The 104702-nt window shown below is 49.2% G+C and carries 107 protein-coding genes, 17 tRNA genes, 1 rRNA gene, 1 other RNA gene and 1 other annotated feature; of the genes, 28 read left to right on the plus strand and 98 right to left on the minus strand.

Features of this window, described 5'->3' with window-relative positions; translation table 11 throughout:
* Window positions 1–114: 114 nt before the first annotated feature.
* The 15 genes from greA to BM124_RS11535 all read right to left on the minus strand — a co-directional run bounded on the left by greA (window position 115) and on the right by BM124_RS11535 (window position 14820).
* Complete coding sequence (greA, locus tag BM124_RS11465; protein WP_093337704.1) at window positions 115–591, minus strand: transcription elongation factor GreA; 477 nt, start codon at window positions 589–591, stop codon at window positions 115–117.
* A gap of 131 nt (window positions 592–722) precedes the next feature.
* Window positions 723–1364 carry an O-methyltransferase gene (locus tag BM124_RS11470; protein WP_093337849.1) on the minus strand — a complete coding sequence of 214 codons (642 nt, stop codon included), beginning with the start codon at window positions 1362–1364 and terminating at the stop codon, window positions 723–725.
* 160 nt (window positions 1365–1524) lie between these two features.
* Complete coding sequence (gene mltG, locus BM124_RS11475; RefSeq protein ID WP_093337706.1) at window positions 1525–2652, minus strand: endolytic transglycosylase MltG; 1128 nt, start codon at window positions 2650–2652, stop codon at window positions 1525–1527.
* A 111-nt stretch (window positions 2653–2763) separates the two neighbouring features.
* On the minus strand, window positions 2764–3057 hold the full coding sequence (locus BM124_RS11480) for a DUF1292 domain-containing protein (protein WP_093337707.1): 294 nt from the start codon (window positions 3055–3057) through the stop codon (window positions 2764–2766).
* Window positions 3058–3070: 13 nt separating this feature from the next.
* Window positions 3071–3499: a Holliday junction resolvase RuvX gene (gene ruvX, locus BM124_RS11485; RefSeq protein ID WP_093337709.1), complete on the minus strand. Its 429-nt coding sequence runs from the start codon at window positions 3497–3499 to the stop codon at window positions 3071–3073.
* A complete protein-coding gene (locus BM124_RS11490) occupies window positions 3496–3768 on the minus strand; it encodes an IreB family regulatory phosphoprotein (protein WP_093337710.1) in 273 nt (90 codons plus the stop codon). The genes ruvX and BM124_RS11490 overlap by 4 nt, the downstream gene beginning before the upstream one ends.
* 262 nt (window positions 3769–4030) lie before the next feature.
* A complete protein-coding gene (gene alaS, locus BM124_RS11495) occupies window positions 4031–6667 on the minus strand; it encodes an alanine--tRNA ligase (RefSeq protein WP_093337712.1) in 2637 nt (878 codons plus the stop codon).
* Window positions 6668–6975: 308 nt separating this feature from the next.
* A complete protein-coding gene (locus BM124_RS11500; protein WP_093337714.1) occupies window positions 6976–8052 on the minus strand; it encodes an AI-2E family transporter in 1077 nt (358 codons plus the stop codon).
* A gap of 107 nt (window positions 8053–8159) precedes the next feature.
* Window positions 8160–8351, minus strand: a complete 192-nt coding sequence (locus tag BM124_RS11505; protein ID WP_093337715.1) for a hypothetical protein — start codon at window positions 8349–8351, stop codon at window positions 8160–8162.
* Between the two features lie 96 nt (window positions 8352–8447).
* A complete protein-coding gene (recD2, locus tag BM124_RS11510; protein ID WP_093337717.1) occupies window positions 8448–10733 on the minus strand; it encodes an SF1B family DNA helicase RecD2 in 2286 nt (761 codons plus the stop codon).
* 19 nt (window positions 10734–10752) lie between these two features.
* Window positions 10753–11412, minus strand: a complete 660-nt coding sequence (locus BM124_RS11515; RefSeq protein WP_093337719.1) for a tetratricopeptide repeat protein — start codon at window positions 11410–11412, stop codon at window positions 10753–10755.
* A gap of 43 nt (window positions 11413–11455) precedes the next feature.
* Window positions 11456–12592 (minus strand): tRNA 2-thiouridine(34) synthase MnmA, encoded by a 1137-nt coding sequence (gene mnmA, locus BM124_RS11520; RefSeq protein ID WP_093337720.1) that lies wholly within the window; start codon window positions 12590–12592, stop codon window positions 11456–11458.
* A 1-nt stretch (window position 12593) separates the two neighbouring features.
* Window positions 12594–13742 carry a cysteine desulfurase family protein gene (locus BM124_RS11525; protein ID WP_093337722.1) on the minus strand — a complete coding sequence of 383 codons (1149 nt, stop codon included), beginning with the start codon at window positions 13740–13742 and terminating at the stop codon, window positions 12594–12596.
* 24 nt (window positions 13743–13766) lie between these two features.
* Entirely contained in the window at window positions 13767–14186 is a 420-nt protein-coding gene (cymR, locus tag BM124_RS11530; RefSeq protein ID WP_093337724.1) for a cysteine metabolism transcriptional regulator CymR, read from the minus strand.
* Window positions 14131–14820: a YczE/YyaS/YitT family protein gene (locus BM124_RS11535; RefSeq protein ID WP_093337725.1), complete on the minus strand. Its 690-nt coding sequence runs from the start codon at window positions 14818–14820 to the stop codon at window positions 14131–14133. The genes cymR and BM124_RS11535 overlap by 56 nt, the downstream gene beginning before the upstream one ends.
* A gap of 204 nt (window positions 14821–15024) precedes the next feature.
* On the opposite strand from BM124_RS11535, the gene BM124_RS11540 reads away from it, so the two are divergent.
* Window positions 15025–16305: a replication-associated recombination protein A gene (locus BM124_RS11540; protein ID WP_093337727.1), complete on the plus strand. Its 1281-nt coding sequence runs from the start codon at window positions 15025–15027 to the stop codon at window positions 16303–16305.
* Between the two features lie 19 nt (window positions 16306–16324).
* Here the strand turns inward: BM124_RS11540 and BM124_RS11545 are convergent, their stop codons facing one another.
* Window positions 16325–18421: an ATP-binding protein gene (locus BM124_RS11545; RefSeq protein WP_212634961.1), complete on the minus strand. Its 2097-nt coding sequence runs from the start codon at window positions 18419–18421 to the stop codon at window positions 16325–16327.
* A 191-nt stretch (window positions 18422–18612) separates the two neighbouring features.
* On the opposite strand from BM124_RS11545, the gene BM124_RS11550 reads away from it, so the two are divergent.
* Window positions 18613–19176: an RsfA family transcriptional regulator gene (locus tag BM124_RS11550; protein ID WP_093337730.1), complete on the plus strand. Its 564-nt coding sequence runs from the start codon at window positions 18613–18615 to the stop codon at window positions 19174–19176.
* 124 nt (window positions 19177–19300) lie between these two features.
* Here BM124_RS11550 and ssrS read toward each other — a convergent pair.
* Window positions 19301–19484, minus strand: a non-coding RNA gene (gene ssrS / locus BM124_RS11555) — 6S RNA.
* Window positions 19485–19675: 191 nt separating this feature from the next.
* Here ssrS and BM124_RS11560 point away from each other — a divergent pair.
* A complete protein-coding gene (locus tag BM124_RS11560; RefSeq protein ID WP_093337732.1) occupies window positions 19676–19981 on the plus strand; it encodes a hypothetical protein in 306 nt (101 codons plus the stop codon).
* Between the two features lie 7 nt (window positions 19982–19988).
* Here the strand turns inward: BM124_RS11560 and aspS are convergent, their stop codons facing one another.
* The 11 genes from aspS to BM124_RS11615 form a co-directional block, all read right to left on the minus strand.
* Window positions 19989–21764: an aspartate--tRNA ligase gene (aspS, locus tag BM124_RS11565; RefSeq protein WP_093337733.1), complete on the minus strand. Its 1776-nt coding sequence runs from the start codon at window positions 21762–21764 to the stop codon at window positions 19989–19991.
* The gene (hisS, locus tag BM124_RS11570; RefSeq protein WP_093337850.1) at window positions 21761–23044 is read right to left on the minus strand and encodes a histidine--tRNA ligase; all 1284 of its coding nucleotides are present in this window, start codon (window positions 23042–23044) and stop codon (window positions 21761–21763) included. Before hisS ends, aspS begins: the two co-directional genes overlap by 4 nt.
* A gap of 64 nt (window positions 23045–23108) precedes the next feature.
* Window positions 23109–23338: a binding site (T-box leader), on the minus strand.
* Between the two features lie 58 nt (window positions 23339–23396).
* Window positions 23397–23840 carry a D-aminoacyl-tRNA deacylase gene (gene dtd, locus BM124_RS11575; protein WP_093337734.1) on the minus strand — a complete coding sequence of 148 codons (444 nt, stop codon included), beginning with the start codon at window positions 23838–23840 and terminating at the stop codon, window positions 23397–23399.
* 24 nt (window positions 23841–23864) lie between these two features.
* On the minus strand, window positions 23865–26045 hold the full coding sequence (locus BM124_RS11580) for a RelA/SpoT family protein (protein WP_093337736.1): 2181 nt from the start codon (window positions 26043–26045) through the stop codon (window positions 23865–23867).
* Window positions 26046–26211: 166 nt separating this feature from the next.
* Entirely contained in the window at window positions 26212–26727 is a 516-nt protein-coding gene (locus tag BM124_RS11585; protein ID WP_093337737.1) for an adenine phosphoribosyltransferase, read from the minus strand.
* Window positions 26717–29089 (minus strand): single-stranded-DNA-specific exonuclease RecJ, encoded by a 2373-nt coding sequence (gene recJ, locus BM124_RS11590; RefSeq protein ID WP_093337739.1) that lies wholly within the window; start codon window positions 29087–29089, stop codon window positions 26717–26719. Before recJ ends, BM124_RS11585 begins: the two co-directional genes overlap by 11 nt.
* A gap of 81 nt (window positions 29090–29170) precedes the next feature.
* A complete protein-coding gene (locus BM124_RS11595) occupies window positions 29171–29500 on the minus strand; it encodes a LapA family protein (RefSeq protein ID WP_425288586.1) in 330 nt (109 codons plus the stop codon).
* A gap of 4 nt (window positions 29501–29504) precedes the next feature.
* The gene (locus tag BM124_RS11600; RefSeq protein ID WP_244504318.1) at window positions 29505–30404 is read right to left on the minus strand and encodes a cation diffusion facilitator family transporter; all 900 of its coding nucleotides are present in this window, start codon (window positions 30402–30404) and stop codon (window positions 29505–29507) included.
* Between the two features lie 74 nt (window positions 30405–30478).
* Window positions 30479–31429 (minus strand): protein translocase subunit SecF, encoded by a 951-nt coding sequence (gene secF / locus BM124_RS11605; protein ID WP_093337740.1) that lies wholly within the window; start codon window positions 31427–31429, stop codon window positions 30479–30481.
* Window positions 31416–32723: a protein translocase subunit SecD gene (secD, locus tag BM124_RS11610; RefSeq protein ID WP_093337741.1), complete on the minus strand. Its 1308-nt coding sequence runs from the start codon at window positions 32721–32723 to the stop codon at window positions 31416–31418. The genes secF and secD overlap by 14 nt, the downstream gene beginning before the upstream one ends.
* Window positions 32724–32941: 218 nt before the next feature.
* Window positions 32942–33271 carry a post-transcriptional regulator gene (locus BM124_RS11615; protein ID WP_170841117.1) on the minus strand — a complete coding sequence of 110 codons (330 nt, stop codon included), beginning with the start codon at window positions 33269–33271 and terminating at the stop codon, window positions 32942–32944.
* Window positions 33272–33387: 116 nt separating this feature from the next.
* On the opposite strand from BM124_RS11615, the gene spoVB reads away from it, so the two are divergent.
* The gene (gene spoVB, locus BM124_RS11620) at window positions 33388–34929 is read left to right on the plus strand and encodes a stage V sporulation protein B (RefSeq protein WP_093337744.1); all 1542 of its coding nucleotides are present in this window, start codon (window positions 33388–33390) and stop codon (window positions 34927–34929) included.
* Here the strand turns inward: spoVB and BM124_RS11625 are convergent.
* Both BM124_RS11625 and BM124_RS11630 read right to left on the minus strand, forming a co-directional pair.
* Window positions 34926–35573, minus strand: a complete 648-nt coding sequence (locus BM124_RS11625) for a DUF421 domain-containing protein (protein ID WP_093337746.1) — start codon at window positions 35571–35573, stop codon at window positions 34926–34928. The genes spoVB and BM124_RS11625 overlap by 4 nt on opposite strands.
* A gap of 69 nt (window positions 35574–35642) precedes the next feature.
* Window positions 35643–37001 carry an ArsB/NhaD family transporter gene (locus BM124_RS11630; protein ID WP_244504319.1) on the minus strand — a complete coding sequence of 453 codons (1359 nt, stop codon included), beginning with the start codon at window positions 36999–37001 and terminating at the stop codon, window positions 35643–35645.
* A 91-nt stretch (window positions 37002–37092) separates the two neighbouring features.
* Here BM124_RS11630 and BM124_RS11635 point away from each other — a divergent pair, with 91 nt between their 5' ends.
* On the plus strand, window positions 37093–37467 hold the full coding sequence (locus tag BM124_RS11635) for a TIGR04086 family membrane protein (protein WP_093337857.1): 375 nt from the start codon (window positions 37093–37095) through the stop codon (window positions 37465–37467).
* 166 nt (window positions 37468–37633) lie between these two features.
* Here the strand turns inward: BM124_RS11635 and yajC are convergent, their stop codons facing one another.
* The 10 genes from yajC to BM124_RS11685 form a co-directional block, all read right to left on the minus strand.
* Window positions 37634–37897 carry a preprotein translocase subunit YajC gene (yajC, locus tag BM124_RS11640; protein WP_093337747.1) on the minus strand — a complete coding sequence of 88 codons (264 nt, stop codon included), beginning with the start codon at window positions 37895–37897 and terminating at the stop codon, window positions 37634–37636.
* A 60-nt stretch (window positions 37898–37957) separates the two neighbouring features.
* Window positions 37958–39097 carry a tRNA guanosine(34) transglycosylase Tgt gene (gene tgt / locus BM124_RS11645; RefSeq protein ID WP_093337749.1) on the minus strand — a complete coding sequence of 380 codons (1140 nt, stop codon included), beginning with the start codon at window positions 39095–39097 and terminating at the stop codon, window positions 37958–37960.
* Window positions 39085–40134 (minus strand): tRNA preQ1(34) S-adenosylmethionine ribosyltransferase-isomerase QueA, encoded by a 1050-nt coding sequence (gene queA, locus BM124_RS11650; protein WP_093337751.1) that lies wholly within the window; start codon window positions 40132–40134, stop codon window positions 39085–39087. Before queA ends, tgt begins: the two co-directional genes overlap by 13 nt.
* 53 nt (window positions 40135–40187) lie before the next feature.
* On the minus strand, window positions 40188–40406 hold the full coding sequence (locus BM124_RS11655; RefSeq protein WP_093337753.1) for a DUF2905 domain-containing protein: 219 nt from the start codon (window positions 40404–40406) through the stop codon (window positions 40188–40190).
* The gene (gene ruvB / locus BM124_RS11660) at window positions 40399–41403 is read right to left on the minus strand and encodes a Holliday junction branch migration DNA helicase RuvB (protein WP_093337754.1); all 1005 of its coding nucleotides are present in this window, start codon (window positions 41401–41403) and stop codon (window positions 40399–40401) included. Before ruvB ends, BM124_RS11655 begins: the two co-directional genes overlap by 8 nt.
* Before the next feature lie 29 nt (window positions 41404–41432).
* Window positions 41433–42032: a Holliday junction branch migration protein RuvA gene (gene ruvA, locus BM124_RS11665; protein ID WP_093337756.1), complete on the minus strand. Its 600-nt coding sequence runs from the start codon at window positions 42030–42032 to the stop codon at window positions 41433–41435.
* A 74-nt stretch (window positions 42033–42106) separates the two neighbouring features.
* Window positions 42107–42391 (minus strand): BofC N-terminal domain-containing protein, encoded by a 285-nt coding sequence (locus BM124_RS11670; protein ID WP_093337757.1) that lies wholly within the window; start codon window positions 42389–42391, stop codon window positions 42107–42109.
* Window positions 42392–42453: 62 nt separating this feature from the next.
* Window positions 42454–43203 carry a YebC/PmpR family DNA-binding transcriptional regulator gene (locus BM124_RS11675; protein ID WP_093337759.1) on the minus strand — a complete coding sequence of 250 codons (750 nt, stop codon included), beginning with the start codon at window positions 43201–43203 and terminating at the stop codon, window positions 42454–42456.
* 175 nt (window positions 43204–43378) lie between these two features.
* Window positions 43379–44104, minus strand: a complete 726-nt coding sequence (locus tag BM124_RS11680; RefSeq protein ID WP_093337760.1) for a YhcN/YlaJ family sporulation lipoprotein — start codon at window positions 44102–44104, stop codon at window positions 43379–43381.
* Window positions 44105–44197: 93 nt separating this feature from the next.
* Window positions 44198–45151: a muramidase family protein gene (locus tag BM124_RS11685; protein ID WP_093337762.1), complete on the minus strand. Its 954-nt coding sequence runs from the start codon at window positions 45149–45151 to the stop codon at window positions 44198–44200.
* 199 nt (window positions 45152–45350) lie between these two features.
* Between BM124_RS11685 and BM124_RS11690 the strand changes: the two genes are divergently transcribed.
* Window positions 45351–45893, plus strand: coding sequence for a transcription repressor NadR (locus BM124_RS11690; protein ID WP_093337763.1), 543 nt, complete (start codon window positions 45351–45353; stop codon window positions 45891–45893).
* 49 nt (window positions 45894–45942) lie between these two features.
* On the opposite strand, the gene pheA is transcribed toward BM124_RS11690, so the two are convergent.
* Genes pheA through BM124_RS11710 form a run of 4 tightly spaced genes read right to left on the minus strand, consistent with a single transcriptional unit; the run spans window position 45943 to window position 49198 of the window.
* Window positions 45943–46827 carry a prephenate dehydratase gene (pheA, locus tag BM124_RS11695; protein WP_093337858.1) on the minus strand — a complete coding sequence of 295 codons (885 nt, stop codon included), beginning with the start codon at window positions 46825–46827 and terminating at the stop codon, window positions 45943–45945.
* 45 nt (window positions 46828–46872) lie between these two features.
* Window positions 46873–47325 carry an ACT domain-containing protein gene (locus BM124_RS11700; protein WP_093337765.1) on the minus strand — a complete coding sequence of 151 codons (453 nt, stop codon included), beginning with the start codon at window positions 47323–47325 and terminating at the stop codon, window positions 46873–46875.
* A 52-nt stretch (window positions 47326–47377) separates the two neighbouring features.
* Window positions 47378–48658 (minus strand): GTPase ObgE, encoded by a 1281-nt coding sequence (gene obgE / locus BM124_RS11705; protein ID WP_093337766.1) that lies wholly within the window; start codon window positions 48656–48658, stop codon window positions 47378–47380.
* Between the two features lie 9 nt (window positions 48659–48667).
* A complete protein-coding gene (locus BM124_RS11710) occupies window positions 48668–49198 on the minus strand; it encodes a Spo0B C-terminal domain-containing protein (RefSeq protein WP_093337768.1) in 531 nt (176 codons plus the stop codon).
* A gap of 147 nt (window positions 49199–49345) precedes the next feature.
* Between BM124_RS11710 and BM124_RS11715 the strand changes: the two genes are divergently transcribed.
* A complete protein-coding gene (locus BM124_RS11715) occupies window positions 49346–49612 on the plus strand; it encodes a hypothetical protein (protein WP_093337769.1) in 267 nt (88 codons plus the stop codon).
* 196 nt (window positions 49613–49808) lie between these two features.
* Here BM124_RS11715 and hemY read toward each other — a convergent pair whose 3' ends face one another.
* The 4 genes from hemY to BM124_RS11740 form a co-directional block, all read right to left on the minus strand.
* The gene (gene hemY, locus BM124_RS11720; protein ID WP_093337771.1) at window positions 49809–51188 is read right to left on the minus strand and encodes a protoporphyrinogen oxidase; all 1380 of its coding nucleotides are present in this window, start codon (window positions 51186–51188) and stop codon (window positions 49809–49811) included.
* A 10-nt stretch (window positions 51189–51198) separates the two neighbouring features.
* Window positions 51199–52137, minus strand: coding sequence for a ferrochelatase (gene hemH, locus BM124_RS11725; protein WP_093337772.1), 939 nt, complete (start codon window positions 52135–52137; stop codon window positions 51199–51201).
* A gap of 18 nt (window positions 52138–52155) precedes the next feature.
* A complete protein-coding gene (gene hemE / locus BM124_RS11730; protein ID WP_093337774.1) occupies window positions 52156–53190 on the minus strand; it encodes a uroporphyrinogen decarboxylase in 1035 nt (344 codons plus the stop codon).
* Window positions 53191–53452: 262 nt separating this feature from the next.
* The gene (locus BM124_RS11740; protein WP_093337778.1) at window positions 53453–55603 is read right to left on the minus strand and encodes a transglycosylase domain-containing protein; all 2151 of its coding nucleotides are present in this window, start codon (window positions 55601–55603) and stop codon (window positions 53453–53455) included.
* A 335-nt stretch (window positions 55604–55938) separates the two neighbouring features.
* On the opposite strand from BM124_RS11740, the gene BM124_RS11745 reads away from it, so the two are divergent.
* Window positions 55939–56655, plus strand: a complete 717-nt coding sequence (locus BM124_RS11745; protein WP_093337780.1) for a cytochrome c biogenesis CcdA family protein — start codon at window positions 55939–55941, stop codon at window positions 56653–56655.
* Window positions 56656–56672: 17 nt separating this feature from the next.
* Window positions 56673–57848, plus strand: coding sequence for a M20 family metallopeptidase (locus BM124_RS11750; protein WP_093337782.1), 1176 nt, complete (start codon window positions 56673–56675; stop codon window positions 57846–57848).
* Here the strand turns inward: BM124_RS11750 and BM124_RS19525 are convergent.
* The 5 genes from BM124_RS19525 to BM124_RS11775 all read right to left on the minus strand — a co-directional run bounded on the left by BM124_RS19525 (window position 57833) and on the right by BM124_RS11775 (window position 62731).
* Window positions 57833–57967 carry a hypothetical protein gene (locus BM124_RS19525; RefSeq protein ID WP_280139735.1) on the minus strand — a complete coding sequence of 45 codons (135 nt, stop codon included), beginning with the start codon at window positions 57965–57967 and terminating at the stop codon, window positions 57833–57835. The two genes, BM124_RS11750 and BM124_RS19525, sit on opposite strands and share 16 nt — an antisense overlap.
* Window positions 57968–58699: 732 nt before the next feature.
* Window positions 58700–59440 (minus strand): EcsC family protein, encoded by a 741-nt coding sequence (locus tag BM124_RS11760; protein WP_093337786.1) that lies wholly within the window; start codon window positions 59438–59440, stop codon window positions 58700–58702.
* Between the two features lie 2 nt (window positions 59441–59442).
* Window positions 59443–60672: an ABC transporter permease gene (locus BM124_RS11765; protein WP_093337787.1), complete on the minus strand. Its 1230-nt coding sequence runs from the start codon at window positions 60670–60672 to the stop codon at window positions 59443–59445.
* Window positions 60672–61412: an ABC transporter ATP-binding protein gene (locus BM124_RS11770; RefSeq protein WP_093337789.1), complete on the minus strand. Its 741-nt coding sequence runs from the start codon at window positions 61410–61412 to the stop codon at window positions 60672–60674. The genes BM124_RS11765 and BM124_RS11770 overlap by 1 nt, the downstream gene beginning before the upstream one ends.
* Before the next feature lie 14 nt (window positions 61413–61426).
* Complete coding sequence (locus BM124_RS11775; RefSeq protein ID WP_093337791.1) at window positions 61427–62731, minus strand: AMP-binding protein; 1305 nt, start codon at window positions 62729–62731, stop codon at window positions 61427–61429.
* A 142-nt stretch (window positions 62732–62873) separates the two neighbouring features.
* Here BM124_RS11775 and BM124_RS11780 point away from each other — a divergent pair, with 142 nt between their 5' ends.
* From BM124_RS11780 to BM124_RS11800, 5 genes are all read left to right on the plus strand, one after another.
* A complete protein-coding gene (locus BM124_RS11780) occupies window positions 62874–63302 on the plus strand; it encodes an HIT family protein (RefSeq protein ID WP_093337792.1) in 429 nt (142 codons plus the stop codon).
* A gap of 84 nt (window positions 63303–63386) precedes the next feature.
* A complete protein-coding gene (serC, locus tag BM124_RS11785; protein WP_093337794.1) occupies window positions 63387–64469 on the plus strand; it encodes a 3-phosphoserine/phosphohydroxythreonine transaminase in 1083 nt (360 codons plus the stop codon).
* 252 nt (window positions 64470–64721) lie between these two features.
* Window positions 64722–65078 carry a YtxH domain-containing protein gene (locus BM124_RS11790; RefSeq protein WP_093337796.1) on the plus strand — a complete coding sequence of 119 codons (357 nt, stop codon included), beginning with the start codon at window positions 64722–64724 and terminating at the stop codon, window positions 65076–65078.
* 83 nt (window positions 65079–65161) lie between these two features.
* Window positions 65162–65740 (plus strand): HTH-type transcriptional regulator Hpr, encoded by a 579-nt coding sequence (locus tag BM124_RS11795; protein ID WP_093337798.1) that lies wholly within the window; start codon window positions 65162–65164, stop codon window positions 65738–65740.
* Window positions 65741–65990: 250 nt separating this feature from the next.
* On the plus strand, window positions 65991–66539 hold the full coding sequence (locus BM124_RS11800) for a DUF3267 domain-containing protein (RefSeq protein ID WP_093337800.1): 549 nt from the start codon (window positions 65991–65993) through the stop codon (window positions 66537–66539).
* Between the two features lie 12 nt (window positions 66540–66551).
* Here the strand turns inward: BM124_RS11800 and BM124_RS11805 are convergent, their stop codons facing one another.
* The gene (locus tag BM124_RS11805) at window positions 66552–67127 is read right to left on the minus strand and encodes a YpmS family protein (RefSeq protein WP_170841118.1); all 576 of its coding nucleotides are present in this window, start codon (window positions 67125–67127) and stop codon (window positions 66552–66554) included.
* 129 nt (window positions 67128–67256) lie between these two features.
* Here BM124_RS11805 and BM124_RS19285 point away from each other — a divergent pair, with 129 nt between their 5' ends.
* On the plus strand, window positions 67257–67439 hold the full coding sequence (locus BM124_RS19285) for a hypothetical protein (protein ID WP_177195413.1): 183 nt from the start codon (window positions 67257–67259) through the stop codon (window positions 67437–67439).
* Window positions 67440–67510: 71 nt separating this feature from the next.
* Here the strand turns inward: BM124_RS19285 and BM124_RS11815 are convergent, their stop codons facing one another.
* Entirely contained in the window at window positions 67511–67597 is an 87-nt protein-coding gene (locus tag BM124_RS11815) for a YjcZ family sporulation protein (protein ID WP_090925630.1), read from the minus strand.
* Window positions 67598–67621: 24 nt separating this feature from the next.
* A complete protein-coding gene (locus BM124_RS11820; protein ID WP_090925629.1) occupies window positions 67622–67705 on the minus strand; it encodes a YjcZ family sporulation protein in 84 nt (27 codons plus the stop codon).
* A 149-nt stretch (window positions 67706–67854) separates the two neighbouring features.
* Here BM124_RS11820 and BM124_RS11825 point away from each other — a divergent pair, with 149 nt between their 5' ends.
* On the plus strand, window positions 67855–68748 hold the full coding sequence (locus BM124_RS11825; RefSeq protein ID WP_170841119.1) for a foldase protein PrsA: 894 nt from the start codon (window positions 67855–67857) through the stop codon (window positions 68746–68748).
* 163 nt (window positions 68749–68911) lie between these two features.
* On the opposite strand, the gene BM124_RS11830 is transcribed toward BM124_RS11825, so the two are convergent.
* From BM124_RS11830 to BM124_RS11880, 10 genes are all read right to left on the minus strand, one after another.
* Complete coding sequence (locus BM124_RS11830; protein ID WP_093337806.1) at window positions 68912–69172, minus strand: sporulation YhaL family protein; 261 nt, start codon at window positions 69170–69172, stop codon at window positions 68912–68914.
* A 62-nt stretch (window positions 69173–69234) separates the two neighbouring features.
* Window positions 69235–70578: a sensor histidine kinase gene (locus BM124_RS11835; protein ID WP_093337807.1), complete on the minus strand. Its 1344-nt coding sequence runs from the start codon at window positions 70576–70578 to the stop codon at window positions 69235–69237.
* Window positions 70575–71258 carry a response regulator transcription factor gene (locus tag BM124_RS11840; RefSeq protein WP_093337809.1) on the minus strand — a complete coding sequence of 228 codons (684 nt, stop codon included), beginning with the start codon at window positions 71256–71258 and terminating at the stop codon, window positions 70575–70577. The genes BM124_RS11835 and BM124_RS11840 overlap by 4 nt, the downstream gene beginning before the upstream one ends.
* Window positions 71259–71326: 68 nt before the next feature.
* A complete protein-coding gene (locus BM124_RS11845; protein ID WP_170841120.1) occupies window positions 71327–74245 on the minus strand; it encodes an ATP-binding protein in 2919 nt (972 codons plus the stop codon).
* Window positions 74235–75467, minus strand: coding sequence for a metallophosphoesterase family protein (locus BM124_RS11850; protein WP_093337812.1), 1233 nt, complete (start codon window positions 75465–75467; stop codon window positions 74235–74237). Before BM124_RS11850 ends, BM124_RS11845 begins: the two co-directional genes overlap by 11 nt.
* A 442-nt stretch (window positions 75468–75909) precedes the next feature.
* Complete coding sequence (locus BM124_RS11855) at window positions 75910–76296, minus strand: hypothetical protein (RefSeq protein ID WP_093337814.1); 387 nt, start codon at window positions 76294–76296, stop codon at window positions 75910–75912.
* Between the two features lie 83 nt (window positions 76297–76379).
* Window positions 76380–77015: a lytic transglycosylase domain-containing protein gene (locus tag BM124_RS11860; RefSeq protein WP_093337816.1), complete on the minus strand. Its 636-nt coding sequence runs from the start codon at window positions 77013–77015 to the stop codon at window positions 76380–76382.
* Between the two features lie 271 nt (window positions 77016–77286).
* Window positions 77287–78126, minus strand: a complete 840-nt coding sequence (locus BM124_RS11865; protein WP_139217123.1) for an HAD hydrolase family protein — start codon at window positions 78124–78126, stop codon at window positions 77287–77289.
* A 516-nt stretch (window positions 78127–78642) separates the two neighbouring features.
* Window positions 78643–79011 (minus strand): YlbF/YmcA family competence regulator, encoded by a 369-nt coding sequence (locus BM124_RS11875; protein WP_093337820.1) that lies wholly within the window; start codon window positions 79009–79011, stop codon window positions 78643–78645.
* A gap of 88 nt (window positions 79012–79099) precedes the next feature.
* Entirely contained in the window at window positions 79100–80236 is a 1137-nt protein-coding gene (locus tag BM124_RS11880; protein ID WP_093337821.1) for a DUF445 domain-containing protein, read from the minus strand.
* 212 nt (window positions 80237–80448) lie between these two features.
* Here BM124_RS11880 and BM124_RS18990 point away from each other — a divergent pair, with 212 nt between their 5' ends.
* Complete coding sequence (locus BM124_RS18990) at window positions 80449–80601, plus strand: hypothetical protein (RefSeq protein ID WP_170841122.1); 153 nt, start codon at window positions 80449–80451, stop codon at window positions 80599–80601.
* A gap of 119 nt (window positions 80602–80720) precedes the next feature.
* Here the strand turns inward: BM124_RS18990 and BM124_RS11885 are convergent, their stop codons facing one another.
* Entirely contained in the window at window positions 80721–80930 is a 210-nt protein-coding gene (locus tag BM124_RS11885) for an alpha/beta-type small acid-soluble spore protein (protein ID WP_093337823.1), read from the minus strand.
* A 203-nt stretch (window positions 80931–81133) separates the two neighbouring features.
* Here BM124_RS11885 and BM124_RS11890 point away from each other — a divergent pair, with 203 nt between their 5' ends.
* From BM124_RS11890 to BM124_RS11900, 3 genes are all read left to right on the plus strand, one after another.
* Window positions 81134–81754, plus strand: a complete 621-nt coding sequence (locus BM124_RS11890) for an NAD(P)-dependent oxidoreductase (protein WP_093337824.1) — start codon at window positions 81134–81136, stop codon at window positions 81752–81754.
* 102 nt (window positions 81755–81856) lie between these two features.
* Window positions 81857–82414 carry a LemA family protein gene (locus BM124_RS11895; protein ID WP_093337825.1) on the plus strand — a complete coding sequence of 186 codons (558 nt, stop codon included), beginning with the start codon at window positions 81857–81859 and terminating at the stop codon, window positions 82412–82414.
* 143 nt (window positions 82415–82557) lie between these two features.
* Window positions 82558–83790 (plus strand): aminopeptidase, encoded by a 1233-nt coding sequence (locus BM124_RS11900; RefSeq protein ID WP_093337827.1) that lies wholly within the window; start codon window positions 82558–82560, stop codon window positions 83788–83790.
* Window positions 83791–83846: 56 nt separating this feature from the next.
* Here the strand turns inward: BM124_RS11900 and BM124_RS11905 are convergent, their stop codons facing one another.
* Window positions 83847–85250 (minus strand): SpoVR family protein, encoded by a 1404-nt coding sequence (locus BM124_RS11905; RefSeq protein ID WP_093337828.1) that lies wholly within the window; start codon window positions 85248–85250, stop codon window positions 83847–83849.
* A gap of 134 nt (window positions 85251–85384) precedes the next feature.
* Between BM124_RS11905 and BM124_RS11910 the strand changes: the two genes are divergently transcribed.
* Window positions 85385–85639: a hypothetical protein gene (locus tag BM124_RS11910; RefSeq protein WP_093337830.1), complete on the plus strand. Its 255-nt coding sequence runs from the start codon at window positions 85385–85387 to the stop codon at window positions 85637–85639.
* A 20-nt stretch (window positions 85640–85659) separates the two neighbouring features.
* Window positions 85660–85932, plus strand: coding sequence for an acylphosphatase (locus tag BM124_RS11915; protein ID WP_093337831.1), 273 nt, complete (start codon window positions 85660–85662; stop codon window positions 85930–85932).
* A 90-nt stretch (window positions 85933–86022) separates the two neighbouring features.
* On the opposite strand, the gene BM124_RS11920 is transcribed toward BM124_RS11915, so the two are convergent.
* The 3 genes from BM124_RS11920 to BM124_RS11930 form a co-directional block, all read right to left on the minus strand.
* The gene (locus BM124_RS11920; protein WP_212634962.1) at window positions 86023–86859 is read right to left on the minus strand and encodes an arylamine N-acetyltransferase; all 837 of its coding nucleotides are present in this window, start codon (window positions 86857–86859) and stop codon (window positions 86023–86025) included.
* A gap of 177 nt (window positions 86860–87036) precedes the next feature.
* Window positions 87037–88773 carry a phospho-sugar mutase gene (locus BM124_RS11925; protein WP_093337834.1) on the minus strand — a complete coding sequence of 579 codons (1737 nt, stop codon included), beginning with the start codon at window positions 88771–88773 and terminating at the stop codon, window positions 87037–87039.
* A 43-nt stretch (window positions 88774–88816) separates the two neighbouring features.
* Window positions 88817–89383 carry a glycerol-3-phosphate responsive antiterminator gene (locus BM124_RS11930; protein WP_093337835.1) on the minus strand — a complete coding sequence of 189 codons (567 nt, stop codon included), beginning with the start codon at window positions 89381–89383 and terminating at the stop codon, window positions 88817–88819.
* A 169-nt stretch (window positions 89384–89552) separates the two neighbouring features.
* Here BM124_RS11930 and msrA point away from each other — a divergent pair, with 169 nt between their 5' ends.
* The 3 genes from msrA to BM124_RS18995 all read left to right on the plus strand — a co-directional run bounded on the left by msrA (window position 89553) and on the right by BM124_RS18995 (window position 90404).
* Window positions 89553–90068 (plus strand): peptide-methionine (S)-S-oxide reductase MsrA, encoded by a 516-nt coding sequence (gene msrA, locus BM124_RS11935; protein WP_093337860.1) that lies wholly within the window; start codon window positions 89553–89555, stop codon window positions 90066–90068.
* A 100-nt stretch (window positions 90069–90168) separates the two neighbouring features.
* Window positions 90169–90245 (plus strand) — tRNA-Pro (locus BM124_RS11940).
* A 9-nt stretch (window positions 90246–90254) separates the two neighbouring features.
* A complete protein-coding gene (locus BM124_RS18995) occupies window positions 90255–90404 on the plus strand; it encodes a hypothetical protein (RefSeq protein ID WP_170841124.1) in 150 nt (49 codons plus the stop codon).
* 54 nt (window positions 90405–90458) lie between these two features.
* On the opposite strand, the gene BM124_RS11945 is transcribed toward BM124_RS18995, so the two are convergent.
* The 4 genes from BM124_RS11945 to BM124_RS11960 form a co-directional block, all read right to left on the minus strand.
* Window positions 90459–90782: a YbjQ family protein gene (locus BM124_RS11945; protein WP_093337837.1), complete on the minus strand. Its 324-nt coding sequence runs from the start codon at window positions 90780–90782 to the stop codon at window positions 90459–90461.
* Between the two features lie 69 nt (window positions 90783–90851).
* On the minus strand, window positions 90852–92012 hold the full coding sequence (gene yhbH, locus BM124_RS11950; RefSeq protein WP_093337838.1) for a sporulation protein YhbH: 1161 nt from the start codon (window positions 92010–92012) through the stop codon (window positions 90852–90854).
* Window positions 92013–92170: 158 nt separating this feature from the next.
* Window positions 92171–92722, minus strand: coding sequence for a signal peptidase I (gene lepB, locus BM124_RS11955; protein ID WP_093337840.1), 552 nt, complete (start codon window positions 92720–92722; stop codon window positions 92171–92173).
* A 130-nt stretch (window positions 92723–92852) separates the two neighbouring features.
* The gene (locus BM124_RS11960) at window positions 92853–94748 is read right to left on the minus strand and encodes a PrkA family serine protein kinase (RefSeq protein WP_093337841.1); all 1896 of its coding nucleotides are present in this window, start codon (window positions 94746–94748) and stop codon (window positions 92853–92855) included.
* A gap of 173 nt (window positions 94749–94921) precedes the next feature.
* On the opposite strand from BM124_RS11960, the gene BM124_RS11965 reads away from it, so the two are divergent.
* A complete protein-coding gene (locus BM124_RS11965; RefSeq protein WP_170841125.1) occupies window positions 94922–96784 on the plus strand; it encodes a transglycosylase domain-containing protein in 1863 nt (620 codons plus the stop codon).
* Between the two features lie 7 nt (window positions 96785–96791).
* Here BM124_RS11965 and BM124_RS11970 read toward each other — a convergent pair whose 3' ends face one another.
* From BM124_RS11970 to queG, 6 genes are all read right to left on the minus strand, one after another.
* Window positions 96792–97349 carry a DUF5366 family protein gene (locus BM124_RS11970; protein ID WP_093337844.1) on the minus strand — a complete coding sequence of 186 codons (558 nt, stop codon included), beginning with the start codon at window positions 97347–97349 and terminating at the stop codon, window positions 96792–96794.
* Between the two features lie 76 nt (window positions 97350–97425).
* The gene (locus BM124_RS11975; protein WP_244504320.1) at window positions 97426–97791 is read right to left on the minus strand and encodes an antibiotic biosynthesis monooxygenase family protein; all 366 of its coding nucleotides are present in this window, start codon (window positions 97789–97791) and stop codon (window positions 97426–97428) included.
* A 269-nt stretch (window positions 97792–98060) separates the two neighbouring features.
* Window positions 98061–98534 (minus strand): tRNA (uridine(34)/cytosine(34)/5-carboxymethylaminomethyluridine(34)-2'-O)-methyltransferase TrmL, encoded by a 474-nt coding sequence (trmL, locus tag BM124_RS11980; RefSeq protein WP_093337846.1) that lies wholly within the window; start codon window positions 98532–98534, stop codon window positions 98061–98063.
* A gap of 124 nt (window positions 98535–98658) precedes the next feature.
* A complete protein-coding gene (locus BM124_RS11985; RefSeq protein ID WP_244504321.1) occupies window positions 98659–99546 on the minus strand; it encodes an amidase domain-containing protein in 888 nt (295 codons plus the stop codon).
* A gap of 122 nt (window positions 99547–99668) precedes the next feature.
* Window positions 99669–100199: a methylated-DNA--[protein]-cysteine S-methyltransferase gene (locus BM124_RS11990; RefSeq protein WP_093337847.1), complete on the minus strand. Its 531-nt coding sequence runs from the start codon at window positions 100197–100199 to the stop codon at window positions 99669–99671.
* 12 nt (window positions 100200–100211) lie between these two features.
* Window positions 100212–101348 carry a tRNA epoxyqueuosine(34) reductase QueG gene (gene queG / locus BM124_RS11995; RefSeq protein WP_093337864.1) on the minus strand — a complete coding sequence of 379 codons (1137 nt, stop codon included), beginning with the start codon at window positions 101346–101348 and terminating at the stop codon, window positions 100212–100214.
* Between the two features lie 42 nt (window positions 101349–101390).
* Between queG and BM124_RS12000 the strand changes: the two genes are divergently transcribed.
* Both BM124_RS12000 and BM124_RS19000 read left to right on the plus strand, forming a co-directional pair.
* Window positions 101391–102131, plus strand: a complete 741-nt coding sequence (locus tag BM124_RS12000; RefSeq protein ID WP_244504322.1) for a B3/B4 domain-containing protein — start codon at window positions 101391–101393, stop codon at window positions 102129–102131.
* A 326-nt stretch (window positions 102132–102457) separates the two neighbouring features.
* Entirely contained in the window at window positions 102458–102679 is a 222-nt protein-coding gene (locus BM124_RS19000) for a hypothetical protein (protein WP_170841126.1), read from the plus strand.
* 103 nt (window positions 102680–102782) lie between these two features.
* On the opposite strand, the gene BM124_RS12005 is transcribed toward BM124_RS19000, so the two are convergent.
* The 17 genes from BM124_RS12005 to rrf all read right to left on the minus strand — a co-directional run.
* Window positions 102783–102865, minus strand: a tRNA-Leu gene (locus BM124_RS12005).
* 25 nt (window positions 102866–102890) lie between these two features.
* A tRNA-Leu gene (locus BM124_RS12010) sits at window positions 102891–102981 on the minus strand.
* A 16-nt stretch (window positions 102982–102997) separates the two neighbouring features.
* Window positions 102998–103072: transfer RNA gene (locus tag BM124_RS12015), tRNA-Cys, on the minus strand.
* 40 nt (window positions 103073–103112) lie between these two features.
* Window positions 103113–103187, minus strand: a tRNA-Gly gene (locus BM124_RS12020).
* A 3-nt stretch (window positions 103188–103190) separates the two neighbouring features.
* Window positions 103191–103265, minus strand: a tRNA-Gln gene (locus BM124_RS12025).
* 10 nt (window positions 103266–103275) lie between these two features.
* Window positions 103276–103351 (minus strand) — tRNA-His (locus tag BM124_RS12030).
* Between the two features lie 20 nt (window positions 103352–103371).
* A tRNA-Trp gene (locus tag BM124_RS12035) sits at window positions 103372–103445 on the minus strand.
* 8 nt (window positions 103446–103453) lie between these two features.
* Window positions 103454–103538 (minus strand) — tRNA-Tyr (locus tag BM124_RS12040).
* 10 nt (window positions 103539–103548) lie between these two features.
* A tRNA-Thr gene (locus BM124_RS12045) sits at window positions 103549–103624 on the minus strand.
* Between the two features lie 7 nt (window positions 103625–103631).
* A tRNA-Phe gene (locus BM124_RS12050) sits at window positions 103632–103707 on the minus strand.
* 57 nt (window positions 103708–103764) lie between these two features.
* Window positions 103765–103840 (minus strand) — tRNA-Asp (locus tag BM124_RS12055).
* Between the two features lie 254 nt (window positions 103841–104094).
* A tRNA-Met gene (locus BM124_RS12060) sits at window positions 104095–104171 on the minus strand.
* Between the two features lie 14 nt (window positions 104172–104185).
* Window positions 104186–104261 (minus strand) — tRNA-Val (locus BM124_RS12065).
* A gap of 9 nt (window positions 104262–104270) precedes the next feature.
* Window positions 104271–104345: transfer RNA gene (locus BM124_RS12070), tRNA-Glu, on the minus strand.
* An 18-nt stretch (window positions 104346–104363) separates the two neighbouring features.
* A tRNA-Ser gene (locus tag BM124_RS12075) sits at window positions 104364–104456 on the minus strand.
* 4 nt (window positions 104457–104460) lie between these two features.
* A tRNA-Asn gene (locus BM124_RS12080) sits at window positions 104461–104535 on the minus strand.
* A 72-nt stretch (window positions 104536–104607) separates the two neighbouring features.
* Window positions 104608–104702: ribosomal RNA gene (rrf, locus tag BM124_RS12085) — 5S ribosomal RNA — on the minus strand; the annotation flags it as partial.

Raw genomic sequence — 104702 nt, forward strand, 5'->3', positions numbered from 1 at the left:
GACTTCATTATACCGAAAGAGGCGATTTTTTTGTATATGAAATAGAAAAAGGAGCTGTAAAAGGTCATTTTTTCACAACCTTTTGATACAGCCCCCTCTCTTTGAAAGCTGATGTTACATTACTTCCAGAATTTCAACGTCGAATTCTCCACCCGGCGTATTGACTGTTACATGATCGCCTACTTTGCGGCCGAGGAGACTTTGGGCCATTGGAGAATCGTTTGATATTTTTCCTTCCAGCGGATCGGATTCGGCACTGCCGACAATGGTGTATACTTCTTCATCCCCATCCGGAATTTCCTTGAATCTCACTGATTTCCCAAGTGCGACTTCTGAATTATTGGAGGTATCTTCTTCTATAATAACAGCGTTTTTCAGCATCTGCTCGATCTGGCTGATGCGCCCTTCTACAAACGCCTGTTCATCTTTGGCAGCATCATATTCCGAGTTCTCCGAAAGATCACCGAAACTGCGGGCGATTTTAATTCGTTCAACCACTTCCTGGCGCTTTTCTGTTTTTAATTGTTCAAATTCTTCTTCGAGTTTACGTTTCCCTTCTTCAGTCATGTAATGCTGTTTTTCTTCTGCCATATCACTGTCACTCCTCTTTCCAATCAATGCTCCTGCATTATCATATTTTATGAACACCGGAAAAAGCGTACACCATTTGGGTTATACTGCCATTATCATACGCATCTTCCAGCTGCATTTCAAATACTCTTTTACGTTTTTCTGCTGACGGCCACCCCGTCTCCTACAGGAAGAAATGACGTCTCCACTTCCGGATGGCTGCAGAGGTATTCATTAAAAGAGCGGATTTTATCCACCATCGGCCGAAGTCTTCCGGACGCTTTCTCCGGCTCCGCGGCCAGCCCCTTAAAGAACACATTGTCACTGATAACCAGTCCATTATGCTTCACATAAGGGAAGTACGTATCAAAAAAATTCCTGTACTTTCCCTTTGCAGCATCAATAAAGAGTACATCAAATGCATCCTCTTCGTCAAGAATCGGCACCCTTTCCAGTGCATCACCTTTATGAAAAGATGTGCGGGAGGCGAGACCGCTTTTTTCTCTGAATTCAAGCGCCCGCTCGTAAGAGGTTTCATCTTTTTCTACTGATATGACATGTGCTTCAGGCAGGGCTGATGCCATACGAAGAGCGGAATAGCCGATTGCCGTTCCTATTTCCAGAATACGGCGGCTGTCATGCACTTGTAAAAGCTGCAGCACGACTTCCATCGCATCTTTTTCCATAATGGGAACACCTTCGTCCCGCGCAAAGGCTTCCATGTTACGAAAAAGTGTATGATCTTTTTTGTTCAGACATTCCATGTACGTTTGAATGGCGGATTGATCTTTCATACGCTGTCCTCTATATCTTTGATTTTGAAATGGAATTCGGTTCCCCTGCGTTTTACAGAGATTTTCTTTTTGGTTCATTACAAAATAAGGCCTCCCCCTGTATGAATCGGAGAAGCCGTTCTGCGGATTCATATATGACCTCAAATCCGCCTTGTTACGCCTATTCCTCCCGGGCTTCCACCCATTCATGCCGGTATTTTTCCTGAACCTGGCGGTGCTCTTCATAATTCTCATTATAAATCACTTCACCACCCGGCCGTGCATAGAAAAAGAGATAATCATTATCTTCCGGGTTCATGACAGCTTGAATAGAAGAACGTCCCGGACTTGCTATAGGCCCCGGCGGAATTCCGGTATGTTGATACGTGTTAAATGGAGAATCCGTTTGCAGATCTTCTGATGACGTCATGTAATTATGCTCTCCCATCGCATAAGAAACCGTTGGATCCACTTCCAGACGCATTCCTTCTTCCAGTCTGTTGAACAGGACGCCGGCAATTTTCGGACGGTCTTCCTGCTTGCGGGCTTCACGTTCAACAATGGAAGCAAGTGTCAGAAGTTCATGGAACGTATAGTCCGACTCCTCCACTTGTTCCGAAAATTCTACCATAATTTCCTCTGTTTGTTCAATCATCCGTGCCGTGATTTTTTCAATGGACGCATTTTCGTCAACAAATTCATACGTAGCAGGGAAAAGATACCCTTCCAGCGGATAACGTATTTCTTCGTTCAGCACTGTATCCGTCAGTACATCATATTCTTCAATCAGCTGATTAAGATATTCTTCATCCGACAGTTTCGACCTGATAGCTTCCGCGTCATGCGGTCCAGCTTCGGCAATCGTCTGAACAATGTCTTCATACCATGTTCCTTCCGGAATCGTAAAAGAAAACGCCGGCTCCTTCATTACGGTTCCTTCTTTCAGCCGGTCAATAATGGTATCTATCTCCATCGATGGCGATAATTCGTACGTTCCGGCCTGCAGCCCCTGTTCATTTTTATAGCGCACATAATACTGAAATACCGTGCCGTTATGAATCACACCCGCATCTTCCAGAATAGAACCGATGTCGGATGCGCTCGAACCAATCGGTATTTCCACCGTCACCTGCTCCTCAGAGTTTTCGTCCACCGGCTCCAGAGCAGATGATATGTAAAGCCATCCCCCGACCGCAGCTGCTGCAGCCAGCAGAACAAGGATGGCAAGGGTGATTAGAATGATTTTTCTGACAATACCGGCCTGCTTCTCTTTCTCTGTCAAGCCCTCTTTCTTCGTTCGTCCAAACATTGCAGTCTTCCCCTCCTATCGATTCCATTATACAGTATCCGTCAATATTGGCCCGGATACTAAAAAAGCCCTGCGGAGCGATGCCCCGCAAGACTTCGGAATGAATAGGACTTATTCTTCGTCTTCCCCTTCACTGAACGTTTCAACCATTTCTTCGACCATTTCCCATTCTTCATCGCTTTCAATCGGAAAAAGGGACAATTCTTCGCCCTCTTCTTCGCCTTCTTCATACCGGAAAGCAAACACTTCGATTTCTTCTTCTTCGCTCTCCTGATCTCCGGCAGCGGTGAGTACCATGTAGGAGTAACCTGTCTCATTCACATCAAACGTAAAAAGCAGGTCAAATAAGTGTTCATTTCCGTCTTCGTCCGGAATCACAATCCGCTCATTTTCTTCTTCGGCCATTTTTATACCTCCGTTATATGGAACCTGACTGTTCCTGATCTAAGTATCCCTGCAGTATCATGACGGCAGCCATTTTATCGACTACTTTTTTTCTTTTTTTCCGGCTTACATCCGCTTCTATCAGTGTCCGTTCTGCGGCCCGGGTGGTTAGTCTTTCATCATACATGGAAACCTGCACGTCATATTTTTTTTTCAGTTTTTCCGCAAAGTCCAGGCACTGTTCTCCGCGCGGTCCTATTGTTCCGTTCATATTTTTTGGAAGTCCGACGACAATTTCATGTGCTTCATGTTCCACGAGAAGTTCATAAATACGGGGGAACGATTCCAGAGGGTCCTCCCCCTTGATATGAATCGTCTCCAGTCCCTGTGCGGTCCATCTAAGCGCATCGGAGACTGCCACTCCTATACGCTTGTTTCCAACATCGATCCCCAGTACCTTCATTCATTCTCCTTCCTGTGCGCCGTTAAATAAGAACGTACCAGTTCTTCTATCATTTCATCACGTTCCAATTTACGGATAAGCGTCCTTGCCTCTTTGTATCTTGGAATGTATGCAGGATCACCGGACAACAGATAACCTACAATCTGATTGATGGGATTATACCCTTTTTCCTCCAGGGCGTCATATACCGCCAGTAATACATCTCCCGCATCTTTGTCCGTCGTTTCGTCCTGGACATTAAACTTCATGGTGCTGTCATTATAATCCATTCCATACACCTCCTCTTCCTACATACTTCCGCTCTCGATCCGAACGGCCTCCACCGTAACAGCCGTTTTTAAGCCTGTCCTCATTGTACACTAATTATTCCTGTTTAGGAAATGGATTTAAGAAAAGTGCAGACGTTCCTGACAGCAAAAGTCCGGCTGATCACACCACGTGTTGTGCAGGTGCCGCACGGATTCCAAGGTGTCATTCCTTCAAGCGTTCGGGAGTCGAAGCTGGATATGAACACACACCGGCATTTGTATGCTAGAAACGGCTCACAATCTCTTCAACAGCTGCCAGAGCCTCCGGAAGTTTATCCGGATTTTTGCCGCCGGCCTGTGCCATATCCGGCCGGCCGCCGCCTCCGCCGCCACAGATGGAGGCGGTCTGTTTCACAATTTCTCCCGCTTTATATCCCTGTTCAATCAGGTCTTTCGTTACGCCTGCAACGATATTGACTTTGCCGTCATTAATCGTGCCGAGCACAATAATACCGGAATCCAACTGCTGTTTCAATTCATCCACCGTGTTGCGCAGTCCATCCATATCTGGTGCTTCCACCTGTTTGGCAACGACATACACACCGTTAACAGTCGTTCCCTGATTCATCAGATTCCCCGCTTCGATATTGCCGAGTTTGGATGACAGTGATTCGTTTTCACGCTGCAGTTCCCGTACCTGCTGCTGCAGCGCTTCTGCGCGCTGAGGTACATCCTGTACTGTTTTTGCTTTCAACATTTCCCCTGTTTCCTTTAACAGAGACAGCTGATTGTTGATATAGTCAAACGCTTTTCTGCCGGTTACGGCTTCTATACGTCGGACGCCTGCACCAATGCCGGCTTCGGACGTAATTTTAAAGATGCCGACCTCCGCTGTGTTGTTGACGTGACAGCCCCCGCACAGTTCAATGCTGTAATCGTCAACCTGCACGACGCGGACATCTTCGCCGTATTTTTCTCCAAACAGCGCCATCGCACCCATATCCTTCGCTTCTTCGAGCTTCATTTCTTCTATAACAACCGGAACGGCCTGGGCCGCTTTATCGTTCACGATACGCTCGATCTGTTCGATTTCCTCTGTCGTGACCTGGCCGAAATGAGAAAAGTCGAAGCGGAGATAATCCTGTTCCACAAGAGAACCGGACTGATTCACATGTTCGCCGAGTACATCTTTCAGCGCCTGATGCAGAAGATGGGTCGCCGTATGGTTTTTCACAATGTCAACCCGGCTCCGTTCTTCCACTGCAGCATTTACTGCGGCACCGGTTCGCAGCGCACCTTTTGTTACAGTGATAGTATGGAGATTCTGGCCGTTCGGCGCTCTTTGGACATCGACCACATCCGCTTCTGCCTGATCGTGGTACAGAACGCCTTTGTCTGCAACCTGGCCGCCGCTTTCCGCATAAAACGGGGTACGGTCCAGAATGACGTGCGCTGTCATCCCTTCCGGCACGGTGTCAATAAGTTCCCTCTCATGCAGCATCACTTGAATCTCTGCTTTCGTCTGCAGCACGTCATACCCGACGAATTCACTTTCAGCCGTCACATCCGTCAGCACCGCATCCTGCGTCTGCATGGACCCGCTGTCCTTTCTCGCCGCGCGGGCGCGGTCGCGCTGAGCCTGCATCTCTTCTTCGAATTCCTGCTCGTTGATGGAGAAACCTTCCTCCGTCACATATTCTTCTGTCAAATCTGCCGGGAAGCCGTATGTATCGTAGAGGCGGAACACATCTTTACCGGAGATGACACTGCTGTTGTTTTCTTTTTCTTTTTTCATAATATCCGAGAGAATGGCAAGACCTTCGCTCAGTCTTTCATGAAACCGTTCTTCTTCGTTTTTTATGACTTTCTGAACGAACGCCTCTTTTTCTTTTACTTCCGGATAGTGATCCTTCATAATCTCTCCGACAATGGGAACCAGTTCGTACATAAATGCCCGCTCAAGGCCTATCATTTTGGCATACCGGACGGCGCGGCGGAGCAGACGGCGGAGCACGTATCCCCGTCCCTCATTGGATGGAAGCGCGCCGTCGCCGATGGCAAAACTGACGGTACGGATGTGGTCGGCGATCACTTTCAGCGCTGTATCATTATCGTCTGCCGCCCCGTATGTTACTCCTGCGATCTCTTCAGTCCGGCGGATAATCGGGAGAAACAGATCCGTATCATAGTTCGTAGGTGCTTCCTGAATGACAGACACAATCCGCTCCAGACCCATACCGGTATCGATATTTTTCTTAGGAAGCGGCGTGTACGTTCCATCCGGGTTATGGTTGAACTGGGAAAATACGAGATTCCATATTTCAAGGTACCGCTCATTCTCCCCGCCCGGATAAAGTTCCGGGTCCTTAGGATCATCGCCGTACGCAGGGCCCCGGTCATAAAAAATCTCCGTATTCGGTCCGCTTGGTCCTTCGCCGATATCCCAGAAATTCTCCTCAAGACGAATAATTCTCTCTTCCGGAATACCGATATCGTTCTTCCAGTACTCATAAGCTTCTTCATCTTCCGGATGAACAGTGACGGAAAGCCGCTCCTGTTCAAATCCGATCCAGCGATCACTCGTCAGAAATTCCCATGCAAATTCTATCGCTTCTTTTTTAAAATAGTCTCCGATGGAGAAATTGCCGAGCATTTCAAAAAAGGTATGGTGCCTTGCTGTTTTGCCGACATTCTCTATGTCGTTGGTACGGATGGACTTCTGGACGTTCACGATTCTCGGATTCTCCGGGATCACCCGGCCGTCAAAGTATTTTTTGAGTGTAGCCACACCGCTGTTGATCCATAGAAGGGTCGGATCTTCGCGCGGGACAAGCGATGCACTCGGCTCCACATCATGTCCTTTCTGTTTGAAAAAATCAAGAAACTGCTGTCTTACTTCCGCAGACGTATGAACCGTCATACCATCATTCCTCCTGTTCTTCCTATGTATGTACGAAAAAAATCCCGCCCCGCTCCATGCAGGGACGAGATGTATCGCGTTACCACCCTGTTTACAGACTCCCCGCGGGAGCCTGTCAACTTTTGCGCTTTAACGCAGCGTACGGCAGTATTTTTCTGCACTCCGGGGCAGCTTTTCGGCGAAACGTCCCGCCGTTTTATCACAGCGTCCTAAAACGGTCTCTGAACGGGGTTTTTTCGCTTACTTTTCCCATCTTCACGTTTGGTATTTTCATGCTTCTTTAGTTATATAAGATATCACGTTATATGTCAATCTTCATTCTTTTTTCTGTTTCTGTGGGAATGAAACACAGCGATCACGTGATGGACGACAACAAAGAGCGGAACTGCCAGAAGAAGGCCGATTACACCGGCTGCTTCAAAGCCGAGAAGCAGGGCAAACACAATCATCAGTGGATGTATGTGTACATTTCTGCCGACAATATAGGGCGACAGCAGATTACCTTCAATCTGTTGGATAATAAAAAGGACAGCTGCCGTCAGTACCGCTTTGTTAACGGATACGGTACCAGCCGCAATGACAGCGGGGATCGCTCCCAGTATGGGGCCGAAATACGGAATAATATCGGTTAAACCGATAAACAGTCCGAGAATAAGAGCACTGGGAACGTCCATCCAGAACAGCGCAAGCGTCGACAGAAGACCGACCGTACCGGCAACGATGAACTGGCCGCGGATATAACTTCCTAACGCTTCATCGATAGATACAGCCAAAAGATGAGCTTCATCGCGCCACCGGACGGGCGTTACCCGCTTCACAAATTTCTGAAAGGCACGGTAGTCTTTTACGAAATAAAATACGAGAAAAGGCAGAAGTATCATCATGATGGCCGCGTCCAGTACGTCTTTCCACCGTCCTGCCAGCCCGCGGATCGAATCGACTGCTCTCTTCTGCGTTTCCTGAAACGACATCTCAATATGATCATGAACACCGGGAGGAAGCATATCTACACGGCGGTGCAGCATCGTCGTCCATTCATACACCTGATCCATATAAAACGGAATGCTTCGGACAAACCGCTGCATTTCCTGAATCATGACCGGACTGTAATACCAGACAAGCCAAATCCCTCCGCCGAAAAAAAGTATATAGACGGATAAGATAGCAAGCGGGCGGGGAACGTGCCATTTATGCAGCACATCAATCAGTGGATGAAGCAGGTAGGCAATCACAGATGCCGCCAAAAAAGGCAGAAGTACCCTTCCGGCCATTCCGAGTACCGGTATCCAGACCGGGTGCAGCAGGTAAAGGAAATATATCAGTACAAAGATTAACAGCAGAATGACCAGACGCTGCGTCCATATTTGTCCCTCTTCACGCGTCATAATGCGTCCCACCCCTTTTTTGATTAGGATGGAACAAAACCACACGCTTTATGAATACAGACAGCTTGGACCGTCACATCAGGTTCGGCAGCACACCAGAAAATATCTCAGCCTCTTTCTTCAAGGTACCAGTGCTTTCCAAACAGATCATCCAAGCAGCACAGTGAACCGTCTTCCTCGACCTGATACAGCGTGTATTCCCCGTCTTCTATCGTCCATTCGACGAAACAGTCCCAGCAGTAATAATGATTTGCTCCAAGTTTTCCGGTTAATTTTGATTTGCAGTAAGGGCAGTGCATCAGGCATACCGCTCCTTTACGTTGTGATTTAATGAAAACAGTATCCATCCTGCCCTGCTGCGCTTATGTCTATACATGGAAAACAAACCGTGTCTTTTATGTGTCTTCCATTTCTTCTGTTCCTGTCAATTTTTCTTTCAGCATCGTATACCGTTCATCTTTGCTGTCATTTTCGATCGCATATTGAATGGCACGTTCTTCTCCGGCCATAATCAGGTAATCCCGGGCCCTCGTTACCGCGGTATACAGCAGGTTGCGTTTCAGCATCCGCCGGTAGGACATCAGAACGGGGGCCACAACAATCGGAAATTCGCTGCCTTGTGCCTTATGGATCGACGAACAGTAGGCCAGCATAATCTGGTTCAGATCCTGACGGGAATAAGTAACTTCCTTCCCTTCAAAGGAGAGAACGATCTGCATTTGTTTATCCACCGTTTCCCTGGCTTCAAAGATCGCTTCCACGACGCCCCGATCTCCGTTGTACACCTGCTCCTCCGGATTATTGACGAGCTGCAGGATGACATCTCCCTTCGAGTAGACGGCATCACCGAAGGTCACTTTCCGTGATTTATTCTCCGGGGGATTGAACAGCTGCTGCAGCCTCCGGTTCAGTTCATGCACACCGGCAGGACCTTTGTACATCGGGGCCAGTACCTGAATGTCCATGGGCGGATATCCTTTTTTAAACGCACCGGCACACACCTGCTCAATCAAGTCAGCCGCGTTATCTCTGCCGCACGGAAAAAAGCGCCGGTCTTCGTAGGCTGCCGGCAGATCTGTTGGCAGCATTCCCTGTTTGATGGAGTGGGCCAGCTGGATAATGGACGAGCCTTCCGCCTGGCGGTATACGACAGACAGAGCGGTAACCAGGACGATGCCGGAATCCATGAGATCGGTCAGGACCTGGCCGGGACCGACGGATGGAAGCTGGTCTTCATCCCCGACAAGTATCACCTGCATGCCTTCGGGGATCGAGCGGAACAACTGGTTGGCCAGCCACATATCAACCATCGACACTTCATCCACGACGAGCACTTTTCCTTCCAGCGGTTCATCCTCATCTTTTTCAAATACGTCTTCTTCTCCTTCTCCGCTGTACCCCAGTAATTTATGAATCGTGGAAGCTTCCAGGCCGGTCGATTCTTTCATCCGTTTCGCCGCCCGGCCGGTCGGTGCCGCCAGCAGCACCGGAAACGGTTCATCTTTTTTATACTGCGAGCGGTCGAGGGAAAACTCATGCAGTTTGGAAAACATCTGTACAATAGCGCGTATGACCGTCGTTTTACCGGTTCCCGGCCCTCCGGTCAAAATCATGAGCTGGGACGAAAGTGCCTGTCTAATTGCCTCTTTCTGCTGCTCTGCATACTCAATGCCGAATTCCTCTTCGGTTTCACCGAGTGCTGTCAGAAAATCAGCTTCCGAGTAGGCCGCCTCTGTTTCTTCCACCAAAGCGGTCATGTTTTTGACATTTGTCACAAACCCTTTTTCCGCGAAGTACAGCGACGGAAGATAGATCCGGTGCTGTTCTTCCACCATTTTATCCTCTTCTATCAATTGCAGAAGCGGCGGTTGGAGCAGCTCTGCGTCCACCTGAAAATCCTCTCCGCTTAAGAGCGCTCCGGCGTTTTCGAGCAGAAATTCGTACGGTACATAGACGTGGCCACCCTGCATTGTTTGCTCAAACAAAACATATAATAGACCCGCTTTCAACCGTTCCGGGTCGTCCCGGCCTATACCTAAGCTGCGGCCGAGCCGGTCCGCTTTTACAAATCCGATGCCCTCCACATCCCATACAAGCTTGTACGGCGTTTCCTGAATAACATCAAATGTCGTCTCACGGTAGACATGATAGATTTTGACAGCAAGATCCATTCCAAACCCGTACCGGGTGAGCATCGTCATGGCCCGTTCCATCCCTTGGTTCTCAAGCATCGCTTCATAAATCTTCTGTCTTGTTTTGTCATTCAGGCCTTTTATTTTTTTCAGCTTTTCTTTATCGTCCAGGATGGTGGTGATGACATTTTCCCCAAACGTATCCACCATTTTTTCTGCTGTTTTCTCTCCAATGCCGGGAAACCGGTCACTCGCAAGATATTGAATAAAAGCATCCCGTTCGGTCGGCAGTTCTTTTTGAAACGTCTGTACGTGATACTGCCGCCCGAATCGGGGGTGTTCCTTGAACTGTCCTTCAAAGCGGTACCGCTCATCCGTTTCAATGACCGGAAAATGGCCGACCGCTGTCACTTTTTTCTCCTGACAGTCCTCCGATGCTTCCTGAACTTTCACGAGCAGCACGGTGTAGCCGTTCTCTTCATTACGAAAAATGATATGTATGACCGTACCGCTGATATAAGACTCTCCGGCCATGGAAACATTCGTCATGGCAACCACCTTCCGAGGCTTATTCTTCCCGCAGATTCTCCGCCTGTTCCCGTCCGTTAAGCGCCAGCATATGATCCGGCTGTGCTTCGACGGCTTTATCAAAACAAGTGATGGCTGAGTCCACTTCATCATTCATAAGACGCGCCACCCCGAGATTATACCATGCATCCGCATGCGTCTCATCTTCTTTTACCACCCGGCCGAGCTCAACCGCTGCTTCTTCCACCTGTTCGGTCTGCGCAAGGCACATGCCGTAGTAAAAGCGTGCTTCAGTGTCGGTTTCGTCGCATTCGAGAGCCCGCTGAAAACATGCCAGCGCATGAGGGACTTCCTCCGTCTGATAATACGTGAGGCCTGTCATATAGTGCAGACTCGCGTCATCAAGGCCCGCTTTATGCGCATTCTGATACATCTGCCGCGCTTTATCGTATTCTTCTGCGTTGTAGGATATATTTCCTGCCCCGTAATAAGCCGCTGCCGCCTGTGGATCGATTTTCAGCGCCCGGTCGTAAAATGACAGTGCCCGTTCCGGTTCCCCGGCTTCAGCCAGTATATTACCGAAATTAATATAGGCCGTCGCATCATCCGGATTTTTTTCAATCGCCTGGTTCAGCAGTTCCAGTGCTTTTTCGAGTTCTCCCTCTGCTATCGCCTTTACGGCCTGTTCATTTTCATCCATCTTGATTCCCCTTTTTCGTGCATAGTAAAAAGGGAAAACGCGGTTACGATCCCACGCTTTCCCCCGTTTTCACCGCTTCTTCAATTGTCGCGCCTCCAAGGCATACATCCCCGTCGTACAATACGACAGCCTGTCCCGGCGTAATGGCGCGCTGCGGTTCATGAAACGCCACATAGGCGCTGCCATCCGCTTTTGGATACACAGTAACCTCCTGATCAGACTGGCGGTAACGGAATTTCGCCGTGCTGGTAAACGCTTCTGTGCGTTCTGTGTGATCAATCCAGTTGAATCCCGAGGCGTACAGCCCTTCGGAATACAATCCGTCATGATGATATCCCTGTCCGACGATCAATTCATTTTCGTTAAGGTTTTTGTCGATAACAAACCACGGTTCACCGGGCCCGCCGATGCCAAGACCCTGGCGCTGTCCGAGGGTGTAATACATCAGCCCTTCGTGCATCCCTTTTACGGTACCGTCCGGCGTCACCATATTCCCCGGCTGGGCCGGCAGATAGGATTGCAGAAATTCCTTGAAGTTGCGCTCGCCGATAAAACAGATGCCGGTGCTGTCTTTTTTATCCGCTGTGCTCAGGTTCTTTTCCCGTGCAATATTCCGCACCTCCTGCTTCTGCAGGCCGCCGAGAGGAAACATCACGCGTGAGAGCTGCTTTTGGCTGAGCTGATTCAGAAAATACGTCTGATCCTTGTTCCAGTCCACTCCGCGAAGCATGGATACCGTACCGTCCTCTTCCGTGCGGACCTGTGCATAGTGGCCTGTTGCCACGTAATCGGCACCGAGGGTCAGAGCGTGCTGCAGGAAAGCCTTGAATTTAATTTCCTTGTTACATACAATGTCGGGATTCGGGGTGCGTCCGGCCTGATATTCATCAAGAAAATAAGTGAACACCGTGTCCCAGTACTTTTTCTCAAAGTTCACCGCATAGTACGGGATATCCAGCTGATTGCAGACGGTAATGACATCGTCGTAATCTTCTGTTGCGGTGCAGACGCCGTTCTCATCAGTGTCGTCCCAGTTTTTCATAAAAATTCCAATGACATCATAGCCTTCATCTTTCAAAAGGGCTGCGGTGACAGAGGAATCCACACCTCCGGACATGCCGACCACTACTTTTGTATCTTCCGGCCGTTTATTGCTGCTGGTCACTTGTTTCACCTCCATGTTAAAAGATGTCTGCCTGCATGCTGCCGGTAATTTTTTTAATAACGGCAGCAAGCTCCTCCATCTCTTCTTTCGTGTTTTCCGGTCCAAAACTGAATCGGACAGATGCCTCTGCCCTGTTATCATCCTGATACATGGCCTGCAGAACGTGGGATGGTTCGACCGATCCGGCGGTACAGGCAGATCCGCTCGATGCGGACACACCTTCCATATCAAGACGTACGAGGAAGGATTCCACTTCAATCCCCGGAAAATGAATATTGACGATATGAGGCAGATAATGATCCTTTGGACCATTTAACGTAAACGATACCTCATGTTCCTGTAAGCAGGCAAGAAAACAGCTTCTGAGCGCCTCCGCATGCTTCCGGCGGCTCTGCCTGTCTGTTACCGCCGCTTCGGCTGCAGCTGCAAAACCGGCGGCCGCAGGCACATTTTCCGTGCCTGCACGTCTTTTACGCTCCTGTTCTCCGCCGGTCACACCCGGTGTGAGAGACGTCCCTTTTCTCACATACAGAAATGCCGCTCCTTTAGGACCGTTGATTTTGTGGGAAGACGCGGTAAGCATCGTCACCGGCAGCTCCTGGACATCGAGTTTCTCGATCCCGTAAGACTGAACGGCATCGGTATGAAAAGCGATCTTCTCTTCTGCCGCGGCAGCTGCGATGTCCTGAATCGGCTGCAACGTGCCGACCTCGTTGTTGCCGTGCATGATCGTAATCAGTATCGTCTGCTCTGTTACCGCCTCTTTTACCTGCTCTTTATGCACCCGGCCCTCTTCATCCACCGCCAGGTACGTCACGTCAAACCCTTCTGTCTCCAGTTTCCGGCATGTGTGCAGCACAGCATGGTGTTCGATCGCGGACGTCACAATGTGGTTTCCTTTATGCTGATGAGCATGCGCGTACCCGGTAACAGCCAGATTGTCGGCTTCTGTACCGGTTCCGGTAAATACTATTTCCTCCGGAGCGGCATGGATGGTCGCCGCGAGCTTCCGGCGTGCTTCATCCAGCTGCTTGCGCGCCTGTCTGCCGTGGGTATGAATGCTTGATGGATTGCCGAAATCAGACTGCATCACATCCATCATGGCAGCCGCAGCTTCTGTCGATACAGGAGTGGCTGCCGCATGGTCTACATAAATAGCGGACATTGGTTTCTCCTCCCGCCTGTTGAATTAAATATAAAACATATAATACTCGTGGTCGTCGTCTCCTTTATATGAAGAGAGATCTTCAAGGGTTGTGTTATCCAGTACATCTTTGACCGCATCCCGGATTTTAATCCATAAATCCCGTTTCGCCGGTTCCTCATCATCAAGCACTTCCACAGGGCTGATCGGCCCTTCAAGCACCCGGATGATGTCGCCGGCAGTGATGTCGGCTGCGTTTTTAGTCAGCATATAGCCGCCATGCGCCCCCCGGACACTTTTGACGAGCATGGCGTTGCGGAGAGGGGCGATCAGCTGTTCCAGGTAATGTTCTGATAACTCATGTTCCTTCGCGATAGATTTTAACGACACGGGTCCTTCACCGTATTTTTCAGCCAGTGCCATCATAATCGTAAGTCCGTAACGACCTTTCGTCGATATTTTCATGTGTTCCACCTCTTCCTAACAGTCGGTTCACCATCTTTTCGCATTGAGGGAGGGTAAATCCCACTACCTGGCCGATTCCAAAGGAAAACAGGATTGTCCCAATAAAGACGGGACCGCCGAGAACCCATCCAATAATAAGGACAAGTACTTCCATCAAGCCGCGTACCCGGGACACTTTCCAACCCGTCCGTTTCTGCAGCGCCAGCATTAAACTGTCTCTGGGCCCCGCTCCGCATCCGGGTGCAATATACGTACCGATTCCCCAGCCTATCACTATGATTCCCGCAAGAAGCATGAGCAATCTTAAGATGTAGGAATCAGGTGTGGACAACATCCATAAAAACAAGTCGATAAATACGCCGACGACAAGCATATTCACGACACTGCCGGCCTGCGGCATACGACGTTCCATCCATGAGGACACCGCGATGATACCAATACCAATGATGATACTCCAGGTGCCGACAGTCAGACCAAACTGATGCTGAAGACCGACATGAAGCACATCCCACGGGGCACTTCCAAGCCTGGCTTTAATCATCAGCGCAATGCCGAATGACATGATGATAATACCGACCGTAAATATAAGCCACCTTGCGATAAGGTGTTCATGTTTTGCAAACTCTCTCTCCATACTATCTTACAACTCCCATCAAGAACACCCGGTATCCGGTTTTTGCTTATTTCGATTGAATCCTTGGTCATTATAGCATGAACAGACTACCTTTTGCATAAAAGCTGAATGATATCGGTCATCTTTCTCTGTTCTTTCTCTGTTTACGAAAGGCTTTTTGTGTTATATTAGAACTAATGTTCTTGCATAAAAGGAGCCTTTCTTATGAATAAACAGCAGCCACTCGCGTACCGCATGCGTCCGCGGACCATTGATGAAGTGATCGGGCAGGATCACCTGCTCAGTGAAGGCAGACTGCTGCAGCGTATGATTCAGACGAGAAAACTGTCTTCCATGATTCTCTACGGTCCGCCGGGTACAGGAAAAACATCCATCGCTTCGGCCGTGGCGGGAAGCACTGATATTCCGTTTAAAATGATGAATGCGGTAGAACATAATAAAAAAGACATGGAGATCGTGGTGGAAGAAGCGAAGATTTCCAACCAGCTGATTGTTATTATGGACGAAGTGCACCGTCTTGATAAAACGAAACAGGATTTTCTGCTTCCCCACCTGGAAAAGGGATTAATTATTATGATCGGCGCGACGACGGCCAACCCTTACCATGCCATTAATCCCGCCATCCGGAGCCGCTGCCAGATCTTTGAGCTGCAGCGCCTTTCTATCGATGACGTCATCGACGCGCTTCACTATGCTCTTCTGGATAAAGAGCGGGGGCTAGGGAACTACGAGGCCGTACTGAATGAAGATGCCGCCCGTCATCTAGCTGAAGCAGGCGGCGGAGATCTCCGGACGGCTTTAGGCGCTCTGGAACTGGCAGTACTATCCACGCCTGCAGATGAAGATGATACCGTCACCATTGACCTTGCCACAGCAGAAGAATGCATTCAGAAAAAAAGCTTCCAGCATGACAAGGACGGGGATGCCCACTATGATGTACTCTCGGCGTTCCAGAAATCCATCCGCGGAAGCGATGCAGACGCGGCTCTTCACTACCTGGCCCGGCTTGTAGAAGCAGGGGATCTCGTCAGCATCGGCAGACGCCTTGTTGTCACTGCCTATGAAGATATCGGCCTGGCGAGTCCGCAGGCCGGACCGAGAGCGCTTGCGGCTGTGGAAGCAGCGGAGCGCCTCGGATTTCCGGAAGCGAGAATTCCGCTTGCCGATGCCGTTGTAGAACTATGCCTTTCCCCTAAATCAAACAGTGCTTATCAAGCTTTTGATCAAGCGCGGGAATCTCTTCTGAAGTACGGAACGCCGGACATTCCGCTTCATCTGAAAGATGCCCACTACAAAGGAGCCGAAAAACTGGGACGCGGCAGCACCTATCAATACCCCCACGATGACGTGAGAGGCTGGGTTCCCCAGCAGTATCTCCCGGACGTCCTGAAACATGAGCAGTATTATGTACCGAAAACGACCGGCAGATTCGAGCGTGCGCTGGCTGACGTTTATTATAATATGGAAAAAGACAGAAGAACCTAAAAAGGCTCTTCTGTCTTTTTTACTCGACCGGCAGCCAAATATCAAATTCGGAGCCACTTCCTTCCTCACTACTGACATCCATACTGCCGCCGGCCTCTTCAATAATCTGAAAGCATGTCATCAGCCCAAGCCCGGTACCATCAGCCTTTGTTGTATAAAATGGACTTCCCAATTTATCAAGCGTTTCCGCATCCATGCCGCAGCCGTCATCGATAATGCGAATGCGTACACCCTGTCTGGAGTAATCAGAGCGGCGCGTTGTCTCCACCATAATAGAGCCATCCTGCTCGAGTGCTTCGACCGCGTTTTTGATCAGATTCATAAACACCTGTTTCAGTTTCTTCTCTTCCCCGTATATCTTCGGAAGTTCTGTATCCAGTGCCTGCACTACCGAAATATTATGGTGGTCAGTACGTGCCTGGAATAAATACAGCGTGTGGGTAAGAATTTCGTTCAGGTCAAGATAATCTTTATCCTCCACTTTTTCCGGTCTGGCGATAGTTAAAAGATCCTCCACGATACTGTTCACCCGCTCAATTTCCGAGATGATAATTTGGTAGTGATAGCTGCTCACCCCGCCTGTATCCGGCGATTCCTTAAACAACTGCATAAACCCGTGAATGGTAGTCAACGGATTTCTGATCTCATGAGCAAAACCAGCCGACAGCCGTCCAATTACTTTCAGCTTTTCACTTCGCAGCAGTTCCCGTTCCATTTCCCTTTTTTCCGTGATTTCTTTAAACACCAACAGATAGTCTTCCACCCTTCCATCCTTTTCAGAAGACGGAAGTGGTGTATTGCTGAGGAAAAAAGAGTGCGTCCATCCTTGAATCGAGCAGTCAAATTCAAAAATGGATGAACGGTGGTCCCTGTCGTCAGACAGCTGAACATGCTTGATAAAAGCGGCGAATTCCGGACATTCTTCCTTCACTTTATGAAGCGGACGGCCTAATACATTCTCTTTTTTGCATCCAAACAGATTCTCGCATGTCCGGTTGAATGTCGTGATGGTCAGATCCTCCCGGTTGATGGAAATAACGCCGTTATCCGTTGCTTCCAAAATCAGGGTTGATTTACGGTGGGCTTTTTCCCGCTCGTCCAGGCGTTCTGTCATATCATTGAATGTACGGTTCAGCTTGTTGACCTCTTCATAGGCGTTAGAGTGGAGTGGTGGGACTTTTTTGCCTTCTGCAAAAGCACTCGCAGCGGAGACCAGGTTTTCCACCGGTCCTGTAATGTAGCGCGACAGTCTAAATGCAGCAGTCACCGTGATTAACAGGACAACACTGAACAGAGCGATATACTTCCACAGTAAACCACGAAGCGGTGCGTATACTTCATTTTCAGGAACCGATACCCCGACATACCACTCATTGCTGAATCCTTCCATCTTTCCGACGGGGGCAATGGCGCTGACACTCTGCCCCTCTTCATTACGAATCAGACCGGGCTGATTTCCGAACTCTTCCATCGACTTCATACTTTTGTTTGTCTGTTCAAGAAAGTTCTTTTCCAGAATATAATCCTGATTCGGATGGGCAATATAATCCCCGGATTGATTCAGGATAAATGTATCCGCCGAAGCACTCATGTTTTCCTGCTGCTGCGAATACTCACCGACTCGTTCCCACAAGAACGACCAGAGTTTTTCAAGATCAAAGGAAGGAGAGATGACACCGATAACCTCCCCCTCTTCATTCTCGACAGAAGAAGCCATGGCAAGAATCGGACTGTCCACGACAGGAGATCTGAATATGTCCGACAGAAACAAACCGCCTTCCTGCGCCTGCTGAAACCATTCTCTGTCTGCGACATTGTTTCCCACTACTGTGCCGTCTGTATCGACGGTAACCTCCCCTTCTGGATTGACAAAGATAAGACCGTAGTACAGTTCGTGGTTATGTATAAATTTCATAAATTCCTGCTGAATCTCTTCATCTTCTGCCTGGTCATTCATTAAAACAGGGTTGTCCGATAATTGTTCAAGATCAGAGAGCCGTTCCCGTATAATATCTTCGATCGCCAGCGAGAGATTATCCGAATAAATGAATAACGTCTGTTCAATGCGGTCCGTTAAATCATTTTTCTGCGTCTGATAGGAGATGATGCCTGCCACCGTAAGCGGAACACAGGTGATCACTAAAAATATAAGTAAAAGTTTTGAACGCAGTGTTTTCATCTTTTTCACCTGCCTCGTGCTGTACGAACGTATTATTTCACTTTTGCCCTACGTATACATCGTCTTCCCTCCGGCTACACTAGAACCTGTCAATCTATGGACAGAAAATCGAAAGGAGAGATCGAGCTGTGAATGTAAGACAGGATGCGTGGTCCGACCGGGATGATCGTTTTCTCGCTGATACCATTCTGCAGCACATCCGGGACGGAAGTACGCAGCTGCATGCCTTTGATGAAGCAGGAGATGAACTGGACAGAACATCCGCTGCATGCGGGTTCCGCTGGAATGCCATCGTCCGGGCAAGGTATCAGGAAGACATCAGAGAAGCCAAACGGGAACGCAAACAGAAATTAAAAAACACAGCCCGCCATGCCGCCTCCAGCTTTAAAAACAACGGCCAATCTTCCCGGCTGCCGCTGGAATCTATCATCAAAACTCTCGAACGGCTGGAGTATTCCCTGACGGAGACATCTGAAGATACCATTGCGCGGCTGGAATCCCGTCATCATGAACTTCAGCAGGAACTCGACAGAATGAACAGCGACTACCAGGCGGTAAAGCAGGATTATGAAACCATTGTAAGTATGATGAACCGGGCCAGAGAAATGGCCGTGACTGAAGAGACGAATCAGCTTTCCAACTTGTTCCGTATGGACCGGAATGGAAACCTGGAAAAAGTAGAGAACTCTTAAGAATCACGCCCCTCATTATCTCACAGTTGCCGGCAGGAATGAAGAAATTCCTGATTATCATCTCTTAAAAACATACAAAACCCCAGAGGATGTAATCCCCTGGGGTTACTGCTTTTAACAATAGAAGAGTCCCGATGTGCCGTTAAACTGACATAGTTTTGAAGCCTGCTTCCGGCAGGTGGGTGCCCTGTTCAATTGTTCAGACTTCCACTTGGAAGAGGCATGCCATTCCAATTGAAACTTCCGGGCTCCCAATGTAAAACTGTTGGCTCAAAACGATTTGTGTCCCACGTACACCTCAGGACTCTTCAAATGATTGATTACATCATAGCATGGATCGATGCGGCGGTCAAGAATGTGTATTTCACCGGCTGATGTCCCTGAAAAACAAATAAAAGCCCCTTCATTTCAGAGAAACAGGATTAACAAACAGCTAATCAGGGTATAGTTTTCCTTCAGGCCCAAAACCCTATTCAGTAGAAAGGAACGTCTGCTTTTCATGAATAACGAACATACAAACACAGACTGGATTGCCAGACAGGAAGTCATTCACGTGGAACAGACAATTGAATGGCTCGAAAAAAAACAGAAGGAGTACAGCGGCTGGCTTTATTTATTTGAAGACAGGCTCGAAAGCCATATCCACCATTATCCGCTGCGCGATGTATTTGATATCTCCTTCCGCTGGGAACCCGGTCAGATAGGATTTCTCTACCTGCATACAACCAGCGGCGTACGCACCTTTCAGATCAAAACGGATCCTTCTCCCTTTATTGACGCTTTCCGGCAGACCGACCACATTTAATCCATACTTACTCTTCTTCCCGGGGAATCACTTTCAGATCGAGTTCATCGAGCTGGCTGTCGTTCACCTCTCCGGGAGCTCCGGTCAATGGATCGCTCGCACTGGCGGTTTTCGGGAAGGCTATTGTATCCCGCAGATTATTGCTGCCGGCCAGAATCATGATCAGACGGTCCAGCCCGAGTGCAATGCCTCCGTGCGGCGGAGTGCCGTAGTCAAAAGCATTCAGCAGAAATCCGAACTGCTCTTCTGCTTCTTCGCGGCTGAAGCCGAGTGCTTTGAACATTTTCTCCTGCAGATCTCTTTCGAAAATACGCTGTGAACCGCCCCCGAGCTCGTAGCCGTTCAGCACGAGGTCGTAAGCTTCCGCTTTTACTTCTTCCGGACGGTCGTCGAGTTTATCGATATCTTCCGGCATGGGTCTTGTGAATGGATGATGCATCGCTGAGTACTTTCCTGTATCCGGATCGTATTCCATCAGCGGGAATTCTGTCACCCACAGGAAGTGAAAGGCATTCTCGTCAATAAGTCCGAGTTCTTTTCCAAACTTCAGACGAAGCGCTCCGAGCGCGTCGAATACAATCTGATGCTGATCCGCGCCGAAAAACAGAAGGTCGCCGGCTTCGGCATCCATCGCCTGGCGGAGCGCGGCTGTTTCTTCATTGGTAAAGAATTTGGCGATCGGGCCTTTCAGCTGGTCTTCCTCCACTTTCAGCCACGCCAGTCCTTTCGCGCCGTAAATGGCCACGAATTCGGCTTGATCATCGATTTCCTTGCGGGACATCGAATCGGCCACTCCCTTAACGTTTAATCCTTTGACAATACCGCCGTTTTTAACAGCGTCGGTGAATACTTTAAAGCCGCTTTCTTTGACGATATCGCTCAGTTCCACCAGTTCCATGCCGAAGCGGGTATCCGGCTTGTCAGATCCGAAACGGTGCATCGCCTCTTCATACGTCAAGCGTTTAAACGGCGCCTCGATATCGACGTCGTGAATGTCTTTCATCACCCGGCGCATCATGTTTTCCATCATCGGAAGGAAATCTTCTGTATTCATGAACGACGCTTCGATGTCGACCTGCGTAAATTCCGGCTGGCGGTCGGCACGCAGATCCTCGTCGCGGAAGCAGCGCACGATCTGATAGTATTTTTCAAAACCAGACACCATCAGCAGCTGTTTAAACAACTGCGGGGACTGCGGCAGCGCATAGAACTGCCCGTGGTGCACCCGGCTCGGCACAAGATAGTCACGTGCGCCTTCCGGTGTGCTCTTTGTGAGCATCGGGGTCTCCATCTCGAGAAAATCCTGTTCATCCAGAAAGTCCCGGATTATCTTTGTCGTGCGGTGGCGCATCTTAAATGTTTCACGCATTCCCGCGCGGCGGAGATCGAGATAACGGTATTTCAGACGCACATCTTCGGACACGTCGGTTTCGTCTTCCACCTGAAACGGCAGCGGCTTCGCGTCATTCAGGATCGTTACTTCCTCCACCTGGACTTCGACGGTACCGGTCGGGATTTTTTCGTTAAATGTTTCCTCATCCCGCTTCACGACAGTTCCTTTTACATGCAGCACATACTCATTTCTCACTTTATCCATCGTTTCGAGGGCTTCATTCGATATTTCCGGGTTTGCAACGATCTGTACGATGCCGCTGCGGTCGCGCAGGTCGATAAATATGACCTGCCCGAGGTCCCGTCTCGTCTGGGCCCATCCTTTTAATTCAACGATGGAACCAATTGCCGATTCCGTAATGTCTGTACAGTAGTGTGTTCGACCTATCATTGTTTTTCCTCCTTCAATCGCTCGTACAAACGGGCTGGAAGCTCACTTACCGCAACTTCCTCCTGGCCGCCGCTCTGCATGTTTTTCAGATTGATAATGCCGGCATTCCATTCTTCCTCTCCAAGCACTGCAGTGAAGAGAGCCTGGTGCCGGTCGGCGGCTTTGAACTGTCCTTTCATTTTTTTATTCATGTAATCTTTATCCGCAGATATCCCCGCACGGCGGAGTTTTGTCAACAGCGCTGTCCCGGCCTTATCCGGTTCGTCTCCCTGTGTGACAAGATAACAATCCAGACCCCGCTGCATCGGAATCTCCACGTTTTGTGCGTCCAGTGCCATCAAAAGCCGTTCCACGCTCAGCGCAAAGCCGATGCCGGGGGATTCCGGGCCTCCGAGCTCTTCTACCAGACCGTTGTAACGTCCTCCGCCCATCAGGGTGGAAATTGCACCAAATCCCTCTCCTTCAATCATGATCTCAAAGGCGGTGTGGTTGTAATAATCAAGACCTCGCACAAGATTGGAATCCACTACATAAGAAATGTCCATTTTATCCAGCAGTTCTTTTACCGTTTCAAAATACCGGGTCGAATAGTCATTCAGATAGTCCAGTATAGACGGTGCATGCTGCATGAGCGGATGATCTTTGTCTTCTTTGCAGTCGAGAATGCGGAGCGGATTTGTTTCCAGACGGCTCTGACAGTCGCTGCAGAATTCGCCGATGCGCGGGCTGAAATGACTGATCAGCGCCTCACGGTGGGCGTTTCTGCTTTCGTGATCGCCAAGGCTGTTCAGAACAAGTTTCAATCCCTTCAGTCCGGCTTCCCGGTAAAACTCCATCGCAAGCGAAATGACCTCCGCATCGACCGCCGGATCGTCACTGCCGATCGCTTCCACGCCGAACTGTACAAACTGCCGCATTCTTCCGGACTGCGGGCGCTCATAACGAAACATTGGTCCCGTGTAATACAGTTTGTCCGGCTGGTCCGGGAGACCGAACCGTTTGTTTTCGACGTATGAGCGTACGACCGAGGCGGTGCCTTCGGGCCTAAGCGTCAGACTGCGGCCGGAACGGTCTTCAAATGTGTACATTTCTTTCTGTACAATGTCGGTCGTATCACCAACGCCGCGCTGAAACAGTTCGGTCTGCTCAAAAATAGGAGTGCGGATTTCGGCGTAATTGTAACGGCGGCAGATATTGTGCCAGATGCTTTCCACATACTGCCACTCCTGCGACCGTCCCGGCAGAATATCCTGCGTTCCTCTCGGGATTCGTATATTCATATCTACGGCTCCTTTCTCCATGTAACTCCGGCAATAAAAAAACCCGTCCCCTCCGCATTAACATACGAGGGACGAGTTATTCCCGTGGTGCCACCCTGCTTGAAACATATTCTCCATGTTTCCGCTTCTTTCACGTTAACGCCTGAATACGTCCGTCCCTACCAACGCCGTGTGCCTTCGAAACGGAGCCTCGAGAGTGTCTTTCAACGAGGGAGACGTGGAACTGTTTTCAGCTGCGGCAGTTCCTCTCTGCAACGTCTTACTCCTGTTTACTTTCTCTGTCTTCAGCCTTCTGCATTTTTCATAACTGATATATATCTTACGAATCTCCAGCCCGATTGTCAAGGGATGCTCAGGACGGGGAATCGAGAACGAAGGTGACCGGACCGTGATTCGTGAGGGAAATGTTCATTTCGGCTCCGAACCGGCCGGTTTCGACTTCCGCTCCTTTTTCAGCAAGCCTCCCGTTAAACCGCTGGAACAGGGATTGGGCCTCCTCCGGCGCTGCAGCCTGCATAAAGTTCGGCCGTCTCCCTTTTCTGCAGTCCCCGTAAAGCGTGAACTGAGGGATAGACAGAATTTTTCCGCCCTGGTCCAGAAGAGACTCATTCATTTTTCCCGCGTCATCTTCAAAGATACGCAGGTTCACGATTTTTTCGGCCATCCAGCTGATATCGTCGTTGGTGTCTTCGTGCGTGAATCCAACGAGTGCCACCAGACCGTGCTCAATAGAACCGGTAACGGCTCCATCCACTTCACAGCTTCCGCCGCTTGAGCGCTGAATGATTACTCTCATTGTTCTCGTCCTTTCTTTTCCACCTTACTGAACCCTGCGCCGTACGGAATAAATATCGGACAGTTTTTTCACTTTTTCCACCACCCGGTGAAGGTGGCCGATGTTGGCTATCGAAATCGTTACATCAATGACTGCCACTTTGTTTTTATCGGAACGTCCGTTGACAGCCGTAATGTTGGTTTTCGTTTCAGTTACGGCCTGCAGCACTTCATTTAACAGACCACGGCGGTCGTACCCGGTGATCTCGAGATCGACGCTGTAATTTTTACGTTTATCGTTTACTGCTTCCCATTCCACTTCGAGAAGACGGGATGTCTCCTCTACATTTTTCACGTTTGGACAGTCTGCGCGGTGTACCGACACCCCGCGCCCCTTGGTGATAAAGCCGATGATTTCATCGCCCGGAACGGGATTGCAGCATTTGGAAAGCCGGATGAGCAGGTTGTCCATCCCTTTGACGTTCACGCCGGCGCTTGTATTTTTGGACTCGGTCTGTGTCGTTACTTCTTTCACCGCTTCTGCAACCGGCTTTTGTTCTTCTTCCTGCTCCAGCTGCTGGCGGATTTTATCGGTGAGTCTCGTCACAACCTGTTTCGGGCTGAGACCATTATAGCCGACGGCAGCGAACATATCCTCTTCGCTTGAGAAACTGAACTTCTCCGCTGTTTCCTGTTTCGTGTCTTCTGTCATCACCTGTTTTGTATCAAAACCCTGGTTCTTTAGTTCCTTTTCGACCATGTCCCTGCCTTTGGATATATTTTCTTCCCGCCGTTCTTTCTTGTAGAACTGCTTGATTTTGTTTTTGGCATGGGAACTCTGAGTCAGTTTCAGCCAGTCCTGGCTCGGGCCGTAGGAATGCTTGGACGTCAGCATTTCGACGATGTCCCCGGTATTGAGCTGATAATCGAGGGGAACCATCTTGCCGTTCACCTTCGCACCGATCGTCCGGTTGCCGATTTCGGTATGAATCCGGTACGCAAAATCAATCGGCACCGATCCGCGCGGAAGTTCGATAACGTCTCCTTTCGGCGAAAAAACAAAGACCATGTCGGAAAAAAGGTCCATTTTCAAGGATTCCATGAAGTCCTGGGCATCCGCCGTTTCGTTCTGCCATTCAATAATCTCACGGAACCAGGTCAGCTTGTCTTCAAGAGACGTACCTGATGCTGTTTTTCCTTCTTTGTAGGCCCAGTGGGCGGCCACACCAAATTCCGCCACACGATGCATATCCTCCGAGCGGATCTGCACCTCCAAAGGTTCTCCTTTCGGCCCGATCACCGTCGTATGCAGGGACTGATACATGTTGGCTTTAGGCATCGCAATGTAATCTTTGAAACGTCCCGGCATCGGTTTCCAGCACGTATGAATGATACCGAGCACCGCATAGCAGTCTTTAATGCTTCGGACAATGATGCGCACGGCCAGGAGATCATATATCTCGTTAAACTGTTTCTTCTCTTTCACCATTTTCCGGTAAATGCTGTAGATATGCTTCGGCCGTCCGTATAGTTCCGAAGCCTCGAGACTCGTCTGATCCATATTTTTCTTTATTTCATGGATCACTTCATCAATATACTGCTCCCGCTCGGCACGTTTTTGCTTCATCAGGTTTACAATGCGGTAATACTGCTGCGGGTCCAGGTAACGGAGCGCCGTGTCTTCGAGCTCCCATTTTATCGTGGATATACCGAGCCGGTGGGCCAGCGGCGCAAATATTTCCAGCGTCTCATTTGAAATTCTGCGCTGCTTGTCCGGCGGAAGATGTTTCAGGGTGCGCATGTTGTGCAGACGGTCGGCAAGCTTGATTAGAATCACCCTGATGTCTTTGGCCATTGCCACGACCATTTTGCGGTGATTTTCCGCCTGTTGTTCTTCTTTGGATTTATATTTTATTTTTTTCAGCTTGGTGACGCCATCCACCAGCATGGCCACTTCTTCATTAAACGCTTCTTCGATATCCTCGACTGTCACTTCCGTATCTTCCACAACGTCGTGCAGAAAGGCTGCAGCCAACGTATTCGGATCCATCTGAAGTTCGACCAGAATCCCAACAACCTGAATCGGGTGCAGAATGTAAGGTTCGCCGGACTTGCGGTACTGGTCCTTATGAGCTTCTTCAGCATAATGATAAGCACGCTGCAGAAAAGAAACGTCATTTTCCGTCAAAAATTCTCTGGATTTTTCGAGCACTTCATCGATGGTCATTCAATCACCCTGCAAGCCTTTCTAAAATGATTCGTATAGTATATTATCTTGAAAATTTTCTTTTCTGTAAAGGATAAAGAATTTTGTCGAAAAATGAAGAAAAATGAAGCATCCCCAACGCTGTAATAGTAAAAAGTGCTCCTGTCAAAGAGCACTTTCCGGACTTTTATTCGAATGTGACGAGGGAAAAGATATCATAGCCGTTCAGATTGTCCCGTCCGTTTAAGTACGACAGTTCGATCATGAAAGCCATGCCTGCCACGTTTCCGCCCAGTTCTTCGACCAGCTGGATGGTGGCGTTTACTGTTCCTCCAGTTGCGAGCAGATCATCGGTGATCAACACATTTTGACCGGGGAGAATCGCGTCTCTATGAATGGAAAGACTGGATTCCCCGTATTCCAGACCGTAGTCTGCATCCACGGTTTCACGCGGGAGCTTTCCTTTTTTGCGCACCGGCACAAATGCTTTTTCAAGCGTATAAGCAATGGGACAGCCGACGACAAATCCTCTGGCCTCCGGTCCGACAACAACATCAATCCGGCGGTCCGCGGCAAACGCGGCCATTTCATCCACCGCCTGTTTATAAACCGGGCCGTTCTGCATCAACGTCGTAATATCTTTGAAGCGGATACCTTCCTGCGGGTAATCTTCAATAATAGTGATATAATCTTTAAAATCCATGGCCTACCTTCTCCTTTGTTTCATTATTACCGCCGGCTGCCTGGATAAACAGCGCCAATCTTTCTTTCAGTTCCGTGTATGTAGAATACAGCAGCACCTGCTCTGCTTCCCGTTTATCCCTGTGTTTCTGATAGGAAACAGAGTCAAGCAGATCACGTTTGGCTGGAGCTTCTTTCGTTTGGACAATACCGCTTTCCATTGTAACAAAGTCAAGCTCAAAAAACACATGACTCATAAAAGAAACAGTATTGTATGTCCAGCCTTTCCTCTGCGCCAGTTCTTCGCCGTGTTTTTCCAGGTTAAAACTTCCCCGTTTTTTCAAAAAACCGTAATACCATTTAAAATCTTCTCTGCCGGGATCCTTCTGAAAATAAAGAACATCGTCGGACCGGAAAAACACATATACGTTCTCCACATCCCGAAGCTGTGCAAGGCAGTCATTTAGATCGCTCATCTGGATGGGCATATCGGCAAATATGAGGTTGGGAGCCTGCCTTGGAGAAGAACACACATCCTGTGCCGAAAGAACGTTTTTTTCCGGAAACATCGAAGCAAGACGGCGGACGTTCTCTTCGTGAAAAGAAACGACCACCGCAGCCGCGTCAGGAAGCCGGCCCACTGTCTCTTTTATATCCTTCTGCTGACGCTTATCGAAAAGCTGCCACTGGTCCACCGCCAGATCTTTCAGGAAAAGCTGCGGCTTGCGCCAGCCGTTCCATTCGTTGATGGAAAGTTCTCCGACGGCGCGCACAGAAGCATTCTCGGTCGTATAATCATCCAGACTTCCAAGATGAAAGCCTACGCCGTCGAGACGCTTTCCGTCCTGTTCGAGTTCCAGTTTCAGATGATTTTTTGCGCTCCCGATTTTCCGTTTGGATGCCAGTGTTACATCCTGCAGCATAAACACCGGTTTCGGATTGCCGACCCCAAACGGGCCCAGTTTCTGCAATTCTTCCAAAGCCGTTGTTGTCACATCACTCACAGCAACTTTCATATCAACGGTGGTGGACGGAATAAAATCATCTTCCTCAAGAGACACGGCAGCCTGCTCTTCCAGCCGCCTTCTTAATTCATCAATATCACCCGGATCCATCGTCAGTCCGGCTGCCATCGTATGACCACCGAAATGCGGCAGAATATCCCGGCTTTGAGAAAGCTCGCTGAACATATCAAATCCTTGAATACTGCGGGCGGAACCTTTTGCTTCCCCGGTTTCTTCGTCAATTCCGAGAACAATCACCGGTCTGTAAAACTGTTCAATCAGTCTGGAAGCAACGATTCCGATAACGCCGGGGCTCCACCCCTTGCGCGCAATAACAAGTGCCCTGTTTTGGGAGGGCGGATAGTGGTTCTCGACCTCTTCCACCGCTTCTTTCGTCATATCATTTACAATTTTCTGCCGTTCCCTGTTCAGGCCGTCTATCATTTTGGCCCACTCCCCGGCTTCTTCCTTGTCTTTGGAAGCAAGCAGATGGACCGCGGGGTCGGCCGCTTCCATCCGCCCTGCCGCGTTGATACGTGGTCCCATGGCAAAACCAACATGGTCTTCTTCCATCGCTCCCTCTTCAATGCCGCAGATACGTTTCAGTGCCTCAATGCCCGGCTTTTTGGATACAGCCAGAGCCTGCAGGCCGCGGGAGACCAGAATTCTGTTTTCATCGAGCAGCGGTACAAGGTCGCTGATCGTTCCTATTGTAAAAATATCCAGCAGGTGGGACGGGAATGAACCCAGTGCTGCTTCGGCGGTTTTCAGCGCCACACCGGCTCCGGCGAGTTCTTTGAACGGATAGGAACAGCCCGGTTTTTTCGGGTTGATAATGCAGTACGCATCCGGAAGTTCCGGCGCCGGCTCATGGTGGTCCGTCACAATAACGTCCAGTCCCATCTCATTTGCCGCCTTCACTTCCGGCACAGCTGCTATCCCGGTATCAACCGTAATGACAAGCGACGCTCCCTCTTTTGCCGCCTGCTCGAGGGCGGGGATATTCGGCCCGTATCCTTCGGTGAAACGGTTCGGAATATACCAGCCGAAATCGGCATTCAGTTCTTTCAATACATGCATCATGATGATGGTGCTTGACACACCGTCCGCATCATAATCTCCGAATATAAGTATTTTTTCTTTATTGTCCACTGCCTGATGTATTCGCTCCACAGCTTCCTGCATGCCGTCCAGCAGAAACGGATCATGAAGGCCGTCCATGGGTTTTTTTAGAAATTCAGATGCTTCTTTGATCGTACGGTATCCTCTTTTGGACAACAACGCTGCGGTCATGGAGGAGACGTTCAGTTCCTGTTCCAGCTGTTTTTTCCCGGAAAAATCAGCCTCTTCCATCATCCAGCGTGTTTTTGGTCTTAACATGACAAAAACCACCCCTGACCTACTCATTATACTAAAGCAGGGCAGGGGTTACAATTGGTGGCTTCGGATTCAGACGGCTCGTTATTTTGACGGCCGTGAATCAGTCGTGTCATCTTCGTCGGAACCTTCATCCTCCGCGAGGGATGAAGGTTTCTCTTTGTCTTCGCTTTTCCCCTGTGTCAGGCGTTTAATTTCCTGCTGCAGCCGGTATACTTTAATAATGCCGAGCGAACCTGTAATGACAGCCCCCATCAAAACAGATCCGAGTATGACAAGAATGAGCGGCCACTCCGCCGTCCCGAAAATATAATTTACTTCCACTCCATCTACGTTAATCACAGCAAAAACAGCAATAATAAGAGCCGCGGCAGCACCAAGTATTAATACAGACTGCCCTCTCATGGAAACCATCCTTTCAGTTTTCCTCTTCGTGCGGATTGATGTGTACAAACACGTCTTTCACTTTTTCATCCACCAGCAGATGTTCTTTCACTCTTTTGCCGATGTCATGGCCCTCCTGTACGGTGATGGAAGGATCAACGGCAATCTTGATATCAATGATGACGTAATGACCATGTTCTCTTGCAAAAAACTCATCCACGTGCAGCACACCGTCCACACCACTCACCTGCTTCCGCATCTCCTTCGTATCTTCGGCGTGAAGAACATGGTCGAGAGCATTATGAATCGACGTTTTACCGAGTGTCCAGGCCATTCTCATAATTAAAATGGATACAAACAGGCCGGCCGCAAGATCACCATACAGCATCCATGTAATATCCAGCTGATTTCCGGCTATCGAAGCCCCTACCCCGGCAAGAGCTGCCGCTGAAGAAAAAACATCAGAACGGTGATGCCAGGCGTCCGTGATGAGCGCTTCACTGTTATATTTATTTCCCAGGAAATGTTTGTAACGAAACATTCCTTCTTTTACTATAATCGAAAAGATAATGGCATACAGCGCTGCCGTTCCCGGAATGGATACCGGTTTATCCAGATCCTGAAGAGCATTCAGACCAATTTCCACTCCAACGACAAACAACAGAACGGCCACAATAATAGCTGTTACCGTCTCCGCTTTGCCGTGTCCGTATGGGTGGTCACGGTCAGGCGGAAGGTTCGCTGCCCGTACTCCAATTAATACCGCGACAGATCCGACTACATCGGAAGCTGAATGCACCGCGTCCGCCGTCAGCGCCCGGCTGTCCGTCATGATTCCGGTAAGCCCTTTAAAGATAGCAAGAAGAATATTCCCGGCAATGCCGATGACGGCTCCGAATCGTACCATTTGATATCGTTTTTCTTCAGTTTTCACCGGCACGGCCTCCCATTTCTGGTAGAGTGTACATGTATTATAACAAGGAAAAAGTCATGGTGGTATACCATGACTTACACTTCCGGTTCCATATCTTCCGTATCTTCTTTCTTCGGTTTGTTCCAGTTGCGCTGGATGCTTTTCCATTTCCAGGAGAGCCAGAGCTGGGACGCAAGGAACAGGGAAGAATACGTTCCCGCTACAAGACCGACAACAAGCGCAAACGAAAACGACCGAATGGCTTCGCCGCCGAACAGGAAGATGGCTCCCGCGGCGAATACGACCGTCAGCACGGTATTAATCGAGCGGACAAGTGTCTGATTCAGGCTGAGATCAACCACTTCGGCAAGGTCGTCGAACGACGTGATTTCTTCCTTAAAGCTCATGTTCTCGCGTATCCGGTCAAACGTCACTATCGTATCATTGATAGAGTAACCGACAATCGTGAGAACAGCTGCAATGAATGGAACGTTCACTTCAAACTGCACGATCGAAAACACGACAATAATGAAAAACGCGTCATGCATCAGCGCAGCGATCGAAGCAAGCCCGTACCAGAATTCAAACCGTATCGTAACGTACAGTATAATGCCCAAAGAAGCAATCAGAACCGAAACGAGCGCGTTCATCGCAAGTTCCTCTCCAACCTGCGGGGAGACCGTGCTTACGTTTGGCTGCTGCCCGTACTGCTCGCCGAAATACGTCTGGATTTCCGCGATTTCATCCTGGGACAGCGTTCCGATAAAACTGGCATAAGCCAACTCGTTATTATCCCCGGCAAGTGTGATCTCATCCGGTTCATAACCGTCTCCGATGGAGGCGAACTGCTGCTCCACTTCGTCTGCGGTCAACGTATCGTTGGCAAGCACTTCCACTTTCGAACCGCTTTGAAAATCGATGCCGAGATTCAGACCGGCAGTGAAAAGCAGGATAATACCGGCTAAAAGGAATACCACAGAAAAGGTAAAAAACTTTTTCCTGTGTTTGACAAATGGAATGGATCGTTTATTTTCACTGGGATTCATGGATTTGATTCTCCTTTACACCGAACACCCGCGGTTTCTTGTTAAAGATTCTGCTCTGCACCCACAGGCCGAGCAGCAGTCTTGAGCCGAACACTGCCGTAAGAAAGCTTGTCAGAATGCTGACAATCAGCATAACGGCAAAACCCTGCACCGAACTTGTTCCGTAATAAAAGAGAACGCCGGCGGCAAGAATCGTTGTGATGTTGGCGTCCAGTATCGTAGACAGCGACCGTCTACTTCCCGCTTTAAAGGCGGATAAAATCGTTTTGCCGGTCTTGATCTCTTCCTTGATTCGTTCGTAGGTGATGATATTGGCGTCAACCGCCATCCCGACACCGAGAATCAAGGCCGCGATACCCGGAAGCGTGAGCACACCCTGCATCCAGTTGAAGATGAGCAGCACAATGTAAATATAGGCGGACAACGTAACAGCCGCTATGATTCCCATAAATCGGTAGTAAGCAATCATATACGCAAGAATCAAGCCGATACCGATAAATCCGGCAAAAATCGTGTTATCCATGGCCTGCTCCCCAAGGGAGGCACTGACGGCATTCGAAGAAATCTCTTCCATATCCACCGGAAGCGATCCGGAGTTCAGAACCTCCGCCAGAAATTCCGCTTCCTGCACATCGAAATTCCCTTCGATTTGAATGTTCTGCCTGTAAAGCGGGTCGTCAACTACTGGAGCAGACAGATACTTCGGATCCTCTTTCTGAACTTCTTCTCTGAAGGAGTCTCCTTTTTCATAGTCGAGCCAGATGACAAGCCGGTTATTCGGGGAATCGTATTCGTTGATGATATTTTCTGTAACCTTTCCGAACTTATTGGAATCTTTCAGGGAGAGTGTAACAACCGGGTTATTTGCCTGGGTAAAACCGACACTTGCTCCGTTTTCCTGCAGAGCCTGACCGGTCAGTCTGACGTTATCATCTACGTCCCGGAAGCTCAGTTCCGCCTGCGTGGAGAGGAGTTCCCTTGCTTCCTGCTGATTTTCCACACCGGCAAGCTGCACCCGTATCCGGTTCTCTCCTTCGATCGTGATGTTGGGCTGCGATACACCGAGAACGTTTACCCTTTGGTTCAACGCACTGACGGTGGCCTGCATTGTTTCATCTGTGATTTCTTCTTCCCCTTCCTCAGCAGGCGAAACTTCATACAACACTTCAAAACCGCCCTGTAAATCAAGCCCAAGATTGATTCCTTTGGCGGTTCCCATGACGGTCTGCGAAATCACGCCGGCCAGTCCAAGGATAATCACAAAAAACGTGACAATTCTCCACTTCTTTATCATGAACGCTCCATCCTCCTTCAGCCGTCATCCTTTTACAGATAAGCGGACCTCTCCCATTTTCCCGGCAGCGCGGGCAGCCTGGAGCGCAGGAAAAAAGCAGCTGCCGGGCGGATACTGCAGCTTCAGCAGCCGGGCGCTGCCAGGGAATACGGCTGATTATGTACAAATTTACCATGTGTCGCGTCAGCAACAGGTTAATTATACTGATGCATTTTCTGTCATGTCAAATGACGGTCCGATGAACTGCCTGTCTCTATATCCTCCAAAAGCTCTCCCAAAGCCGTTTCTGAAGAATACAGCGATGCACTTTCTTTATAGGAAGCAATGGTGACATCATTCATGTAGTCACGAATGGATAAATGCATCACCGCCTGAACGAGCGCGTGTATCCGGAGACTGACTTCCTGTTTCTGCAGTTTTTTCATAGCAAGGGCCCATATATCCTCTTTCTTCACACTCGTATATCCAAACTGGTGAAACTCTTCCATTTTGCTTATCAGCGCCGGCTCTACATCTTCTTTCCACACTTCAAACGGCCCGGTATTCATCTTTTTGTTCCTCCTGTTTTGCAAAGTTGTCATGCTCGTCCCAGGGCTTTGCATATAAATGAAAGCACGTATTGGTTTTTACAGCAGCTTGATTTTCTCGGAAGGCAGGGCAGCACATGCAGACACGTACTTTCATTAAAGGGACTATTATATTAATAGCAGCAGGGCTCGCGACCCGTATCCTCGGTTTTATTAACCGCATTGTCACCGCGAACATTCTCGGTGCGGAAGGAATCGGGTTGTATAACATGGCCTTTCCTACGCTGCTTTTAATTATAACTTTAACACAACTCGGGCTTCCTGTGGCGATCTCTAAATTAACAGCAGAGGCCGTTCCAAAAAAAGACACCCGGAAAATGAAGCAGATTCTCGTCATTTCCCTGACCGTCACCGGTGTGTTGAGTGTGTTGTTTACGATTCTTTTAGTATGGAGCGCTTCGTTCTTTGCCGAATACTTCGTCACCGATGAACGGGCGCTTTATTCTCTTCTTGCGATTACTCCCATCATACCGGCAGCAGCCGTTTCGGCAGTACTGCGCGGGTATTTCCAGGGAAAACAGAATATGAAACCGACCGCGATGTCCCAGGTGATTGAGCAGATCGTGCGGATTTCTTTAGTGGCTGTGTGTACGAATGCTCTTCTTCCTTACGGCCTGGAATTTGCTGCGGCAGGAGCGATGCTTTCGGTTGCTGCCGGTGAAGGTGCCTCTCTTTTGTATTTAATGCGGCGCTTCACCTATGATAAACCACTTCCGCTGCGGCGTCGTTTTTTCCACTCCCTGAAAAGTGGAGGTCCCGTCTTTCAGGATTTGATGACCGTCGCCCTGCCTGCTACCGGCAGCCGGCTCGTCGGTTCTGTAACGCTGTTTATGGAACCGATCATCATCGCCCACAGTCTTGCCCTCGCTGGATACGCCACCGCTGCTGCCACAGCCCAGTACGGGGAGCTGAGCGGGTTTGTCATTCCCCTGCTGCTGCTTCCAACGTTTATCACACACTCGTTTTCTGTGTCACTCGTTCCCGCCGTCAGTGAGGCAGCTGCTGCAAAAGATTACGGTATGATACAAAGAAGACTCCGGCAGACACTGCGCACGGGGCTGATAGCAGGGAGTTTCTGCGCCTGTTTTCTGTTTGTCTTTGCCCGGCCGATCATGGATGTTATGTATGATTCCCCGGAGAGTGCTTACCTGCTGCAGATCATGGCGCCTTTCAGCTTGTTTTTGTACATGCAGGGACCGCTGCAGGCTGTACTGCAGGGATTGAACCTTGCCAGAACTGCCATGTTCAATACGTTGTCCGGTGCAATCATCAAAATGAGTCTGCTGTTTCTTTTTACGTCGCAGCCTGCACTGGGCATCAGCGGTGCCGCTCTTGCTATTGCTGTCAACATGGTCCTTGTGACCCTGCTCCATTTCAGGGTCGTAACAAAAGCCGCCGGATTGATTCTGGAAGGAAAAGCAGTGCTTTTCATCCCGGCTGCGGCCGCATGCTCCGTATTTGGAATCAACGCTCTTCTTACGCCGTTTGAGCAGACACATCCACAAATTATTCAGTTAACCACCGCGACCGCGGGAGCCGGACTGATTTTTGCGATTCTGTTATGGACAGCTGGATTTTTCAAGTGGTCGTACTGGAGAAAAATTTCTTCCATGCGTTAGTCATTTTTCTCATCAATATACAACACACCGTTTTCCTGAAGCACGCAGTAGGAAACATTTTTCACATAGTCAATTCCCGCTTTATGAAGTTCGCGCCGCAGCCACATTTCATCTTTTCCGGATTTCATGAGATGTTCCCAATGAATATGGCCGTCAATGATAAAAGGAAGCGGATAGGACAACTCTTCCGCTTCTTCGTTTTTTTCAAACACAGACAATTCCCCCGACGGTTCCAGAATGGCAAATTCCACGTCGGAAACGTCCTTTATGTCTTTCTGCCGGATCTGCATCAACAGATCATCAAAATTGTAGCGCTGCTTTTTCATCGCTTTTTCGTCTATGTTCCCATCCCGGATAAGGACCGTCGGACGGCCGTCCAGAATGTGGCGCATCCGTTCGCTTTTGAGAGACCACCACGCAAGAACGATCTGCAGGAGGGACAACACGATTATCGGGGCAAATGCCTTGATATAGGAAACATCCGTATCTTCCACCGAAACAACGGCAAGTTCGGCAATCATGATTGAAATGACAAAATCAAGCACCGACAATTCACCGATCTCGCGTTTTCCCATCATTCGAAGGACAATCAGAAGAAAAAAGTAAACGACGATTGTCCGAAGCACCATCGTCCATATTTCCACGCTATTCATCCACCTTTGCTTGACTGTGCCTCCTTTAGTATAGCCTGTACTTTTTTTTCCATGTATGTGTTAATAAAACAATAGATAGCGGAAGTAGATATAAATCGTGGAAACGACGAGAGAGACAATGGCGGCGGGCATGCCGATTTTCAGGAAGTCCATATAACTGAACCCATGTCCGGCCTTTTTAGCCAGTCCGGCTACGATCACATTCGCTGTCGCCCCGATCAGGGTGGCATTTCCCCCGAGACACGCACCAAGAGCGAGTGCCCACCAGATCGGCCGCAGATCACCGATGCCGTACCCTTCCATTTCCAAAATGACAGGAATCATGGCTGCCACAAACGGAATGTTGTCCACAAAGCCGGAAACAATCCCTGAAATCCACAGCATGGATAAAGAGGTGGCTGTCATCTCCCCTTCCGTCATAAAAATCAGACCACGTGCGAGCTCTTCCAGCAGACCTGTTTCTTCGAGGCCGCCGACGAGCATAAAAAGCCCGCCGAAAAAGAAAACGGTCGTCCATTCCATCCGCTGAAACACCTTCTCAGGATCTGCCTCTTCTCTTGTTAAAAAAAGCAGCAGCAGAGCGCCGGCCATCGCAATCGCCGTAATTTCCATCCGTAGCAGCGGCTGCATCATAAAAGCACAGATCGTGAGGACAAGCACGGCTCCGGATTTATACAGCAGGTTTTTATCGGTCACATAATCGGAGGCATCCAGTTTCTGCAGCTGCTGCCGGATCTCTGATCGTCTTTGTGCTTTCCACTCGCTCCGGTAATAATAAATGAGTCCGGCCGTAACAAGCAGAAAAATAACCAATGCCGGCGGTCCGAGGTGCAGCAGAAAATCATTGAACGTCAATCCCGCGGCCGCCTGTCCGATCATCAGATTCGGCGGATCTCCTATCAATGTAGCGGTGCCGCCGATGTTGGACGTGACGATAACCGCCATTAAAAAAGGAACCGGCTTCAGCTGCAGCATATTCGTAAGCGTAAAGACAACCGGTGTCACGAGCAGAACGGTCGTTACATTATTTAAAAACGCCGAACCAACCGCTGTCAGCACAGACAACAGAAAGAGCAGCGGCATTGGTTTTCCCTGTACAAGCTGTGCCGTTTTGACAGAGGCGTACTCAAACATGCCGCTCTGGCTTGTAATGGAGACGATGATCATCATCGACAGGAGAAGAATAATCGTGTGCCAGTCTATGTAGCGGAAGAAAACAAGCTGCAAATCCAGTATCCCGAAGACGACCATCAAAAGACCGCCTGAACATGCCACCAGCACACGGTCTCCTTTCTCCGCCATGAGCAGAGCATAACTGATGATAAAAATCGTTACGGCAGGGAGAACGTCTTCCACGAGAGCGACCACCTTTTTCACGGTTTGTACAAGTTTATGAAACACCTCCTGCAGTTTGAACACAAAAATCCGAATTCTGTTTTTTTGATATGTTTGTCTTCTATTTCCGCCACGTTTTCCATAAGCATGAAACAAAGCAAAGGAGGAGAGGAAAATGGAAGGAACAGGGAAGATCCGTGGAGCCGGAACCGGCATGATGATTATTGTCGGCATGCTGCTCGTCTCAGGTTTGGTGACGGCCACCATCCTTCGCTTCACATCGGTGTCTGAGGACTCTGTACGCTGGCTTCTATTGATAACCGCTATGATCAGTTTTTTTACAGGCGGGCTTTTTGCAGGAAGAAAAACAAAAGAGAAAGGAATGATGACCGGAGCCATTTCCGCGGCCGGTATGCTGCTGCTGTTTACCCTGCTTGAATATCTGGGGTTTGACAGTACCATCAGCGGCGGGCAGCTTCTGTATTTCGCTGCATTCGCGGCATGTGCTGCTTTCGGGGGAGTGATCGGCGTTCATTCCGCTTCCCGGTGACAAAGATGGACATACCGGACGGACCCTCCACGTAAATAAGAACGCTTCCGACTATCATGTATGATAGTCGGAAGCGTTCTTTTTTGGCCGGAGACTGCTATGTCACCGTCTCTTTCTTTATGAAGCCTATGCGTATTACAAAAGCTGTCGCTTATGTAAGCGGCCGCTAATCTTCATTGACGACTTCTCTGACGGAGTTGCGGTCAAACGTCAGTTTATTGTCATCGTCCACGGCAATCACGATTTTATTTTCATCAATGGCGTCGATTGTACCATGCATCCCGCCGATCGTAATAATACGGTCGCCTTTCTGCATATTCGCATGCATTTCCTTAATCTGCTTCTGCCGCTTCTGCTGCGGACGAATCAGCAGGAAATAGAAAATCGCGGCCATCAATATGAGCATAATTATTGGTGATAGTGATCCCATTATTCCCCTCCTTCCATTACTTCCCTATAAAACAGGCTAACACAAAACCTGAAGGATAAGCTAAAAGTTTTTCGCATCCGGGCGGTTGAAACCATACTGCTCAAAAAAATCGTCCCGGAAATCCAGAAGTCTGTCTTCCATAATCGCTTCCCGCACCTTTTTCATCAAGTCGAGCAGAAAGTACAAATTATGATAGGACGTGAGGCGGAAACCGAATGTTTCATTGGATTTGATGAGGTGTCTGATGTAAGCGCGGGAATAGTTCCGGCACACATGACAGCCGCAATCACTGTCAATCGGGCTGAAGTCCCTGGCATATGCCGCATTACGCACAACAAGACGGCCGCGGCTTGTCATACAGGCTCCATTACGTGCGATACGGGTCGGCAGCACGCAGTCAAACATGTCCACTCCACGGATGGCTCCATCGATCAGAGAATCCGCTGAACCGACTCCCATCAGGTATCTCGGCTTATGAATCGGAAGCAGCGGGCTCGTAAATTCAAGCACCCGGTTCATCACATCTTTCGGTTCTCCCACGGATAGTCCGCCTATAGCATAACCCGGAAAATCTAGAGAAATCAAATCATTTGCGGATTGTTTACGCAAATGTTCATATTCTCCGCCTTGAATGATACCAAACAACCCCTGGCTGTCCTTGTTCCGGTGAGCCTCAAGACAACGTTCCGCCCAGCGGGACGTCCGTTCCACCGACGCTTTCATGTAAGACTCTTCCGCCGGATAAGGCGGGCATTCATCAAGCGCCATCATAATGTCGGGGCCGAGTGCATTTTGAATCTGCATCGCTTTCTCCGGAGACAAAAACAGTTTCTCCCCGCTGATGTGATTCCGGAAATGAACACCTTCTTCTTTAATATTCCGGAAATCACTGAGACTGAACACCTGAAACCCTCCGGAATCAGTTAAAATGGGGCGGTCCCAGTTCATGAACGAATGCAGTCCGCCTGCTTCCTGCACGATATCCTCGCCCGGCCGGAGCCACAAATGATACGTATTACTCAAAATAATCTGGGCGTTCATATCCTCCAACTCTTCCGGGCTCAGCGTCTTCACGGTGGCAAGGGTGCCGACCGGCATGAACATCGGGGTATCGATGGCGCCGTGCGGGGTATGGATTGTACCGAGTCTCGCTCCGCTCTGTTTACACGTTTTTTTTAGTTCATAGGTTATTGCTGCCATCTATGCTGACTTCCCTTCATAATAAACATCGCATCCCCGAAGCTGAAAAAGCGGTAACGGTGCCCGACAGCTTCCTGATATGCCTGCATCAAAAATTCTCTTCCCGCCAGAGCGCTCACCATCATGACGAGCGTGGACTTCGGCAGGTGAAAATTGGTGAGCAGCGCGTCTATGCCCCGGAAGGTGTACCCCGGATAAATAAAGATATCCGTCCACCCCGATATCTTTTCAAATCTGCCGTTACCATCAGCCGCCGTCTCCAGCGTACGGGCGGACGTGGTGCCTACAGCAGCAATTTTCCCGCCGTTTTCCCTTGTTTCATTCAAAAGAAGGGCCGTTCCTTCACTGATTTGATAAAATTCCGCGTGCATGTGATGGTCCTCGACCGTTTCTGCCTCGACCGGCCGGAACGTACCGAGACCGACGTGCAGCGTAATAGTTGTCACGTGCACTCCTTTATGTTTCGCCTCGGCAAGCAGGTTATCCGTAAAATGAAGACCGGCTGTCGGGGCGGCGGCGGAACCTTCTTCTCTTGCAAATACGGTCTGGTAGCGCTCCTGATCATCCAGTTTTTCTTTGATATACGGAGGAAGCGGCATTTCACCCAGTTCCTCAAGAATTTCGAGAAAGACTCCGTCATAGCTGAACCGGAGCAGCCGGCCGCCGTGCTCCATCGTATCCAGGCACTCAGCTTTCAGCTTCGTTCCTCCAAAATACAAAACGGTGCCCGGTTTCACCCGCTTAGCCGGCTTGATCAACGTTTCCCAGACATCCTGTTCTTCCTGTTTCAGTAAAAGCACTTCGACCCGGCCGCCTGTTTCTTTTTCTCCAAACAACCGCGCGGGCAGCACCCGGGTATCATTGAGCACGAGACAGTCACCCGCATCCAGATAATCCAGGATACTCCGAAACGAGTCATGGTGCGTTTTCTCCGCTTTCGGATCCAGCACCATCAGCCGGGAAGCATCCCGCTTTTCAAGCGGCGTCTGGGCAATCAGTTCTTCCGGAAGCGAAAAATTAAAGTCCTCCACATTCATTTTCTTTCATACCTCACTTTTGTCTCTCCATACACGGCTTGAACAGCACTGGTCTACCGAAAACGTCCAATGATATAAAACACCAGGGACAGAATGATGCTTACGACGATACACGTGACGATCGGGAAGTAAAAGCTCGTGTTTTCGTTTTTTATAATAATATCGCCCGGCAGTCTGCCAAGCGGAATATACTTTCCACCTACCTGCCAGATCAGACCTGTAAGAACGAGCACGATCCCGAGGCCGATAAGGAGTTTGGGGATATCATTCACGGTCCGGCACCTCCAGCTGGAGATGTTCATAGACCAGGTTTGTCACCATCCGGCCTCTCGGGGTGCGGACGAGAAAACCAATCTGCATTAAGTAGGGCTCGTATACATCTTCGAGCGTGCTCGCTTCCTCCCCGATGGAGGCGGCGACAGCTTCAACCCCCACCGGGCCGCCGCGGAATTTCGTAATAATGGTGTGAAGAAGCTGGTGGTCAATGTCATCGAGACCGAGTCTGTCCACCTGCAGGTTCTCAAGTGCTGAGTCCGCTTCTTCAAGCGATATCGAATCTGCTCCTTTCACCTGTGCAAAGTCGCGGACCCGGCGCAGCAGACGGTTTGCCACTCTCGGTGTCCCGCGGGACCGTCTCGCCATTTCAAGAGCGGCCTGTTCTTCTACGGCAACCCCCATCATATCACCGCTGCGGGTTACAATGCGTGATAAGTCCTCTTCATTGTAATATTCGAGTCTGGAGTGCACGCCGAAACGATCACGAAGCGGAGAAGAAAGCATCCCCGCTCTCGTCGTCGCTCCGATTAATGTAAAAGGGGGAAGGTCGAGCCGGACAGACCGCGCCGTTGACTCTTTTCCGATAATAATATCAATACAGAAATCCTCCATCGCCGGGTACAGCACTTCCTCCACCGAGCGTGGAAGCCGGTGGATTTCGTCAATAAACAGAACATCCCCCGGTTCCAGGGCGGTCAAAACAGCAGCCAGATCACCCGGTTTTTCCACTGCCGGCCCGGAAGTCGTACGGATGTGCACCCCCATTTCCTGTGCAATAATCATGGCCAAGGTGGTTTTTCCAAGACCCGGAGGTCCGTATAGAAGGACATGGTCCAGACTTTCCTCCCGCATTTTCGCCGCTTCAATGAATACTTCCAGGTTGTCTTTCACTTTTTTCTGGCCGATGTATTGGCTGAAATCAAGCGGCCGTATGCTGTTTTCGGCGGCATCGTCTTCCGCGTATGCCGATTGGGATACGACTCGTTCTTCCATGATTGAAGCACCACCTGCTGCTTATCAGTTTAGGAAAGCATCCACTGCAATGCTTTTTTGACATATTCATCCGACGTTAACTGTTCCTGCTGCAGCGCCGGTTTTACTTTCTCAATTTCTTTTTCACCGTAACCGAGGGCTTTCAATGCTTCAAGGGCTTCCTCAAGCGCTTCATTGAATTCTTCTTCCGTCTGCGCGTAGAAGAGGGTGCCTGATGTATCATCGTTCATCACGTCCGTCAGTTTGCCTTTCAGATCGAGAATGATCTGCCTGGCTGTTTTCCTTCCCACGCCGGGGAATTTCACAAGAAAGGTCTCGTTTTCTTCTTCCACCGCCTGCACAACCTGAGCCGGCGCACCGGCAGCCAGCACTGCCAGTGCACCTTTGGGCCCGATGCCGGACACCTGCAGAAGCTGTTCAAACAGACCCCGCTCTCTTCTTGTCGGAAAGCCGTAGAGCCGCAGTACATCTTCTTTTACATATTGATAAGTGTATATGGTGACTTCCTCTTCCTGTCTGTCAAACACAAAAGGATTGGCACAATATATCAGATAGCCGGTATTCCCTACTTCAAGCGTTAAGGTTTCGCGCTCTGTGTGTACGATAGTTCCCCGCAAAAATTCAATCAACTGTCATTCCCTCTTCTCCTGCCGAACATGCTTTCCTTCTATCATAGCAGAATTGCTGCCGCATAGAAACCAGTTCATTTGCCGTGTTCGGACCGGCGCAGTGTGATCTCTTCCTGGTTCTGGTCCACAACCTTCCAGTCTTTGTATTTCATCCAGAAATCCGGCATCGACCAAACCGTTTCCATTTTCTTTTCAGTAACTATCTTTCCATCCGGCATTTCCTGCTCTAGAATCAAGGTGTAGCGGGCCGGTCCCGCTTTGCTGTCAGATGAGGAAAACGGCGCTTCGTGGAAACCGGCTGCGGCTGTGACAAACAGTAAAAGGAAACACAACGCCGCCCCTGCTGTTTTTTTATTCAAGACAAATCCACCCCTTTTTTACTGGACAGCGTGCCCGTTCAAAAAGGGGTTTATTCCACGTGTCAGGAAAGACGTTCCAGCTGTTCTTCTTCCACTTCAAAATTGTGGTACACATTCTGCACGTCATCGTTATCTTCGAGCGCATCGATAAGTTTCATCATCTTCTCCGCATGCTCATCGTTTAAGGCGGTATTCACATCCGGAAACAAAATGATCTCCGCTTTCGAGAATGTATACCCTTTATCTTCGAGCGCTTTTTTCACTTCCTCGAAATCATCCGGTTCTGTCTGAATATAGAACCAGCTTTCGTCGGAATCAATTTCTTCGCCTCCCGCTTCAATGGCTTCGAGCGTAAAGGCTTCTTCATCCATTTCTGTGTCCCGTTCAATGATCAGCTGCCCTTTGCGGTTGAACATGAACGACACACAGCCGTTTTCTCCAAGATTACCGCCATGCTTGGAAAAAGCGTGCCGGACTTCCGATACGGTTCTGTTTTTATTTTCGGTCAGCGTCTGAACGAGTACCGCTGCACCGCCAGGACCGTAGCCTTCATACGTGAATGCCTCGTAATCTACGGCGCCGCCTTCCCCGGAAGCCTTTTTAATCGTACGTTCAATATTGTCCGACGGCACGTTTTCTGCTCTTGCTTTCGTGAGGGCCATACGCAGACGAAGGTTCGTATCGGGATCATCTCCGCTCTCCCGAACCGCGGCGAATATTTCCTTCGACAGCTTCGTAAATACTTTTGCGCGTTTGGCATCCTGGCTTTCTTTTCTTCGTTTTATGTTATGCCATTTGGAATGTCCTGCCATTGTTCATTCCTCCTCTTTCTATCCATTTATAAAATATAGCATATTCAGCGCAAACATTGAAGGAAGGAGGCATCGCAAAACATATTCATTCCTGTTGTGCTTATGTGTTTAGACGGTTTCCATAATATAAACAAAGCGCTCCACCTGTAGAAACGGTGGAACGCTCTGTATTCTGTCAGCTGTTTTCAAAAGGTCTTCTTGCTGCATTGCCGATGTCGTTGATCATGTTGTTGATGGTGTCCCCGGCTTCATTAAGTCCGGTACCATTTTCCATATCATTTGCGAGCTGCTGGATGTCGCCGAATTTCTCGGAGTCGAACGTGACGTGTACATTTTTATTCTGCATTTTGGATTTCACACGGCTTTTGACTTTACCGGCAAGCTGTTCTGCTTTTTTGCCTTCTTCCGGTGTGTCAATGCCAAGTACAACGTCTTGTCCACGAACAATCGCACGGGCGTCATCGATACCTTCCATGCCTTCCACCTGTTTCTCAATGTTCGATGCCTGTCCGTTGTTTCCATCTGCACTGCCGTTATTATTCATGTTTTGATTATCAGCAGTGTTATCAGCGCCGCCATCATTGACATTCTGGGAATTAAGCATGCCGCGTTCGCCTACCATGCCGGGGCGGTCCCCGATCTGACCACGGTACCCGTTATTATTATTGTTGTTGTTACGTCCATACGTTCCGGCACCACGCCGCATCTGGTCATCTTCGGTCATCATATCCGTCATCGGCCCTTCTCCGCGGCGGCCGGCCTGGTCATTGTACCCGGTTTGGTCGTAGTTTGTGTTGTACCGGTTTGGTGCAGCACCCTGGTTCTCTTCGGCATTGCCGCATCCGGTGAAACCACCGGCGATAATCGCGCAGGCTGTCAATGTTATCGCTGTTTTCTTCATGAAAAAACCTCCTTTCACCCGTTAGTTTGGTTCAAGGAGGCGATTTTACACTGTCATTTAGAGGTAATAACGGCAGTACTTTACCGCACTTTTTTATTGATGCGGCACAAAAGGATTCATCCACGGTGAATACGGGCCGCTGCCGAATGATTCCGGTCCTTCTTCATAACCTGAAGGGCTTTCGGTATATTGATTTCTGTCTTCTGCATCCCGTTTTTTACCGGGGCTGTTTTCATTTGCAGCGGGCATCATGCCGGCCGGCGGCATCCCATTCGCCGGACTGTGCTGCGGCATCCATCCCATTTCCATACCATTTGACGAAGGTGGCATGGGCATACCCGGCATCTGCTGGGAGGGTCCCATAGGCGGCATCTGCTGTGGCATCTGCTGCATGTCCGGACCGGAGCACGGGGATGACATAACAGGAGAGAAAGAATGGGAATGTACCGGTCCGGGCGGAGGACAAGGCGCCATAACCGGGACAACCGGAACATAGCTGCACGGCCCCTGCGGCATCATGCCCTCCATGTTTCCTTTTGCCATATGAGTGTTTGCTGCAGCTGGATCAGGCTGCATTTTGGGCGGCTTCGTCTGGGACGGCATGACGTCTTCCGGTTTTTTCGGACCGCTCTTCGATGAGGGGGATTCCGCTTTTTTCTGTTGTTCATTCTGTTTTTCTTTTTCCGCCTGCTGGTAAAAATGGACATTCATGTTGTAATGATTTTCTTCCGACGAAGGGACGTTGGGATAACTTGGCATCGGAGCGGGCTGATACATGGGTGGAACATTCGATTCCCCGCTTGCAGGCTGCTTCGTGTTTTCTTTCATCGTCTCTTCTTTTTGCTGGGTTTCTTTAGGCTGACCGGACTTAGGGCTTTCCTTTTTCACGTGTACACTTTTTGCCGGTATTTTTATTTTCATTCCTGGCATGATTTGATCCGGGTCCGCCAAATGATGATTCACCTGTTTAATTTCTTCGAAAGAAACATTATACTGCTGCGCCAGCTTCCACAAGGTATCCCCTTTTTGTGCAATATAAATCTGCATGTTTTTCCTCCTTCACTTTTCATCCAAAAATGTTGCTCTGCTTCCTCTTCCGCATGTTTAAAGCTTTTTTCGAACGTCTTATCTACAGCAAGCATATGCCGCAAAAATAACGGTTATGCACAAATACCGGGCGCGGCTGTTCATACCGCCGTCTTTGCTGTAAAATGAGAGCCAGATTGACGTAATGGAGGAAACGGCAATGGGAAATCAATCCGATAAAATACCGGGCCAAAAGCGCAGGTCCCTGATTTTAGAGTGGCTGCAGGAGACGTCAAAACCAATAACAGGAAAAGATCTGGCGGAGCGGACCAACGTCAGCCGGCAGGTCATTGTTCAGGATATATCCCTGCTGAAAGCGAAGAATCACCCCATCCTTGCGACATCGCAGGGGTATGTCATCTTTTCAGAGCCAGAGCAGGATCAAATCCGGCGGCAGATTGCCTGCTTTCATTCTTCGGATTTAGACAGGACCGAAGAAGAGCTGAACATTATGGTCGACCACGGCGCCCGGGTGATCGATGTATCGATTGAGCATCCTTTCTACGGCGACATCTCCGCCCCGCTGATGCTCTCCAGCCGCCGCGATGTAAAAAAATTTGTTGAAAGTCTCAACGATACCAACGCCCCGCTGCTCTCTGAATTAACCGATGGGACGCATCTGCATACAGTAGAAGCAGGATCAGATACTGTTATCGAAGAAATCAAGCAGGCGCTTCATCAAAGCGGCTTCTTACTCGTATAGCCCTTCCCCTCTCATCTCCGGCGGTTGACGGCATGCAAAGAGCTGTCCCTTATTTTGGGGACAGCTCTTTGTTTTCGGTATTTTCTGTTTCAGAAGAGACGAGGCATGGGTAGCTTCCAAGCACCCGGACGCCGCAGCCGAGTGCTTCCACTTCAGCAATGACCCCGGGCAGCAGCACATCATCCATCTCTTTTTCTACATCAATGACGAAAAAGTAATTCCCGATACCGGTCTTCATCGGTCTCGATTCGATTTTCGTCAAATTGAGCTTTCTCCAGGAAAACGCCGACAACACTTGATGAAGAGCGCCGGAATAATCCGATGGCAGTGTGATGACCATCGTCGTCTTATGTTTTGCCGCTTCTTTTCGTTCCAGAACATTTTTTAAATCGGAGACTAATACAAAGCGGGTATGATTGTTGCCGTAATCGTGAATATTCTTTCTAGCCGGAATCAATTCGTACGTCTCGGCGGCCAGAAGGTTGGCCACAGCGGCAGCACGCCATTCCGGATGTTCCTGCAATTCCTGAGCGGCCGCACTTGTCGAATTCGTGTAGTGAATGGCTGCGTTCGGCAGCTCACGCCGAATAAACTCATGACACTGCGCGATCGCCTGCGGATGGGAATAAACATCGGTTATCTGCTCCAGATTTATTTCCTGGTCCGGATGAACGAGCAAATGCTGTTCAATCGGCACCGTCACCTCTGCTGTAATCGGCAGTTCATGTTTGTGAATCAAATGATCGAGTGTCATATTAACGGATCCTTCAATCGCATTTTCAAGTGGAACGACCGCTGCGTCCACCTCATGCTCCGCAGCCGCTTCCATACAGGAAGGTATTGTCGGAAAAGAGTTGCGCTCACTGTCCGGCATCACTGCCTTTGCCGCTGCTTCCGTAAACGACCCTTGCGGACCAAGATAGCCAACCTTCATTGTCATATCGAACTCCCCACTCCTTACTGTGAACTGAACTTATTTCTATAACGATCCAGAACCGACAATTTCCACATGCTCCACCGCGTCCATTCTCTCCAGACGCTGCACGAGCGACCGGATTTCCATCCGAAGAGCTGACGTGTCGATCGTGAGCGTTACATTCGCTCTTCCCTGCAGCGGGATCGTCTGATTGATCGTCAGCACGTTGGACTTTGCATGAGCCACTTCCTGCAGCAGATTGGAAAGCGAACCGGATATGTCTGTCAGTTGAATCGAAAGCGTAATGATCTCTTCTTTAATGACGGTGTGAAAAGGAAAAATAGCGTCTCTGTATTTGTAAAACGCACTTCTGCTTAAATTAACAGACTGGACTGCATCTGCCACTTTCTGCTTTTTCCCGCTTTCAAGCAGCGATTTAGCCTCCAGTGTTTTCTGCATCGCATCCGTCAGCATATCCTGTCTGACCAAATAAAAGTTGTCGATTTTCTCTGTCATCCGTTCACCACCAGCCGGATTAAAAGTAACATAACCGGTCTTCTGTTATCCTTTATTCAATAAACTCAAATTCGAAATCAAGCAGACGAACCGTGTCGCCGTCTTCGGCCCCTCTCTTCCGCAGCGCTTCATCGATTCCCATCTGCCGCATCTTCCGGGAGAATCGATTAATTGAATCATCCTTTGACATATCCGTCATTTTAAAGATTTTCTCAATTTCGGCTCCGGAGATCTCAAATGCCCCGTCATCGGCACGGGTAATCGTAAATGGTGATTCCGGCTTTTGATAACGGTACACCACTTTTGATTCTTCCTGTTCTTCATACAACGGAAACTCCGGTGTCTGTTCCAGAAATTCGGCTGTTTCTCTCAGCATATTGGTCAATCCCCCTTTTGTGAGGGAAGACACAGGGTACACACTTACGTCGTCAGGCACCTTTTCCCGGAACGCAGCAAGATTCTCGTCCGCACCCGGCATGTCCATCTTATTGGCCGCGATAATCTGTGGACGTTCCAGCAGGCGCATATTGTACTGTCTCAACTCTTCGTTAATCGTCTCATAATCCTCAAACGGGTCTCTTCCTTCGAACCCGGACATATCGACGACGTGGATAATGACTCTCGTCCGTTCAATATGACGGAGAAACTGCTGCCCGAGCCCTGTTCCTTCATGCGCTCCTTCAATGAGTCCCGGAAGATCGGCCATGACAAAGCTGCTTCCATTGTCACTTTCCACCACACCGAGGTTGGGCTGAATCGTAGTAAAATGGTAATCCCCGATTTTAGGTTTGGCCGCCGAAACGACCGACAGCAGCGTGGATTTACCGACACTTGGAAATCCGACAAGGCCGGCATCGGCAAGCAGCTTCAGCTCCAGTTCAATGTTGCGCTCCAGTGCCGGTTCTCCGTTTTCTTTAATTTCCGGCGCGGGATTGGCCGGAGTAGTAAACCGGGTATTCCCTTTACCGCCTCTTCCTCCGCGGACAGCAGTGAAACGTTCCTTGTGTGTTGTTAAGTCGGCGATGACATCCCCGGTGTCACTGTCTCGTAACGTCGTACCCGGAGGTACATATATAACAAGGTCTTCTGCGTTTTTTCCATGCTGGTTTTTGGAACGGCCGTCTTCTCCCCGTTTTGCTTTAAAATGCTTTTGATACCTGAAATCCATCAGTGTCCGAAGTCCTTCATCCACTTCAAAAACAATGTCGCCACCTCTGCCGCCGTCCCCGCCGGCCGGTCCGCCGTCCGGGACGTAGGCTTCACGACGGAATGCCACCATTCCGTCTCCGCCGTCACCAGCTTTCACGTATATTTTCACTTTATCTATAAACATCATGTCACCTCATTTACTTTTCAATACGAAGACTAATTCCTTTTCATTCCAGATAACGTGGTCAATGCGGCACCGGCCGGTTTCTGCATACATCGAAAGCCAGTTCCCAAGATCAGTACTGTGGTCCATACTGCCCTGAAAGTCAAATTCAATATAGGGGTCTTGTTCTGTATGAATCGTAATCAGCAGATGATTGTCCCGGCCCGGACAGGCAGCCGCATCGAGTTCACGTGTAAACGAGGAGATAATTTCGTGCCAGCATTCCTCCAGGTCTGAACAATTCCGGGCTTCTCCGGCAACTTCCATGTCGAGAGAAAACCGGTGTGGTTCCCAGTTGAACGACAGCAGAAAAAGAGCCGTCTTCGGTACCTGCAGGCGCGTCAGCCGGCTGGCGTGCTCGGATCTCTGTATCGTTTCATTTAGTATTTCCTCCACCCGGTCCGTCCGGTTCAGGGAAAGATTTCCTTTTATAATCTGAATAATATTCACCCAGTCATGTCTTGCATGCCTTAGAATATCCAATTGCCTGCGTTCATCCAATCGTTTTACACTCCTGCTCTGCCGTAGTCGAAGGTATAGTTTATTGTATCATACCGAGTTTCTTTCAGCATCATTATGCATAATTTGAACAGAAGCGGTCACACTACGTAATGCTCCACTAAATCCACAATCATGGAGGGATTTAAGATGACACATCAAAACCAGAATCAACAGATGCAGCAGGCACAGCAGGCTATTCAACAGGCTAAACAAAACATGCAGAATGCCGGCAATGACCCGCAGAAATTGCAGCAGTGCCAGCAGCAGCTCCAGCAGGCGGAGCAGCAGTTGCAGCAGGCACAGCAGCAGCAGACAAGCATGTCAGGCCAGCCGCAGTTCCAACAGGCCCAGCAGGATCTCCAGCAGGCACAGCAGGATTTGCAGCAGGTGCAGCAGAACCAGCAGGGTCAATAATATAAGGTTCGCCCGCATGACAGCCGCATGAGAAGTGGAAAACAAAAAACCGGGTTGACTCCCGGTAGATGAAGAAGACCTTCCCTGTCCGGGGAAGGTCTTCTTCATGTCCCATCCATCTGATGCGCGTACATAAGACAAAAACGCTTCCGGCCGTCCTTAAAACAGGCTGGAAGCGTTTTATGCTTGCACACCACTATTGCTGCTCCATCATACGGCGGACGGCCTGTTCTCCCTGGCTGATGCAGTCCGGAAGACCTACACCTTCAAATGCAGCACCCGCCGTATAGATACCTGGAAATTTTTCTTTCATGTGACTCGATATACGTTCCATTTTCTCAAAATGTCCCACCTCGTATTGGGGCATGGCATGCCGCCAGCGTGTAACATTGAAATATTCCGGTTTCCCTTCCACAGCCATAACGTGATTCAGGTCTTTCAGAACAATATCCACAATCTCTTCGTCCGGTTTTTCCACCACATCTTCGCCGCCGGGCTTCCCGACGTAACAGCGGAGAAGCGCCTTGCCCGGAGGTGCGGCGTGTTCCCATTTACGATGCGTCCAAGTGCAGGCGGTGATGGTGTAGCCGCTTTTTTTGGAAACGACAAAGCCGGTACCGTCAAAATCACCGCTGAGCTGATTTTCATCAAATGCCATAGCGACGGTCGCAACGGAAGTAGCCGGAATGGAAGCGAGTTCTTCTTTCAAAATGTCTGAATCCAGGAGCGATGCTGTAATATCATGAGGCGTTGTCATGATCACCCGGTCAAACAGCGAAGTACTCCCATCACTGAAGGCAAGCTCATACTGTCCTTCTTTTTTGCGGATGGACTGGAGACCGGAATTTTTATGGACCGCATCTTCATCCAGATGATTCTCAATACCTTCCACAAACGATTGAAGTCCTTTTGTTAAGCTGTAAAAACCCGCTTTTTTCCGTCCTCCTCCGGAAGAAGGACGTTCTTCCCGCATACCCAGGATAAGACTGCGGTACTGCCGTTCTACTTCAAAAAAACGCGGAAACGTAGCCTGAAGGCTTAAACGGTCCATGTTCCCGGCATAAATACCGGACAAGAGCGGATCAATCAAGTGATCCACCACTTCGCTGCCAAGCCGTCTCCGGAAAAACACGCCCAGTCCCTGATCCGAGTCTGATTTGGAACGGGGCAGGATGAAATCAGCCGCCGCCCGCAGTTTTCCGCGGATGGAAAACAGACCCGTCGTTAAAAAAGGACCAAGTTTTGTCGGAATTCCCATGACAGAACCTTCCGGAATCGGATGCAGAGAACGTCCTTTCAGAATATAAGCCCCGCTTGCGTTATTCGTAATCAATTCTTCTTCCAGGCCGACTTCTTTAGCAAGAATGGAAGCACTTTCTTTCCGGGCGAGAAAGGAATCGGGACCCTGCTCAATCACAAAACCGTTGTAGTAGTCCGTCTTTATTTTTCCGCCCAGGCGCTCCTCTTTCTCAAAAAGGTGGTACTCCATATCCAGTGAATTGGTCATTATTTCTTTCTGCAGATAGTAGGCGGCGGCGAGTCCGGTGATCCCTCCGCCGATAATAGCTGTTTTCATTATCCATCCCTCACTTACTTTCTGCCCCTGTCTGCCTTATTCTTAGAATGGCATCCGCAAGTGCATCAATAAATTCGGGCTCCGCATTCGGCATGGCGGGACGATAATAGGACGCGCCAACTTCATCGCAGGCCTGACGGCACTCCACGTCATTGTCAAACAGAACTTCAAGATGATCCGCCACAAAGCCGACCGGACAGTATATAAAAGCGTTGTATCCATAGTTGGAATGAAGATCTTTCGTTAAATCCTGGACGTCAGGACCGAGCCATGGATCCGGTGTGTTCCCTTCACTCTGCCAGCCGATGGCATAATCGGAGATACCGGCTCCTTCCGCAATCCATTTCGCTGTTTCTTCCAGCTGCTCAGGATACGGGTCGCCCGCCTGTATAATTTTTTCCGGAAGGCTGTGTGCCGAAAAAATCACACACGTCTTTTCTTCCGGTCTTGTCTGTTCCATCGTACGTTTCACCTGATCGACCCAGTATTCAATAAATTTCGGTTCATCATGCCAGTTTTCCACGGAATGAATGGCCGGGCCATCGATGCGCAAGGCTTCTTCGTGCGCCCGGCCGTTATACGATTTAATACTGAACGTCGAAAAATGCGGCGCAAGTACAATACTGTACGCTTTCTCAATACCATCTTCTTTCATTTGAGCTACGGCATCTTCAATGAATGGATCAATATGTTTCAATCCAAGATACCAGTGAAATTCCACCTCGTCTGTCCGCTCATTCAGACGTTCCTCCAGGCTTCGGCCCTGGTTGTTTGTAATGTTGGCAAGAGGAGACACGCCGCCTATCGCCTCATACCTGGAAATCAGGTCCTGAAGCGCTTCTTCCGACGGTTTTCTGCCGCGTCGGATATGCGTATAGTAGGACTCCACCTCATCCAGACTCCGAGGTGTTCCGTATGCCATCACAAGCAGTCCGATTTTTTCTGCCATTTGGATGACCCCCTTTTTTTATTTCTGTGTATATTCATGTACAAAAGCTGTCAGCCGTTTCAGCGTGTCCGGATCCACATCCGGAAATACACCGTGACCCAGGTTGAAAATAAACCCGTTTTCCTGCATGCCCTGGTCGAGGATCGGTTTCACCTGTTCTTCAATGGCATTCCACGGTGCCAGGAGCAGAGCCGGGTCAAGATTACCCTGCAGTGCTTTGGTGATTCCCTGATTTCTTGCTTCCGAGACCGGGGTCCGCCAGTCCAGACCGATAATTTCAAGAGGAAGGTCGTTCCATTCCTGCAGCAGATGCCCCGCGCCTACGCCGAACATGATAATCGGAACCTGTTCCCCCTGCAGTTCTTCGAATATCCGCCTCATCACAGGTTTTACATAACGGCGGTAGTCCGAAGCATTTAATGCCCCGACCCATGAATCAAAAATCTGGATAGTTTCCGCTCCTGCCCGGATCTGGGCTTTCACGTAGCGGATTGTCATATCGCCGAGCTTGTCCATGAGTGCCTGCCAGGCTTCGGGCCGGGCGTGCATGAAGGCTTTCGTGTGGTAGTAATTTTTGGATGGTCCGCCTTCAATCATATAGCTTGCGAGCGTAAACGGTGCTCCGCTGAACGTAATCAGCGGAACATGAAGCTGTTCGCGGAGCAGGCTTATCGTGTCGAGGACAAACGGAACTTCCTGCTCCGGTTCGATCATGCCGAGCTTGTCAACGTCGTCGTGGTGCTTGATCGGATTATGAATAACCGGACCAACCCCCGGCTTAATATCAACCTCCACTCCCATAGAAGGGAGTGGTGTCATAATATCTTTGTACAAAATGGCAGCATCGGTATTGTACTGGTCAACCGGAAGTTTTGTTACGTAGGCGCACAATTCCGGATCTCTTGTTATCTCAAATAAAGAATATTTTTCTTTCAGTCTGCGGTACTCCGGCTGTGAACGGCCCGCCTGGCGCATATACCAGACCGGGACATGGTCCACAGGTTCTTTTCTTGCAGCCTGCAGAAACGTCATGTTTTTATTCTGTTGGGCCATCGGCATTTCCTCCTGTTCCTGTAACCCTCTTCATCCTCCAGCTTTTCCTCGTTCGTCTATCGTTCCATACCCTTTTTACCATACTCCACAAGCATTGTCATGTACAGCACTTCACGCCAATGTTCATAAAATGGATAATAAAAAGCTAAAGCGCCCTGAATCACTGAAGTTCGGCTGAGAACGCCACGTCGCGCGGCAGCGCCGAACGGATCTGCATCCTTTAATAAAAGAGGCTGCCCCCTGGATGGACAGCCTTCTTCTATCAACCTCCGAATATGGAGCCCATGGAGGCTTCTGCCACGTTGGAGGCTTCTCCTTCTTTTTCGGTCTGCGGGTTGTAGGGAACGACCATATATTCTTTCATGTTGAAGATGTTGACCCCTTCGATCGTGTATTCTCCTGTTCCCTGTACTTCTGCGACTTTCTCGCTGGCACCGTCGGTAACTTCGTAAATTTTGTAGATAACGCGTTCATCGTCCGCCGCCGTCCATTCCAGCTGCACATTGAAAAGACCGCCGCCGCGGAGGCTGAGGGAAGCCGATAAATCATTCACGCTGTTCATTTCCACCGGTGCTTCAAGATCCTGTACGCCGTCGGGCTGTTCAAACGTGGTGCGGACATCCGATTCTTCCGGCACTTGATTTAAAATATCTTTAAAAAGCCTGGTCGGAAAAGAGCTCCCGGCCTGAAGATACTGCTCTTCTGTCGTCTGGTCGTACCCCATCCAAAGCGCGCCGGTCCACTGCGGAGTGAATCCTGCGAACCAGGCATCCCTTGTTGCTCCTTCTACTTCCACAAAGGACGTCGTACCGGTCTTGCCGGCCAGCGGATAGGTGGTGGACCCTTTTGTTCCGGTTCCTTCCTGCACAACATTCTGCAGCATTCTTGTCATATACCATGAATTTTGAGGAGTCATGATCTGCTTCGTTGACGTTTGTGCTTCTGCGATGACATCGCCGTCCCGGTTCTCTATTTTTGAAATAAAATATGGCTCGGTCTTCTTTCCGTTATTGGCAAAGGCAGTATAAGAGGATGCTATCTGATACGGGGACAACCCTTCCGATAAACCGCCAAGCGCCACGGCCAGACCTTCGGACTCAATGTCCAGTCCCGCAGACTGCATCCATTCGGACGTCGTGCTCCGGTCCAGCTGATCATAAAGCCAGACGGCCGCCGCATTGGTGGACTCTGTCAGCGCTTTGTTCATCGTAATATCACCTGAATACTCGCCGTTGTAATTTTTAGGCGTATATCCGTTGTAACTTGTTTTTTCATTCTGAAGGATAGAATACGGCTGATAATCACCGGATTCCAGAGCAGGAGCATAAACTGCCAGCGGCTTCATCACCGATCCGGGCTGCCGTTTCGCTGTCACACGGTTCAGCCCCTGACGCACGTAATCCCTGCCTCCCTGTACAGCCGCAACACCGCCGCTCTGATGATCCATCATGAAAAAGGCTCCCTGTACATTCTTTGATCCTTCCGGAAAATAAGAATCCTGTTGAAACAAGTTATAGGAGGCCTGCTGCATTTCTTTATTCATCGGTACGACAATGTCGTATCCTCCGCGGTATATTTGTTCCGCTGACAAGTTATACTTCGTTTCCGCTTCGTTTAATACCATATCAATATATGTATAATAAGCGGGACTGTTTTCTGTTTCATGGAGCTGGTCGGGCAGCGTTTTTCCCTGCAGGGCAACAGCCTTTTCGGCCCCTACATACCCTTGTTCTTCCATCAGTGAGATGACCGTGTTCCGCCGTTCCCGGGCCTGTTCGGCATTATCGACCGGGGAATAATTCGATGGTGCTTTCGGGATACCGGCAAGCATTGCAGCCTCGTCCACCGTCAGTTCCGACGCGTCTTTGTTGAAATACAGCTGGGCCGCCGACTGCACGCCGTATGCTCCGTGCCCGAAGTAAATCTGGTTCAGATAATATTCGAGAATCTGGTCTTTGCTGAATTTGCGTTCGAGCCCCATCGCAATTAACACTTCTTTTGTTTTGCGCAGCAGGGTCTGATCATTCGTTAAAAAAGAATTCTTCGCGAGCTGCTGCGTAATGGTGCTCCCGCCTTCCACAATACTGCCTGCCAGAATATCGCGGTAAAGCGCACGCAGAATGCCGCGCGGATCTATACCCTGGTGTTCATAAAAACGCATATCTTCAATCGCAACAAACGCCTGCTTCACGTGGTCGGGAAGCGATTCAATTTCTACGACATTACGATCTTCCTGATGCAGTTCTGCCAGTTTTGTTCCTTCTTCGTCATAGAGGACAGATGTTTCTTTCATGACGAGCTGTTTCTCATCGATAGCGGCCGCCCCTATGACAACAGACGACAGATATATGCCGGCACTGACCAGCATAAAACCGATGAGCAGCAGCCCCCATTTCACCCATTTATTTTTCATTTAAAACAGCGGCTCCTTCATTGTGCACGGTGATTTCTACATAATAGAGTTGTCTGCCTGCTATTATAAAGTATCCGCCGTGATTCGGCATCTTTTTTCACAGCTTTTGTTATTCTGCGTGATTTTAACAACTTTTATCAAACCTTGTCCAACGGCTTCCTCCCATTCCATTTCCCCGCACAACGCCGTCATGATATGATAAAATGTACATTACCCGCATTGCTTGGCATGTACGAACATTTCAGCTCGTACACTATCATACAGCCGCATTGTTTCATGCAGATGTCAAACGTTTTTGAATGATCACCGCAGAGTGAAAAACAGGAGGGATTTCGTTGAATGAAGTCAGCATCTGGCTCGCTTTCGGGGCGGGGATTGTTTCTTTTTTATCGCCCTGCATCTTTCCACTCGTCCCGGCCTATCTGGCCCAGTTGACAGGCTCGACGGTCGCCGACGGAGAAATACAGGTGGGAAGAAGAATCGTCTTATCCCGGAGCCTGGGGTTTATCCTTGGGTTTACGTTAATATTTATGGTGCTCGGCCTCACTTCCACCGCACTCGGTTCCTTAATTGAAAATAACCAGAAAGTCATTCAGCAGGTGGGCGGTATTGTTATTATTCTGTTCGGTCTGCAGATGACCGGAATCATATCCATTAAAGCATTAATGACCGACAAGAAACTGCACCGGACGCCGAAAAAATCAACCAGCTTTGCCGGCTCTGTTTTTTTCGGACTGGTGTTTGCCGCCGGCTGGACGCCCTGTATCGGACTCGTCCTCGGCGGTATTCTAACTCTGGCAGGTTCAGCTGAAACCATGTACACCGGTTTGTTTATGCTGTTCATCTACTCCATGGGGCTTGGCATCCCTTTTCTGATCGTCGGTCTGCTTTATTCGAAATCGCTGCATAAATTAAAACGGCTGAATAAATGGCTCCCGCGTATCCAAAGAGGAAGCGGCGTCATTATGATTGCACTCGGCATCCTGCTGTTTACCGGTTATTTTCAGATGCTGTCGGCGTATTTCGCCCAATTCAATCCGTTCAGCATTTAATACAGAGGAGGTCTATTATGGAACAGAAGTTATTTGAACTGCTCGACCAGGGCTATGATGAAATGGTCGAGATTCGGCGGTATCTTCATCAATACCCGGAGCTGTCTTTTGAAGAGGAAGAAACGCCCGCCTACATCGCGGACTATCACCGCCGGCTCGGGCACGAGGTACATACAGGCGTCGGAGGCCGCGGTGTCACCGCCCGGCTTGAAGGCGCACAGCCCGGTCCTGTCATCGCGCTGCGCGCAGACTTTGATGCGCTTCCGATTCAGGAAGAAACCGGTCTGCCGTTTGCTTCAAAACGTGACGGCGTCATGCACGCCTGCGGTCACGACGGACATACAGCCGAAATGCTCGTGCTTGCCAAAGCACTGAACCAGCTGCAGAACGAGCTTTCCGGCTCTATTGTTTTTATTCATCAACATGCGGAGGAACTGGCTCCCGGCGGTGCGCAGGCCATGATTGAAGATGGATGCCTGGACGGTGTCGATGCCGTATTCGGCACCCACCTTTGGGCAACGGTACCATACGGGGTGATGCAGTATAAAGACGGGCCCATGATGGCCGCGGCTGACAGTTTTGAAATAAATATTATCGGCCAGGGCGGCCACGGTGCCACACCGCACCTGACAAAAGATGCGATCGTCATCGGCTCCCAGCTTGTCACGACGATACAGCAGCTCGTCAGCCGCCGTATTGATCCGCAGGATTCCGCCGTCGTCTCGGTCGGTTCGTTTGAAGCAGCGAACGCGTTTAACGTCATTGCCGATCAGGCGCGTCTCGTCGGCACCGTCCGCACTTTCAACGATGATGTGCGGGATACCATTGAAGAGGAGCTGAACCGCATGACAAAGGGTGTGTGCGACAGCGCCGGAGCGGAAGCTGATTTCCGTTACTTCCGAGGATATCCGACGGTTGTGAACCATACCCGGGAAGCGGAATTTCTTGCTTCCTGCGCAGCCGAAGTGCCGGGTGTGACCGAAACAGAATACATGAAACCGCAGATGACAGGAGAAGATTTCGCCTACTACCTTCATCATGTGAAAGGCTCCTATTTCTTCACCGGCGCGGCCAATCCGGAATGGGAAACACCATACCCCCATCACCATCCAAAATTCGACATCGATGAACGCGCCATGCTTATTGCCGCCAAAATCCTCGGCAAAGCCGTCCTCGATTACAAATCAGCCTGATGAAGGAAACCGTATGAAATAAGGGACTGTATCAAAAGGTACAGTTCTTTTTTGGAAATAAAGAATGCAGTTTCAGGCAGGTTCAGAAGATGGCTGCTTTTGGCTGTCGCTTCCTTCATCCGACCAGGGTGTGGACACTACCACCGAAAAATAAGCACGTAGTGTCTTCCGATCACCGATTGATGGACACTGCGCCGACCAAATCAGGAATTAGTATCCGCCGGCAGAAATCAATGGACACTAGCTGCAGGGACGTGAAGTGCTGGTGTCACCCAACACGACTTCCATGGATACTACACGTGCTCCCGGACAATGTAGTGTCCATTACACCACGCTGCCAATCCAACCAAAAAAGGAGACTGGGACAAAACCTTTATAGGACAGAAGAATGAGGCTGGGCCAAAACCTCTATAAGATAGAAAAATGCCGAACGATTTTAAAAAGTCGTTCGGCATTTTTCGTTACTGAGACAAACCGCTGCGCCAAAATGCTTCGCTTTCACTCCAGAGCACAAGGGCGGCATCGATTCGCTGGGGCTCATCGTGTCTTCTTTGCACTCCGGAGTACAAGGGCGACATCGATTCGCTGGGGCTCATCGTGTCTTCTTTGCCGCGGGCACGGCTCAAATAGAGGATGATCGGCTAAAACCGGCACGTCCTGTGCCAACGCCGACCTGACCCGCATCCTGCGGGCCTTCGGAAGAAAATCACTTCCTGCGGGGTCTTGAGACTCGTGCTGTTCTGAGCAGGAGTCGAAGCATTTTGGCTCCGCTGCCATGCGAATTCTAAACAGAAACAAAAGACGTTCGTGTTTTGTTTTATACATTTTTCTTTTGTCCCAGGCTGTTTCTTTCACCTTTCCTTATCCAGCAGCCACTTCCAGCGGTAACCCTGCTTTGCGGCTTCTCCGAGCTGCGCCAGGAGCTGGTGATTGGCTGCCGCCCCGATGACGGCGCCCAGTCCCGGCATCAACTGCAGCATTTTCACCAGATCAATATGATCTCTGTATTCCTGCTGAAACGTTGTCCAGTCCCATTCTTCCGCTATTTTGAGTTTTCTCGGTTTCTCCTTTACATATTCGTCCCATGTTTCGAGGTGCTCAGCTGTTTCTTTTCGTTTTTCCGGACTGGAAAAAGCCGCCTGAAAGAGATGAAGCAGATACAGCCGGTTCCGGAAATCGTGGATATCCAAACCGTAAATCATCGCAGCGGAAAAAAGAAAGCGCATCTTGAAACCGAGCAGAAGCGGAAAGTCCGCTGCTCCAAGGAGAATCCCGCCGGCCCCGGTTCCGGCTCCTTCCACAGCCGCCCCTCTCTGGTAGAACGGGATCAGCTCTTCCAGTTTTTCATCCGCTTCCTCAAGCGTCTGCGCCGGGGACAGCTTTTTATTCGGCAGATAATCCGATCCCGTCAGTACGCCGGCTGTCATCTGCTGGACCGCCTTCCCCATCGAGCGGTGGAAAGCACCGGGCATCAAATGATTGAGCCGCCCCTGCACTTTCGCGGCTGCGGTTCGTGTCATGCTCTGCGGTTTTTTCAGCTGTCTCAGCCACACTTCGGCTTCCTCGAGCGCTTGTTTCTCGTAATTATTCATGATCACGCCTCCCGGCCGTTCTGAATCATCGCTTTATCTTTTTGGGACAATGGGTACATCAGGCACAGCAGCAGGCCGGCACCAAACAAAACCATACCGGGAAGGAATGACCCTGAAGTCAGCAGATAAACGAGTGTCAGCAGTATCGTCTGGGCGGCGAGAAGGGTTTTCACGAGTGCTTTAAAATCATGCTGCTTATGCACATGCCCCACGGGATAAAGATCCGGCCAGATGGTAACATCGAGATGATGCCAGAGCGTACGAAGCTGCACACTGGTCATGTAAAGAAACAAAAACGCAGCCGCCATACGGAACCAGTCGTTTGGAAAAGCATACATGACGAGTCCCGCAGCCACTATTAACCGGACATACATGCCCAGGTACTCCCCCGAGCGCATGAACGACTTTCCAAACAGGACCATAAATACCGACCCTTTTCTCCAGATCCACTGGTCTACGGGCGCATTCAGCCATCGTCGGCGCTTCACCCCCGCCTTCACGTGCCCGACATCGGTGAAGGAACGCACAAACCGGTAGAACGCGGATACCCGCTTTTCCTCCTGCTGCAGAAGCACTTCCCATTTCAGCAGGTGACGGCCGAGCAGCGGGTAATAATAAAAAATGTACACAAACGCGCATACAAGAAGCACAGCGGCTGGAAACCAAAGGGCGGCTCCCTGAAACAGAAGGTAGGCTGCAGCAGCGTTTAATACCGCACGGCCCGCCGTATGTTTATAACGGATGGTTTCTTCCTGGAACCGCGTCTCCACCCAGAACGAAGCATAATTCCACCCATTTATAAGAAGAAGAAGAAAAAGAGACGTATACATGTACAGATTGTCATCCACGACGCGGTCTCGAAATAATGGACCAAGCAGCAAAAACACGATGACCACAGCGGCCGACTGGAACGCATACGAGTAAACCACTGATTTTGTGAAATAGGATTTCAGGCGGCTTTCAAGCGGCAGCAAAAAGACAAGGTCTCCCTCTTTCAGAAACGTGCGGAGCGGGCATCTCGTTAACAGATATGCAAAAAGCAGGGTGAATAGAAGCGGCACCGGAACCGAGGAAGGGAGCCATTCCATAAAGGAGGGGTAAAAATATCCTCCCGCCAGAAACAGGGCGTACAGACTGAACATAAAGCCGCTGTTGCCGATCAGCCGCAGATAGCTTACAGCCTGGTTCCAGAACGTCTGGACACGGTCTTTCCAAAGCGATTCGATATTCATCAGACTTCTCCTTTAGTCACTTCTATGTATAAATCATCAAGATCCGCCTCCGGCATGCCTGTCTGCTCCCGCAGTTCAGCAAGTGTCCCCTGATGCCTGATCCGTCCTTCATGAAGAAGGATGAACCGGTCGCAGTACCGCTCTGCTGTTGCCAGAATGTGGGTCGACATCATAATGCCGGCACCCTCCTGTTTTTTCTCTTCCATCATATCCAGAAGCGACTTGATCGCCACCGGATCAAGGCCGACAAATGGTTCGTCCACGACATACAGGCTGGGCTGTACCAGAAACGCGCACATAATCATGACTTTCTGACGCATCCCTTTAGAAAAGTGACTTGGAAACCAGTGTTTCATCTTTTCCATCCGGTATTCTTTCAGCAGGCGGGCGGCGCGTTCTTCAAATAAGTTATTGTCCACGCCATATGCAGCCGCCGTCAGCCTTAAATGCTCCCAGAGCGTCAGTTCTTCATAGAGAATCGGCGTTTCAGGGATATACGTGAATGTCCGCCGGTACGCTTCCGGTTCGTCCCGGCACTGCACTCCGTGTATACGGATATCCCCGTTTGTCGGTTCCATCAGACCGAGAATATGTTTAATAGTTGTACTTTTGCCTGCTCCGTTCAGACCAATCAGGCCCACCATTTCGCCTGAGCGTACATGAAAGTTAAGTTCATGCAGGACCGGTTTATGAATATTATAGCCCCCGCTGACCTGATTCAGTTCAAGAAGTTCGGTCATGACTCTTCCTCCTTCTAAGGCATCGTATCCATATAAGAAGATGAATACGCCGTTTTTCTTTTCCGTTCCTTGATTTCAATGTATCCGTCCGGATCAATAACAGCACGGTCCCCTGTATGAAGCCAGCCGTTCTTAATGGACTGTGACGTTTCTTCCGGGTTTTTCAGGTAGCTTTCCATGACATGATTGGAACGTATTATGATTTCGCCGACCGCCGTTCCGTCACGCGGGATTTCTTCGCCTTCTTCGTCAACGACTTTTACATTGGCGCCGATCATCGGAAATCCCGTTTTCGCTTTCACTTTTTCTTTCTGCCCGCCTGTCAGATGCTGATGCTGGGGACGCACTTTTGATACGGCTACAAGCGGAGACGTTTCGGTCATGCCGTAAACCTGCACAAACTCCCAGTCCAGTTCCGTTTCCACCTGGTGCACGAAGTCCTGCGGAGGAATTTCTCCGGAAACGACAAGACGTACATCCCGGTTGACCGGCGAAATGGATTGGGTTTTGTAGTAATCCAGCAGCGTTTGCAGAACAGGCGGTGTCATATGAACCACCGTAATATGATAGGCATCGATATGCTGCGCTGTAACGGGGGCTTCCATGTCCTGCTGCATGACCTGAACAGCTCCGTTGGCGGTGTAAATAAACGGCGCTCCCCATCCGTTTGCATGATGCATCGGGAGCACATGTAAAAGCCGGTCCCTGTCGCTCACCCGGAGATGGTGCATGGCTGACAAAGCATGAAGGTAGTTGCTGCGGTGGGTGGTCAGCACGCCTTTCGGCTGGCCGGTCGTTCCCCGGGTGTACTGCAGCGTGGCAATATCTTCCTCTTCCAGTTCCACACGATCATACGGGTGCCCCGGAAACTGGTCCCTCCATGAATGGTAATGAATACATTTATCCGGCGCCGGAGATTCTCCGATGACGATGATATGTTCCACCGTTTCAAGGCGGTCTGTTATGGAGGAAATACGAGAATATAAGGCTTCTTCTACAATCAGTACCCTGCTTTCACTGTGATTCAGAATAAATACATATTCTTCTGCGCTCAGACTTGTGCCGAGAGGGGTCATCACCGCTCCGGTCTGAAATACCCCGTAGTATCCTTCTACCAACTCCAGGCAGTTCCTTGTTAAATAAGCCGCCTTATCCCCTTTTTTAATACCAAGATCATTCAATGCCCGGGAAAGCTGATTAACGTTATGATTTAATTCCGCGTATGTTACTTCTCTTGACCCATCTATGACTGCCGTTCTATTCCCGTACAACAATACCGCACGGTCCAGAAAATCTGTTAAAAGCAGGGGGACAAACATCGAAGTCCTCCTTTTTCAAATTTGTGCTAAACAGATTATAGCATTACCGCTTCATTTTTGTAACAATCCAGAGTTGTTTTTGCCGATGCATGTGCGGACTGATAGAATGAAGGTATACATTCAAGATAAAGGGGCACTGCTTATGACTTACGACAGCAACTGCATTTTCTGCAAGATTGTATCCGGCGCTATACCTGCTGCGGTCATTTATGAAGACGATATCTGCCTGGCATTTGCAGATCTTGGACAGGCCACAAAAGGACATACCCTGTTAATCCCGAAGGACCATCAGGAAAATATCTTTGAGCTTGAAGAAGATACGGCCGCTCATTTGTTTAAGACCGCGCCGAAAATCGCAAACGCCATTAAAAAGGAATTTCAGCCTGCGGGAATGAACATTATCAATAACAATGGCACCGCTGCTTCCCAGTCAGTCTTCCATTATCATCTGCATTTCATTCCGCGGTACGGAGCGGACGATGGTTTCCAGCCTTCATTTGAGGATAACAGCTCCCAATACACGTCGGAGGATCTACAGGCCATCGCCAAAAGCATCAACAACCATTTATAGAACGATCCGCTCTTGATACGCCGACTTTCGGCTTCAGGGTACCAATCATATCGTTCCAACATACATCGAAGGAGTGCAAATACATTGACTAGAGCTCACAATTTTAACGCAGGTCCGGCTGCCCTTCCGGAGAAAGTATTGAAACAGGCCGGAGAGGAAATGCTTGATTTTAACGGCACGGGAATGTCGGTTATGGAATTAAGCCATCGCAGCAAAGATTATGAACAGGTTCACAACGAAGCAAAAGCCGGTATAAAAGAACTGCTGCAGGTCCCGGACACACACGACGTTTTATTCCTGCAGGGAGGGGCGAGTCTGCAGTTTCCCATGATCCCCATGAACTTTCTGCCTGACGGAGAGAAAGCCAACTACATTCTGACCGGTTCCTGGTCTGAAAAAGCGTTAAAAGAGGCTCAGCTTCTCGGTCAGACGAAAATCGGGGCATCTTCTGCCGAACATAATCACACCTACATCCCGGATATTAATACTATGGACGTCGACCCAGCGGATGCTTACGTGCACATCACGTCCAATAACACGATTTTCGGTACCCAGTGGCAGACCCTCCCTGACTGGAAAGCGCCTCTTATCGCCGACATGTCCAGTGACATCCTGAGCAGACCGGTTCCGGTGGATCAGTTCTCGCTTATTTATGCCGGTGCCCAAAAAAATCTCGGCCCTTCCGGCGTTACCATTGTCATCATAGAAAAAGAAATGATGGAAAAAATACCGCAGTCCATTCCAACATTCCTGCGCTATGATACCCATGCGGATAAAAACTCTCTGTATCACACGCCGCCGACCTTCGGCATTTATATGCTGAATCATGTGCTGGACTGGATCCAAAACCGCGGTGGTGCCGAAGGAATGCAAAAGCACAACGACGAAAAAGCCTCTCTCTTGTATGACACAATTGATCACAGCGGCGGATTTTATAAAGGGCACGCAGAGAAAGACAGCCGTTCGAACATGAACGTCACCTTTAATCTGCCAACCGAAGAATTGAACCAAACATTTCTTGAAAAAGCGAAAGAGGCTGGATTTGTCGGTTTGAACGGCCACCGCTCCGTAGGCGGATGCCGGGCTTCGCTGTACAATGCCGTATCACTCGAATCCTGCGAAGCCCTGCGCACCTTTATGCTGGACTTCCACAAAAACCACGGTTAATCCTGAAATATCTCCCTGTAAACGCCGGCAGCGCTGTCGGCGTTTTTTTATTTCCAAGACGCTTCGTGACGTGTACACGAAATAATAACTCCCAAAAACTTTAAAGAAAACGCTTACTTTCGTCGTGCGGCTATTTTTCTAATTAATAAAAGCAGATTGTCCTTTTCATTTTTTTGATTTTTCTCTATACTGTTATCAGAGAATAATATTTATAAACAGAGAGAGTGAACAGGAGAAAGGACAGGTGGTATCATGAATTCGAAATCATTAATTTCCGGACTTTTAACAGGTTTGATGACAGGAGGCATTATTTCGCTGCTTTCTGCACCGGCGTCCGGGGATGAAACAAGACAATATATGAAACAGTACAATTGGAGAAACGTGAACCGTCTTCTTTCCCGAAAAGGGCAGGCAGCCGTTTATGATTGGCGCTATGCCGCCACAGAAGGTCTCGAAGCAGTAGACGGCCTCACCCAGGAGATGAAAAAAACTTACAGCCGCTACAAGCAGGAAGTGGAACCGGAAGTGGAAAGCATCCAGGAACAGATTAAAGAAATATCCGATTCCATCACGGAACTGAATGAACGAATTCGTAAAGAATCTGAATAATTCCTCACATATTGTCGTTTTATCTTTATGTAAGAATGAACAATAACTTTTTATTACAATAATAGTTGGAAGGAGGCAGACGATTGGAATATACCCCAGCATCTACGAAACAATCCATTTTGTTCTGCCACAAATTTGCCCAGTTGACCAAAGCACTATGGAAGTCAGTGGAAAAAGACTGGCAGCAGTGGATAAAACCTTATAACCTTAATATTAATGAACATCAAATTTTGTGGATTGCCTATCATCTGGAAGGTGCCTCCATTTCTGATATTGCCAAATTCGGCGTGATGCACGTGTCTACCGCATTTAACTTCTCAAAAAAGCTGGAGGAAAGGGGCCTTTTATCTTTTTCCAAAAACGCAGATGATAAGCGGAACACGTACATTGAACTGACAGAAGAAGGGGACCGTCTGTTTCTACAAACCATTGAAGCGTATGAACCCGACACGTATAACGTGTATGACGGTGCCCTTCCCATGAAAGAGTTGTATGGAAAGTTTCCTGATTTTACCGAGTTGCTCACTATCATCCGGTACGTGTACGGCGAGGATTTCATGCGGATATTCGAAGAAACGATCAACACGTTCGATGAAGAGTTCACCGAAGAAAACGGCTTATTGATCCCGGAAGAAAAAACAACCTCCGGGCCGCATGTGTAGGACCATAAAAATATAACGGACAGCAGCCCCCCCCACTTGCAAGCTTACGTGACAGAAATCAATGCAGGGCCGGCCTTTTTATAAAATGAAAAAAAGAGACGATTTCCGATGGAATCAGGCTTGAATACGCTTTACCCGCTTAAGGAATTGTCGAAATTCTTTTTCTTTTCATGGATTTTGCCGTGCCTATTGATTTTTGCAGATGCAAGCCCTATATTATTCACGTAAGATATGAAAGGGGGGATCTCCCGTGAACTGCTGGAAATCCATTAATGTAAAGAGAGACTATCATCCTTCAAGGTTGATGATTTTTTCTTTCAGCATGATTATCGTCACGTTCATTCTAGGTTACCTTGGCTTAAGTCTGTATCACAGAAATCAAGCATACACAGAACTTAGTATGCTTCATACCCTTTTGTTTCTGATATTACTGTTTCCGGTTCATTCCTTTCTTCATGTTGTACCACTTCGGTTTGCGGGGGTCCACGTCGACTGGAACCGGTTATTCTTCAGACGAAAAAGAAAAGCCATGCTGTTTCTCAAATTCACGAGACCGGTCAGCCGCAATTACTATATCGGTGCCATGCTTTTTCCAGCATGCTTTATTAACATCAGTGCCGTTGCAGGGGCGTTTTTGTTTCCATCGCTCATGCATTACTTTGTACTGATCTTTTCCTTCAACTCCGGTCTTGCGGTATATGATTTCATTTATGTCAAACAACTTCTCGGCGCTCCGCGTCACTGCTATATTGAACAAAACAGAAATGGACTGGATATATTAGTAAAGCAGCCGGTATAACGGCTGCTTTTTTTATTTGCCTACGTTGAACACAATGTCATCATTTTCGGGCTGAAAACGTTCCACCCGCAGAGAATAATCTTCCCCAATTGTAATCTGGTTCATATGGATATGAATCTGCTGATTTTCTGTATCGATCTCCACTGCTTCGGGAAAATCAGCCTGCGATGCCAGCAGCGCCATCGCCTGCTGACTGGGCAGATTGAACGCTCCGACAGATACGCGTTCGAGTGTCAGCAGAATGTTCCCATTTTCGACTGCTTCTGTTTCGAACTGCATCGCAGCTTCGATGGTCCGCCCGAGAAAATCGATACCGGCCGTCACCTCTGCTGTTGATCCGTTAAACTGAATATTCACCTTTTCAGATGCTGCTTCTTCCTGCAGCAGTTGATTCAACTGCCCGGTTGTGGCTTGTACCGTGAAATATTCCTGAAACTCTCCGTCCGAGCTGCCGCCTGGAGACCCGTTCTCCCCGCTGTCTTCCGCCGGCGAGCTTAACAAGAAGAATAATAGGGCAGAACCAAATACCAGACCACCTGCTAATGTGAGAAACGCCCATTTCCAACCATTTATACTGCGGTTGTGCATCTTTCCACCTGCTTTCCTGATAACCTCATTTCCTATCATATTTTCTCTTATATTGTACTAGAAAAAAACTATCTTTTTACACCATCTTTTGTTAAGGTATAATAGATACATGGTATTGGGGGTAAAAAGATGCTGATCGCATTGTTCGGATTATTTTCGCTGACCTATTTATTTGTAATAAATTCAATGACTAATGCCCTCTGTGTCCAGAAGGAGATACCGGCAGAACGACAGCCGAAAATTTTCAGAACCATTAATATTCTGCTGACCATTCTTCTAACATCCACATTCGTTGAATTGTGGTTTACCTAAACCGCTAAAGCGGTTCCTGTATGTATAAGAAGCTTTCCCGAAACAATCGGGAAAGCTTTTTTTAACGGCTTTTAGTAGATCCAGGCAGCGCCTACGATCACAAGCAGAATGAAAAGCACCACAATCAGCGCAAACTGCGAACCATACTCATATCCCATTATATTTCCTCCTTTCCTCAGAATTTAGTACCAGGCGGCACCTACGATAATCAGCAGAATGAAAAGGACGACAACCAAAGCGAAGCCGCCGTAATACCCTTTTGACATGTGACCACCTCCTAACACGCTTTCTGGGATATGTTATGTCAGAACCCCGCTCTTTGTTTAGGCTTTTCACCCGTTTTTTCTTTTTTTATCGTTTGTGGTATGATGTAGATTGTCTGAAAACGGGATATACCATGAGGAGGTGGAGGCTTTTGTATTTATCATTTCTTAAGATGGGAACGGCGGTGGCAGCTGTGTTATGTCTGGCTTCCTGCACAGGCGGGGAACATGGTGGTGCATCCAAAGAAATTGTGCAGGTCAATGACACAGCCATCACCGAAGAAGCGTTGACAGCGGAATTGAGGAAGCGTTACGGCCGGCAGGTCCTTCAGGATATGGTGCAGGGAAGAATCATGGATGATAAAGCCCGGCAGCTGGAGATAGGGTCTGAGCAGGTGGAGCAGGAATTACAGTCTCTCAAACAACAATACGGCGTGGAAACGGATGAAGAACTGCTTACATTGCTTCAGTCTCAGTTCCAGCTTCCGGTGCAGTCGATGGAATCCCTGAAAAACAGCGTATTGAAACCACAGCTTGTGCGCCGGCAGATGAACGAATCGGTAGAGCTGTCAGACGAAGAAAAACAGGCTTATTTTGAGGAGCATCAAGAAGAACTTGAATCCGTCTCGGCCCGTCATATCCTGGTCGAGGATGAAGAGACGGCTGCAACAGTGAAGGATAAACTCGCAGACGGCGGTTCTTTTGAAGAGCTGGCCGCTGAGTATTCAACGGACGGTTCCGCATCAAACGGCGGCGAATTGGGCTTTTTCAAACACGGACAGATGGTTGAACCTTTTGAAAAAGCAGCGTTTTCCATGAGTCCCGGCAGTATCAGCGAACCGGTGGAAACTGAATTCGGCTATCATATCATTGAAGTTCTCGACCGTAAAACAACATATGAAGAGCTCGAGGAAGACGTTGCCAAAGCAGCCCGCAGCGCTCGTATTCCTTCGCAACAGGAATGGATGCAGCAGCTGATGAATGATGCGGATATCCAGATAAAAGATTCCATGTACGACGATTGGATACAGCTTCAAAAAGAGTAATCCTCCGGAATGAAAAAGATGCATGCAGACGAAATAAAACAGAAAAACTCCCGGTTGTCTTTAGACGGTAACCGGGAGCATCTTTTGACTTTGGCTGGATGAGTGATCCTTTGGCCGGGTGAAAAACAGTTTTTTGCTTTGTTTTAAGCTTTGGAAAAAGCATTCAGGAGGAGGCGCGCTTTTTCTCCCGTTCTTCTTCCATTCTGCGGATGAAAACCCGGCCTTCTTGTTCAATCCAGCGGTCTTCTTCTTCTTTTTCGCTTTGGCTTGTCTTCCACCACATGAAACCACTGAATACAATGCCGAGGCCGCTCAAAAGAACCCAGGATGGAACGGCGGTTATTCCTGCGAAACGCTGCCACACAACAAGCAGAACGAACAAACCAATGAGAGTAAGCAGTACTTTTTTCGGTCGTTGATTCATAAAGACCTCCTGTTCTTGTCCGGTTGTGTTCTCATGTGTATGCGTGTTTGTTTTCATTCATGTCAGGATTTCGGCAGATAAATTTGAAATTCCACCCCGTCCTCGAGATTTTCAACGCCGGCATGCCCTTGATGAAGTTCGGCAATACGGCTGACAATAGCAAGACCAAGACCAAACTGGCCTTTGTTTCCTTTACGAAACGGTGCAAACAGCGCGTTCATATCTTCTTCCTGAATCTGTTCTCCGTTATTGCGGACACGAATCAAAACATGATCACCGCCGCTGTCTTCCGCCGACATCCAAACCTTGTCACGGGCGTACCGCATCGCATTTTCCACGAGATTTTCCATGAGGACCTGAAGATGTTCGGGATCGGCCGTCAAGGTCACATCCGCCCCTTGAATGACAAATGTCAGATCTTCCCGCTGCATCCGGAATCGTTCTTCGATCCGGTAAGCAATGGATCCGAATACTTTCTCCTCGAGATTGATGGTTTCTTTCTGCAGGGTGTCAAGTTTGGTGAAATACAGCATGTCTTTGACCCGTTTATCCATCCGGTCCGTTTCATCAAGAATGACATTCATCGTATCTTCGAGATTGTCCTTTGGCAGTACTCCGTCTTTCACTGAATGGGCGTATGTTTTCACGACCATAATCGGCGTCTTCAGTTCGTGGGAGGCATGCTGGATAAACGTTTTCTGCGACCGGTCGTAACGTATAAGGTTCTGGCGCATCTTCTCGAATTGATCGGAGAGCTTCTGGAAGTCTTCATCCCCTTCCCAGCGGATGGGCTCTTTCCAGTTCCGCTGGGCAATCTGTTCAAACCGGTTGCCGAGTTCGCGAAATGGCTGCCGCAGGTACCTTTTCAACCAGAAAGCCGGCAGCAGACTAAGTAAACTGGCAATAACAAGAAGATAAATCAGACGCTCCCACAGCCGGTTCACCATTAGGTCCCGGTACGTGTCCCACATAAAAGATATCTGATACGCCTCTTCCCCGTCGGATTGAATGCGGGTAATCACATAAAATAAGGTCGCGTCATTATAAGTCAGCTCATACCTTGCTCTCTGCTTCTCCTGATCTCCTGCATTCTGCACCATTTCTTTCAGCACATCGTCCGGTGGAATCGGTTCTCCCCGCTGTTCACCGTCCAGAAGAAAGACGTGCCCGACCGAACGTTCCGCTTCTCTTCGTTCGATAAAATTCATTTCCGACTGCGGCAGCGAAAAATGCTCACTGAAAGGATTGGCCATACGTGCCTGCTCCTGTTCAATGATCCGATACGTTTCTTCGGTCAGCGTTCCTTTTATGGAAATGGGATAAACGATAACGACGGTCAGTCCTACCAGAACAACGAGAGCGATAAATGAAAACCAGATACGCCGGGTCAGATTTACTTTCATCATGAGGATAAAATACGGTATCCATAACCGTAGAGTGTTTCAAGATGAACGCGGGGCATTTTTTTGCGGACTCTGCGCACGACATCATCCACCGCCCGCTCTGATCCTACGTAATTCTCCCCCCATACGCTCTCGATAATGGCTTCTCTTGAAAGAGCTTTGCCTATATCTTCTGTCAGAAGGAGAACAAGATCCATTTCTTTTGTGGTTAAATCGACCGGCTCTTCCAGGTTCTCCTGATCTGTTATAATGCGGGCCTCGGGGTCAATCAAATAATCGTTCAATTCAATCTTTTTGCTCTCCTGACTGCTGGAATCGTAGACACGGGAGAGAAGTTTTTTCGCCCGGATAAGAAGTTCCTGCGGAAGAAACGGTTTAGCCAGATAATCATCACTTCCCATTTCAAGGCCCAGAACCCGGTCAAGGTCCTGATCCCTCGCAGAAATAAAAATAACCGGCACATCACCTTCCTCTCCGCGGATTCCTTTCAGCACCTGATAACCGTCTGTGCCGGGAAGCATGATATCAAGCACCCACAAATGAGGCGGGTTCTGGACGGCTTCCAATGCATCGGCTCCATTGTCAAACACCGTCACCTCCCATCCTTCTTTTTCCATATAGGCTTTCAGCACTTCTGACAAATTCGATTCATCTTCCACTAAATACACGTGATAATTATTCATTCATCCGATTCCTTTCCCGACAAGAATTTCGTTCATCATTCTGTCCCCGGATCACGTCCGCCCTCTGCTCAGAGCAGCGTACGGGTGAATGAACCCCGGACGGCCACCGTAATGTCTTCAGAATAAACATCGGCACTGCTGACTCCGGACGACGATGCAGGAATGTGATCACACGTAAAATATAAAATCTGTCTATGCGGCGACAAGGTTGTTAAAAGAGAAAAAACCATACTCTGCCGCTCCCTGTCAAAGTTAACAAATGGATCGTCCAAAATAAACGGCAGTGTCTGGTTGTGATGATAACTCTCTGCCAGAGCGAGACGAAGAGACAAATACAGCTGTTCAGCGGTACCACGGCTCAGCTCCTCCGGTGTAAAACGAAATCCGCGGTTGTCTTCGACGATAAACGTTTCTTCCCCGATAGGCGCAAACAATCGTTCATACTGCGATGCAGTCAGATAGGAGAAATAGGAGGACGCATTTTGAATCACTTCCGGCTGCCGCTCTTTTTCATACATGGATTTTGCCTTGTTCAATACCTCCCGGGCCGCCCTGTATGTCTTCCAGTTTCGAGACAGGCGCTGCAGCTCGCCCTTTTTCTCTTCGTACTGCTGCAAAATCTGTTCATACGTCCCGCCTTCTTCCACAGTACGGATTTCCTGATTTATGGAAGCCAGCTCATTTCGGTACTGGTCTTCTTCATGTTCCAGGTCCTTTTCTGCTTCTTCCATGTTTTGTATAGCGTCATCCGGGTCACTGTCATCTGTTTCAAAAGTCTCGAACCACAAAGACGTCGTTTCACCCTCTGCCAGGGATTGACGCATCCTGTCCAGCAGCCAGTTTTCTTTCGTTTTCCAGTCATTGTACTGTCTTTTCGCCGCAGCCGCCTGCTTAAATTCTTCCCCGGACTCTACGCCGCATAGATGATACAAATTCTGAATCGAACGTTCTGCCTGTTCTCTTCTTTTTCTGTAGTAGTGTCTTCGGCTTCTTACTGTTTCCCAGTCCCGGAGATCCTGCTCATACTGCTTTTCTTTTGCTTCTTCTTTTTCGACTATGTTCCATGCCGCTTGGATGGTACTTTCCACTGAATCTTCGGGAATGCCGATGGCGGCAGCCGCTTTTTCTGCTTCCTGTTCGATTCCAAACAGATACACCTCGAGCGTCTTCATTTCCTGTTCCACGGCTTCCTGCTGCTTCTTTTCTTTCTGCCATTCCTGTACGGCGGTGAAAAAACTCGGTGCCTGCAGAAGCGATCCGGGAGACGGGAAATAATACGTGCCGGTCCATTTCTCCATCGAGTCCAGCAGTTCCTGCCACTGTTCATCGGCTTTCTGTTTTTTGTCGAGTGCCGCCTGATACGTATTGGCTTCCCGGTCGTACTCCCATTGTTTCTCACGGATGGATGTCTCCAGACGCTGATCTGCGTCAAGTTCCGCTGTGTGCCCGGCTGCATCGTTGTCAGCTTCAGCAGCCTGACGGTTCACAGCGCGGAACTGCTGCTGCAGGATCCAGAGGATGGCAGCTGAAAATCCGGCGCCGAACATAATGAGTCCCATCAGCCAATGTCCGCTTATCATTTCCCGCATACCTAGAGTAAAAAATATAACCGAGGCGAGCTGCAGCAGAAGCACCGGCTGCTGCCATACCGGACGCCCGTCTCTGTTTTCTTTCCGCTGTTTTTCGACAACTTCCGCACTGCGCTGTTTCTCCTCTTCAGAACGGCGGTGCCCGTCATGCGTATCCAAATCTTTTTTCTGCAGCGCAAGCTGATCCTGATGCTCTTGAATCTGTTCCTCAAGCAGCCGGATCCGCTCCTGCAGTCCTTTTGCTCTGCCGCTGAGATCATGCAGTTCTTCTTCAGCATTCATTGATGTCTGAGCTTTAGTCAATGCCGTCTCTTCCCTGATGCCAAGCCGGTGCTGTTTCTCTGCCAGACGTTTTTTGTGCTGAGCGGCTTCCTGCTGCAGCCGGTTATAATCATCGCTGTATTTGCGGTACAAGGGGAGCTTCTCTTTCAGGGCATAGACGCTGTCCCGGACAGACCATATCCGCCGGTTCAAATCAGCCCCCTCACTCCGCGCGGCAATCTGCTGCTCAGCAAGCGCCTGCTCTTCTTCCTGGGAGCCTGCTTCTTTTCGCTGCTCATGATAAGCCGTACTCTGTTCTTCCCAGTCGAGCGATACGTGTTCAAACGGCTTCAGTGTCTCTAAATGATGATAGACCTCCTGTAAATCGCGATACACCAACAACAGCGTCTGTCTGCGCTGCAGCTGTTCTTTACGGGCGTGCAAATCCGCCTTTTTCTGTTTAAGACCGGCCTGTTTTTCTTCTACCTCATTCTTTTGACGGACAAGATGGTCATACATATCGAATCTTGCTTCCCATTCCCGCAGTTCTTTCTTTTTTTCATGAAGTTCCTGCAAAAGGGTGTTCATTTCAGGCTTCTGCCCTCTGGGTTTGTACAGTTGATCTAGACGCTGCTGCAGCTTTTTTTCAATGGAAGCAATATGTTTCGTGCCTGTCATGCCCGCTTCGTAAATGTACTGGTTTAAGTCGCTCCCTTTTAACTGCTGAATTTCTCCCAGTCCTTCCAGACCAAAACAGAAAATGCCCTGAAACATGCCGCGGTCGAGGCTTCCCAAAAGACCTTCCAGCCACTCTGCGCCGTGCTCTCTGCCATCACCGGTGTAAACGAGAACGTCTCCGGCTGATTTTCTGCCGGCTGTCCGCTCCACGACAGCCTGCGCTCCATCCTCCAGCCGTATGGTGATGCTCCCGCCGTGGCGGCTTCCTTCTTTCGGCTCATGGCGGCCGGCAAGTTCTTTTTTGCTTGGAAAACCAAACAGCACAGCCTGGATAAACGCGCGTATCGTGGATTTTCCCGTCTCATTCTTTCCCTGAAAAATATGAAAAGAGGAATCCACGGTTATCTTCTCATCGTGGAACCTGCCGAACCCGTAAATGTGGAGAGCTTCAATCTTCATCGGCTGTCTCCTTTCCCCACAGCTGCCACAGCAGCCGTTCTGCATCTTCCAGCACTTCCTTCGTCTCTTCTTCCCCGCCGGATGAAAGATACATTCCGGGTCCTGTCGGTTGATATAACACACTCCATGCATTCTCGAGCTGCTTTGGATCCTGTTTCAGCTCAGCGGCTGCCCTTGCGACGTCTCCGAGAAAATGGTTCTCCTTTTCCAGTTCTTCCTGCTGCAAGTCAGCCATGGTCGCATCCTCCATCCGGTACACATAAAAGAACGGACGCTCCGCCTCCCCGATTCTGTTCAAGGCATCCTGCAAGGCTTCTCTTTCCTCTTCCAGGTAATCGCTTAACATACCCTTTCCGGTCAGCGTTATGTCAAGCCAGAGTCCGGACGCGCCGGTGAATGTCCGCTCTGATATATCCCGCAGCACTTTGTCTGTCAGGTCATCAAAACCTGTGCAGTCTTCAATCGAAATCTCCAGTGCCGCAAACACAACCTGAGACACTGGGCAAAACGTCACCGCTGCGTCATCTTCATCGAGCTCCACGAGAGAATACCCTTTCTCCCCGGTTTCATTCCGATGCCGTCCCTGAATGTTTCCGGGATAGCTGATTCGTTCCGACAAAAATTGTCTTGTATGTATGTGACCAAGCGCCCAGTAGTCAAAACGCTTCGCTTCCAGTTCTTCTTTGAGAAACGGGGCGTAGGAATGGGTGCCGTTCTTTTCTTCCTCCCCGTGCAGCAGTCCGATATGAAAAGAAGCTCCCGGCTGCTTCACAAATTCCGATGCAACATTGTGCTGCGTTTTTCCTTTGTAGCTGCAGCCGTAAAGATGGGCAGCAGGCGTCCCGTGCTTATGAAATACTTTTACTTCCGGCTCCGTATCGAACACGTGAACGTTGTCCGGCCAGCCGGACGGCGCATACCGCCGGTCCACCGGATCGTGATTGCCGTAAATCAGATACACCTTGATATTTTGCTGCTTCAGCATTTCAAACTGCTGCTTCAAAAAAATCTGGTGTTTCAGGCTGCGGTTCTCCTGGTCAAACAAGTCTCCGGCGATAATCAGAAAATCAACCTGGAGGGCTGCTGCATCCTGAATCATATGTTCCACCGCCCGGTCGATACTGTTTTCCAGCTGCTCCTTCAATCGTGGGTCCGCCCCTGCTCCAGCCGGGACAGCTGACCCGAGATGGAGATCGGCGGTATGGATAAACCGCAGTTTCATCGTGTATTCCAGCCTTTCCTGTATCCTTTACTATGCCATTATATCACGAAAACGTGAACATACGGTCGTATAATTCATAAATGACAGGAAGACTACCTGCATAGAACAGGACGAGTTCCGGGCCACCGAAGAATGCGAAGCGGGTAAAAGGGAAGCGGCGTTTAAGTACCGGTTTTCGGTTCAAACGTCGTTATGCGCACGTTTCGATGACGTTTGTACGAGAAAAAAGAAGCCAAACGTAAGTATGGGAACGTCATGATTACGTTTAGAGGGGTGCGGGTACCCTAAACGTCACCATGAACGTCGATCTTCCTCAAATAAGAGCGAAGTTTTTTAACGAAGCGTTATACGATCCAAAAAAATTCCGAACGATCCACGAAGAAATCGTCCGGAATTTTTTATCCCGTTCATGGTTTTGAGTCATATCCTGCTATGCGTTTACTTAAAACAGCGTGGAAAGCGCAACGAGGCCGGTCAACGGCAAAACAAGCCGGCGGAAGCGCTCGCCCTGGCCGTATCCGCCGTATCCCCCATAACCGCCATAACCGCCGTAACCGCCATAACCGCCAAAGTACTGCCGGTTCATATCCTGGTTTTTCGCTCCCCAGGGTGAATGATTTCCTCCCTGCCCCATCATACCGGGATTCGACATCCCCTGCGTGTCCGGACCAGCCATGGGAGGTTGATTATTTTCCGGGACCAACATGTAAACATGGTTGTTATCCACGTTTTCCATATATCCTTCAATCTGTTCGTTGTTGTTCATCTGCACCATCACGTAGCGTCCAATATTCTGTCTGCACAATTCATGCATCTGCATAGGGTTCATTTCAGCATCCGCCTCCTTTTTCACAAGCATCTTATTCAGGAGCGCGGAAGGATGTGCAGCGGCGGACAGCCTGTGTGATGTGATTATTTTTCCGGCAGGGGAACCGTTTCATGGTTGTTCTCATACGCCGAGGAGAAAGAAAGTACTTTTTCCACATACCAGTCTGCCTGGTTGTATTGAAACAGTGCCTTCCGCAGCTTCCCATCGGATGCACCGTTAGCGGCGAGATAGTTGGCCGTCGAAAAAACAGCGTCTTTAACATTGTAGGGATCGGCTTCCCCGCTGTTGTCCGCGTCCACACCGTAACCGCCATGTTCTTCTATGGCCTCCGTATCTGTCAGTGCTTCACGGGAAATGTTGATATCGCCTTTGCCCTGACAGCCTTCATAACTCCATCCGATAAAGGAACAGGGCATGAACTGGGTATGACCCACAGCACCAACCGGGCTTTCCAGCTCGTCCATCGTGGAAAATACCGTCTCCACCCGGTGCACGGCCGCCAGTACTTCCCAGGATACACCGTATGCTTCTTCTGCTTCTCTATAGACAGAAAGATACGCTGCGGGCACTTCATTTTCGGCAAAAGACGGATCATTGCTTTCTTTAATAGGAGATTGCTCTTCTGGAAATACGTTCCATAATACAACTGCCGCAAGACATATCGTGATAAAAAGAACCATTGCATAAGGAAGTCGTTTTCGCTGCCTGACTGCCGCCATATTTTATACCTCCCGTTTCCATCTTAAACAACTTCCAGGGAGGTATCCAACGGCCGTTTCGTGAACATTTTAAACAAAGCAGCTTGTGAAGGACCTGTAAACGCCGCCTGCTGATCCATAACGAAGAACCGGTGCAAAAAGAACATGATAGAAGCAAAGCCGGTTTAATCAAAAAATCCGAACGCGGGAACAGAATACCAAAGCGCAGCATTCTGCACCATCGTCCGGATGATCAGCAGACATGTATTTGTCCCCCAACCTTTTCGTCCATCTACACTTCCACTTTCATCTGCTTTCGGAATACTTCTTTCACCATATAGGCAAGACCGTTTTGATCATTGGATCTTGTAATCCAGCCCGCGTGCTGCTTTACCTCATCCGGACTCTGTCCCATTGCCACACCGATCTCCGCCATATCAAGGACAGAGATGTCGGCGGTACCGGAGCCGATATAGATCATTTCTTCCTGTTCAATACCTAATTCGGACATGAGCCAGCTTAAGGTGTGCTCCTTGGATGCTTCCTCTTTTTTTATCGTCAAACTGTTCTCCTGCTGGTGTACTCGTATGCCCGGTATTTTTTCCTGAAGCATTCCCCGGCAGTGCTCGGCATCGCGGCTGCTTTCGAAATGTCCGAACAGACGAAGCGCACTCAGCTGCTTTTCCGCTGCCGCTGCCGACACTCTGTCTGTGTATGTTTTCGGTTGAAACAACCCCTCTCCCAGGCTGAACTGGATTTTACCGAGCACATTTTTCGAGGCCGGCTCTTTGTTTTCCCATTCGTAATCCTGACTTTCGAGTTGGATGCGGCACGGATACAATTCCATGCACGCCGCCGCGTCATACACCATCTCCACCGGCATGCGTGCTTCAAGAATCGGCGTACCCGATTGGCCGGCTGTGAGCGCACCGCCGTGGCAGATCATTTCATGCTCCATCTTCAAATGCCGGGCCACTTTTTTTGCTGAACCAAAACTGCGGTTCGTGACAAGAAGCGTATACACTCCTTTATTACGGACAAAATCCACAGCGTCCTTCGTTTCCCGGCTCATACGGTCATTGGATTTCAACAGGACTCCATCAATGCTCATGGCTAGCAGTCGATATCCCACGTCATGTCCCTCCTTGGCACCTGGCCTGATCTACCGTCATCCTATGCAGGGGTTTCTCCCCTTAGAACATGGCGCAGCCGGTGAAATATAGAAGGATTTCTCTGCCTTCGGCGGGGTTTTTGTTTCTTTTTTTACAAAAGAAAAGTTCGTCATCTGGAGCCGGGGTGCGGTCGTCCCGGAACGGAGCGGTTCTTTGGACACTAAACCGCCGCGAAGCATACTTAGTGTCCACGCAAGTAAGGTCAGGAGACATTATAACTTCAGCTCCTGCTGTTAGTGTCCACTGATTTCTGCCGGCACCCACTAATTTCTGAATCCAGCGGCGTAGTATCACCAAACAGTAATCCGTAGACACTACGTGCTTCTTTTTCGATGGTAGTGTACACGAACGGATGAGCTTAAGGAGCCTCCCCGTTAAAATACCCTGTATGCAGTGGAAGCGGACACTGCCCACCGGAACAAAAAGACGGCATAAAAAAAAGAGCTGTACCTTCCGATACAACTCCGTTTTTATCTTTATTCCTGCTCTCCCACTTGTTCTTCCGGGTTACCGTAAAGATCCTCGAGAGGCTCGGTGATGATTTTGTTCAAATCCTGGATGGTGGTGCTCATCTGCTGTTCCACTTCCATCAGTTTGGAAATCACTTCGTGCTGCTGCACCATTTCAAACTGTTTCTGTGCCTGTGTAATTTCTTCTTCCGTCGGCTGCTCGCCCTGCATCTGCTTTTGCTGCAGATCAAGCTGCAGGGAACGGAAGTTATCAAGCATGCGTTTCGCTACTTCGTCCTGCTCCACTTCTTCGTGAAGGTTTTTTAGATTTTGAAATTCATCGCTATCTCTTAATTCCTGGGATAATTCTCGTGCTTTGTCGTATACATTGGACATAACATAGTCCTCCTTTTTACAATCTTAACCGAGCATAACATGAATGAAATGCAGAAATCATCCGTTTCCTCCTGATTCTTTCTTCTTTTTATCCAATGGAAAAAAGAACCACAATCACACCCTGGAACAACCCGACGATACCTCCGAGCACGGCGCCGAGGTACGTGATCATTTTAAACTCCCGCCTCGATATGGAAAGCACCATTTCTTCCAGTCTTTCCACCGAAAACGTATTAACCTGCTCTGTCACGACCTCGTCCAGATTCAATCTTTCCAAAAGACCGGGCAGCCGGTCAATCAGAAAGGACTGTATTCGGCCTACTGCAGCAGGGAGCCAGCGGCCCGCAATTACGTCTTTATAGGACGGCGCCCATTCGGATAACGGGCGGTCCAGATACTCCAGCGCAGGCAGTTCCCGGATCAAAAACGATACCAGTTCCGAAGAGACCGTATTTGTATCAATGTAGGATTGAATCGAAGATAAAGGCTTTTGTTTCCATTTTGTCCATTCCTGTTGAAGCATATTTTCCACAAACTTCTTTGACGTATCATCTTCCAGAAAACGCACAATTTCAGGCTGCAGCTTCTCAACGATTCTGTCACTTCCGAACATCGAACCCAAAAAATTCATCATCGACCCTTTGCCCTGCAGAAATTTATTCAAAAGTCGTTCAAGCTGCAGAGCTCCTTCGTCTCCACGGAAATAATCCGCCCCTTTTGCTGTTATCCGAGCGGCAAAGACAGGAATCAGATGATCCCCTTTTGCCGTCACGGCATCAGGAATAACGTCCTGCAAAGGCTTGTTTTTATTTTTTTCAAGCCATTCATCCATGGAACGTTTGGCGTAAACCCGGCCCTTGTCTTCCAGGTGAAGCTTTCTTCCTGCCGTTTTTTCCGCTATATCCCTCAGAGTGGAAGATTGATGAAGAAACGTGGATACCTCTTCTGCCAGCCAGTTCTGCAGGCTGTCGTGAAAGTCCGATTTTTTCAGTTTCTGCCGCAGGCTCTCGGGAGTGAGAAGATGGGTAACGACCATTTTTCCAATCTGTTCCGCCATTTCGTGTCTGCGTTTTGGAATCAGCCCCGGAGTGAACGGCAGCCGCAGATTCCCGATGTAGGCGGGTTGAAAAGGGCGGAACAGCATCCGAATCGCAAGCGAATTTGTCACGCCGCCAATAAGAGATCCCACCGCTGCCATCACCACAATCATTACCAACGTTTCCATGTATAAACTCCTTTATCTGCCTTGATTCCGCCGTCATATGCCGGAGAGCATAAAAATGTGTCGTTCCATGTTTCAGCCAATATCACTTTATCAATTTGTCCCCCGTGGAGCAAGCAATAAAAAGCGGGTAAGACAGGTGACTGCCCTGCTTTTCTTGATGTACATAATCCAAAAACCGAAGGGAAAGCTGATAACGAAAGGAGGGCGTCAGCATGAGCCGTGAGAAGAAAAACGAAAATCTACAGTTCGATGAAGACCGTATGATCAATGAAGGACTCGCTGGAGGCACCGTCCATCCTTCTGCGGACAATACGCAGATCGAAGAAGCACGGGATATCAGGAAAGAACAACCACCCCGCCGCTGATAAGTGTTGCAGCCTGGTCTTTACCAGGCTTTTTTCGTGTTATGTTTGATAAAAAAGGGGGCTGCCCCTGGTGCTGCAATGCAGCACCTCTGGACAACCCCGCGAGCCATGATATTTAATTACTGCTGCGGACCTTGGCCGCCCATTTGCTGTTCAGCCATTTGTACAAGACGCTTAGTGATCTCTCCACCAACGGAGCCGTTGGAACGGGATGTCGCATCCGGACTAAGCTGAACACCGAATTCCTGCGCAATTTCATACTTCATTTGGTCCATTGCCTGCTGTACGCCAGGCACGACCAGTTGGTTTGAATTGTTGTTGTTGGCCATGTGTCTCACCTCCTCTTTGTACCTCTAGTTTGTTACGAATCAGAAACACTATGCTGTGAATGTTATAGTAAATTCAGGTAATAAGCTGAGCGGTGATAACAGCAATCTTGCGCACGGCCGCTGAATCATTTGTAACGAATACGGAAGTATGTTTCTATAAAGAAAAGATGTTTGAGTGAAGAAAGGAAAGGACAGATGACATAATGAACATTGCTGTATTCGGAGCAACGGGAAGGGTTGGAAGCAGACTGCTTGTCATGCTGTTAAACGGTGGATACAACGTACGCGCTTTGACGCGCTCTCCGGAAAAAGCCGGAACACATCCTGCTATGCAGGTTATCCAGGGCAATGTTCTGACGGATCAGGACGTACAAACGACGATTTCCGGTGCGGATATCGTTGTCAGCGCGCTCGGAACGGACAAACAAAATACATTGCAGCGTGCCTTTCCGGTCATCATCGAAGCCATGATACAGGAAAACGTGCAGCGCATCATTTCCACCGGTACAGCAGGCATTTTAAATGCGCGTCAGAACCCTGACGCATTCCGCTTTGAAACCGATGAATCCAAACGACGCAGCACAACAGCCGCCAGAGATCATGCCAATGCCTATGAGCTGCTGCGGCAGTCTTCGCTCGATTGGACCATTGCCTGTCCGACGTATTTGCCTGAAGGAGAAGCCACCGGCGAATTCCGCACAGCTGCCGATGTCCTGCCAAAGGACGGAAAAAACATTACAACCGGAGACACAGCTCTTTTTCTGTACCAGCTTGCTGCCGGGGAGGAATCCTTTTACCGCAGAAGAGCCGGTCTTGCTTACTAATATCATCCAAGCATGATATACTGACAGGAAGAATATTATTACAGTATCACCTGTTACATATTGAATCAGACTGGGTATATAAGGTAGAAAGGAGGGAGCCTCTTGTCCATCTTCGGTACCGTTCTCGGAATCGTTATCATTGCGGCTTTAATATGCTGGATTGTCGGTTACAATGCCCTTATTAAATTTCTGCAGTGGGTGGAGGAGTCCTGGGCGCAGATCGAAACGCAGTTAAACCGCCGCGTTCAGGCCGTTCCATCATTAATTGACATCGCTCAGCCGTATGCCAAACAGGAGCAGCATACTCTGGAAAAAATCGTGGAGCTGCGGAGCAGTCTGACTTCACCGAACACCTCCCGGCGGGAACAGCTGCAGATTAATGAAGAACTGACCAAAAATCTTCATATCCTGTTTGCTGTCAAAGAAGAGCACCCGGAGCTCCATCAGCACGAAGAATTTCAGCAACTGGAAGATGACCTCAAGGACACGGAGGAGAAAATCCACCGCTTTGTTTTAATTTATAATAACACTGTTCAAAAATATAATACAAAGATACATTCGATGCCGGTCAATTTTGTCGCTGACATCCATAGCTTTCAGGAAAGGCAGCAGCTCAATGTTCCAGACGGCGCGTCCAAAGACGTGAAACTGTCCTCCTGAGAAAAATCACCCTTCTTTTCACAGAACGGTGATTTTTTCTTATGGTCCGGTTTATCCTATAAATGCCTTCCATACCAATACCGTGGTAAAGATATGTTACAATAGTAACTTACCAAAAATTCCGTCAGAGAAGGTGGATTACGATGACAACATTTGATGAAAAACTGCATAACTATGCGGATCTGGCTGTCCGTAAAGGAGTGAATCTCCAGGAAGGCCAGACGCTGTTTATTTCCGCCCCGATCACGTCCGCGTCCTTTGTCCGGCTTATCGCTGAAAAAGCGTACGATGCCGGCGCTAAAAACGTGCACGTTGACTGGGTCGATGAATCACTCACAAGAATCAAATATGACAAAGCCCCCCGCGAAGCCTTTCAGGAGTTCCCGCAGTGGATTGCCAGAGGCCGCGAAGAATTGGCTGAAAACGGAGCTGCCTTTATTACGGTCAAGTCGACCGATCCCGATCTGCTCAAGGGCGTCGATCAAGAGAAAATCGCCGATGCGAACAAGGCTGCCGGCGAAGCTATGGAAACATTCCGCTCCTACATCCAGTCCGACAAAGTAAGCTGGCTTGTAATTGCATCCCCATCTCCAGGCTGGGCCAAAAAAGTGTATCCGGAAGACACGGAAGAAGAAGCGGAAGAAAAACTGTGGAACGCCATCTTCAAGGCCGTACGTGCGGATCTTGAGAACCCGGTGGAGGCGTGGGAATCCCACGACCAAAAACTCCGTAATAAAGCTGCTGTCTTAAATGAAAGACGTTACAGTGAACTTCACTATAAAGCGCCCGGCACCGACCTTACCGTCAAACTGCCGGAAGGACATATCTGGGTCGGCGGCGGCGGACCTAATACAGACGGCGTCCATTTCATCGCCAACATGCCGACCGAAGAAGTGTTTACAGTACCGGAAAAAACCGGCGTGAACGGGTATGTTACGAATACAAAACCATTGAACTACGGCGGCAAGATTATTGACGATTTCACCATTCACTTTAAAGAAGGGAGAATCACTGACTACAGTGCCGACGAAGGGGAAGAAACATTGAAAAATCTGATTGAAACCGATGAAGGCTCCCATTTCCTTGGAGAAGCCGCGCTTGTTCCCCACAGTTCACCGATTTCACAATCCGGGGACTTGTTTTACAACACCCTGTTTGACGAAAATGCTTCAAACCACCTCGCTATCGGAAGCGCCTATGCGTTTTGTCTTGAAAACGGCGCCGATATGACGAAAGAAGAAAAAGAAAAACACGGTCTCAACTCAAGCATCACCCACGTCGACTTTATGATCGGCAGCAGAGAGATGGACATTGACGGTATCCTGCCGGATGGTACCTCCGAACCCGTCATGCGCAGTGGTGAATGGGCTGATTAGTAGAACCAACAAAACCGGAGAGCTCTCTGATCTTAAAGAGAAGCTCCCCGGTTTTTTTACAGCCCTTTTCGAAAAACCCTGGTTCCGTTGTACGTGAACAGGGTCGGTTTGTTGTCCAGGACGGTTTCCACATGAACACTTCTTCCCCATAACTGGTATAGGTAAGGAAGTGTTTTCTCCAGGTACGTCACATCGAGCTCTTCTTCCTCATAACGGTGGGTAATATACAATTCCCCTCTTTTTTCATAATCCCCGTCTGACACGACAAGATAAGGAAAGCCTCCATTTACTCTGGAACGGATCAATTGGTCTTTCACCTGCTGCCACTCTTTATCCACAATGGTGTAATCGCGTCCCTGTTTCTGGAACACATACATGTCTTCCTGCTGCACCAACTCTTTCGTTACATAGTTGCGGATAAAGGACGTATCCGTCTCAAGCTCTCTCACTTCAAACAATTTATCTCTCCCGCTTCCGGGTTTCACTCCGGCCCGCTGCAGTGATTCATCGGGATGATCCCATCTCTTTTCAATGGTCTCAAAAATTCTCAGGCCGAGATGATACGGATTGACGGAAGTACGGGAAGGCTGGATAACGCCCGCGTTCAGTTTCGCAAATTCAATGCTCTCTTCCGGTGCAAGATCAAGTTCTCTCATAATCCTCGCGTGCCAAAAAGACGCCCAGCCTTCGTTCATGATTTTGGTTTCCAGCTGCGGCCAGAAATACAGCATTTCCTCCCGTATCATCGTCAGCACATCGCGCTGCCAGTCCTCCAGTTCACGGCTGTGTTCTTCAATGAACAGAAGCAGATCCTTTTCCTCCTGTACCGGAAACTTTTTCTTTTCGGATGGAGCTTCTTCTGGTTCCGGCCTTTCTCCGAGCTCGAGAAGATCATCATACGGACCACCGGTAAATTCCTTCACACTTTCTGCCGCTTCCTCTTCTTCCCCCTCCCGGCGTATCAGACTGGGATCAATATGCTCCTGCACCGAAAGTACGGCATCCAGAAAAGCCTCCACCCGGCGGCGCCCGTACAATTCTTCGTACCGGGAAATACGCTCCGCCGCGGCCGCCATACTCTCCACCATATCTTTGCGTGTTCCGGCAAAACGGATATTATTTTTAAAAAAATCACTGTGAGCAAGCACATGCGCGACAATCAATTTATTCTGCACGAGCGAATTGTTATCAAGCAGAAACGCATAACACGGATTGGAATTGATGACTAGTTCATATATCTTACTTAAGCCCAGGTCGTAATGCACTTTCATTTTGTGGAAGTTTTTCCCGAACGTCCAATGCGGGAAACGGGTCGGCATGCCGTAAGCACCGAACGTATAGATGATATCAGCCGGACAGATTTCATAACGCATCGGGTAAAAATCGAGACCGAAATGTTCCGCTGTTTCCGTTATACGGTCAATCGCTTTTCGCAGTTCTTTTTCTTCAGAAGTCTGCATCGTGTCCCTCCTCCCCTGTTAATTCCACTATATGAAACAAGCGCCAAAGCATGCCTCCGGATACGGACTGCTATGGATTGAAGGGAGAAGAGAAGTCGGGGTATAATAGGGAAAAACCTTGATGTATTTGAGGTATGACGAAAAACCGGGTGATAACTGTGGAACTGGTTCGATGCAAAAAAGATGTCGTCAAAAAGCTTGGTCATGATTTTGTGGAAATCGATCCGCCGAAGATTCTGTTTAAGGCTGATTATTTTTATCCTGCCTTTCAGGATCAATACGGAACGTGGCTGGCTGCCGATGAAGAAGGGGAAGCTCATGTGATCTCCGAAGCTCCGGAACAGGTGGATGATGACCCCTGGTTTGAGCTGTATTTCAAAAAGGTATAACTCCTTTAGGAGGTGTTACGATGCTGAAACGTCATGTTATTGTTCACGGAACCGTGCAGGGAGTCGGATTCCGGCAGTTCACGGTGACAGAAGCGAAAAAAGCAGGCGTCAACGGCTGGGTGAGAAACCGGATGGAAGGCACGGTGGAGATAAAAGCGGAAGGAAGCGAAGAAGCGATGAACACCTTTGTGGAAGCCATTAAAGCCGGCCACCGTTTTGCATCTGTGACGGATGTCGATATTTCCCCGGCCGACAACGTCGAACATAAAGGCTCCTTCACCGTCCTTTATTAATAAAAAGGCAGACAGTATAGAAAACCGGGACGAATGGTCTTCCATGCCGTCCCGGTTTTTTCGATGCACTTTTGCCTGCAGCAAATCCGGTTACGTCCGGCTGAAAATGCCCGCTCCCCGCTGCTCGAGCTGCTGCAGGGCTTCGTATACTGGAAGGTCCGGCATTCTGAATTCCCGGACCAGTACGTCCCGGACGGCTTCCTCATCCGGAAGATCTTTGGTCATAACCGACCCGTTGCCGTGACGAATCGTGAACGTTCTGTTTATAAGGGATAAACCCCTTCTTTGATCCGGTTCCCACAGCTGACAGCGGAGCATGTTCATAAACGATGCCTCCTGCTGGAATGTGGCGGCAATCCAGGGCGCAAAATCGGCATAGCTCATTGCTTCATAGATCGAAAACGTCCATTTTTTATGGGTAATCTGACCATTTCTCGTTCGTATGTAGGAATACACGCCTTTTCCTTCCCCGGGAAGGAAAAACAACTGCTCTCCGGCAAAGGGTGGAATGGCACGTTTTCTTCCCTGGAAAGGGATTGGTTCAAATAACGGGGCGGTTGTTCCCACGTCTACATACAGCAGCCGGTTCGCCGACCCCGGATCTTTTATGATCACAGCCATATGTTCCTCGCCGGGACGAATCAACCATCCTTCAAAGCCGAGAGCCTCCAGAAGCTGGAACAGACACGCATTAAGGGTGAAACACGTTCCTCCGCTCTGATTCGTCTCGTGGGACGCAAGAAAGGCATGCACGTCCGTGACGCGTTCCAACGTTTCTCCGTCCCGTGCCAGCAGGAGCTTGCTGACATTCTCAAACGGAAACGTACGGACGTGGGCGCGGATGATTCGTTTTAAAAATTTCCGGGAAGGCGGCTGCTGCTTTAATCGAAGAATAGTTAAATAGCGTTCAAGCCAGTCACGTGACATGGTCTTCTCCTTTTCCTCTTTGTAACAGGGTTTTACTGGTGTACTCATGCGCTGAAAAAAACTCCGGAAAACAGCGGTTCCCGGAGTTTGCTGGTGTATACCGGCCGGGTGCGTGGAGCATCCGTTTGATCCACGTCCCGTACTTCCGCACAAAAGGTGTTTCATTGTCGTTAGTTGTCAGATGGTATCATGCACCATTTTCATCATGTCGTTTTTCAGACGGGACAGCGCTTCTTCTGCCTCGTGTTCGGTTTCTTTGCATACGCCGAAATAAAATTTCATTTTGGGCTCTGTACCAGACGGACGAATGCAGCACCAGGAACCATCGTCGAAAATATATTTTAACACGTTGGAAACCGGTAGTTCGATCGTTTCTTTATGCCCATTTTGAACGATGGTTCTCTCCTGTGTCTGATAGTCCTCGATAACCGCTGTTGGTTTGTTGTTGAGAGACATCGGGGGCGTTTGCCGGAATGTCTGAAGAAGGGCTTCAATTCTTTCGATTCCTTCCATGCCTTTTAGTGTCATCGAATCGAGGTCTTCTTTGTAGAAGCCGTATGTTTCGTACACATTCCGGAGCGCATCGTGAAGCGTCCTGCCTTCTCTTTTATGCCAGAGCGCCATTTCTGACACAGTGAGAGCCGCCTGGACCGCATCTTTGTCGCGGACGACACTGCTGATCAGATAACCGTAAGACTCTTCATAACCGAATTGGAACGCATAGGTGCCATCTTCTTCAAACTGTTTGATTTTTTCTCCGATGAATTTGAAACCAGTCAGGGTATCGAGCGTGGTCTGGCCGTAATGTTCTGCTACCGCCCGTCCAAGCTCTGACGTAACAATCGTCTTCATGACGACACCATTTTCGGGAAGTACACCCTGCCTCTGCCGCTCGGAAAGAAGGTACTCAAGCATCAGGGCCCCGGTCTGATTGCCGCTCAACAATTCATACCTTCCATTTCCATTGCGGGCTGCAATCCCTATCCGGTCAGCATCCGGATCTGTTGCAATCAGAATATCTGCTCCCTCTTTCTCCCCTTCGATTCCCGCCGCATCAAACGCTTCTTCTTCTTCGGGATTGGGACTTTTCACAGTGGAAAATTCCGGGTCCGGAAGCGCCTGATCTTGTACCACATGGACGTTTGAAAACCCGCTCGTTTCAAGAAGCCGGGTCACTGGAATATTCGCTGTTCCGTGGAGCGGGGTGAACACAATCGAGAGACGGTCCCCCTCTGTCTGCACCATATCAGGATTTAACATAATCGTCTGCAGATCATCATTGTACGCATGATCAATGTCTTCTCCAATCACTTTCAAAAGACGGGACGCTTTCATTTCGTTCTCATCGGCCGTGTCGACCTCAAACTCATTTTCCACCGAATCCACTTTCTCCATCAAGGATTCGGCCGGCTCCGGCGGCATCTGGCCTCCGTCTTTCCCGTACACTTTAAACCCGTTGTATTCAGGTGGATTATGGCTGGCGGTCACAACAATGCCGGCAAATGCATCAAGATGCCGGACCGCATAGGATAATTCCGGCGTCGGGCGCAGCTCCTGAAATATGTAGGTCTGAATGTCATGAGCTCCAAGTGTCAGAGCGGCCTCGAGCGCAAACTCAGGCGAGCGGTGCCTCGAATCATATGCGATGACAACACCTTCCGCCTTGGCCTGGCTTCCATGTTCTTCTATGTACCGTGCCAGTCCTTCAGCCGCTCTCCGGATTGTATATCGGTTCATCCGGTTCGTGCCGGGACCTATTTCCCCGCGCATGCCGCCTGTACCAAATTCCAGGTATTTGTAAAAATGGTCTTCCAGTTCTTTTTCGTTTTCTTCCACGTTTTCGAGCTGCTCTTTCAGATCTTTCTCGAGACCTACAGCTTCCTTCCATCGTTTCCAGTTCTCTCTCCAGTCCATTGCTGTCACATCCTTTTTCGGATAGTTACTGTCTGCCTTGTATCTACTGCTTCCGTCCGGAAAATTGTTCCGTCCACAACGCACGTTTCGTCGTTGTAACGGCCTCCGCTCCGGCCTCAAAAGCTTCTTCCACGTCTTGTCTGCTGCGGAGAAAACCACCGGCGATCAAGGGAATCCCGGTCTTCTCCGCTACTTCACTGACAATGGCCGGCATTCTTCCCGGAAGAACTTCAATGACATCCGGTTCTACTTCTTCTACAATCTTATAACTCGTTTCAAGCGCGCTCGAATCAATCAGAAACAACCGCTGCACGGACAACAGCCCGTGTTTTTTAGCAGTGGTCAGCACCTGTTTTCTCGTTGATATCAATCCGTGGGGCCTTATCTGTTGACAGAGAAACTGTGCTGCGGATTCATCATGGCCGAGCCCCTGGATTAAATCAGCATGCACGATCAGTTTTTTTCCGGCACGCGAAGCCATCTGTGTCATGCTTTTTAACTGCGCCAGCCTGGAGTTCAACAGGACGACGTAAGTCGACGGGCTCTCCAGTATTTTCTCAAACTCTTTTTCCGTGCGGGCAGCGGGAATTATTTTTTCATCCTGAAACATCGGCGGATTCCTTTCTGTGAACAATGTCTGATTCCATCATAAAAAAAATGCGGGCACTTTTCCACTTTGAACGAAAATTTCCTTTGTTTGTTTTTTGTCTTTTCTCTCTGCTATAATTTTTCCGTACCGCATCCACGGGGAGGGAGAAAAATTGAGCGAACGTAACACAATCGAGAAAGCAACGTTTGCCGGAGGCTGTTTCTGGTGCATGGTCAAACCTTTTGATCAAATGGAGGGCATTCACGGCATCACGTCCGGCTACACCGGCGGTCATACCGAAAACCCGGCGTATGAAGATGTCAAAACCGGGGAAACCGGCCACCGCGAAGCCGTTCAGATTCTATTTGACCCGGAAGTATTCCCGTACGAAAAACTGCTCTCGCTGTACTGGCCGCAGGTGGATCCAACGGATGACGGCGGACAGTTTCACGACCGCGGACCGCAGTACCGGACAGCTGTCTTTTACCATAACGATACGCAGCGGCAGCTCGCCGAAAAGACGAGACAGGAGATAGCAGACAGCGGCCGCTTTAAAGAACCGATTGTAACCGAAATCGTGCCTGCTTCAACGTTTTACCCGGCGGAGGCGTATCACCAGGACTTCTACAAAAAACAGGAAAAAGCATACCTCGAAGACCGCCAAAAATCCGGCCGGGATGAGTTTATTGAGAAACACTGGCGTTAAGAGAACGCGCCGGTGTTTTCCACTGCCGGAAAAAACATATAAACAAAAGGATTGAAATACATTGCTTATTATAATACAATATGTATTGTCCAAGTCGATACGGGATGTAGCTCAGCTTGGTAGAGCACAGGCATGGGGTGCCTGGGGTCGCAGGTTCAACTCCTGTCATCCCGACCAGTTTTTTAGTTGACTGAATCGAACCATATACTGCAGCACACGAAGCCGCTGGAGGAGCACTACTCTGAAGCCGGCTTTTTTTATGTCCGCGCGAAAACCATGCGATTAGACCCCTTATGGAAACAATCGAAAGAACCCGGACGGTACCGCCTTCCATAAACAGTTTGGAAGACCATCGTCCGGGTTTTCATCAGATCTGCCGTTTTCGTGCTGTTATTCTTTCTTCTGCAGCTTCACCGCGGTGCCGAACACCATCACTTCGGAGGTGCCGCTCATAATCGAAGAGGAGGAATAGCGGATACCGATTACAGCATCTGCGTTCTTTTCCCGGGCTCTGTCCACCATTTCTCTTTCTGCATTATCCCGTGCCTCCAGAAACATTTCTTCGTATTCTTTCATTTTCCCGCCGACCATCGACCGGAAATTACCGAGTATATCTTTCCCGATATGCTTGGCGCGGACGGTATTTCCTTTCACAACCCCCATCGCTTCGACAACTTCATACCCTGGAACATATTCTGTAGAAACGATAATCATGCTCATTCTCCTTTTTTATGCTCTGTTCTGCCACGTATACGGTTTCCTTCCGGCAATAGTATCACCGCCTCAGGCCGTCTCCGCATTATGGTTGGAAAAAAACCATAGCAGTGCTTCAAATACGTCCGTTTTGTTTTGCAGGATATAGTAACGAAAGCGTTCGTCCTGAATGTTCCGGTAAGAGTGCAGCAACGTGGAATGACGACGGAACTGATTGACTTCGGCATAACCGACCATGCTCGATACATCCATCAGTTCCTCGAGCAGACGCAGGCATTTCTTGTTATCAGACGTTAAATTGTCCCCGTCTGAAAAATGAAAGGGATAGATATTATACCGCTCCGGGGGATAATCCTTTTCAATCGTCTCCAGCGCCTTTTCGTACGCGGACGAGCAGATGGTGCCTCCGCTTTCGCCTTTGGAGAAAAACTGTTCTTCACTGACCCGCTTCGCTTCCGTATGATGCGCAATAAATTCAATATCAACGGTCTCATATTTCGTCCGCAGAAATCGTATCATCCAGAAGAAAAAACTGCGCGCCATAAATTTTTCCCAGCGTCCCATCGAGCCGGACGTGTCCATCATAGCAAGAATAACCGCTTTGGATTCCGGTTTTATTTTTTCATTCCATGTTTTAAAACGAAGGTCGTTCTCCGAAATCGGGTTAATCTTAGCTTTTCCATCCAGCGCATTGCGTTTAATGGCGGACAGAATGGTTTTACGCTTATCAATGTTACCCATCAAGCCTTTTTTACGGATATCATCAAATTCAATATCTTCTACAATGAGATCATCCTGTTGTTTCTGCCTTAAATTCGGAAGCTCCATTTCGTGGAACAGCAGTTTTTCCAGCTCTGCCATCGTAACCTCGGCTTCGTAGTAGTCGGAGCCGGCCTGATCTCCCGGACGGGATTCTTTTCCCGGTCCTTTCTTTCCGGGCTCCCGGGCGATGACATCCCCTTCTTCGCTGCTTCCGTCACCCTGCCCGGTGTATTTATTATTTTCGGTATTATAACGAATCTTGTATTCGTCCATGGAACGTATCGGTATCCGTACGACATCACGCCCGTTTGACATTACAATGTCTTCTTCGGTAATCAGATCAGGAAGATTGTTCCGGATAGCTTCCTGGACTTTCTCCTGATGGCGGCGCTGATCCTGATGACCTTTCCGGTGAAGGGACCAGTTTTCCTTTGAAATGACAAAACTTCGGTTCGCTTTCTCTGACATAGTAGGGTCCCCTTTCCCCTGTATTCTATGAATCAACTTACTGGTATATCCTATGCGGGGGGAAAGATGCATTTGCAGCATTATTCTGAATAAAACAAAACTTCCACTGCCGCACCCGGTATTTTTGTCCAAAAAAAGGACCGCCATTTGGCAGTCCCCTATCCCATCACTCTAAATTCGTCAACCGGCCAGTACCGGAGATTTGCTTCGCCTACAACCTCGTCCATATCGACAAAGCCAATCCGCCGGCTGTCCATGCTGTTGCGTCTGTTGTCTCCCAGTACAAAAATGTGGCCTTCGGGGACGGTTTCCCGGCCTGTCACTTCTTCCAGTGTGAAATCCGAGGTGAACGGTCCCCGCTCCGCCTCGCTGCGGTAAGGAGCCAGGTATTCTTCCTTCACGGCCTCTCCATTTACATACAAGGTGTCATCTTCATAGCGGATACGGTCTCCCGGCAGTCCGATGACCCGTTTGATATAATCACTCTCTTCATTGGCATGAAAGACGACTAAATCAAAACGATCGGGCTTGGAAAATTCATACCCGATTTTATTTATAATGAGCCGTTCCCCATTTTCAATGGTCGGCATCATCGATTCACCGTGTACCATATAATTGGCAAAGAAAAACGTTCGGATTATGAAAACAATGATGACGACCACGGCAAATGTTTTGATCCAGTCCCATACTTCTCTGGCTATCGTATTCATGTTCTGTCCACCATCCTATCTCTTTTCATAATGTATCATGCTTCAACGTTATGAGCAATTGATAGAAAAGTGGACACAAGAAAACCCTGTGGACAAAATCGGCCACAGGGTACGGCATTCTCTCTTTTATTCAGCGGTTTAACAGGCTTCCTACATAGCGGAGCAGTTCGTTGGCGGAAACGGAATTGTAACCATGTTCATCTATCAGACGCGCTGTCACTTCATTGATTTTCTTCAGCTGCGATTCATCCGGCGTTTTGGTGGATGTCGTTATTTTCACTACATCTTTCAGGTCGGCAAACAGTTTCTGCTGGATAGCTTCCCGGAGATGTTCATGGGAATTGTAATCGAATTTTTTACCTTTTCGCGCATACGCGGAGATGCGGATCAGAATTTCTTCCCGAAAGGCGCGTTTGGCGTTTTCAGAGATACCAATCTGTTCTTCAATGGAGCGCATCAGCTTCTCATCCGGACTCATCTCCTCTCCGGTGAGCGGATCTTTCAGCTTGTTTTTATTACAGTAGGCCTCTACGTTATCCAGATAATTGTCCATTAACGTTTTGGCGGATTCTTCGTAGGAGTACACAAACGCCTTCTGTACTTCTTTTTTAGCCGCTTCATCGTATTCTTTTCGGGCTGCCGCGATGAAATCAAGGTATCTTTCTTTATCTTCATCCGAAATGGACGCATGCTGGTCGAGACCTTCTTTCAGAGACCGCAGCACATCGAGCGCATTAATGGATTCCACGTCTTTGCGGATAATCGCGGACGATATCCGGTTGATCACATAACGCGGATCAATACCATCCATCCCCTCATCCTGGTATTCTTTTTTCAGCTCTTCCACATCCTGATCCTTAAAGCCTTCAAGCTCTTCTCCGTCGTACAGTTTCATTTTCTTCACCAGATCGACCGTTTGATTCTTCGGCACTTTCAACCTTGTTAAAATGGAAAAAATCGCAGCCGTCCGGAGGGCATGAGGCGCAATATGAACATCCGCCATATCACTCCCGGCGATCATTTTTTCATAAATACGCTCTTCTTCACTTACCTTCAAATTGTACGGAATGTTCATGACGATAATTCTTGAGTGCAGTGCTTCATTCTTTTTATTGTTGATAAACGCCTGATACTCCGCTTCGTTGGTATGGGCAACGATCAGTTCATCCGCGCTGATGAGCGCAAAACGTCCGGCCTTGAAGTTTCCTTCCTCACTCAGGGAAAGCAGATGCCAGAGAAACTTTTCATCACACTTCAGCATTTCCTGAAATTCCATAATCCCGCGGTTCGCTTTATTCAGTTCCCCGTCAAACCGATACGCCCTTGGGTCGGACTCGGAGCCGTATTCGGCGATCGTGGAAAAATCGATACTTCCGGTAAGGTCCGCAATATCCTGCGATTTCGGGTCGGATGGGCTGAACGTTCCGATCCCCACACGTTTGTCTTCCGAGAAGAAAATCCGCTCGACCATAACATCTTCAATATTTCCCCCGTACTCTTTTTCCAGGCGCATCATGTTTAGAGGCGACAGACGGCCTTCGATATGAATCCCGTATTCGTCATAAAATTCGTCGCGGAGGTGCGGCGGAATCAGATGAAGAGGGTCTTCCTGCATCGGGCAGCCTTCGATGGCATACACCGCACCGGCATCTGTTCTGGAATACTCTTCAAGACCCCGCTTCAGCATTGTTACAATCGTTGATTTACCGCCGCTCACTGGGCCCATTAACATTAGTATTCTTTTTTTTACATCGAGCCTCCGGGCCGCAGAATGAAAGTACTCCTCCACCAGCTTTTCCAGAGGTTCTTCGAGTCCGTATATGTCTTCGCCGAAAAAACGGTACATTTTTTGATTATCTTTTTCAAGCACCCCTGCGTCTTTGATCATATTGTAAACCCGGGAGTGCGAATGCTGCGCGATATGAGGATGCTTTTTCACCAGTTCCAGGTATTCTTTAAATGTACCTCTCCACTCCAGCTGCTTTTCTTTTTCCTGGTGCTCCCGTATTTTATTAATAATCTCCAACGTGCGAGCCTCCCCTTTCGATGCATAGTAAATAGTTCCAATCAGCAGAAATGCCTGACAGCTTTGTCCGCGTATTACTTCTATTTCTATGCGAAAACAGGTGGAACATAACCGGGTCTTCTGCCGATATAAAGATAGAAGAAAAATTTGTCCGAAAAAAAGAGGGAATCAACATGAGAATGTCAGCCGGATACTTGTTTATTGCATTGTTTATGGTAATGTTTTCTGTATTTCTGCTTGGTGTTCTGGACGAAGAAAAGAAAGCCGTCTCGTTTGAAAAGACGCTGGAAGATACAGACATTAAGAAACCGGACATTGATCAGAACAGCTATATTTATGATGAAACAGGAGCTGTTGTTTCCGAGTTATCTAAAGGGCAGAATCGTCGTTATCTGGATATAGAAGACATCCCGCGCCGCGTGAAACAGGCTTTTCTTTCGACGGAAGACAGGCATTTTTTCGAACATGAAGGTGTCGACATGACGGCCGTCGCCCGGGCGCTTGCTGTGAATGCAAAAGCCGGGAGTATCGAAGAAGGGGGAAGCACCATCACCCAGCAGACCGTGCGGAACCTGTTTTTGTCACATGAACAGTCGTACAACCGGAAGTTGACCGAAGTGCTTTATGCGTATCAAATGGAGCAGGAGTATTCCAAAGAGAAAATTCTGGAGTTTTATATCAACTCCATTTACTTTCAAAATGGAGTATACGGTTTTGAAACGGCCGCGCACTTTTATTTCGGAAAGCCAAGCAGCGGACTCACGCTCGCTGAAACAGCTTTTCTTGCAGCTGTTCCTGCCAATCCGTCCCACTATGATCCGCTGACAAAAAAGGAAAATACAAAAAAACGGCAGGAATGGATTTTGACCAAGATGCAGGAGACCGGCGCCGTTTCAACATCCCGGGCTGCTGAAGCAAGAAAAGCCCCGATTAACCTTCATGTCAGCGAAACAAGGAACCTCTACCCGGATTATACATTTTATGTGGAGAAGGAATTAAAAGAGTTGATCCGCAAAGAAGAAGGGTTTGCCCGCCGTATGAAAAACGCCGGCGGAGAAGAAGCAGCAGCCATCGAGAAAGAACTGGAGAAACGTGTCCGGGAAGTACTCTCGTCCGGCGTTCACATTGAAACATCCCTGGACCCGGACCTGCAGCAGGAGGTGACAAATGCGGTCGACCGCAGGCTCCGGGGGAAAAACGGAAACGGCGCCGCGGTGGTACTGGATCACCGTACCTCGGGGGTTAAAGCGTTAAGCGGCGGCAAAAACTATGAACCCTATTCTTTCAACAGAGCGTTTCAAGCTTACCGCCAGCCGGGGTCTTCCATTAAACCGCTGCTTGTTTACGGACCTTACATGGATTTGACCGGAGCGGACAGACATGATTTTGTGGATGCCGGACGGTACTGCAAAGGTGACTACTGCCCCTCCAACGCCGGAGGGAGTTATCCCGGGCAGGTCACACTGGAAACAGCACTTGCCCGGTCGTATAATACAGCTGCCATGCGTTTATTTGAAGCAAGCGGGATACAGCCTTCATTTTCCTACCTGGAATCGTTTGGATTTGACCGGGTTGGTGCGAAGGATCATTATTATGCAGCGGCGCTCGGAGGGCTTTCCCGGGGGGTATCTCTGCTTGAACTGAGCAGAGCGTATACCACGTTTTCAAACGGCGGGCAGTACAAACCGGCACGTGCCATAAAGAAAGTAACGGACGGCAGCAAAACGGTACTGTATGAATGGGACGATACACAGCGTCCTGTCTGGAATGATGAGACCAATCAGGAACTCCGCCACATGATGAGAAGTGTGATAACAGAAGGAACCGGCCGCAGAGCAGATCCCGGGACCGGGGAATGGAGAGGGAAAACGGGAACGACCAATAATTATCAGGACCTTTGGTTTGTTGGATATAACAGCCGCTACACAGCCGGCGTCTGGATCGGCAGAGATCAACCGGAATCTTTGGGCGCTGGTCTCCGCGGCACCCATCTGAATCTTTGGAGAGACATCGCAGGCACAGCAGCAGCCAAGTAACCGACCTTTAGACCGGCAGGCTCTTCATCAGGCTGTTGTACAGCCTGAAGCCTGCATACGACGTGGCAGCAGCGGCTGTGCACCAGAACGCGATATGGAAAAATATCAAACCAAACAGGCCGGCACCGCTCAAAGAATCGGAAATGCGGTATACGACAAACACGAAATAAACGAAGGTCGCCCCGAGAAAACAAACCGTGATCCCAAGAGGCATCCATATAAATAAAAGGGAGGCGGCACTGCCGGCAAGATAAATCCAGGTGCCTTTGCGCAGATTCGCAAGTTCGACTCCTTCCACATCTTTGGAGAAAAACAGCAGAGACAGCTCCATTAACGTATCAGCAATCAGTTTCAATGCAGAAAAAATCATAAAGAAAAACAGGAGCAGAAAGAAAAGAAGAGTCAGCTGTATGCCGCCTGCACTGAAAAACTCCAGCATGCCGGCGTACAGTCCAACCTCTTTCAGCCAGCCTGAAATCAGGCGTTCAGTGTACAGAGATAAAGACAGACTGAACAGTAAAATCGAAAACAACGGAAAATGACTCGTCAAATATGTATTTTTCATAAGTTACCACCATCTCCGTATTTGTGTCGCACAGAAAAAGCTGCAGAATAAAGGGCTGCAGCTTCTGCATGGGCCGCTAGAAATGGTGGATGACATCGAATGCTTTCAATGTGCTCCCTGTCGCGGCACTTTTCTTTTCAGACCCATCGGAATGCTGGTGCGCCTTCTTGAACGCATCGCTGTTCACCCAGTCTTCATAATGCTGCTTCGACTCCCATTTTGTAAAGACGACCTGATTTCCATTTTCTTCGTTTTGCTCAAGAAACATAAAATCAATGCATCCCGGCGTGTTTTTCATATGTTCCACACTTTTGGCGAACCTTTCCTGCATCGTTTCCTTTGCCTCATCCGGAACATGAAGCTCGTTCATAACGACATACATTCCAATCACCCTTTCTGAATCAACTTCCGCCAGACGGAGGAAGCTAAAGACTGCTTTCATTATATCAGGAACCGCGTTTTTTACCAAAAACATGAAAACGCCTTTTTCCTTCATTCACAGACGGCTCGTTCTAAGGTATAATGGAATTCAGCAAACACAAACGGGGAGGTTCACACATGAAACTGGTACTTTTGATTGGTCTTTGCATCGCGTTTATGGTCTCCATCCTTTCGGCAGGATTTGAAGACAAGCCTCATAAACACTAATACATGATGAAGAAAAGGGGCGGCTTATAGAACCGCCCCTTTTTCTCATCCCGTGCTGATTGGTCAGCTTAAACCCGGAAACTGCTGCTGGCGGAGGGCTTCAAAGACGATGATTGCCGCGGAGTTGGATAGGTTAAAGGAACGAACCGCTTCGTTCTGCGGGATTCTCAGACACGTCTCTTCATGACACTCGACGATGGATTCGGGAAGTCCGGTCGTTTCACTGCCGAACACGAAGAAATAGTCTTTGTCCGGATCCTCATAAGAGAAGTCGGTGTGCCGGCAGCTGCCGTTTGTTTCAATTAGATAGAACTCAGCCTGCGGCCACTGTTCATTCACCTCATCCAGCGAATCATGATAATAAATCTGCACGTCCGGCCAGTAGTCACAGCCGGCCCGTTTCAACATTTTATCATCGGTCGAAAAACCAAGCGGCCGGACTAAATGCAGAAACACCCCCGTCCCGGCGCAGGTACGGGCAATGTTCCCTGTATTTGCCGGTATCTCCGGATGATATAACACAATATGAATACTCATAAAACGTGCACCTCGTCTACTCGATAAAAATAAACTTTCATTCCTGTCATATTTTACGTCTGGTCAGCCGGCTTCGAGCTGAAACCTGAATTATTATAGCATATCTTTTTCCGGCGTGCCCGCTTCATCCTTGTCCAATCTGAAAAAATTTATAGCGGATGGCAGGCGTCCAGGCGGTCGAATCTTCATACGTCCAATAACGGGATCTGCTGTTTGACGTCTGCGCATTGACAAGCGGTTCCCCGTTGCCGTCGAATCCGGTGACAATGGTGGAATGCTGCCAGTTATCATCGCCGTTGAAGTCGTAACAGATGACATCCCCCAGTCCAAGCTTCTCCGGTTTTTCCGTCTCCACTGCCGTCAATCCGCTGTCAGAGCTGCTTAAATACCATCGGAACGAATGCGCCACCGCCCAGCTGTAACTCCAGTTCGTGCCGCTGTACCACCAGCCGCTCCCCCGGTCCGGCTGTCCCCGCATCGGAGCATCTCCCGCCCGCAGGCATTGTGATATAAAATTCGTACAGTTATCCGAAAACGCCTGATAATCAGGATTATAATTATTCCACCACGCTTCTGCATACTGCACCGCTTTTCGGCGGTCATACATAAAAGAGTGCCGCTCCGGGTAAATCGGCTGCCCTGCGCGGGGCTTTATCTGCATCGGCTGCGGCTGCTCCTGATCAATAATGACATAGCCGTCATGGCTTTTCATTATTCTTGGTATCCATTGTTCTTCCATATGATACCGGCCGTTGATTTTTAACATCCGCCTAAGACGCAGCTGATAGTAGATATGTTCCTGCTTTTCAAACCGCTGCAGCCGGTATGGATGACATGTAATCCTGATTTTCAGAAGATCCGCCTGTCTCCGTTCCAGTGTCCGCTTAAAACGCCGGAGCATCTCCGTTTCCTGCGGAATCGTTTTAGACGGTTTCACCGGACGATGCTGGAGTTGAAAAGACACCCACTGCTGTATGTGCTCTTTCCACGCTTCCATCCAACTTCTGGTCATCGACACACCCCTCCTTCTTATCGTGCCATCGTCACATTCTATTTAAGAAGAGAGGCTGTCATTCCTTTTGGCCGCAGTAAAATAGAAAGACACCCGCCTTATGCGCGTGCCTTCCCGTGTTTTTAGGAAGAAGCGGAAACCGCTCCCTCCATCTGAAGCAGATATTCTTTTTTATCAACGCCGGATCCGTATCCTACCATTTTGCCGTTGCTGCCAATCACACGGTGGCACGGAATGACAAGAGATACTGGATTTTTGTTGTTGGCCATGCCGACAGCGCGGACCGCTTTCGGAGACTGTACCACTTCGGCGATGTCTTTATAGGATCTCGTCTCCCCGTACGGAATATCGTACAGCGCGTTCCATACCGCTATTTGAAAGGCTGTCCCGTATAAATCCAGTGGGAGATTGAACTGCCGGCGGTTTCCGTCAAAATATTCACGGAGTTGTTTCATGATGCCGTGTGTATCCGCTGTATCGTTATCCCAGGCTGACGCGAGGCCGTACTGCTTCAACCACGGAGTGAGAGCCGCTTTGACATCATCCACCCGGCCGTAATGCAGCACACACAACCCTGATGATGTGGCTGCGGTCGTAATCCAGCCGACCGGGCTCTCTATTTCCTGGTACAACAAAGGGCTCTGGATGCTCATCCTACCATCTCCTTATGGAACAAAGTGAGGGGCTTTGGCATTTGCAATTTCCTCCTGCACACTTTCGTCCGTTTCATGCTGTTCTGCCTCATACAGCGCCTGCAAGGCTTCTTCTGTGCCGATCTGTCCAAGAGACCAGGCAGCCGATCCACGGATAACCGGGCGCGGGTCCCGGTGAAGCACGTGCGTGAGCGAATCCAGTGCTTCTTCGGCTTTATATGTGCCAAGGGCCAGAACCGCGTTGCGCTGTATCGGCTTTTTGCCGCGCCATGATCCGGCCATCGGCCCGTACACTTCTTTGAATTCGCGGTTGCTTATCGTAAGCAGTGGTTCAAGCCGCGGCTTCACGACCTCCGGATCCGGTTCAAATTCTTCGTTCTGGTGGTGATCCATGCCCTTGTTTTCCGGACATACGGTCTGGCACGTGTCACAGCCGTAAATACGATTTCCGATTTTTTTACGAAACCGCTCCGGAAGAGATCCTTTCGTCTGCGTCAAAAAGGCGATGCATTTACTAGAATCAAGCTGCCCTCCCTGAACGAGGGCACCGGTGGGACAAGCGTCCACACATTTATTGCACGTTCCGCATTGATCGGTAATCTCTTTATCCGGCTCAAGCGAGAGCGTGGTGATCATCTCTCCAAGATACACATACGACCCGAATTCCGGGGTGATAATCGCACAGTTTTTTCCGCTCCAGCCGATGCCGGCGCGTTCGGCCACCGCCCGGTCCGAAAGTTCTCCGGTGTCCACCATCGATTGATTGCGCGCCTCCGGGGCAATGTCAGCGATGTAATCTTCCAGTTTCTGCAGGCGGTCTTTTAACACATTGTGATAATCCTGACCCCAGGAGGCCCGGCAGAACAAGCCGCGCCTGTCTCCTTTCCTGCTTTTCGGTTCATTTTTCATTTTAGACGGATAAGCCAGGGCAATCGAAATGATCGTTTTCGCCTCCGGCAGCAGCCGCTCCGGCTCCGTCCGCTTTTCAATATCCGGTTCTTCAAAACCAGACTGATACTGAAGACGCTGCTGCTCAATCAACCTGTCCTTTAGTGTGAGAAAAGGATCTGTCGAGGCAAAACCTATTTTATCAATTCCGATCTCTTTGCTGTAGGCAATGATTTTTTCCTTAAGCTCTACTCCTGTCAACATAGCTCTCCTTTCCTTTATCGTTTAATAGCAGGATTCGATATGGTACACTTTACGCAGCACATTGCAGTAGAGGTGGAACATATGATCTTTTCACTTGAAAAAAGCCTGTTTGAACATATACCGGAATTTAAAATCGGTATCGTTGTATATAAAAATATTGTGACAGGGGATTCGCCGAACTTGCTGAAAGGCCGACTCGAGTACTTTCAGGAAACGGTACGGACCGAGCTCGATGAACGCCCTGTCGATGAATACGAAGGCGTCCGCGAATGGCGGGAGATCTTCCGGAAGCTTGGAATCGACCCTAAGCGGTACCGTCCTTCCCACGAAGCCCTTTTAAAACGAATCAGCAGTGGAAAAGACCTGCCCTTTATTCACTCCGCGGCGGATATTAATAATTTCTTTTCACTTCAGTACGACATGCCGGTCGGTATTTATGACAGTCGTGCCTTGACTGATTATATCAAAATCACGCGGGGACAGGAAGAGGACGCAATGGAAGGGTTGAACGGGCGCTTGAACAACATGGAAGGAAAATTAGCGGCTATTGACAGTACAGGCCCCTTCGGCAGCCCGATCGTAGATGCCGGCCGGACGAAAACGACGATGGAAACGACAGACGCCGTACAGATCTTTTATCTGCGCCCGTCCCTTTCCGTGTCGGAGGCAGATCAGCTTCTCCAGGCCAGTTCCAGCATGTTTTTGCAGCTTCACAGCGGCACAGCCCGCACCTACCTGCTTCACCGGGACGTGCCGGAAATCGATACGCATTCAGAATAATTCAGACATGATTATGTAACTTTTTATGCAAGCCACAAAAAACTCATAACGACGTTTGCAGCCGCTCCAGAGTGTGTAAACGTAACTATGAACCAGCCATAGTTACGTTTCTCCCTTTCGTGCATCCGTAAACGTCACCATGAACCCTTCTCTGTTGCGTTTGTCTCTTTTTTTCCGGAATAAACGCAACTTAGAGCTATTAGGAGTGGCTTCCGGACAAAACGTGCAGCCGCTGCATCAGAAATGCGGTCCTTTCCAGACGCTTCGTGACGTTTGAGTCCAAAGATTATATGGCCAACGTCGCTTTTTAAAAATCATAACGACATATGAAGATCTGCCTGCTCCGCTTGCAGAATGGTGTTGTTTTCCGGGTGGCACACCACTCACCACTGGAAAACGCTCAAATAACCTTCCCGAAATGCTGCGATACGGCGGCGCTGCTTTTCCCGATATTCAACCGGATCCAAAAGCTGTTCCTCCTTTTCTTCAGCAAGATTACCTATAGTGTGGCAGAATCTCCAGTGAAGCAAAAGGTGGGTTCTATTTGACGCTTTCTGTACACGTGACCATTTGACGGTCAATCGCGGTAATAATATGCAAAAAACCGAAGTATGCAATGCTGCAAACTCCGGCTGTATTATCGTCTATTCATGGTAGCGGTGGTGGGACTCGAACCCACACTCCGAAGAACGCGATTTTGAGTCGCGCGCGTCTGCCAGTTCCGCCACACCGCCATCCTGATAAGGACCAAGTTAAAATTGGTGCCGAGGGCCGGACTTGAACCGGCACGGTTGGTAGACCAACCGCAGGATTTTAAGTCCTGTGTGTCTGCCCATTCCACCACCCCGGCAGAGGTAGATGTGAAGTGGAGGCGGTACCCGGATTCGAACCGGGGAATAAGGGTTTTGCAGACCCGTGCCTTACCACTTGGCTATACCGCCATGTGGTACCATATGATACCCATGCACATAGTGTGATAACTGGAGCGGAAGACGGGATTCGAACCCGCGACCCCCACCTTGGCAAGGTGGTGTTCTACCACTGAACTACTTCCGCATGTGGCTGGGCTAGCTGGATTCGAACCAGCGCATCACGGAATCAAAATCCGATGCCTTACCGCTTGGCTATAGCCCAAATTGTAGAATGGGGCGATTGATGGGAGTCGAACCCATGCGTGCCGGAGCCACAATCCGGTGCGTTAACCACTTCGCCACAACCGCCATTTTAACAAAGATAAAAATGGCAGGGGTAGTAGGAATCGAACCCACATTGGCGGTTTTGGAGACCGCTGTTCTGCCTTTGAACTATACCCCTGTTTAACATGGTGGAGGGGGACGGATTCGAACCGCCGAACCCGAAGGAGCGGATTTACAGTCCGCCGCGTTTGGCCAACTTCGCTACCCCTCCATTTTTTAAATGGTGCCGGCCAGAGGAATCGAACCCCCAACCTACTGATTACAAGTCAGTTGCTCTGCCAATTGAGCTAGACCGGCACAAAAATGGTGGCTCGAGACGGAATCGAACCGCCGACACGAGGATTTTCAGTCCACTGCTCTACCGACTGAGCTATCGAGCCATGTGTTGAAGCTTTTGATATTGTTTATATCATATCAAAGATATAAAATTGAGTAAATGGCGGGCCTGACGGGAATCGAACCCGCGATCTCCTGCGTGACAGGCAGGCATGTTAACCGCTACACCACAGGCCCTTTTGAAAAGAATAAGCTGCGAATCTCTTCGTCAACTGCGTTCGTGTCGTCAGGTCATGTACTGATGTACATTCCCTCCTCCACTTTCTTGTTTCCTCGACCTTCTTGCTTCTTCTTTCCAAAAGCAAGGAGGTGAATCTCTTCGTCAGCTGCATTCGTCTCGTCAGCTGAAATAGTGTCTCCAGGTTGCATACTGTTGTACGCTTCTTTTTACACTTTTTTCGTTTACGTTCAAATTATGTTTATTAAAAAATTGGTTGCGGGGGCAGGATTCGAACCTGCGACCTCCGGGTTATGAGCCCGACGAGCTACCGAACTGCTCCACCCCGCGATATGAATGATTCATGGTGGAGGGTGACGGGATCGAACCGCCGACCTCCTGCTTGTAAGGCAGATGCTCTCCCAGCTGAGCTAACCCTCCGTATGTAAATGGTGACCCGTACGGGATTCGAACCCGTGTTACCGCCGTGAAAGGGCGGTGTCTTAACCACTTGACCAACGGGCCTTTCATATGTAATCAAAATGGCGGAGAGCGAGGGATTCGAACCCTCGAGGCGGCTCAACACCGCCTACACGATTTCCAATCGTGCTCCTTCGGCCACTCGGACAGCTCTCCAGATTGGCTCCACAGGCAGGATTCGAACCTGCGACCGATCGGTTAACAGCCGATAGCTCTACCACTGAGCTACTGTGGAATGTAATATGTAGTGTTTCACTCTTATTAAGTGACACTTGAGAATTATAACATTTCAAAAGAGAAATGTCCAGCCTGGCGGCGTCCTACTTTCACAAAGGGTTGCCCCTTCATTATCATCGGCGCTGGAGAGCTTAACTTCCGTGTTCGGCATGGGAACGGGTGGGA

The organism is Salibacterium halotolerans (assembly GCF_900115625.1).
Taxonomy (GTDB): Bacteria; Bacillota; Bacilli; order Bacillales; family Marinococcaceae; genus Salibacterium; species Salibacterium halotolerans.

Excerpts from the sequence above, each read along its gene's own strand:
- BM124_RS11875 (WP_093337820.1), bottom strand. The coding sequence starts at position 79,011 with ATGTCCAATGTATACGACAAAGCACGAGAATTATCCCAGGAATTAAGA.
- BM124_RS12000 (WP_244504322.1), top strand. The coding sequence starts at position 101,391 with ATGGTACACTTTACGCAGCACATTGCAGTAGAGGTGGAACATATGATC.
- BM124_RS11585 (WP_093337737.1), bottom strand. The coding sequence starts at position 26,727 with ATGGATTTTAAAGATTATATCACTATTATTGAAGATTACCCGCAGGAA.
- mnmA (WP_093337720.1), bottom strand. The coding sequence starts at position 12,592 with ATGGAGGTGAAACAAGTGACCAGCAGCAATAAACGGCCGGAAGATACA.
- hemE (WP_093337774.1), bottom strand. The coding sequence starts at position 53,190 with ATGGCCCAACAGAATAAAAACATGACGTTTCTGCAGGCTGCAAGAAAA.
- BM124_RS11820 (WP_090925629.1), bottom strand. The coding sequence starts at position 67,705 with ATGTCAAAAGGGTATTACGGCGGCTTCGCTTTGGTTGTCGTCCTTTTC.
- recJ (WP_093337739.1), bottom strand. The coding sequence starts at position 29,089 with ATGTTAAGACCAAAAACACGCTGGATGATGGAAGAGGCTGATTTTTCC.
- BM124_RS11525 (WP_093337722.1), bottom strand. The coding sequence starts at position 13,742 with ATGTCCGCTATTTATGTAGACCATGCGGCAGCCACTCCTGTATCGACA.
- BM124_RS11890 (WP_093337824.1), top strand. The coding sequence starts at position 81,134 with ATGAACATTGCTGTATTCGGAGCAACGGGAAGGGTTGGAAGCAGACTG.
- BM124_RS11685 (WP_093337762.1), bottom strand. The coding sequence starts at position 45,151 with ATGCAGATTTATATTGCACAAAAAGGGGATACCTTGTGGAAGCTGGCG.
- trmL (WP_093337846.1), bottom strand. The coding sequence starts at position 98,534 with ATGAGTATTCATATTGTGTTATATCATCCGGAGATACCGGCAAATACA.
- pheA (WP_093337858.1), bottom strand. The coding sequence starts at position 46,827 with ATGAAGGTTGGCTATCTTGGTCCGCAAGGGTCGTTTACGGAAGCAGCG.
- BM124_RS11680 (WP_093337760.1), bottom strand. The coding sequence starts at position 44,104 with ATGAAGAAAACAGCGATAACATTGACAGCCTGCGCGATTATCGCCGGT.
- recD2 (WP_093337717.1), bottom strand. The coding sequence starts at position 10,733 with ATGACGAATGTTTCCATGGCCGGAGAGTCTTATATCAGCGGTACGGTC.
- BM124_RS11760 (WP_093337786.1), bottom strand. The coding sequence starts at position 59,440 with ATGAATAATTACGAGAAACAAGCGCTCGAGGAAGCCGAAGTGTGGCTG.
- aspS (WP_093337733.1), bottom strand. The coding sequence starts at position 21,764 with ATGATAGGTCGAACACACTACTGTACAGACATTACGGAATCGGCAATT.
- BM124_RS11750 (WP_093337782.1), top strand. The coding sequence starts at position 56,673 with ATGGAACAGAAGTTATTTGAACTGCTCGACCAGGGCTATGATGAAATG.
- BM124_RS11595 (WP_425288586.1), bottom strand. The coding sequence starts at position 29,500 with ATGGTTTCCATGAGAGGGCAGTCTGTATTAATACTTGGTGCTGCCGCG.
- BM124_RS11805 (WP_170841118.1), bottom strand. The coding sequence starts at position 67,127 with ATGCACAACCGCAGTATAAATGGTTGGAAATGGGCGTTTCTCACATTA.
- BM124_RS11930 (WP_093337835.1), bottom strand. The coding sequence starts at position 89,383 with ATGTTTCAGGATGAAAAAATAATTCCCGCTGCCCGCACGGAAAAAGAG.
- BM124_RS11945 (WP_093337837.1), bottom strand. The coding sequence starts at position 90,782 with ATGATTATCGTTTCTACAGAATATGTTCCAGGGTATGAAGTTGTCGAA.
- tgt (WP_093337749.1), bottom strand. The coding sequence starts at position 39,097 with ATGGCAGCAATAACCTATGAACTAAAAAAAACGTGTAAACAGAGCGGA.
- dtd (WP_093337734.1), bottom strand. The coding sequence starts at position 23,840 with ATGAGAGTAATCATTCAGCGCTCAAGCGGCGGAAGCTGTGAAGTGGAT.
- BM124_RS11715 (WP_093337769.1), top strand. The coding sequence starts at position 49,346 with ATGACACATCAAAACCAGAATCAACAGATGCAGCAGGCACAGCAGGCT.
- BM124_RS11920 (WP_212634962.1), bottom strand. The coding sequence starts at position 86,859 with ATGTCACGTGACTGGCTTGAACGCTATTTAACTATTCTTCGATTAAAG.
- BM124_RS11500 (WP_093337714.1), bottom strand. The coding sequence starts at position 8,052 with ATGACGCGTGAAGAGGGACAAATATGGACGCAGCGTCTGGTCATTCTG.
- BM124_RS11580 (WP_093337736.1), bottom strand. The coding sequence starts at position 26,045 with ATGACCATCGATGAAGTGCTCGAAAAATCCAGAGAATTTTTGACGGAA.
- hemH (WP_093337772.1), bottom strand. The coding sequence starts at position 52,137 with ATGGCAGAAAAAATCGGACTGCTTGTGATGGCATACGGAACACCTCGG.
- BM124_RS11915 (WP_093337831.1), top strand. The coding sequence starts at position 85,660 with ATGCTGAAACGTCATGTTATTGTTCACGGAACCGTGCAGGGAGTCGGA.
- BM124_RS11790 (WP_093337796.1), top strand. The coding sequence starts at position 64,722 with ATGAATTCGAAATCATTAATTTCCGGACTTTTAACAGGTTTGATGACA.
- BM124_RS11780 (WP_093337792.1), top strand. The coding sequence starts at position 62,874 with ATGACTTACGACAGCAACTGCATTTTCTGCAAGATTGTATCCGGCGCT.
- BM124_RS11845 (WP_170841120.1), bottom strand. The coding sequence starts at position 74,245 with ATGAAGATTGAAGCTCTCCACATTTACGGGTTCGGCAGGTTCCACGAT.
- cymR (WP_093337724.1), bottom strand. The coding sequence starts at position 14,186 with ATGAAAATATCGACGAAAGGTCGTTACGGACTTACGATTATGATGGCA.
- lepB (WP_093337840.1), bottom strand. The coding sequence starts at position 92,722 with ATGAATACGATAGCCAGAGAAGTATGGGACTGGATCAAAACATTTGCC.
- BM124_RS11970 (WP_093337844.1), bottom strand. The coding sequence starts at position 97,349 with ATGAAAAATACATATTTGACGAGTCATTTTCCGTTGTTTTCGATTTTA.
- BM124_RS11905 (WP_093337828.1), bottom strand. The coding sequence starts at position 85,250 with ATGCAGACTTCTGAAGAAAAAGAACTGCGAAAAGCGATTGACCGTATA.
- BM124_RS11860 (WP_093337816.1), bottom strand. The coding sequence starts at position 77,015 with ATGGCGGCAGTCAGGCAGCGAAAACGACTTCCTTATGCAATGGTTCTT.
- BM124_RS11615 (WP_170841117.1), bottom strand. The coding sequence starts at position 33,271 with ATGAATACCGGGCCGTTTGAAGTGTGGAAAGAAGATGTAGAGCCGGCG.
- alaS (WP_093337712.1), bottom strand. The coding sequence starts at position 6,667 with ATGACGGTTCATACGTCTGCGGAAGTAAGACAGCAGTTTCTTGATTTT.
- BM124_RS11690 (WP_093337763.1), top strand. The coding sequence starts at position 45,351 with ATGGGAAATCAATCCGATAAAATACCGGGCCAAAAGCGCAGGTCCCTG.
- BM124_RS19000 (WP_170841126.1), top strand. The coding sequence starts at position 102,458 with ATGAAGATCTGCCTGCTCCGCTTGCAGAATGGTGTTGTTTTCCGGGTG.
- BM124_RS11965 (WP_170841125.1), top strand. The coding sequence starts at position 94,922 with ATGAGAATGTCAGCCGGATACTTGTTTATTGCATTGTTTATGGTAATG.
- BM124_RS11775 (WP_093337791.1), bottom strand. The coding sequence starts at position 62,731 with ATGTTTGTCCCCCTGCTTTTAACAGATTTTCTGGACCGTGCGGTATTG.
- BM124_RS11505 (WP_093337715.1), bottom strand. The coding sequence starts at position 8,351 with ATGCACTGCCCTTACTGCAAATCAAAATTAACCGGAAAACTTGGAGCA.
- hisS (WP_093337850.1), bottom strand. The coding sequence starts at position 23,044 with ATGAATATACGAATCCCGAGAGGAACGCAGGATATTCTGCCGGGACGG.
- yhbH (WP_093337838.1), bottom strand. The coding sequence starts at position 92,012 with ATGTCAGAGAAAGCGAACCGAAGTTTTGTCATTTCAAAGGAAAACTGG.
- BM124_RS19525 (WP_280139735.1), bottom strand. The coding sequence starts at position 57,967 with ATGAAGGAAGCGACAGCCAAAAGCAGCCATCTTCTGAACCTGCCTGAA.
- spoVB (WP_093337744.1), top strand. The coding sequence starts at position 33,388 with ATGCAGACACGTACTTTCATTAAAGGGACTATTATATTAATAGCAGCA.
- BM124_RS11835 (WP_093337807.1), bottom strand. The coding sequence starts at position 70,578 with ATGATGAAAGTAAATCTGACCCGGCGTATCTGGTTTTCATTTATCGCT.
- hemY (WP_093337771.1), bottom strand. The coding sequence starts at position 51,188 with ATGAAAACAGCTATTATCGGCGGAGGGATCACCGGACTCGCCGCCGCC.
- ruvX (WP_093337709.1), bottom strand. The coding sequence starts at position 3,499 with ATGAAGGTACTGGGGATCGATGTTGGAAACAAGCGTATAGGAGTGGCA.
- BM124_RS11470 (WP_093337849.1), bottom strand. The coding sequence starts at position 1,364 with ATGAAAGATCAATCCGCCATTCAAACGTACATGGAATGTCTGAACAAA.
- BM124_RS11850 (WP_093337812.1), bottom strand. The coding sequence starts at position 75,467 with ATGAAACTGCGGTTTATCCATACCGCCGATCTCCATCTCGGGTCAGCT.
- BM124_RS11840 (WP_093337809.1), bottom strand. The coding sequence starts at position 71,258 with ATGAATAATTATCACGTGTATTTAGTGGAAGATGAATCGAATTTGTCA.
- BM124_RS11765 (WP_093337787.1), bottom strand. The coding sequence starts at position 60,672 with ATGAATATCGAATCGCTTTGGAAAGACCGTGTCCAGACGTTCTGGAAC.
- BM124_RS11540 (WP_093337727.1), top strand. The coding sequence starts at position 15,025 with ATGAATAAACAGCAGCCACTCGCGTACCGCATGCGTCCGCGGACCATT.
- BM124_RS11675 (WP_093337759.1), bottom strand. The coding sequence starts at position 43,203 with ATGGCAGGACATTCCAAATGGCATAACATAAAACGAAGAAAAGAAAGC.
- secD (WP_093337741.1), bottom strand. The coding sequence starts at position 32,723 with ATGATAAAGAAGTGGAGAATTGTCACGTTTTTTGTGATTATCCTTGGA.
- BM124_RS11815 (WP_090925630.1), bottom strand. The coding sequence starts at position 67,597 with ATGGGATATGAGTATGGTTCGCAGTTTGCGCTGATTGTGGTGCTTTTC.
- BM124_RS11880 (WP_093337821.1), bottom strand. The coding sequence starts at position 80,236 with ATGGAAACGTTGGTAATGATTGTGGTGATGGCAGCGGTGGGATCTCTT.
- BM124_RS11535 (WP_093337725.1), bottom strand. The coding sequence starts at position 14,820 with ATGGAGAGAGAGTTTGCAAAACATGAACACCTTATCGCAAGGTGGCTT.
- BM124_RS11985 (WP_244504321.1), bottom strand. The coding sequence starts at position 99,546 with ATGACCAGAAGTTGGATGGAAGCGTGGAAAGAGCACATACAGCAGTGG.
- BM124_RS11480 (WP_093337707.1), bottom strand. The coding sequence starts at position 3,057 with ATGGCCGAAGAAGAAAATGAGCGGATTGTGATTCCGGACGAAGACGGA.
- BM124_RS11560 (WP_093337732.1), top strand. The coding sequence starts at position 19,676 with ATGAATAACGAACATACAAACACAGACTGGATTGCCAGACAGGAAGTC.
- BM124_RS11740 (WP_093337778.1), bottom strand. The coding sequence starts at position 55,603 with ATGAAAAATAAATGGGTGAAATGGGGGCTGCTGCTCATCGGTTTTATG.
- obgE (WP_093337766.1), bottom strand. The coding sequence starts at position 48,658 with ATGTTTATAGATAAAGTGAAAATATACGTGAAAGCTGGTGACGGCGGA.
- BM124_RS11910 (WP_093337830.1), top strand. The coding sequence starts at position 85,385 with ATGACGAAAAACCGGGTGATAACTGTGGAACTGGTTCGATGCAAAAAA.
- BM124_RS11490 (WP_093337710.1), bottom strand. The coding sequence starts at position 3,768 with ATGGATTATAATGACAGCACCATGAAGTTTAATGTCCAGGACGAAACG.
- BM124_RS11635 (WP_093337857.1), top strand. The coding sequence starts at position 37,093 with ATGGAAGGAACAGGGAAGATCCGTGGAGCCGGAACCGGCATGATGATT.
- BM124_RS11885 (WP_093337823.1), bottom strand. The coding sequence starts at position 80,930 with ATGGCCAACAACAACAATTCAAACCAACTGGTCGTGCCTGGCGTACAG.
- BM124_RS11975 (WP_244504320.1), bottom strand. The coding sequence starts at position 97,791 with ATGAAAGCAGTCTTTAGCTTCCTCCGTCTGGCGGAAGTTGATTCAGAA.
- BM124_RS11515 (WP_093337719.1), bottom strand. The coding sequence starts at position 11,412 with ATGGATGAAAATGAACAGGCCGTAAAGGCGATAGCAGAGGGAGAACTC.
- BM124_RS11700 (WP_093337765.1), bottom strand. The coding sequence starts at position 47,325 with ATGACAGAGAAAATCGACAACTTTTATTTGGTCAGACAGGATATGCTG.
- BM124_RS11925 (WP_093337834.1), bottom strand. The coding sequence starts at position 88,773 with ATGGACTGGAGAGAGAACTGGAAACGATGGAAGGAAGCTGTAGGTCTC.
- secF (WP_093337740.1), bottom strand. The coding sequence starts at position 31,429 with ATGAATCCCAGTGAAAATAAACGATCCATTCCATTTGTCAAACACAGG.
- queA (WP_093337751.1), bottom strand. The coding sequence starts at position 40,134 with ATGAATGTGGAGGACTTTAATTTTTCGCTTCCGGAAGAACTGATTGCC.
- BM124_RS11990 (WP_093337847.1), bottom strand. The coding sequence starts at position 100,199 with ATGAGCATCCAGAGCCCTTTGTTGTACCAGGAAATAGAGAGCCCGGTC.
- ruvB (WP_093337754.1), bottom strand. The coding sequence starts at position 41,403 with ATGGAAGAACGAGTCGTATCCCAATCGGCATACGCGGAAGACGATGCC.
- yajC (WP_093337747.1), bottom strand. The coding sequence starts at position 37,897 with ATGGGATCACTATCACCAATAATTATGCTCATATTGATGGCCGCGATT.
- BM124_RS11855 (WP_093337814.1), bottom strand. The coding sequence starts at position 76,296 with ATGAACCCTATGCAGATGCATGAATTGTGCAGACAGAATATTGGACGC.
- greA (WP_093337704.1), bottom strand. The coding sequence starts at position 591 with ATGGCAGAAGAAAAACAGCATTACATGACTGAAGAAGGGAAACGTAAA.
- BM124_RS11830 (WP_093337806.1), bottom strand. The coding sequence starts at position 69,172 with ATGAATCAACGACCGAAAAAAGTACTGCTTACTCTCATTGGTTTGTTC.
- BM124_RS19285 (WP_177195413.1), top strand. The coding sequence starts at position 67,257 with ATGCTGATCGCATTGTTCGGATTATTTTCGCTGACCTATTTATTTGTA.
- BM124_RS11770 (WP_093337789.1), bottom strand. The coding sequence starts at position 61,412 with ATGACCGAACTTCTTGAACTGAATCAGGTCAGCGGGGGCTATAATATT.
- mltG (WP_093337706.1), bottom strand. The coding sequence starts at position 2,652 with ATGTTTGGACGAACGAAGAAAGAGGGCTTGACAGAGAAAGAGAAGCAG.
- BM124_RS18990 (WP_170841122.1), top strand. The coding sequence starts at position 80,449 with ATGAGCCGTGAGAAGAAAAACGAAAATCTACAGTTCGATGAAGACCGT.
- BM124_RS11900 (WP_093337827.1), top strand. The coding sequence starts at position 82,558 with ATGACAACATTTGATGAAAAACTGCATAACTATGCGGATCTGGCTGTC.